Here is a 100,048-nt window from a genome sequence, read left to right as displayed (position 1 = left end):
GGGGCCCCCCCCCCCCCCCCCGCCGGCCCCCCCCCCCCCCCCCCGGGGGGGGGGGGGGCCCCCCCCCCCCCCCCCCCGGGGGGGGGGGGGGCCCCCCCCCCGGCGGGGGTTTCTGGTGGCATGCCGGGGCCAATGGCGACTATTCGGCCGTGTTCGACCTGCAGCCAGCCGTCGACCGGCTCCGGCGTGCAGAGGTGTGTGTTGACGAAGGTGGTCACGGGGCAAGCAGGTGGCGGGCGGCTGCTTCTGCGCAAACTCTTGCGCTGCCGAAGGTTTGGATCCAACCCGTGAAGCCCGAGTAGTCGACGCCAGGAACGCCCATGTCGACGACGATCATGTCCGGGTGTTGGGTCTGCAGTTCGCCGATCAGTTTCTCCTGCCAGTCGAAGCGATGCGCCCCACGCACCAGCAGCACCACCTGACTGTCAGCGCCGTACTCCGACCGGAACTCACCCACCCCCGCCCGCGCCATCCCCGGCCCGTTGTACGTCGACCCCGACAACCCGATGCTCTCGACAACCTTCCCCGCATCGCGCAGCAACGTCTCCACGCCCCACCCGGACGACCCAGCAGCAGGCGAGTGCGTCGGCTCCAGCCGGATGATCAGTACGGCGTCACTCCGCACCCGCGGATCCCCATGCGTCACGACAACCTGCTCAGCCAACCGCGAGCCCAGCCCGTTGTCCCGCTCCGCCACATCCGCCTTCGCCCGCGTTCCGAGCCGGGCCAGCCGCGCGTTCGCCTCCTCCAACCGCTCCAACGGCAACCGCCCGCTCTCAACAGCCTCGACCAACGCGGCCGCCGCCACATCCACGTCGTCCAGGAACGCCCACGACCCAAGGCACAACGCGTCAGCCCCGGCCTCGATCGCCCGTACGGCGGCCTCCGGCAACGGCGCCACGTCCGCGATCCCGTACATCTCGAGCGCGTCGGTGATCACCACCCCGTCGTACCCGAGCTCACCCCGCAGGATGTCGGTCAACAGCACCTTGCTGATCGTCGCCGGTACGTCGTCCACCTGCGGCACCAGGTCGTGCGACACCATGATGCTGTCCACCCCGGCCTCGATCGCCGCCCGGAACGGATCGAGGTAGCTCGCCAGCAACTCCTCCCGCGAAACGTCGACCAGCGGCGTCGCGAGGTGAGCATCGGTCCCGCTCATGCCGTGCCCCGGGTAATGCTTGGCGCACGCACTGACCCCCGCCGCCTGCAGCCCTGACACCCAAGCGGCCGTATGCCGGCTGACAAGCGAGCGATCCGACCCGAAGCAGCGAATCCCGTTCGGGCTCAGCGGGTTGACCGCCGTGTCGACTGCCGGAGCCAGATCCCAGTCGATCCCGGCCTCGACCAACGACAGCCCGATCTGGTACGCCGCCTGCCGCGTCAGCTCCACATCGTTCAACTCACCCAGCGCGCGGTTACCCGGCATCGAAAAACCGCCGAGGTCCGCGATCCGGCTGACATCACCGCCCTCTTCGTCGATCGACAGCAGCACATGGTCGCGCAGACCGTGCAGCTGAGCCGCCAACTGCCGGAATTGCGGTCCGTCGACGGTGTCCCTGCCGAAGATCACGAACCCGCCGAGGCCGGCGTCGATCCTGGACGGGACCCAGTTCGGCACCTTCGGCCGGCCGAGCGCGGGGAACAGCACGCCATGGGCGAGCCGGTTCAGCTCTGAAGTCACAACATCCTCCATGTGCAGGGGGTTTCGGCCTTTGACCGCGCCGGCCGTCATCCCGCCGACCAGCCGGCGCTGGATCAGCAGGAAGACGATCAGCACCGGGAGCGAGAAGATCGCCGACGCCGCGATGGTGGCGCCGTTGTCGATGCCGTCAGAGGTCTGGAACGAGACCAGCCAGACCGGCAGCGTGTAGTTGTTCTGCGACTTCAGGAACACGTAGGCGAACAGGTAGTCGTCCCACGCGCTGATGAAGGCGAAGATCGAGGTGGCCACGATGCCCGGCGCGAGCAGCGGCAGTTGGATATGCCAGAACGCGCCGAACCGGCCGCAGCCGTCGACCATCGCGGCCTCTTCCAGCTCCAGCGGGATCCCGGCCACGAACCCGCGCAACGTCCAGATCGTGAACGGCAGGACGAACGTCATGTACGTGATGATCAGCCCGGGCACGAAGTCGATCGCGCCGACCGACCGCAGCATCAGGTACAGCGGGATGACCATCGCCGACCCCGGCACCATCTGCACCAGCACCAGCCCGACGAGGAACGCCCGCCGCCCGACGAACCGGAACCGGGCGAGCGCGATCGAGGCGCCGAGGGCAACGACCAGCGCGATCAGCACGGTCGACACCGAGACCAGCAACGAGTTGCGGACGTAGTGCAGGAACGGCCCGTGCGTGAGCGCCGTACGGAAGTTGTCGAGGCTCAACGGCCAGGGGATGAACTCCGGCGTCGCCGACAGGATCTTCCCGGGCTGCTTCAGCGCGGTCGCGAACATCCAGTAGACCGGGAAGATCACCACCAGCGAGACCAGTACCGCGATGGTGTTCGGAAGAGCCCGCCGCCTCATGCGATCGCCTCGTCCTGCGCGAACAAACGCCGCACATAGAGCACGGACAGTACGGCGAGCAGCAGCACCGTGATGATCGCGATCGCCGCGCCGCCGCTGTAGTCGTTGCGGGTGAACGCCTCGAGGTACGAGTAGACGCCGAGCGTCGTCGTACCGCCGTCCGGTCCGCCTTGCGTCAGCACCCAGATCGGTGTGAACGAGTTGACCGACCAGATCACTTCGAGCAGCACGAGTACGGCGAGCACCGGTCCGAGGATCGGCATCGTCACATGCCGCGCCACGTTCCACCGTCCAGCACCGTCCAGCGCGGCGGCTTCGTACAGATCACCCGGGATCTGGCCCATCGCGGCGTACAGCGTGAGCGCCACGAACGGCAGACCCTTCCACACGACTAGCGCGATGATCAGGAACAACGCCTGACTCGGCGACGAGAACCAGTCGTGCGCGGAGAAGTCGCCGAACACCTTGAGCTGCGTGATCACCCAGTTCAGTACGCCGTACTGCGGCTCGAACAGCCACCGCCAGATCATCGTCGCCGACACCATCGGCATCGCCCAGACCAGCACCAGGCAGACCGACAGCATCACCCGCGCCCACCCCGACACCTGCATCAGCAGGGACGCCAGCAGAAAGCCGATCACCATCAGCCCGCTCACGCAGGCGACGCTGACGATCAGCGTACGCAGCAGCGTGAACCAGAAGTCGCCGTCGCCGAGCACCCGGGTGAAGTTGTCGAGCCCGACGAACGGCGCCTCGCCGGTGAACAGCGACCGCGGCCCGAAGTCCTGCAGCGACAGCCAGATCAGCCGCACGATCGGATACCCCAGCACGGCCGCGAACGCGACCAGCGCCGGTCCGATCAGGCCGTACGGCGTGAACCGCGCCAGCCGGCTGCCCCGCACCGCACCTCCTGTGCGCGGGGCAACCGACACCTCTTCGGTGAGCGAAGCCATCGTCAGCGCTGGCCCGACTGTGCGTTGAACGCCTCGGTCGCGTGTTTGTCGTAGTCCTTCGCGGCTCCGGCGATATCCGCACCCTTGGCGATCTTCGAGAAGAACTGCTCGTTGTAGCTCTCGGTCTCGAGCGTCGCCTCGCCCGGTGTCGACGGCAGCGCCTGGCTGACGGTGGCTGCTTGCGCGCCGAGCTTCAGCACCTCAGGAACGTTGCCGGTCGGCAGGAACGCGGCGACCACCGGGAGTTGGTGGATCGTCCGGGTCATCGTCTGCTGGAACGCCTTGCCGGTGATGATCTTCAGCCAGTCGACCGCCATGTCCTTGTTCGGACTGTTCTGGGCGATGCCGATCGTCGAGCCGGCCACGATCACCGGCAGCGGTTTGCTCGCCTCGTAGCCCGGCATGATGAAGTAGCCGGCGTCCGAGGCAGCCTTCGCATTCTTCTCCGCGACCGCGCCGGGCTCCCACGCCTTGACGTAGATCATCGCGGCCTTCTGGTCGGCGAAGATCTGGTCCTGGTCGGGGCTGTCGGTGTTGGCGCCGATCGAGGACGGCGTCGAGCAGGCGTTCTGGAACTTCTTCCACTCGGCGAGGCCGGCCTGGTTCTCCGCGCTGCTCATCTGCGCGGTCCACTTGTTGTCCTGGTCGGTGGCGATCGTGCCGCCCTTCCCGAACAGGAACGGCATCCCGGCGAACCAGTATTGGCCGGGCATGTAGAACGCCGAGAAGTTCGGCGTCGCCGTGTGCGCCTTCGCGAGTTTCCCGCAGTCCGCGATCAGGTCGTCGACGGTCGCCGGCGGCTCGGCGATCCCCGCCGCGGCGAACATCTTCTTGCTGTACATGACGACCTTCGTGCCGCCGTACAGGGGAGTGGCGTAGAGCTTGTCCTGGTACGTCGACGGTCCGGCGAGGCCGGCGAGCCACTGGTCGGACGACTCGAACTCGCCCTTCTTGTCGGTCAGCTCGGCCAGCGCACCGGAGGCGGTCAGCATCGGGGTCTGGGTGTTGCCCATCTCGACGATGTCGGGCGGGTTGTCGGAGGCGAGCGCGGTGGTCAGCTTGGTGACGACGTTGTCCCATTGCTGGATCTCGACGGTCACCTTCAAGTCGGGGTGCTTCTCGTTGAACTGCTTGGTGACGTCGCCGATGATCTTGTTGTCACCGGGACCGCCGGTCATCATCCAGACGGTCAGTTTGTTCGTCGGCGCGGCCTTGCTCGGGCCGGATCCGCCGCAGGCTGCCACGCTGAGCGAGATCGATGCAAGGAGAGCCAAGGTCTTCCAGGGCTTCATGCGAGTTCCTCTGTGTCGGATGGGTCGACAGCGCAGCCGTCCAGCTGGGCCACGACACCGGGGGCGGACGTAGTGATCGAGGCGACCTGGTGGCGGGCCACCCCGATCGCGGTGTAGTAACCACTCAGGGCGGCGGCCATCGCACCCAGCAGACCGCCCGAATCCCCGAGCACAGACCGGCGCAGATCGCTGTGTACGCCGACCGTCTCGTACGTCTCGGCGCTCACCGTCTCCAGCACGGAGTCGCTGAACGCACCGGAGAAGCCACCGGTGAAGACCACCGTGCTCGGCTCGTAGGCCAGGGCAACGATCGACACCAGATGCAGCAGCGCCTCGTGGATCTCGTCGACCAGGCCGCCGAAGCGGTCCGGTTCGGCGAAGACCTCGTCGGCCTTCCTGAGGCGGTGACCGGCTTGGTGCGCGAGAGCGAGCAGGCCCGCGCCGGAGAGCAGGTCCCGCAGCCGTTCCTTGCGGCCCGGCAACCGCAGCCGGCCGAACTCGCCGAGCAGACCCTCGGGTCCCGCGAGCACCTGCCGGTTGAACGCGACCGCCGAGCCCAGACCAGTGCCCAGGCTGAGCAGGACGACGGTCTCGTCCCGGGGCAACTCGCCGTAGTGCAGCTCACCCAGCAGCGCCAGGTTCGAGTCGTTGTCGATGATCGTCGGTACGCCGAGCTCCGCGGCGACCGTCTCGACGAACGTGGTGCCGAGGATCTGCGGCAGGTTGAACGCGCCGACCACGCGATCCTTGGTGGAGGCAACGACACCGGGCAGCCCGATCGCCACCGACGTGAGCGGTACGCCGTCGCCGTACCGCTCGACCAGTCCGAGGACGCGTGTCGCGATCCAGGACGCCAGCTCGGCGGCGCCCAGGTCCCGCGGGGTCTCGTCGCGGCAGCGGATGATCGCCGTACCGATGCCGTCGGCGATCACCATCCGGCAGTAGGTGCCGCCGAGGTCGATCCCGCACACCAGCCCGGACTGCGGGTTGAAACCGAGCGCGGCTCCCGGTCGGCCGGGGCCGTCGCGGACGATCTTGTGCTGCTCCAGAGCCAGCCCGTCGGCGAGCAGATCGTCGACGATCCGGGCCACCGTGGCCCAGCTCAGTCCGGTCTGCTGGACCAGTTGCCGCCGGTCGATCCCGGCGCCGGACAGCAGTGCGGCGATGACCGCTCCGCGGTTCGCCGTCCGGGTGCCGACACTGCCTCGTTCGAGCTTCGCCATTTATTCTCACGGTGAATAGAATTGGTTGAGACTGAGACGCTAGTCCGGTCCGGCGGGCCGTGTCCAGGGATTCCGGAAACTTCCTCCGGTGTCGTTGGCGCGGCCAATGACAGCCCGAACTGATCAGTCTGGACTGATGAGTTATGGTGGTCGGTATGGAGATATCGGCGTCCGCGGCGCGCGCGGCCAGCGAGGTGCGGGTGGTCTTCGGCCGGGTCAAACGGCGGTTGAAGGCGCTCGCCGACACCGACGATCTGACCCCGTCGCAGTCCTCGGTGCTGAGCCGGCTCGACAAGGACGGACCGGCGTCGGCGAGTGAACTGGCCACGGCGGAGCGGATCCGGCCGCAGTCGATCGCGGCGATCCTGGCCGCGCTGCGGCAGGCCGATCTGATCCAGCGGCACCCCGATCCACAGGACGGTCGCCGGCAGGTGGTGTCGCTGACGTCGGCCGGTCGTCACCGCCTGCAGGGGGATCGCAAGGTGCGGCAGGAGTGGCTGGCGCAGACATTGCAGGACCACTGCACGGAGGCCGAGCGGCAGAAGATCATCACGGCGCTGGCGCTGCTCGATCGCGCGATCGAGGCGGCCCGGTGACCGGGCTGTGATTGTGGAGCCCTCGAGGTTCGATCGTCGGCTGATCGCGCCGATGCTCGTCGGGTCGGTGCTGAACCCGATCAACTCGTCGATGCTCGCGGTCGCGCTGATCCCGATCGGCGCGGCGTTCGGCGTACCGCCGTCGCAGACCGCGTGGCTTGTCACCGGGTTGTACATCGCGACCGCGGTCGGTCAGCCCGTGATGGGCCGGCTGGTCGACCTGTTCGGTCCGCGACCGCTCTACCTGATCGCGACCTCGCTCGTCGGCGTGGCCGGTCTGCTCGGCGCGCTGGCCCCGAACCTCGGCGTACTCGTCGGGTCCCGGGTCCTCCTCGGCCTCGGTACGTCGGCGGCGTACCCGGCGGCGATGTCGTTGATCCGCAGCGAGGCCGACCGGACCGGGATGGAGACGCCTGCCGTCATCCTGAGCAGCTTGTCGGTCGCGAACCAGGTGATCGCGGTGATCGGCCCGACGCTGGGCGGCCTGTTGATCGGGTTGGGGGGATGGCACCTGATCTTCACGATCAACGTCCCGCTGTCGGTGATCTGCGTGGTGCTCGGCTCGTTGTGGTTGCCGCGGCGGGCACGTTCGCGTGGTGCCGGGGGACTGGACTACGCGGGGATCGCCTTGTTCACAACGACATTGGTCTCGCTGATGTTGTTCCTGATGCAGCCGCGGGTGTCGCGGTGGTACGTACTGGTGCTTGCACTGGTCCTCGGCGTCGCGTTCGTGGTCACGCAGCTGCGCGTCGTCGCGCCGTTCATCGATCTGCGGGTGCTGGGCGGCAACCGCCCGTTGATCCTGACGTACACCCGGCAGGTGCTCGCGTTCGTCGGTGCGTACTCGTTCCTGTACGGCTTCACGCAATGGCTCGAGGAGGCGCGTGGCCTGAGTGCATCCGCTGCTGGTCTGCTCCTTCTACCACTGTCCCTGGCGGCGGTGCTGGTCACGCTGGCCACCGGCCGGCGGGCGGCGATCCGCGGCAAACTCGTTGCCGGAAGCATCTGTCTGGTGGTGGCCGCGACCGCGCAGCTGTTCGTCGGTCCGAGTACGTCGATCTGGATCCTGGCCGTGGTCGGTGTGATCGCCGGTGTGCCCCAGGGCCTCAACAACCTCGCCAACCAGACCGCCCTTTACCAGCAGGCCGATCCGGCCCGGATCGGCTCATCCGCAGGACTGTTGCGGACCTGCGTGTATGTCGGCGCGCTGATCTCCGCGGCGGCCAACGCCCACTTCTTCCAGCACGGTGCAACGACAGCCGGACTGCACGACATGGCGGTCTTCCTGCTCGTCATCGCCGGTCTGCTCGTGCTGGTGACCTTCACGCAACTCCCCGAATAGAGAGGCTCCACCTGTGTCAGTCACCACCCTCGACCCGAAGACCGCGCTGGTAGTCATCGACCTGCAGAACGCGGTCGCCGCCCTCCCCGGCGAGCCCCACAGCACCGCCGACGTCATCGGCAAGACCGTCGAACTCGCCGACGCCTTCCGCAAGCACGAACTCCCGGTAGTCCTCGTCCGGGTCAGCTTCGCGGCCGACGGCGCCGACCGCCTGACCGGCCGGACCGAGCAGCCGGCCCGGTCGGGTGGCGGTACGCCGCCCGCCGGCGCAGACCAGATCGTCGACCAGTTGGCCGGCCACCCCGAGGACATCGTCGTGACCAAACGCAACTGGGGCGCGTTCCACGGCACCGACCTCGACGTACAGCTGCGCCGCCGCGGCATCACCCAGATCGTGCTGACCGGCGTGGCCACCAGCATCGGCGTCGAGTCGACCGCGCGGGCGGCGTACGAGCACGGCTACAACGTCACGCTCGCGACCGACGCAATGACAGACCTCGCCGCCGAGTCGCACGAACACTCGCTGAACCGAATCTTCCCCCGCCTCGGCGAGTCCGGCACGACCGCGGAGATCATCGCCCTGTTCGGCTGAGGATGATCCATCTGCTGGATCGCTGGTTGTCGGTGAGGTTGCGCGGCTAGCATCGCGAGCATTCGAGTCTTTGGAGGGGGACTATGTCGCTGACTGATCGCGAGCGGTCGGAAGTCGAGCAGGCAAACACGTCCGGCAAGCAACCTGTGGTGTTCATCCACGGGTTGTGGCTGTTGTCGACCAGTTGGGACCGGTGGCGTCGGCTGTTCGAGGAGAACGGCTACAGCACGATCGCACCCGGGTGGCCGGATGACCCGGAGACGGTGGCGGAGGCGCGGGAGCACCCCGAGGTGTTTGCGCACAAGATGGTGCAAGCGGTCACCGATCACTACCTCGAGGCGATCCGCGGACTGGACCGGAAGCCGGCCGTCGTCGGGCACTCGTTCGGTGGGTTGATCGCGCAGAAGATCGCGGGGGAGGGGGCGTCGGCCGTGACCGTGGCGATCGATCCGGCGCCGGGTCGGGGCGTGTTGCCGCTGCCGCCGTCGGCGTTGAAGTCGGGCTCGCCGGTGCTGGGCAACCCGGCGAACGCGCGGCGCTCGGTCACGCTGACCTTCGACGAGTTCAAGTACGGCTGGGCGAACAACCTCGACGAGGACGAGGCGCGCCAGTTGTACGACGAGTTCCACGTCGCGGCGTCCGGCGTACCGATCTTCCAGGCGGCGGTGGCGAACCTGAACCCGTTCAGCGAGACCAAGGTCGAGTACAAGGCGGCGGACCGCGGGCCGATCCTGCTCGTGTCGGGCGAGAAGGACCACACGGTTCCGCATGCGATCACGCACGCGGCGTACAAGCAGCACTTGAAGAACTCCGGGGTCACCGAGTTCACCGAGCTCCCGGGCCGGGGTCACTCGTTGGTGATCGACCACGGCTGGGAGGAGGTCGCCCGCACGGCGCTCGACTTCATCCACAAGTACGACCCGCCGTCGGCCGGCTGAGCCGAAGACCGAGAAAGGAAGGCCCGCGGGGCGGCGAGTAGCTCCGCGGGCCTTCCGTCTGTGTGGATCTGGTGTCAGTCCCAGCTGAGTCCGCTGGAGGACTGGTACTCGATCACTCGGGTCTCGAAGAAGTTCTTCTCCTTCTTCAGGTCCATCACCTCTGACATCCAGCCGAAGGGATTCCGCGTTTCACCGAAGATCGGATCGATACCAATCTGTTCTGCACGGCGGTCGGTGATGAAGTGCATGTACTGCTCGCACAGCTCCGACGTGAGGCCGAGCATGCCGTTCGGCATCGTGGACCGACCGTACGCGACCTCGAGCTCGCACGCCTCGGTCAGCATCTGCCGGACCTCGGCCTGGAACTCGGTCGTCCACAGGTGCGGGTTCTCCTGCTTGATCTGGTTGATGCAGTCGATGCCGAAGTTCAGGTGGATCGACTCGTCGCGCAGGATGTACTGGTACTGCTCGGCGATGCCGACCATCTTGTTCCGCCGGCCGAGCGACAGGATCTGCGCGAACCCGGTGTAGAACCACATCCCCTCGAACACCACGTAGAACGCGATCAGATCGCGCAGGAACGCGGTATCGGCCTCGGGCGTCCCGGTCCTGAAGTCCGGGTCCTCCAGGTGCTGCGTGTACTTCAGCGCCCACGCATCCTTGTCGGAGATCGACGGCACCTCGCGGTACATGTTGAACAGCTCGCCCTCGTCGAGCCCGAGCGAGGTGCAGATGTACTGGAAGGTGTGCGTGTGCACCGCCTCCTCCAAGGCCTGGCGCAGCAGGTACTGCCGGCATTCGGGGTTGGTCAGCTGGCGGTACACGGCGAGGACGATGTTGTTCGCGACCAGCGACTCCGCGGTGGCGAAGAAACCCAGGTTGCGCTTGAGCATCAGCCGCTCGTCCTCGGTGAGGCCGTCGCGCGACTTCCAGAGCGAGATGTCCGCCTGCATGGAGACCTCGGTCGGCATCCAATGGTTGTTGCACGCGGCAAGGTATTTCTCCCAGGCCCACGTGTACTTCAGCGGCAGCAGCTGGTTGACGTCTGCCCGCGAGTTGATCATCGCCTTGTCGGCAACTTCGACTCGTGCCGCTCCAACGGAAATGGTGCTCACTGGCAGGCCTCGCAGTCAGGGTCGTCGATGGAGCAGACGGCTCCGGTGGGTTCGGGAATTGCTACCGGCACCGCGTTGAGCCGGCCGTCGGTGCCCTTCAGCGTGGACTTCTCCACGTGGGTCGCTGACTGGGAACGCAAGTAGTAAGTCGTCTTGAGGCCAAACCGCCATGCCGACCGGTACAGCTCGTCCAGCGCACGACCTGACGGCTTCGCCATGTAGAGGTTCAGCGACTGGGCCTGGTCGATCCACTTCTGCCGGCGCGATGCCGCCTTGACCAGCCACTGCGGGTCGATCTCGAACGCGGTCGCGTACAGCTCACGCACCTCCGCCGGGATCCGCTCGATACCGGCCAGCACGCCGTCGTGGTACTTCAGGTCGGACACCATCACCTGGTCCCACAGCCCGCGCGCCTTCAGGTCGGCGACCAGGTACGGGTTGGCGACGGTGAACTCGCCGGACATGTTCGACTTCACGAACAGGTTGCTGTACGTCGGCTCGATTGACTGGCTCACGCCGCAGATGTTGGAGATCGTCGCGGTCGGCGCGATCGCCATCACGTTTGAGTTCCGCATGCCGTCGCGCAGTACCTTCGCACGCAGCGTGTCCCAGTCGAGCCGCCTGCTCTCGTCGACGATCACGTCGCCGTTGCGGGCGGACGTCAGCAGCTCGAGCGAGTCGATCGGCAGGATCCCCTTGCTCCACAGCGATCCGTCGTACGTCGAGTACCGGCCGCGCTCGGCGGCGAGATCACTCGACGCCTCGATCGCGTGGTAGCTGATCTGCTCCATCGAACTGTCCGCGAACTCGACCGCAGCATCGGACGAGTACGGGATCCGCAGCGCGAACAGCGCGTCCGCGAACCCCATCAGCCCGAGGCCGACCGGACGGTGACGCTGGTTCGCGCGCTCCGACTCGGGGGTTGTGTAGAAGTTCACGTCGATGACGTTGTCGAGCATCCGAACCGCGGTCTTCACCGTGTCCCGGAGCAGGTCGGCGTCGAGGCCGTCGGCGGTGAGGTGCGCGACCAGGTTGACCGAGCCCAGGTTGCAGACCGCGGTCTCCTCGACCGTGGTGTTCAGCGTGATCTCGGTGCACAGGTTCGACGAGTGCACGACACCGTCGTGCTGCTGCGGTGAACGCAGGTTGCAGGCGTCCTTGAACGTGATCCACGGGTGCCCGGTCTCGAAGAGCACCGTCAGCATCCGCCGCCACAGGTCGACCGCCTTGACCCGCTTGAACACCCGGATCTCGCCCCGGTCGGCGGCCGCCTCGTACGCGACGTACGCCTCGGCGAACGCCGTGCCGTACAGGTCGTGCAGATCGATCACCTCGTTGGGCGAGAACAACGTCCACTCGCCACCGGCCTCGACCCGCTGCAGGAACAGGTCCGGCACCCAGTTCGCGGTGTTCATGTCATGCGTACGCCGGCGCTCGTCGCCGGTGTTCTTCCGGAGGTCGAGGAACTCCTCGATGTCGATGTGCCAGGTCTCGAGGTATGCGCAGACCGCACCCTTCCGCTTGCCGCCCTGGTTGACCGCGACGGCGGTGTCGTTGGCGATCTTCAGGAACGGCACGACGCCCTGGGACTCGCCGTTGGTGCCGCGGATCCTGGCCCCGATACCGCGGACCGGGGTCCAGTCGTTGCCGAGACCACCGGAGTACTTCGCGAGCAGCGCGTTGTTGCGGATGCCGTGGAAGATGCCGGCCAGGTCGTCCTCGACCGTGGTCAGGAAGCACGACGAGAGCTGCGGACGGGTCGTGCCGGAGTTGAACAGCGTCGGCGTCGACGACATGAAGCGGAACAAGCTGAGCAGCTCGTAGAACTGGATCGCCCGCGCCTCGCGGTCGTCCTCGCGCAGCGCCATCCCCATCGCGACCCGGAGGAAGAACGCCTGCGGCAGCTCGTACCGAACCTTGTCGATGTGCAGGAGATAGCGGTCGTACAGCGTCTGCAGACTGAGGAACGTGAAGTCCAGATCGGCGTCCGGCCTGATCGCCGCCGCAAGCCGCTCGAGGTCGAAGGTGCCGAGCTCGGGGTCGAGCTGGCCGGCCTCGATCCCGGTCCGGATGTACTGCGGGAAGTAGGTCGCGTACGCCTCGGCCATCTCGGCCTGGCTGGCCTGTCGCGGCTCGCCGTGGACGCGACCCAGCGCCTCGCGCCGGATCTGGTCGAGCAGTAACCGGGACGCGGCGAAGCTGTACTGCGGCTCGGTCTCGACGAAACCGCGCGCGGCCATCACCAGCGCGAGCTCGACCTCGTGCTGCGCGATGCCGTCGTAGCAGGCGCCGAGCGTCTCGTTCAGGATCAGTTCGGGGTCGACGGCGTCGAGGCCGGCTGCCGCCTCCGCGACGATCACCCGCAGCCTGTCGACGTCGAGCGGGGACCGGGTGCCGTCGGTCGCGCGGACCGTCAGTGCCGGCTTCTCGGTCACGCCGGCCGCATCGGCAGGTGTGCGGGCCTTGGTCCGCTCCTCGCGGTACAGCACGTAGGCGCGGGCGACCTGGTGTTCGCCGGCGCGCATCAGCGCCAGCTCGACCTGGTCCTGGATGTCCTCGACCTGCACGCTGCGGCGCGCGTCGCCGCGGCTGGTCAGGGCGCCGACGACCCGGCCGGTCAGGTCGGTCACCAGGTCGCGGACCCGGTGGGTGGCACCGGCGTCGGCGCCCTCGACCGCGAGGAACGCCTTCGTCACGGCGACGGAGATCTTGGTCGCGTCGAACGGCGTACTGCTGCCGTCGCGACGGATGACGGTGAGCTCGACCGGCTGCTCCGCCGCCATCCCTGAGGACTGGGACACGGATGCAGCCGTTGAGGAAGCAATAGTCACAGGTGTGCTCTCCACAAGAGTTCGGAGGCCTGGGACCACGCGAGCAGGCGCACGACGGGACCGGCAGCACCGGCCGGGATCACTGCCGTCACGCCCTGCGACCCACCCGCGAGGTCTCGGACCACATGCACCGGCGGTGCACGTACCAGTGGCAGGTATCCGGACTTGCGGACGTCTCTCGACAGCACATCCGCTCACCGTTGCGGGGCAGCTCCGGATTCGCACCGGATTCCCCTGTTGCCTCAAAGTGGCCCACATCTTGTGGTGCCGGCCACTCCGAACCACCAGCAGTAGTGATGCTAGGCGGAGCGATCTAGATCTTGTGGTAGCGCCACGCCGCGTGTCGCACATCTTGTGGTCCGCAATCTCACGCCGCGACCGCATAGAGGTCCTGGAGCGTCATGATCTCCGAGCCGTGGTGGATCAGCTCGCGATTCAGCCGCAGCACGACGTGGCCGAACGGCTCGCCGGCGTCGAGTTCGTTGGCCTGGCTCAGCCCGACCGTCATCACCTCGTCCTCGTCGAGCGCGGCGATCGCATCGCGCCAGGCCTCGACCCAATAGGTCAGCCAGGCCACCGCATCGCGGGCGTTGCCGTGCAGGTTGATATCCGCGCGCCCCTGCTGACTCGCGCCGAACGTCCACTCCCATCGCTCGAAGAAGGTCTCGGTGAGATGGGCGATCAGCCAGGCGATCGTGCGGGGACCGCGATGGTCCGGCTCGTCGGGCCACTGCGCGACCCATTCGCCGGACCCGAGTGATCGGAAGTGGCCGGCGTAGTGCCGCCGGACGACGGTCAGCGCCTCGCTGCTCGGTCGCCAGAAGTACTGCTCGTCGGTCAACTGGGCGAGGCGCCCGGACAGCACCATCCAGCTGAAGCCGAGCTGGCCGCGCACCATGGCCATCGCCGATGGCTTGTGCAGGATGTCCCAGTCGAACGCCTCCGACATCACTTCTCCCCTGTACGATCGAACATATGTTCGAATTCTTGCTCGCCGGGGAGACGAAAGTCAATTCACTGGTGTGTCGGTTCTGGCCTCGCCGGAACGGGTCTGCTAGGCGGCTCGATCCGCGTGTCCGCGGCCGGACTGGCGAAGCGGCGTTCGAGCAGCGTGAAGGCGTCGATGAGCTCGGGCGCCTCGTAGACGCGGTTGCGCCGGCCGTCGGTGACCTCGCGCAGGATGCGCGCCTCGACCAGCCGTGCGAGCCCTTGGTTGGCGGCCTGCTGCGAGCGGTCGATGAGCTGCGCCGCGGCGGCGAGCGTGAGGACCGGCGCGGCGGGCAGCGCGTCGATCAGGAGCTCGGTCGCGGAGCCTGCTCGGACCGGCGCCGCACGTTCCCGCCAGGCCGCCTTGAGATCGACTGCGGCCCGCTCGAAGCGCGCGGCCTCGGCGGTCGCATGCGTGCAGGCCATCGCGAACATCCGCAGCCACGGGTTCGCGGCGGCGCGTGCCTTCGGGGTCGTCGCGCGTCCGACGTACCGAAAGGCGGTCAGGGCGTCGACGTACTCCGATGTATGCGTGGCAAGCGAGAGCGAGACCGGCGGGACGGTGCGCGTGACGAGTCCCTCGGCGCGCAGGATCAGGTGGATCAGCGCTCGCCCGGTCCGGCCGTTGCCGTCGGCAAAGGGATGGATGGTCTCGAACTGCGCGTGCGCGATCGCGGCCTTCGCGAGCACCGGCAGCCGCGACTCGCGGATGAAGCTGACCAGGTCCTCGAGCAGTTCCGGGATCAGCTGCGCCGGCGGCGGGACGTAGTACGCCTCGGCGGGGGAGCGGCCGCCGATCCAGTTCTGCAGGTAGCGGATCTCGCCGGCGTACTCCGAGTGCGGCGACTGCGCCATCAACCGGCGATGCGCCTCGAGCAGGTGATCCACCTCGAGCTTGTCGCCGGCCTGCACGGACTCGGTCACCCAGGTCATCGCGTCGACCGCGCCGAGCACCTCCTCGGCGGTCACGTCCCGCGTGCTCGCTCGCAGTACGTCGGCCTTCAGCAACCGCCGCGCCCCGACGACGAGCCCCTCGATGTGCGACGAGCCGACCGCCTCGGCCCGCAGCAGGAGCCGCGCCAACGCCTCGCTGTTCGTCAGCACCGCCGCGGTCGCGTCGAGCCGCGCCAGATCACCCGCGGCGTCCTCGAGCACCGCGAGTACGTCCTCACTCAGATCGAACTCGCGACCGACCAGCGGATCGGGGAAGTACAGCTCGTACGACCCGCCGAGCCGCTCCGCCCGGGTGAACCCGTCGGGGTGCCCGGGCCACCGATGTAACTCCACCCGTGCCATACCCTTATTCAACCTTATCCACAAACCTTGAACAAGAGCTGTGGATGGGAGCGTACCTGCCTGTGGACCCACCTGTGGGCAAACTGCTCGTTGTGACTCTCGATGCGCAGACACAGGAGATGGTGGCCGCCAACGAAGCCGACTGGGACGCTCGAGCGCCGTTGCATGCGGCGAGCGACTTCTACGACCGGCCGGCGGAGTTCTGGTTCGCCGACTACGAGTGGGAGGATCTCGGTCCGCTCGACGGTCGCGACGTAGTGCACCTGCAGTGTCATCTGGGCACCGAGACGATCGCGTTCGCGCGGCGCGGTGCGCGGACCAGCGGGCTCGATCTGTCCAGTGAGTCGCTGGAGGCCGCGCGGCGGATCGCCGACGCGGCGGGAGTCGAGGTCGACTACCTGTACGCGAATGTGTACGACGCGGTCGAGGCGGTCGGTGGACAGCAGTTCGACATCGTCTACACGGGCAAAGGTGCGCTGTGTTACCTGCCTGACCTGAAGGAGTGGGCCGAGGTCGTCCACAACCTGCTCAAGCCTGGCGGCGTGCTCTACATCGTCGAGTTCCACCCGCTGCTGAACTCGCTCCGCGAGGTCTCCCTACCTGGCGAGTCCGACGACCTGGTCCTTCGCGCCGACTACCTCGAAGGCCGCGGTCCGATCGCCCACGACTCCACCGTCACCTACACCGGCGACGAGGTCCCCGGCCGCCAGACCAGCTACGAATGGCGCCACGGCCTCGGCGAAATCACCACCACTCTCGCCGGCGCCGGCTTCCATCTCACCAGCCTGCGCGAATCCGAAGTCCTCCCATGGCCGCGCTGGTCGACGATGGAACCTACACCCGACGGCTGGTGGCGCCTCCCGGACAGCGCACCCCGCATCCCACTCCTCTTCGCCCTGAAGGTCACCAAGCCATGAGCCGCAGCGAACGCGAGCAGAACCTGATCACCTACTACTCCAACGAGGTCCAGGCGCGCACCGATCGCGCACTGCCCGAGCCGCGCGTCGCTCACCGGACCGCTTTCCTCGCACGGCTGCGCGACGAAGGTCGCCACAGCGTCATCGAGCTCGGCTGCGGCCCCGGCCGCGACGGCGAGGCGATCGCCGCCGCAGGATTCGCCTACACCGGCGTGGACCTCTCACCGGCGAGCGTCGAGGCGTGCCGGGCGCTCGGGCTGGAGGCTCAGGTGGCGTCCGTGCTGGAGTTGCCGTTCGAGGACCGGGCCTTCGACGCGGGCTGGACGATGAGCACGCTGCTGCATGTCGCCGATGAGGATCTCGATCGAGCGTTGACCGAGATCGTCCGGGTGCTCAAGCCGGATGCGCCGCTGGCGATCGGATTGTGGGGGAGCGCTACCGGCGGCGAGCAGGTCTGGGAGGACGGGACGGGCTTCGGGCCCGGGCGGTTCTTCAGCATCCGCACCGACGACGGACTGCGTTCGGCACTCGAGCGGTACGGCGTCGTGGACGAGTGGACGACCTGGGACGACGACCGTGCCATGCACTACCAGTGGGCTGTGGTCAGCGTTTCTTAGGGCCGCGGAAGGCCACGAAGATGAGGGCGACACCGAAGGCGGCCACGATCGGGCCGACCGTTGCCCAGAGGGTGCTGCCGGTCATCGAGCTGCCCTTGACGTAGCCGAGGCCCTGCAGGGTCCAGACGCAGCCGATCGCGATGAGGAGTGCGGCGATGGCGGTGGCGACGATCTTTCCCATGGTGCGAGGTTAGCCGAGGAGCTCGTCGCAAAGGGTCACGAGTTGGCGGCGGAGCGGACGAGCGCGGTCGGCGAAGGCCCGTTGGGCTGCTGTGTACTCCGCTTTGCCTTCAGCCGTCTCGATCCGGACCGGCGGATAGCCGAGCGGCGCCAGGTCGTACGGCGACGCCTGCATGTCGAGCGTGCGGATGTCGCGGGCGAGCTCGAAGCAGTCCAGCAGCAAAGAGCTCGGCGTGAACGGCATCAGCTTGGTCGCCCATTTGTAGAGGTCCATGTTGGCGTGCAGGCACCCGCCTTGCTCCAACGCCGGCTGGGACTCGCGGGTCGGCTGCAACACGTTCAACGGCCGCGCAGACGGCGTGAAGAACCGGAACGCGTCGAAATGCGAGCACGCGACCTTGTGCGACTCGACGACCCGATCGGTGCCCTCGGCCCCTAACCGCAGCGGCCACCTCTCATGCCGTACGTCGGACGTCCGGTAGACCATCGCCCACTCGTGCAGACCGAAACACCCGAACTGCGCCTGCCGCTCCAGCGTCGCCGCGAGCAACCCCCGGATCCACGCAATGTTGTCCGCCCGCCGCGCGATCTCAGCCGGGTCGAGTGACGCAGCCCCGTCCACCACCACATAACCCCGACGATCGCCGTACTCCGACGCCTCGAGCAACCGCACCCCCGGCCCGGGATGCCAGACCCGCAGCTGGTTCGGACGAGTGGAGTAATAGGTGAACAGAAAGTCCTCCACCGGATGAGCCTCACGCCGCTTCCGCCGCTCGACATGCCCGGCCACCAGCCCGTCGACGCGGGCCGCATGGTCCATCGCGTACGACGACCACTCGGCAAAGGCGAGCGTGGTGGTCATAGGTCCAGGGCGAACGCGAACAGGTCTACGCCGGGGATGGGGGCCCAGTCGCGTTCGGGGAGGCGGGTGAAGCCGAGGCGTTCGTAGATGCGGTGGGCTGTGGTCATGTAGCTGGCGCTGCACAGGACTACTCGGTGCAGGCCCTGCTCGCGGGACCGTTCTATACAGCGCTCGGTGAGCGCCGTACCGACGCCGAGGCCGCGTGCCCGGCCGGCTACGCCGAGCATGCGGAATTCGCCCTCGTCGTCTCGTCCGATCTCGCGGTAGACGGAGCCGACGGGGCAGTAGGTGACCGTGCCCAACAGACCGGAGGAGTCCGCCGCGACCCAGAGCTCGGCCTTGGCGGCGCGGTCGGCGGCGGCGCGCAGCGTCATCGCGTACTGGCCGCGGACGAACCCGTCGTGCGAGTACGCCTCCACGGTCAGCTCACCAACGGCGTCGTACTCGGCAGGAACAGCCAGGCGGATCTCTACAGTCACCAGCTAACTGTCTCATCCGAAGGCGACGGTAGGCTCGCCCCGTGCGTATCGCCAGATTCTCTGTGGATGACGAGCCGAAGTACGGCATGGTCGAGACCGATGACCCCGAGGGACTCGTCGGGACGGTCAACGTTCTCGACTCGGACCCGCTCTACCGGCCGGTGAAGTTCACCGGGGAGCGGTTGCAGCTCGCCGACGTCCGGTTGCTCGCGCCGGTCATCCCGCGCAGCAAGGTGGTCTGCGTCGGCCGCAACTACGCTGCGCACGCGCAGGAGCTCGGCAACGACGTACCCGAACAGCCGCTGATCTTCCTGAAGCCGAACACCAGCGTGATCGGCCCGCGCGACGGCATCGTCTATCCGGAGCAGACCCACGACCTGAATTTCGAGGGCGAGCTGGCGATCGTGATCGGCCGGATCTGCCGCGACCTGCCCAAGGAGCGGGCCAACGAGGTGATCTTCGGCTACACGATCGCCAACGACGTCACCGCGCGCGATCTGCAGAAGACCGACGGGCAGTGGGCCCGGGCCAAGGGGTACGACACGTTCTGCCCGCTCGGCCCGTGGATCAGCACCGAGCTCGACGCGTCCGACCTGCGGGTCAGCACCGAGCTGAACGGCGAGCCCAAGCAGGACGGCCGGACGTCGCAGTTCATCTTCGACATCCCCGAGGTGCTTGCCTTCATCACCTCGTTCACCACGCTGCTGCCCGGCGACGTGGTGCTCACCGGCACCCCGGCGGGCGTCGGCCCGATGCTGCCCGGTGACGAGGTCTCGGTCAGCGTCGAAGGCATCGGAACTCTGACGAACAGGGTGATCGTCCGTGACTGACGACGTACTGGGAGATCTCGAGCCCGCGGGGGTGAGGGTTCGGTTCCCACCGTCGCCGACCGGCCTGCTGACCGTCGGCAACATCCGCAGCGCGCTGTTCAACTGGGCCTTCGCCCGGCACTACGGCGGCAAGCTCGTGCTCCGGATCGAGGACACCGACACCGCCCGCAACACCGAAGAGGGCTACCAGTACACCTACGACTCGCTGCGCTGGCTCGGCCTCACCTGGGACGAAGGTCCCGGGGCCGGCGGCGACTACGGGCCGTACCTGCAGTCCGAGCGGATGGACGTGTACGCCGACGTCGTCGCCAAGCTGCTCGCCGCGAACAAGGCGTACCACTGCTACTGCTCGCAGGAGGAGCTCGACCAGCGCCGCGAGGCCGCCCGTACGGCCGGCGAGCACAGCGGGTACGACGGCCACTGCCGCAACCTCAGCCCCGAGCAGATCCAGGCGTACGTCGAGGAAGGCCGCCGCCCCGTGGTCCGCCTGCGGATGCCCGACCGCCCGATCGTGTTCGACGACCTGGTCCGCGGCGAGATCACGTTCCTCCCGGAGAACCTGGGCGACTACGTCCTGGTCCGCGCGAACGGCTACCCGCTCTACCCGCTGGTGAACCCGGTCGACGACGCGCTGATGGAGATCACCCACGTACTGCGCGGCGAGGATCTGCTCTCGTCGACGCCGCGTCAGATCGCGCTGTACGAGGCGCTGGCCGAGATCGGTGTCGGCGGCGGCCGGACGCCGCGGTTCGGGCACCTGCCGTTCGTGATGGGCGAGGGCAACAAGAAGCTGTCCAAGCGCGACCCGGGCTCCGGCCTCGGCGAGTACATGCAGCGCGGGTTCCTGCCCGAGGGTCTGCTGAACTACCTGGCCCTGCTCGGCTGGTCGATCGCCGACGACCGCGACGTGTTCACGATGGACGAGATGGTCAAGGCCTTCGACGTCCGCAAGGTGAACTCGAACGCGGCCCGCTTCGACCCGAAGAAGTGCGAGGCGATCAACGCGGCGCACATGCGGATGCTGCCGCCGGACGACTTCGCGCAGCGGACGATCCCGTTCCTGGCCGGCGCGGGCGTGCTCCCGGCAGAGCCGTCGGCGGACCAGCTCGCGACGCTGCAGGCCGCCGTACCGCTGGTGCAGGAGCGGATGAACACGCTGTCCGAGTCGGTCGACATGCTCGGGTTCCTGTTCGTCGACGAGGACGCGTTCACGATCGACCCGGATGCCGCCGCGAAGGTGCTGACCGGTGACGCCGGCGCCGTACTGGATGCGTCGGCCAAGGCGCTCGGCGATTGCGACTGGACGACCGAGGCGATCGAGGCGGCGCTCCGGGCGTCGCTGATCGACGGCCTCGGGCTGAAGCCGAAGAACGCGTTCGGCCCGGTCCGGGTGGCGATCTCCGGTCGCCGGATCTCGCCGCCGCTGTTCGAGTCGCTCGAGCTGCTCGGCCGGGAGAAGTCCCTGCGCCGCCTCGAGCAGGCGCGCCGTACCGTGTCGTCGCTGTCATGAGCGAGCTGACACCGCGTACGTCGTACCAGCGGCTGCTGCGCAACCCCGATGCCCCGAGCGGGTACGTCGTCCTGGGCGCGCTGACCATCCTGGTCGGCTGGATGGTCGCGAGCGTGATCATCCTCGGCATCCAGCAGGCGATCCGGAAGGATCCCGAGGGCACGCTGTCCTGGTTCGGACTGCTCGCGACGAACCTGACGCTGATCGTGCTGATCCCGCTCAGCATGCTCGTCGCCCGCAAGCTCAACCGGCAGCCACCGGGGTTGTTGTCCTCGGTGGCCGGCGGACTGCGCTGGCGGCCGCTGGCCTGGTTCGCCGTCGCGGCGATCGTGATCGAACTGCTGGCGCTGGCCGTGGTCCAGTTCGGCGACATCCAGCTCGCGACCGGCGAGCGGCACGGCGGTGGCGCGGCGCCGGACGCGATCGCGGTCATCGTCGTCACGCTGCTCACGTCGACGTTCCAGGCCGCGGGGGAGGAGTACTACTTCCGCGGGTACCTGCTGCAGGCGATGGGCGCGTTGGTTCGCAGTACGGCGATTGTCGTTGTCGTGACCGCGTTGCTGTTCACGGCGGCGCACGGGATCTGGCCGTGGCAGAGTCCGGCGCTGTTCGTCGACCGGCTCGCGTTCGGTCTGGTCGCGGCGGTCCTCGTCGTACGCACGGGTGGTCTGGAGGCGTCGATCTCGGCGCACGCGGCGAACAACGTGGTGACGTTCATCTTCGCGGCGCTGACCAACACCGTCGGGGCGAGCCTCGGCGTGAAGGATGCGCCGTGGTCGCTGGTGACGGTTGACGTGGTGAAGTTCGTCGTGTTCGGTGCGGTCGCGCTGGTGATCGCGCGCCGGCTCGGGTTGACCACGGACAACCGGAAGAGTCTGGTGTGACGGGAGTGACAACGCGCCGGAGGGGGCCCGTTTTGGTGTCCGGTCCTCGCCTCGGGTAAGCTCTCCGAGCCGGGTTGGTGAGGGCGGAAACAAACTCCCAGCAACGGTGAAATGCCTTTGGGGTATGGGGTAATTGGCAGCCCGTCTGATTCTGGTTCAGTTAGTCTAGGTTCGAGTCCTAGTACCCCAGCGGATTGGACCGCACCGATGAGAATCGGTAGAGTTCAACCTCGTTGCCCGGACCGCAAGGTCCGGCTGACAACACTCTGGCCCCGTTGTGTAGCGGCCTAGCACGCCGCCCTCTCAAGGCGGTAGCGCGGGTTCGAATCCCGTCGGGGCTACCAGAGAACAAGGCCCCCGTCCTCGCGGACGGGGGCCTTCGTGCGTTCTGCCCCGATCGCTGGACACGGCAAGATCTAACCGCTTAGAGTCTAAGCGCTTAGACCACTTCAGAAAGGGGACCGCCGTGCGCCGGAACCTCTTGCCAGCCGCCGTCATCACGGCGACCCTGCTAGTCGCCGGGTGCGGCTCGTCCGACCAGCCCGCTGCGACCGACTCCGGCCCGGCGACCGGGACGATCTCGTTCACCGGCACCGACAACGCCGAGACCTACCAGCCGGTGATCAAGGCCTTCGAGGCGAAGAACCCGGGGATCAAGGTCGCCTACACGCAGATTCCGTTCGACCAGTTCAACGCGACCATGCAGCAGCGGCTGAGCGCGAAGGACGCGGGCATCGACGTCTACACGGTCGACGAGCCGCGGGTCTCGCAGCTCGCCGCGAAGGGCTTCCTCACCGATCTCAGCGACCTCGACGGCCAGGTGAAGACGAAGGTCAGCGCGGCGGCGTACAAGACCAACCACTTCCGCGACAAGCTGTGGTCGCTGCCGATGTGGAACTCGACGCAGTTCCTCTTCTACAACAAGACCGCGCTCGCGAAGGCGAACGTGACCCCACCGACGGCGGACCCGCAGCAGCGCTGGACCTGGGAGCAGGTCGAGGCAGCCGGCCGCAAGGCGATGCAGTCGGGCGGTACGAAGTACGGCCTGTTCATGGAGCAGCCCGAGGCGTACTACCAGCTGCAGCCGCTGGCCGAGTCGCTCGGCGGCGGCTCCGGCATCGAAGGCGACGACGCGCTCACTCCGGCGGTCGAGACCGACGGCTGGAAGAAGGCCATGCAGTGGTACGGCGCTACCTTCGCGAGCGGACTGTCGCCGCGGGGGATCGGCGGGTTCCAGACCGGTCCGGTGTTCGCGAACGGCAACGTGGCGTTCTTCGTCGGCGGCCCGTGGGACTTGAAGATCTTCGGCAGCTCGAAGATCGACTGGGGCGTCGCGCCGCTGCCGTACTTCCAGGGCGGCAAGCCGGTGACGCCGACCGGGTCGTGGTCGCTCGGCATCAACCCGGCGTCGAAGCAGCAGGGGATGGCGCGCAAGTTCCTCGAGTTCGCGACGCTCGATGCCGCCGGCAATCTGGCCACGACCAGTACGACGACGATCATCCCGGCCAACCTCGAGGCGCAGAAGCAGTACACCCCGAAGATGGACGCGTTCTCCGGTACGAAGACGGCCGGCGCTGCCGCGATCACGGCGTACGAGAGTGAGCACACCGCGGTGTCGCGGCCGGTGAGTGTCGGGTACATCCAGTTCGAGGAAGTCATGGGCAAGGCGTTCGCCGACATCCGCAACGGCACGAACTCCGACACGCGGCTGCAGGAGGCGACCCGCCAGCTCACCGACGCTTGGAAGTCGATTAAATGAGGAAGCGTGGGCAAGGGCTGATCGCCCTTGCCTTCCTCGCGCCGGCGCTGCTGTGTCTGGCCGTACTGCGGATCGTCCCGGCGATCTCGGCCGTGGTCGAGAGCTTCTACACGGAGAGTCTGCTGCGCGGTGGGCGGGTGTTCGCGGGGCTGGGCAACTACACGGATCTGCTGTCGAACAAGGACTTCCGGCAGTCGGTCGGCGTGACGCTGCTCTTCACCGTGCTGGTGAACCCGATCCAGGTAGTCGTCTCGTTCCTCCTGGCAGTTCTGTTCACCCAGCGCGCGGCGGGCTCGAAGCTGTGGCGCACCCTGGTCATCCTGCCGATAGCCACCCCGCCTGCGGTGTCGGCAGTGATCTGGAGCGTCATCTACCGGCCGGACGGTCTCGCGAACGGCGTACTCGAGCGGCTCGGTCTGTCCGCGCAGCAGTTCCTGACGTCGTCCGGCCAGGTGCTGCCGTCGCTGATCGTGCTGCTCTCATGGATCGGCGTCGGGTACTGGATGCTGTTCCTGATCGCCGGCATCCAGGAGGTCCCGGTCGAGGTCCGCGAGGCCGCGCTGCTCGACGGTGCGAGTGCCTGGCGCCGGATGGTGTCGGTCATCCTCCCGCTGGTACGCCGACCGCTCGCGTTCGTCCTTGTCGCCGACACAGTCTCGAATCTGCTCGTGTTCGCGCCGGTGCAGATCCTCACCAAGGGCGGCCCGAACGGGAACAGCAACCTGCTGATGTACGACGTCTACACCCGCGCGTACGCGATCGGCGACATCCACGTGGCGCAGGCCGAGGTCGTCATCCTGGTGGCGCTGACGCTCGCGATCGTGGCCGGGCAGTTCCGGCTGTTGCGAGGTGACCAGTGAAGCGCGCGAGCTTGTCGGTGCTCGGCGGAGTCATCGGCATTCTGTTCTTCCTGCCGCTGCTGTGGGTGTTGACGAACTCACTGCGGCCGGGTTCGGAGACGTTCGCGCATCTGACGTTGTCGTGGCAGACGTTCTTCGAGTTGAAGCCGACGTTGCACAACTACTCGGCCCTGCTGAGCAGCGATGTCGGTCGCGCGACGCTCAACTCGATCCTGGTCAGCGCGGCGACGGTCGTCATCGGTCTCGCGGTCTGTGCGTCGGCGGCGTTCGGGCTGGCGGCGTTCGAGTACCGCGGGCGCGGGCTGGTGTTCGGCATCGTCGTACTGAGCTTCCTCGTGCCGTTCGACGCGATCGCGATCCCGCTGTCGACGATGTTCCGCGACTGGCAGCTGACGAACACGTTCACCGGGCTGGTGTTGCCGGGGATCGGCAACGGGATGGCGATCTTCCTGCTGCGACAGTTCTTCCTCGGCATCCCGGCCGAGCTCGTCGAGGCGGGTCGGCTGGACGGGCTGGGCTGGTTCGGCGTGTTCCGCTGGATCTACCTGCCGCTGTCCCGGCCCGCGCTGATCGGCGCCGGGCTGATGCTGTTCCTGTTCCAGTGGCAGTCGTACGTCTGGCCACTGCTGATCGGCACCGACGCCAAGCACATCCTCGGCCCGGTGGCCCTGTCCAACCTGCAAGGCCAGAACTTCGCGGACTACGGTCTGGTGTTCGCGGGCGCCGTCGTACTCACCGTCATCCCGCTGGTCGTCATCGCCGGCTTCCAGCGGTACTTCGTCCAGTCCGTGTCCAGCACGGGCCTGAAATAGGGAGACCATGCACCAGCTCATTCTCGACACCGATATCGGCTCCGACGTCGACGACGCCATGGCGCTCGCCCAGATCATGGGCAGCCCGGACCTCGAGCTGCTCGAGGTCCACACGGTGTACGGCGACACCCGGCTACGCGCTCAACTCGCCCGCCGGTACGCCGCACTCGCCGGGCGCGAGCTGGTCGTCGTACCGGGTGCTGTGGAGACCTTGTCGGGGCGAGAGGTCTGGTGGGCCGGGCATGAGGGCACGCTGCACGACGACCTGTCCTCCGAGACGGTCAGTGCGGAGAGTGCGCCGGAGCGGCTGGTGGCACGGCTACGTGAGCAGCCTGGTGAGCTCGACGTTGCCGCGATCGGTCCGCTGACGAATGTGGCGAAGGCGTTGCAGCTCGAGCCGCAGGTGGCTGGGTGGATCCGGCATCTGTGGGTGATGGGTGGGTCGTTCGGCGACGACAAGGCGGAGCACAACTTCAAGTCCGACGACCTCGCGGCGCAGATCGTGCTGACCGCCGGTATCCCGACGACGATCACCGGGCTGGAGATCACGCAGCAGGTGGCGATCGAGGCGTCGCGGCTGGAGCGGATCCGGGCCGCTGGTCGACTGGGGGCGGCGCTCGGTGCGGATATCGAGCAGTGGTGGGCGTACTGGAGTGAGACGTGGAACGTGCCGCATGATCCGGTTGCGGTGCTTGTGCTGAGTCGCCCGGAATTGTTCAAGACGTCGGACGTTGGGCGGGTGGCGATCCAGGTGGGTGGCGATGGCGCCGGGCGCAGCGTGTTCACGCCGGACTCCGGTGGATCCGTGCGGATCGTGACCGAGGTCGACGCCGAGGCCGTGGCTGAGGAGATCACGGCGCGGATCGTGGCGGCGGGGCGGGCATACGCTGCACACCATGGGGAGATCGATGGCGACGGCTCGTGATGTCGCGGAGCGGGCCGGTACGTCGACCGCTGTCGTCAGCTACGTCTTCAACAACGGCCCCAGGCCCGTCTCCGCTGAGACGCGTCGGCGCGTCCTCGAGGCCGCGGCGGAGCTGGACTACCGGCCCAACATCCTTGCCCGTGCGCTAAGCGCGGGACGCACGTACTCGCTCGGCCTGCTGATCCCGCAGATCCGCAACCCGTACTTCGCGACGCTTGCCGAACACCTGGAGAACTTCGCGCGGCAGCATGATCACTTGCTGCTGATCGGTGATTCAGCGGGGGATCCGGAGCAGGAGTCCGCGCACATCGGGTCGTTCATCGAGCGCAAGGTGGACGGCGTCGTACTCGTCTCGTTGCTGGTGGAGCCTGCGATCCAGCGGTTCGCCGCGGCCGGCGTACCGGTGGTTGCTCTGCATCCTGTGCCTGAGGGCGTGACGGTGTCGACGCTTTCGATCGACTACGTCGCGGCCGCGGAGGCGTCGACGGATCACCTGCTGTCACACGGCTACCGCACCCTCGGTGTCGTAACCGGTCCGGAAGATTCGCCCGGTACGTCGGAACACCGGCGCGGGATCGAATGGGCGCTGGAGAAGCATCCTCGGGCGTCGGCGCGGTACGTCGCCTGCCCGGTGTCGCGGTTTGCCGCGCGTGACGCCGTACAGCCGTGGTTCAAGCAGAAGCGGCCGCCGCGGGCGATCTACTGCTCGACCGACGAGCAGGCGTTCGGCGTACTGTTCGCGGCGTGGGAGGCCGGGCTGCGGGTGCCGGAAGACGTTGCGGTGATGGGCTTCGATGGCACCAGCGAATGCACGGTGACGATCCCGCCGCTGGCCAGCGTCCGCCAGCCGATCGAGGAGACTGCACGTCGCGCCGTCGAGCTGCTGCTGGATCGCTCGAACACCCAGGCCGCACGGCACGTCCTCGACTACGAGCTGATCCCGAGCACCTCCTGCGGCTGCTAGCCGATCGCTGAATCTCGGGTGAACCCGGCGTGAACCCGGTCGTGATGCCGGGTTGCTGAACCCTGCGCTCTGCGACGCTGCCGCGGTAAGTCCGAGCGACCCGAGGAGCCAGCTGTGGCAGAGGTCCCCGTCCACAAGGTGGCGGCGCGTTTCGTCGATGCGTGGGAGGCGGCCGTCCGCGAGCGGTTGGCGGAGACGCCGCCGGATCGGCGGGATCGGCGCGTGTTGCTCGGGCCGTACTTTTCGCCGGAGAAGCACGCCGATGGTGTGCTCGGTGTCGGGTTCGACGACGCGGACAGGCTGGAGAAGCTTGGTCGCAGTACGGGCTGGCGTCGGTCTCGTGGTTGGCCTGCCGGTGAGGAGATCTCGGAGGTGCAGCAGCTCGGCGTCGGGCTGACGTGTGAGCTCAGCGCGGGGGTCGGGCGTGGGGCCGACCGTGAGCTGCGGGATCGGCAGGACCGGGCGCAGAACCGGTTGAGTGTGGATATGAACCGGCCGGGGTCGCAGTTGGCCGACGCGATCGGTACGGCGGTTGCGCGCTTCCACTACGGGCATGTGGTCTCGCAGCTTGTGGGCCAGGGGACGATCTCGCAGGACGTCGAGCGGGCGCTGCGGAGCGGCAACGGGTGGGCGCAACGGATGCCGAACGAGCGGCTGGTGGAAGCGTTCGCGGACAACCTCGACCCGCTGGAGCGGCGTACTCCGGGCGAAGGGCGGCTGCTGGATCGCGTGCACGCCTCGGACGGGCTGGACAAGGCGAGGGTTGCGGCCGAGATCCTGGTCAACCGCTCGCCGGTGCTTCAGCAGGCGGACGCGGCGGTTCGTACGGCGGCGGCCGACCGGCTCACCTCGGTGATCGGCGACCAGCTCACCACGGCGATGAAGGAACTGGACGACTCGCGGGAGTCGCTGCCGGCTCGCCTGGACCGAGCCGACGTCCTCGGCCGACGCATCGGCGAGGACACCCACCGCGCCATCACCCGCCTCGAACGCGAGGCCGCGCCGGCCGAAACCACCCCCGCCAACGAGGCCACCCGCACAGCCGAGACCGCAGCCGCCACACGCCTGGCAAGCGCAGGCGTGGCCGGCGCGGCAGGTGTCACCGGCCCGACCGCGCCCGGCGGCGCCGGAGCGGGCTCAGCAGTCGCCGCCGACTCGTCACGGCAGGCGGCCGATCGCATCACCGGCGCCGACCGCGGCAACACACTCGGCTAAACCCAGCGTGCGGTGGCGCCCGGGGCGCCGGCACACCGACCTGCCCAGGGCCGGTGCCGATCGCGTGCCCGGTGGGACCGGGGCAGCGCGATCGGCTTCGTCGTGCTAACTCGTGTTTGTTATGCGGGTGAGGGGCTGGAGTGGGCGGGGCCGCTGTGGAGTTCTCGGCGTACGGAGAAGCCGACGCCGATGAGGACCACGCCCCAGACCAGCGCTGTGACGCCCAGGACGACGGCGACGCTTACTGCGCCGGCGCCCGGGTTGGCGGCGAACAGTACGCCGATGAGGATCGACAGCAGTCCGCTCAGCACGAGGAGCCAGCGTGGCACCACCTGTTGACTGCTGAAGGCGCCGGCGAGCTCGAAGATGCCCCGGACGATCAGCCAGATCCCGAGGATCCAGGTCAGCGTCGTCGCTGCCATCCCAGGGCTGGTGATCGCGAAGAAGGCCGCGATCAAGGCGATCACCCCGAGCGTGACCAGCCACAACCGGCTGCCCTTCGACTCGGGCTGGAACGCCTGGGCGATCGAGCCGATCCCGTCGACCAGGGCCCAGATGCCCCAGAGCAATGCCAACGCGATCGCGGTGTGGATCGGCCACACGATCGCGAGAATCCCGAAAATGATGCCGATTGCACCGCGGACGAGCAACATCTTCCAGCCGAGGGTCAGCCAGTCCCGCTCCATGTCGGACCTCCTTGAGGGGTTCCCACCCTCATGGTGATCCTGGTGGCGCTACGTGACAACTACCAACGCAACTTACTCAGATGCGCGGCGCAGCGCCTCGGACAGTCGCTCGGCCGCGGCCATCACGGCCGGAGCGTGCATCCGACCCGGCTGGCGGGACAGACGTTCGATCGGGCCGGAGACCGAGACGGCGGCGATCACCTTGCCGCTGGGGGAGCGGACCGGGGCCGAGACGGACGCGACACCCTGCTCCCGTTCGCCGACCGAGTGCGCCCAGCCACGACGCCGTACGCCGGCCAGCGCGGCCGCGTTGAACGACGCGTTGTGGAGGCCGCGGTGCATCCGCTCCGGGTCCTCCCAGGCAAGCAGTATCTGGGCAGCCGAACCGGCGGCCATGGTCAGCTGACTGCCGACCGGGACGGTGTCGCGCAGACCGGACGGACGCTCCGCAGCGGCGACGCACACCCGGTACTCACCCTGGCGGCGGAACAACTGCGCCGACTCACCGGTGATGTCCCGCAGTCGCGCCAGCACCGGGCCGGCGGTCGCGAGCAGCCGGTCCTCACCGGCGGCGGAGGCCAACTCGCTGAGTCGCGGTCCGAGCACGAACCGTCCCTGCATGTCGCGGCCGACCAGACGGTGGTGCTCCAGCGCCACAGCCAGCCGGTGTGCGGTCGGGCGGGCCAGCCCGGTGGCCGCCACGAGACCGGCCAGGGTCGCCGGCCCGGACTCGAGCGCGGACAGAACGAGGGCTGCTTTGTCGAGAACGCCGACTCCGCTAGAGTTGTCCATGAGACGATACTGCCGTCTCGAATCGTGGAACGCAAGTCGCTTCTGCACTGACTTCAAGCGCAGTGTGAGCGATAGCACCTCACCACAAATCTCAAAGGAGAGTCTGATGGGTAGGACGTTGTCGGAAAAGGTCTGGGATGCGCACGTCGTGCGCCATGCCGACGGAGAACCCGACCTTCTCTACATCGACCTCCATCTGGTTCACGAGGTGACCAGCCCACAGGCCTTCGACGGTCTGCGGCTGGCCGGCCGCGGCGTACGGCGTCCGGACCTCACCATCGCGACCGAGGACCACAACGTCCCGACGTTCGATGTGGACAAGCCGATCGCCGACCCGGTGTCGCGCACCCAGGTGGACACGCTGCGGAAGAACGCCGAGGAGTTCGGCATCCGGATCCACACCCTCGGCGACCCGGACCAGGGCGTCGTGCACGTGATCGGCCCGCAGCTCGGACTGACCCAGCCCGGCATGACCGTGGTCTGCGGTGACAGCCACACCTCGACGCACGGCGCGTTCGGAGCGATTGCCTTCGGCATCGGTACGAGCGAGGTCGAGCACGTGCTGGCCACTCAGACGTTGATGCAGGCCCGGCCGAAGACGATGGCCGTCACGGTCGACGGCGTACTGCCGGACGGTGTCTCGGCCAAGGACCTGGTGCTGGCGCTGATCGCGAAGGTCGGCACCGGCGGCGGCCAGGGCTACATCGTCGAGTACCGCGGCGAGGCGATCCGGAGCCTGAGCATGGAAGCCCGGATGACGATCTGCAACATGTCGATCGAGTGGGGCGCCAAGGCGGGCATGATCGCGCCGGACGAGACCACGTTCGCGTACCTGCAGGACAAGCCGCACGCGCCGCAGGGCGTCGACTGGGAAGCAGCGGTCGAGTACTGGAAGAGCCTGGCGACCGACCAGGACGCGACGTTCGACCGCGAGGTCGTCCTGCGGGCCGAGGACATCGCGCCGTTCGTCACCTGGGGCACCAACCCCGGCCAGGGCATCCCGCTGTCGGAGAGCGTGCCGTCGCCGGACGACTTCGACAACGAGAACGACAAGGTCGCCGCCGAGCGCGCGCTGGAGTACATGGGCCTCACCGCCGGTACGCCGATGCGCGAGATCCACGTGGACACGGTGTTCCTGGGCTCCTGCACCAACGGCCGGATCGAGGACCTGCGCGCCGCGGCCGGCGTACTCGCCGGGCGGAAGGTTGCCGAGGGCACCCGGATGCTCGTGGTCCCGGGGTCGGGCCGGGTCCGGCTGCAGGCCGAGGCCGAGGGCCTGGACACGATCTTCAAGGACGCCGGCGCCGAGTGGCGTGGCGCCGGATGCTCGATGTGCCTGGGCATGAACCCGGACCAGCTGGCCCCGGGTGAGCGCAGCGCCTCCACCTCGAACCGGAACTTCGAAGGCCGCCAGGGCAAGGGCGGTCGCACCCACCTGGTGTCGCCGCTGGTCGCCGCCGCGACCGCCGTCACCGGGACCCTGGCCGCACCGGCCGACCTGCCGCCCGTCGCCGTACCTGCGAACGCCTGAGGAGCAACGGAATCATGGAAGCCTTCACCCAGCACATCGGTACGGCGGCCCCGCTGCGCCGCAGCAACGTCGACACCGACCAGATCATCCCGGCCGTCTACTTGAAGCGGGTCACCCGCACCGGCTTCGAGGACGGGCTGTTCGCTGCCTGGCGCAACGATCCGTCGTTCGTCCTGAACCAGCCGGAGTACGACGGGGTCTCGGTGCTCGTCGCGGGACCGGACTTCGGCACCGGATCGTCGCGTGAGCACGCGGTCTGGGCGCTGCTCGACTACGGGTTCCGCGTGGTCGTGTCGTCGCGGTTCGGCGACATCTTCCGCGGCAACTCCGGTAAGGCCGGGCTGCTCGCGGCCCTGGTGGAGCAGGACGTCGTCGAGCAGCTGTGGACGACGATCGAGAGCGACCCGGGCACCAAGGTGACGGTCGACCTTGAGAACAAGACGATCTCAGCCGGTGACGTGTCGGCACCCTTCGAGATCGACGACTACACCCGCTACCGGTTGCTGAACGGCCTGGACGACGTCGGCATCACGTTGTCGCACGCCGACGACATCGCTGCGTACGAAGCAACCCGGCCTTCGTTCAAGCCGGCAACCCTTCCGGCGAAGGCCTGATCATCCACCAGAGTTATCGCTGCCGTAACGCTGGGCGGGTCGGTGGCGATAACTCTGGTGTTACCCTTGCGTGGTTGTCAGAACAAGGCTTGCGAGACCAAGGAGGTGGGGCGCTGATGAGCGAACCCTCCAGACATACGGGTCTCGCTCGACCTTCGGGGGGCCTCTCCGTCAGGGAATGGCAGCTCCTCTAGCAGTTGTGGGGTCGGGCAGACGTGTGTTCATCACTCACCTGATCCACCGCACCTGGAGGACTCATGTCCGACCTGCGCCTTCGCACCATCCGTGCGTTCAGCCGCACCCCGTCACTGCGTGCCGCCGCGCGCAAGCACGCTGCTGCCGTTTCCGCCGCCACCGTTGAGCCGGCCGAGAAGCAGCCCCGCGATCCGCAGATGCCCAAGGGGCACAGCGTCGTGGACAGCGCGATCTACTGCGACGGCCGCCGGGTCGCTTCTCCGGATTCGCTCGCCGAGACGTACGGCGAGCTGCACCAGGCCCCGCACAGCCTGGCCTGGATCGGTCTGTACCGGCCGGACCGCCGCGAGCTCGCCTCGCTGGCGCAGGAGTTCGACCTGCACGAGCTGGCGATCGAGGACGCCAACGAGGCGCATCAGCGGCCGAAACTGGAGCGGTACGGCGACACGTTGTTCGTCGTACTGAAGGCCGCGCGGTACCGGGACGCGACCGAGGAGGTCGAGTTCGGTGAGGTGCACGTGTTCGTCGGACCGGACTTCGTGGTGACGGTCCGGCACGCCGAAGCCCCCAACCTGGCAGCGGTACGGCGTCGTGTCGAGCGCGATCCCGAGCTGCTCAGCCGAGGTGCCGAAGCGGTCCTCTACGCGATCATGGACAAGGTCGTCGACGGCTACGCTCCGGTGGTCGCCGGTCTCGAGAACGACATCGACGAGATCGAGACCGAGGTGTTCCGCGGTGACCCGAAGGTGTCGCGGCGCATCTACGAACTGTCCCGTGAGGTGATCGAGTTCCAGCGCGCGACCCGGCCGCTGGTCGGCATGCTCGAGCAGCTGCGCGGCGGATTCCAGAAGTACGGCGTGGACGAGGAACTGCAACGTTCACTGCGCGATGTCGCCGACCACGTCACCGAGGTGGTGGAGAAGGTCGACGGGTTCCGCGAACTGCTGCGCGACATCCTGACGGTGAACGCGACCCTGGTCGCCCAGCAGCAGAACGAGGAGATGAAGAGCCTCGCGATCGCCAGCAGCGAGCAGAACGAAGAGGTGAAGCGGATCTCTGCCTGGGCGGCGATCCTGTTCGCCCCGACCCTGATCGGCACCGTCTACGGGATGAACTTCGACAAGATGCCGGAGCTGCACTGGCAGTACGGATACCCCTTCGCGATCGGCCTGATGGCCTTGGTGTGTGGAGGTCTGCACCAGATCTTCAAACGCCGCGGCTGGCTGTGAGTTAGCTGCCAAAAGAGCCCTCAGGGCCCGGATCGGGCCAAATTGTGGCACGAATCGCCCAAAACAAGGGCGAATTGCCGCGTTGGTGTTTGTGAACGGCGTGTTGAGTCCATAACGTTCCTGTGAGATCGAGCGCTGTGCTCGACGCCTAGTGTTCACGGAGGGAAGCAGTGAACAAGAGCCAGTTGGTCGAAGCGCTCGCAGTGCACTTCGACGGAAACCGCCGCCAGGCCCAGCACGCGTTGGAATCGGTGATCGACACCGTCCAGCGTGAGCTGACCAAGAAGGGCGGCAAGGTCGCCATCACCGGTTTCGGTGCCTTCGAGGCCATCGAGCGTGGTGCGCGCATCGTGCGCAACCCGCGGACCGGTGAGACCAAGCGTGCCAAGAAGACCACGGTGCCGAAGTTCCGCGCGGGTGCGGAGCTGAAGGCCGTTGTCTCCGGCGCCAAGAAGCTGCCGAAGCTGGTAGCCCCGAAGCCGGCCGCGACCGCCACCAAGGCGGCTGCCCCGGCGAAGAAGGCTGCACCGGCGAAGGCCGCTGCAACCAAGACCGCCGCTGCGAAGAAGACGGTCGCCAAGAAGGCCCCGGCCAAGACGGTTGCCAAGAAGGCTCCGGCGAAGACCGTTGCCAAGAAGGCCCCGGCGAAGAAGGCCCCGGCCAAGACCGTTGCGAAGAAGGCGCCGGCCAAGAAGGCCCCCGCCAAGAAGACCGCGGCGAAGCGTACCGCTCGCTGATCTTCACGCACTGCGGCACCTGCACCACCTGCACCACCTGCAGTACAGCGAAGGCCGGTCACCCCACTCCAGGGGTTGACCGGCCTTCGCCGTTGTCGGTGGCAACTAGAGACGCGTTCCGAACTCCACCTTGGTGATGCTCAGCTCGGCGCCCGACCCGGTCGTCTCGATCCGCACCCGTTGGCCTACCCGCAGATGGCGGACCGGGGTATCGGCGACGGCGTGCACGGTGAACGGGAGCTCGACGCCGGTGTCAGTCAGCACTGCCCCGGAGAACGTCTCGCCGTCGTAGCGGCTCACGGTCGCTTGCATATCAGCAGGCTAGCCCTTCGGTCCCGGTCGCGGCACCGAGAACCAGCGACATCACGTCGGCGGTCGCCGGCCCCACCCCGAGCTGTACGGCGTGCGCCAGATCGGCAGCCGTGTCGACATCACGACGTACCGACTCGATCCCGGGCAGCTCGATCGGGATCGCCCCGGACGCCTGGTGTGCCAGGGCGGAACCCACCCCGAAGCGGGGATCCAGCGGTACGCCGGGAGCCGCCGCGAGCAACGTCGTACCGGTGCCGGGCTGGTCGACCACGAACGAGCGCGGCGCCGTACAGGCCGCGAGTACGGCGGTGAGCTCGGCCGGGCGCAGCGCGGGAAGATCCGCCGACAACGCGGCGACGCCATTGTCGGGGAACTCCGCAGCCGCAACAGTGGCTCCATGCAGCAAGGCCTCGTTCAGCCCGGCGGCCGGGAGATCCGGTACGACGTACGCACCGGCCGCGGTCACGTCCGCCGCGACCAGCGGGTCGTCCGTGACGACCAGGACGGCCCGCACCAGGGGAGAGGCGAGGGCGGCCGCAGTAGTGTCGACAGCGAACGCACGGGCCAGCTCGGGACGGTGCTGCGGGTAGGCCGGAGCGAGCCGGCTCTTTGCGATCGCCGTACGCTTCACCGGGATCGCCAGGGTCCAGGGAGCGACCTGTAGGTCTGCCATCAGGCAGGATTCTCCCATGACGGATGGCAGTAACGAGCAGCAGGAGGCCCCGGTGGACAATCGGCTGGACAACCGGCAGGGTGATCCGCGACCGCCGCGGGGCTTCTGGTTCGGCATCATCGTCGCGATCGTCAAGCCGTTCATGATCGTGTTCACCAAATGCCGGTTCACCGGGCGGGAGAACATGCCGCGCACCGGCGGTGTGATCTACGTGCCGAATCACATCTCGCATTTCGACCCGGTGCTGCTCGGGTACTTCATCTGGGAGTGCCGGCGGATCCCGCGGTTCCTGGGTAAGGCGTCGCTGTTCAAGATCCCGGTGCTCGGCAAGATCATCACCAGCGCGGGACAGATCCCGGTGTACCGCGATTCGACCCAGGCCGCGGATGCATTCCGGGACGCGGTCGCCGCAGTCGAACGCGGTGAGTGTGTGGGCGTTTACCCGGAGGGCACCATTACCCGTGACCCGGACATGTGGCCGATGACCGGCAAGACCGGTGCGGCCCGGATCGCGTTGATGACCGGCTGCCCGGTCATCCCGGTCGCCAACTGGGGCGCGCAGGAGATCGTGAAGTCGTACACCGGCAAGATCCGGATCCGCCTGCTGCCGCGCAAGACGCTGCAGGCCCGGGCCGGTGCACCGGTCGACCTGAGCGCGTTCGAGGGCAAGCCGCTGACCAACCAGCTGTTGCACGAGGCAACCGAGGTGATCATGGCCCGCGTCGCCGAGACCCTGGGCGAACTGCGCGGGGAGACCCCGCCCAAGGAGCTGTACGACCTGCGCAAAGCTCGCAAGGCTGAAGGTGAGGAGACGGCATGACGAAGGTAGCGGTGTTCGGTGCGGGATCCTGGGGGACGGCGTTCGCGGTAGTGCTTGCGAACGCCGGGAACCAGGTGTCCGTCTGGGGTCGGCGTGAGTCGCTCTGTGAGTCGATCAATGCCGGCCACGAGAACGCCGAGTACCTTCCCGGTCTGCGGTTGCCGGACGCGATCACCGCGACCCACGACCCGGCCGCGGCCGCAGATGGAGCCGAGGCGATCGTGCTCGCGGTTCCGTCGCAGTCGCTGCGGGACAACCTGACGGACTGGGCCGGCGTGCTGCCGAACGCCGTACCGCTGGTCAGCCTGATGAAGGGCGTCGAGCTCGGTACGACGAAGCGGATGAGCGAGGTGATCGCCGAGCTGACCGGTGCCGGGCCGGAACGCATCGCGGTCGTCTCGGGACCGAACCTGGCGCGCGAGATCGCCGAAGGCCAACCGGCCGCGTCGGTCGTCGCCTGTGCGGACGAAGGTACGGCGGCGCGGTTGCAGAAGCTGTGTCATTCGCCGACGTTCCGCCCGTACACGAACAACGACGTCGTCGGCTGTGAGCTCGGCGGCGCCTGCAAGAACGTGATCGCGCTGGCCGTCGGGATGGCGGTCGGACTCGGCTTCGGCGACAACGCCCGCGCCTCGGTGATCACCCGCGGCCTCGCCGAGATCGCCCGCCTGGGCACGGCGCTCGGCGCGGACGAGCACACGTTCTCGGGCCTGGCCGGGCTGGGTGATCTGGTGGCGACCTGCTCGTCGCCGCTGTCGCGGAACCGGACCTTCGGCGAGAAACTCGGCCAGGGCATGAGCGTCGCGGAGATCGCCGGCGGGACGCGGCAGGTCGCCGAGGGCGTGAAGTCCTGTGCGTCGATCTCCGAGCTGGCGCACCACCACGACGTCGAGATGCCGATCGCCGAACACGTCACCAAGGTCATCGCCGGTGAGATGACGCCGAAGGACATGCTGTTCAGCCTGGTCTCCCGCTCGGCCAAGCCGGAGCGCTGGGGATGATCCCCGCAGCGTTCGCCAAGGCCACCATCGATCGTGAAGGCGCCGTCGGCGAGGCCTGGCTGGCCGAGCTGCCCGGGATCATCGACGAGGTTCTGACGGGCTGGGGATGTACGCCGACCGGCGAGGCGATGCACGGCCAGGTGGGCGTCGTCATCCCGGTCGAGGACGATCGGGTCATCAAGATCTCGTTCCCGCATCCGGGGAACGACTACGAGGCTGACGCTTTCATGGCGTGGGGCGGCCGTGGCGCGGTCCAGCTCCACGAACGCGACGACGACCGGTACGCGATGCTGCTCGAACGCGCGCACCCGACGACGCTCTTCGATCACGACGACGACGTCGTTGCCATCGCCGCAGAGCTGCATGGCCGGTTGACGATCCCAGCTCCGGAGGGTCTACCGCGCATGTCGGAGCGGGCCGACGACTGGGAGGAAGAACTCCGCAAGGATGCCGCCGAGCTCGACCATCAGTTGCCGCCGTACGTGCTGGATGCCGCTCTTGCCGTCGTCGACGAGCTCGGTCGCGATCAGCCGGAGATCCTGATCCATGGCGACTTCCACCCGCGCAACATCCTCCGCGCCGAGCGCGAGCCTTGGCTGGCGGTCGATCCGAAGGGGTACGTCGGCGACCCGGCGTACGACGCGACCACGTTCCTGCGCACCCGTGCCGCTCATCAGCTCGGCGTCGACGACCTGATCAGCGTGCTGGACCGCGAGCTCGAACTGTTCGCCGAGGTCGCCGAGCTCGATCCCGCACGGATCCGGCGGTGGGCTCAGCTGAACATGGTTCAGACGGCGTTCTGGGGCCGACGGTACGGGTTCGGCCGCGCCCGCAGCGGCGGCCAGCGCGACGAGATGGTTGCCTTCGTCGACGAACTCGCCGTGCAGTGGACGGATCCGGTCAGAGGCTGAGGGCGTGGTGCAGGACCAGGATGGCGGCGCCGCGTAGCGCGCCGTCCTGTCCGGTCCGGGAGGTGTGGACCTGCAGGTCAGTGGTAGCCAAGGGCAACGACCTGGCGTAGACGGTCTCCCGGATGCCGGCCAGCAGGCTGTCACCGGCCTGCGACAGCGACCCGCCGACGACGATCACCGAGGGGTTGAGCAGGCTGACCGCGGCGGCGAGGATCGTGCCGATCTCGCGGCCTGCCTGACGGACGGCCGTGGTCGCGATGGTGTTGCCCGCGCGGACGAGTTCGATGATGTCCCTGCTGGTCTCGACGCCGAGCGTATTGGCGAGTGCCGCTGCGGAGGCGATTGCTTCCAGGCAGCCGATATTGCCGCAGCGGCAGAGTTCGGTGTGGCCCGGCGCTTGGATGTGGCCGATGTCGCCGGCCGCACCTTGAGCTCCGCGGTGCAGGCGGCCGCCGCTGATCACGCCCGCACCGATGCCGGTGGCAACCTTCACGAACAACAGGTGCTCGACATCCGCGTACGCCGTCGCGTGCTCGCCGAGCGCCATGATGTTCACATCGTTGTCGACCAGCACCGGGCCGGGGAGTTCGCGGCTCAGCCGGCCGACCACGTCGTACGAATCCCAGCCAGGCATGATCGGCGGATGGTTCGGTCGGCCGGTGCTGTGCTCGACCGGTCCGGGCAGTCCGACGCCGGTGCCGGCCAGATCGTCCGGCGACCTGTTCGCCTCTCGCAGCAACGCATGCCCGGCTCGGGCGACGGCCTCGAGGACGACCTCGGGTCCTTCGGCGATCTTGAGCGGTGTCGTCGACCGGTGCAGGATCTCGCCGGCCAGGTCGGTCAGGGCGACGGACAGGTGCGTCGCGCCGACGTCCGCGGCGAGAACGAGTCGCGCGGTCGGGTTGAACCGGAACCGGGCCGGCGGCCGTCCACCCGTCGACGCTGCCTCGCCCGACGGTACGACGAGACCGGCCGCGAGCAGCGCCTCGATCCGGCCGGTGACCGTCGAACGGGCCAGGCCGGTGTCGTCGATCAGCTCGGCGCGGGTCCGGGCCTGCCCGTCGAGGAGCAGCCGCAGGACCGCGTCCGCAGTACCGAGATCGCTCATCACCGGACTTTCGTCGTACTGGCCGTGGACTTTTGCTTGACAGGGTTCAAAAGGGTCCCATAGCGTCCTTCGACGTGTCCACCAATGCGCGCAAGCTCCGGGTCGGGATTGTCGGCGGCGGGTTCATGGGCCAGGTCCACGGCCGGGCTGCGCTGGTTTCCGGCGCGACGGTGGTGGGTGCGGTCGGCTCCTCGCCCTCAAGGGCTGACGCTGCCGCAGAGGCGACCGGTGCCGAGCGCGGGTTCGCGACCCTCGACGAGCTGCTCGCCTCGGACATCGACGTTGTCCACGTCTGCACGCCGAACAACACGCACCGCGACGTCACGCTGAAGGCGCTCGAGGCCGGCAAGCACGTGGTCTGCGAGAAGCCGCTGGCCACCTCGGTCGGCGATGCCACCGGGCTGCAGGCAGCGGCCTTCGAGGCGGGCCTGGTCGGCGCCGTACCGTTCGTGTACCGCTACCACCCGATGGTCCGCGAGCTGCGGACCCGGATCGCGGCCGGCGACGCGGGAACGATCACCAGCCTGCATGGGTCGTACCTGCAGGACTGGCTCGCCGGTGCGGACGACCAGAACTGGCGCGTGGACGACACGACCGGCGGTCCGTCGCGGACGTTCGCCGACATCGGGTCGCACTGGTGTGACCTGACCGAGTTCGTCACCGGCGACCGGATCGCTGTAATCAGCGCGCAACTGCGGACGGTCCGGGCCCAGCGTGGCGGAGTCGAAGTACGGACCGAGGACCTGGCCACCGCACAGTTCCGGACCGAGGCCGGAGTGGTCGGGACGATCGTGGTCAGCCAGGTTGCCGCCGGCCGGAAGAACCGCCTGTACCTCGAGGTGTCCGGCACCGAGTCGAGCTTCGGCTTCGACCAGGAGGACCCGGACCGGCTGTGGGTCGGTCGCCGTCAGGCCAGCCAGCTGCTGACGCGCGATCCGGAGACGCTCAGCCCGCCCGCCGCGCGGGTGAACCGGCTGCCGGCCGGGCACGCGCAGGGGTACCAGGACGCGTTCGACTCGTTCGTCGCCGACAGCTATGCCGCCGTACTGGGTGACCACCCGGACGGCCTGCCCGATTTCGCCGCCGGAGCGCGGTCCGCTCGCGTGGTCGACGCAGTACTGCGTTCGGCGGCCGCGGACTCTGCCTGGATCACCGTCGACAACAACGCTTAGGAGCTAGTCAGATGCCACGCCCGATCACGCTGTTCACCGGTCAGTGGGCCGACCTGCCGTTCGAGGAGGTCTGCCAGTTCGCGTCCGAGGCCGGGTACGACGGCGTCGAGATCGCCTGCTCCGGTGACCACTTCGACGTCCAGCAGGCCGTCGACGACGACACCTACGTCCAGGGCCGCAAGGACATCCTGGAGAAGTACAACCTGCAGGTCTTCGCGATCTCCAACCACCTGGTGGGTCAGGCGGTCTGCGACAACCCGATCGACTTCCGGCACCAGGCCATCGTGCCGTCCCGGATCTGGGGCGACGGCGACGGCGAGGGCGTCCGGCAGCGCGCCGCCGAGGACCTCAAGAACACCGCCCGCGCGGCCAAGAAGCTCGGCGTGAACACCGTCATCGGCTTCACCGGCTCGTCGATCTGGCAGTACGTCGCGATGTTCCCGCCGGTGCCCGCCGAGAAGATCGAGGCCGGGTACCGCGACTTCGCCGACCGCTGGAACCCGATCCTCGACGTGTTCGACGAGGAGGGTGTCCGGTTCGCGCACGAGGTGCACCCGTCGGAGATCGCGTACGACTACTGGACCACCACGTTCGCGCTGGAGGCGATCGGTCACCGGGAGGCGTTCGGGCTGAACTGGGACCCGTCGCACATGGTCTGGCAGGACATCGACCCGGTCGCGTTCCTCTGGGACTTCAAGGACCGGATCTACCACGTGGACTGCAAGGACACCAAGATGCGGGTCGGCGGCGGCCGTAACGGCCGGCTCGGTTCGCACCTGCCGTGGGCCGACCCGCGGCGCGGCTGGGACTTCTACTCGACCGGTCACGGCGACGTGAACTGGGAGGACTGCTTCCGGGTGCTGAACTCGATCGGCTACGACGGCCCGATCTCGGTCGAGTGGGAGGACGCCGGCATGGAGCGCAAGGTCGGCGCCGCGGAGGCGGTCAACGTCATCCGCGCGCTCGCCTTCGACAAGCCGACCGCCGCCTTCGACGCGGCCTTCGCCACCGACAAGTAAGTCCTAGCGCCGGTCGCGACCGGCGACGAATCCCAGCGTGACCTGCATGGCTGCGAGTACGGCGAACACGACGAGCGTCGTACTCCAGCCGCCGGTCACCTGGGTTAAGTAGCCGGCAACGACCGGACCGGCCGCGGCCAGCGTGTAGCCGACCGCCTGCGCCATCCCGGATAGCTGCGTGGTCTCGTGGTGCCCGCGGCCGCGAAGACTGATCAGCGACAGCGCGGCGACCAGCCCGGCGCCCTGTCCGAGACCGCCGACGATCGCCCAGACGATCGCCAGGTGCGGCGCCAGCAGTAGACCTAGCAGCGCGACGAGGATCGGCGTACTCGCCGTCATCAGACCGGCCCGCTGATTGGTCGGGTGCTTCAGCAGGAACGGGATGCTGAGCCCGCCGATCAGACCGAAGACCTGGAACAGGAACAGGTGTACGCCGCTCGCGCGCTCGGACACGCCGCCGGTCGAGATCTCGATCGTGGGCAGCCAGTTCACGAACAGGTAGAACGCCGTGGACTGCAGCCCCATGAAGCCGGTGACCAGCCACGCCGTCGGCTGCCGCCACACGCTCACCGGGGGAGCGCCGTCCTCAGTCCTCGCCGCCGGCGTCGGCTCTGGCGAGAGGGTCCGCGGCAGCCAGATCACGGCGACGAGCACGGCCAAACCGCCCCAGACCGCGAGTGACAACCGCCAGTCGACGGCGTCCGCGATCGGTACGGCCAGGATCGAGGCGATCGCGGCACCGCCGGTGATGAACGCCGTGTAGATCCCGGTCGCCCGCGAGACATTGCCCGCGTAGTCCCGCTTGATGATGACCGGGACCAGCACGTTGCCGACGGCGATCGCGGCGCCGACCACCGCCGTACCGATCCACAGACCCGCCTGGCCCGTGTACGGGCGCAGCGCGCTGCTGAAGGCGAGTACCAGGAGGGAGACGAAGACCGCACGCTCCATGCCGAAGCGGCGGGAGGCGAGGTGGACGACCGGGGAGGCGACCGCGAACGCGAGCAGCGGCAGCGTGCCCAACAGACCCTGCGCCGCCTCGCCCAGGTGCAGGTCGAGCCCGATCCGCGGCAGCACCGGACCGACCGCGGTGAGCGCCGGCCGGAGGCTCAGCGCGACCACGAAGGCGGTCGCGGTGATCAGCGCCGACCGCTCCCGAGTCACTGGTTCGGTCAACACCGCCACGACACACCTCTCTCTAGGCTTCCCTGTAGATGTCCTACATTTACACTGTACGCTACTCGCGAAGGGAGGCCGGTCTCGGTGTCACTCGAAGGACCTGTGCGGCAGGTGCCGCTCGTGCTGCAGGTGTCGGAGCGCTTCCGGGCGCAGATCGAGTCCGGGGCCTGGCCGCGCGGCTCGCGGATCCCCGGCGAGAACCAGCTCGCGACCGAGCTGGGGGTCAGTCGCGGAACAGTACGGGAGGCGCTGCGGTCGCTGAGCCTGACCGGCCTGCTCGAGCCACGCGTCGGCGACGGCACGTACGTCCGCGCGACGAACGAGATCAGCGGCGTACTGGTCCGGGACGAACTCTCCGCGTCACTGACGCACGTGCTCGACGCCCGCGCCGGCATCGAGGCCGCCGCCGCCCGCCTGGCCGCGCAGCGCCCTTCCTCGGACAGCCTGGCTGCCTTGTCAGCTGCGCTGGAGTCCCGAGCACGTGCAGATGACCTGGACGCTTTCGTTGCCGCGGACGCCGAGTTCCACCGCGGAGTCGTGGTCGCCAGCGGGAACCCGTTGCTGCTGCGGTTGTACGACGCGATCGCCGAAGTTCTGACCGAGTCGATCCACCAGACCGCGACGATGCCCGAGGACCACCGGATCCTCGACGCGCATGTCGACGTCCTCGAGGCGATCCGGGCGGGCGATCCCGAGGCCGCGAGTCAGGCGTCGTACGCGTTGATCGAGACCATCAAGCAAGAAGCGAAGGATCCGGCCAGTAGTACCTGAAGCAGGCTGGTGTGCCGTTGAGCCGCCGCGCCTCACCACCGGGCGGCGGGACGTCCTTGCGATCGCCGCGGATGCCGCCGCGCGCCTCGTAGAACCCCTGCGCGGCGGTGTTCTGCTCCAGCACCCACAGGTAGAGCCCGGACCCGGGCGATGCCTGTTGCAGGGCTTGCGCCGTCAACGCAAGCAGCTGCGTCCCGATGCCCTGCCGCTTGAGCGGGGCGCGGACGTGCAGGTTGTCGACGAGCGCCCCGAACTTCGGATCGGCACCGATCATCAGATGCGAGAGCCCGACGAGCTTCCCGTCGTACTCCGCAACCGTCGTGTGCGTGCCTTCCCGTGCGGCGAGCCGCTTGGCCCACATCGCGCCGAGGTACTCTGCCGACTCGTCGTCTAGGAACGCATCGGCGTACGCACCGCGATAGTGCCGCCGCCAACTGTCCCCGTGCAGCTCGGCCACCGCCGCCGCGTCATCTGCCCCAGCCGTCCGAAATCGCAGCCCCGTCACCCTCGAAAGCGCATTCACCCTCGAATTCGTATCACTCGCGCTCGTCGCCATCAGGGCTTGTCCGAAACGTGAACCCGGCGTCCGCGAGCCGGCTGCGGATCAACGAGTCGAGCCGTTGCCAGCCGGGCGAGGAGGCGTTGAGGGTGCTTTGCAGGAGGTCGGGGATGGCGGGATCCACGGAGGCGCCGGGTGGTTCGGTGCCGTAGCGCTCGATGCTGGCGGCAACGATCCGGTCGGCGAGTTCGGTCAGGGACGGGTCGTCCGGGTCTAGGTCATGGGCGTGGTCGGCGGCGAGGTAAAGGCTCCTCAGCTCAGGATCCGTGAGCGACTGCGCCTGGTCCTCGAACAATGTGCCGGCGAGGTCCGGGTGGGTTGCGTAGACGATGATCCACAGGTCCCGCTCCATCGCGATCCACCGCTGGGTGAAGCCGAGCGCGGCCAGCCCGGCGAGATGCGCTTCCACGTTCGCGGGCAGGATTCGGATGTCACCGGCGGCCAGCATCCGGAGCCTGCGTTGGGTCTCGCGAAGCCGTTTGATGCGGGCGGTCAGGTCGGCGTCGATCTGCTCGAGCGCGGGGCCCAGCACGTCGGTTGAGCTGAGCTCGCGGATCCGGGCGAGAGGTACGCCGGCGTCGGCGAGCATCCGGATCCGGACCAGCTCGACGACCGCTTGCGCGGAGTACCGGCGATATCCGGACGAGTCCCGCTCGGGCTCGGGCAGCAGGCCCTTCGCGTGGTAGACGCGGACGGTCTTCGTCGACACCCCGACGTACCGAGCCAGCTGTCCGATGGTGAGCACGACACCATTCTTGACCTTGCCCCAAGGGCAATGTCGCACGATGGCTGTATGACCGACTGGGACACCCTGCGCGCACTCGCCGACGACGGCAACGAGAAGGCCCTCGAACGCCTCGCGGACCTCGCCGACGAGCGCGACGACGTCGAGACCCTGAACGAGCTACTCGACGAGGGCTCCGATCGCGCCGGCGAACACCTCACCCGCCGGGCCGCCGCCGCGAAGGATCTGCTGGAGCTTCAGCGCATCAGCGACGCCGGGTACGACGAGGCCGGCGACGTACTCAACCGCCTATTGGACTGAGCGGACAACCGGTCCCGATGCGCTCGGCCAGGTCGGCGCGCAGCGTGGCCAGCTCAGCCATCCGCTGATCGATGATCTCGGCCTTCTCGGCCAGCAGTGCGGACAGGGCGGCGGCCGAATCGGGGGTGTCGCGGACCTGGTCGCCGAGCTTGCCGATCTCCGCGAGCGAGAAGCCGAGCGCCTGCGCCGTACGGACGTAGTGCAGCCACGGCACCATCTCTGCGGGGAAGTCCCGGTAGCCGTTGGGCCGCCGCTCGCCTTCGACGAGGCCGATCCGCTCGTAGAAGCGGATGGTGTCCTTGGACAGGTTCGTCTGCTGGGCGAGCTCACCGATGCGCATGAGTTCCTCCGTCGGGCTTGACCTTGGACAGCACTCCACTGTTTACCTTCGAACGCGTGTCTCCCCAAACCAGCGGCTATCTCCGCATCGTCCGCGCCAGCGCCTGGTACGACCTGATCGTCACCGCCGGCTTCGCGACGCCCTGGACGTACGTCCTCGTCCACCGCGCCCTGTCATCGCTCGGGACCTTCCCGCCGGTCGACACCATCCAGACTCTCTACGCGAACCTGATGGGCTCGGTCGTGGTCGTCTGGGCGCTCCTCCGCCTGTTCCGCACGCTGCCGCTGCACGGCTTGTACGACGGGGTCGCGCGCGTCCTGTTCGCGACCTGGCAGACGTACGCACTGGCGCACGGGGCGACCAAACTGCTCGCACTGTTCCTCGTGTTCGAGGTCAGCTTTGGACTGGTCCAGCTCCTGCCGTGGTTGACGGACGCGGTGCGAGCACGCGCGCGAACACAGCCAGCCCGGACGTCAGCGCGGTGACCACGATGAACGACATGGTCAGGTTGCTGGCCTGCGCGATGCCGCCGATGATCGACGGCGCCACCAGGCCGGACGCGTAGGTGATGGTCGCGACGCCCGCGATGGCCTGGCTCGGGTTCGGGCCGGTGTGACCGGCGGCGGCGAAGGCCAGCGGTACGACGACCGCGATCCCGACGCCGATCAGGCCGAACCCGGCCATCGCAACGGCCGCCGTCGGCGAAACAACTACAAGCAAACCGCCGAGCGTCGCGATCACACCACTCCAACGCACCGTCCGTACGGCGCCGAACCGGTCGACCACTGCATCGCCCGTCAACCGAGCGATCGCCATCGTCAACGCGAACCCGGTCGTCGCACCGGCCGCGACACCCGCCGAGCTGTCGAGGATGTCTCGCAGATAGACGGCCGACCAGTCCAGGCTCGCGCCCTCCGCGAACACCGCGCAGAACCCGACGGCCCCGATCAGCAACGCCGACTTCGGCGGCAACGCGAACCGCGCCGGCGGCTCCTCGTCCTCCTCGGGATGGATGTTCAGCACGAACTGACACACCACCGCCCCGACGATGGTCAGCACGATGGCTGCCACCACGTGATGGACCTGTGCGCTGATATTCGCGTGCGCCGCGACCGTCCCGACGGCCGAGCCGAGCAGCGCGCCCACACTCCACAGACCGTGCAACCCGGACATGATCGACTTCTTCAGCCGGTGCTCGATCTCGACGCCGAGCGCGTTCATCGCGACGTCGGCCATACCCGCCGTGCCGCCGTAGATGAAGAGGGCGACGCACAACGTCAGGAGACCGGGTGCGAACGACGGCGGGATCAGCGCGAGGGTCCAGAGCGCGAGCAGACCGCGGAGCGCGTTCCGGCTGCCGAACCGGTGGGTGACCCGGGCGGCGAGCGGCATCATCACCGCCGCGCCGAGCGCCGGGAACGCGAGCGCCAGCCCGAGCTGGCCGGCGGACACGCCTGCATGTTCCTGGATCCACGGCACCCGGGTCGCGAACGACCCGGTCACTGATCCGTGCACGCAGAAGACGGCGGCCACGGCGTACCGGGAGCGCTTGACGAGGGCGGTGTCATCAGTCACAAGCAAACACACTATCTGTTTGAACGATCAGGAGGATGGTAGTTTTTTGCACGTGAGAAGTGCAGAACGGCATCAAGTGATCGTAGAACGACTACGAGTCGTCGACCGAGTGTCGGTCCAGGAGCTGGTCGAGGCGACCGAGGCATCGGACATGACGGTCCGTCGCGACCTTGACTTCCTGGCGGCGCAGGGCGTGCTGAAGCGCGTCCACGGCGGCGCTGTGTCCTCGCTGCCGTCCGGCCTCGAGCCGCCGCACTCACTGCGCGCCCAGGCTGCTGTCGCTGCCAAGCAGGCGATCGCGCGGGCCGCGGTCGCGCACCTCCACGACGGCGAGACGATCGTGCTCGACAGCGGTACGACGGCGCTGGAGACCGCGCGGCTGCTGCACGACCGCGCTATGACCGTGATGCCGCTGTCGCTGCACGTTGCGCATGAGCTGGCGGATGCGCCGCGGATCCGGCTGCTGATGCCGGGCGGCGAGGCGCGCAAGGGCGAGCTGTCGCTGGTCGGTCCGCTGACAGTCGCCTCGCTGCGGGCGCTGCGCTTCGACGCCGCCGTACTGAGCCCGTGCGCCTTCAGTCTCGACGCCGGGCTGACTGCGTTCGACCTGGGCGATGCGGAGGTCAAGCAGGAGGCGATGAACGTCGCCACGCGCACTGTCGTACTCGCGGACGGCGCCAAGTGGGACCGCTCTGCCCTCGCCTATGTCTGCCCCGCCGACCGCCCGGACCTGATCATCACGGACGAGTCGGCTCCCGAAGACCAACGCATACTCCTGACCCAACGCGGCGTAATCGTAGAGGTGGCCTCTTGACCGCGACCGACACGCGACTGCAGACCGCGCCGCCGCGCGCCGCTCGGGTCGCCACCTGGATGTACTTCGGTCTGAACGGGTTCGCGGTCGGGATGTGGGTCGTCCACATCCCGAGCATCGAACAGAAGACCGGCATCACCCACAGCACGCTCGGCCTGCTCTTACTGGTGCTCGGCGGCGCTGCGTTCACCGGTATGCAGGTCGCGGGTCCACTCGTCGACAAGCTCGGTCAGCGCCGGCTCGTCCCGGCCGCCGGCATTCTGCTCGGCATCGCGCTTGCCGGGCCGGGGCTCGCGACGAACTGGTGGACGCTCGGTCTGACGCTGATTCTGATCGGCTTCGGCAACGGTTCGATCGACGTCGGCATGAACGCGCAGGCGGTCGTCGTCGAACGCGGATACCCGCGCCCGATCATGGCCGCCTTCCATGCCATGTGGTCGATCGGCGGCGCGATCGCCGCGGTCGTCGGTGCGGCGACGCTGCGGGCCGACGTACCGCCGGAGGTCACGCTCGCCTCGGCCGGTGTGCTGTGCATCGTGCTGTCGCTCGTGGCCAGCAGGTTCTTGCTGGAGGCAACTGTCCCGCCGGAGGATCACGTCGAGGTGGAGCGAGCGAGGCCTCCCGCCAAGCTGGTCTGGGCCTTGGGCGGGCTTGCGTTCGGGCTCATGCTCTCCGAAGGCGTCGCGAACGACTGGGCGGCGCTGCACTTCCGCGACATCCTCGGGACATCCGTCAGTACGGCGGCCTACGCGTACGGCGCGTTCGCGGTCGCGATGACCGTCGGCCGATTCCTCACCGACCGGGTCGCGGCCGTTGTGGGACCGGCGGCGATCGTGCGGTGGGGTGCGGCGATGGCAGCGGTCGGTCTGACGCTGGTGATCGTCGTACCGTGGGTGCCGGTCGCGCTTGTCGGCTGGGCCATTTTCGGCTTGGGCCTCGCGGGCGGCGTGCCGCAGTTGTTCACCGCCGCTGGCAACCTCGACCCGCGGTCGTCCGGTGCGCTGATGGCGCGGGTCGTCGGCCTCGGGTACGTCGGACTGCTCGCCGGGCCCGCGCTGATCGGCGGACTCGCGCACTGGATGCCGCTGAACATCGCGTTCATCCTGCCGGTGGTTCTGTGCGTACTGACGTTCTTCGGCGGACCGGTGCTGAAGAAGGACGTTAACTAAGGGCTTGCTGGAGGTCGGCCCAGAGATCGTCCGGGTGCTCGATGCCGACGGACAGGCGGATCAGGTCCTCGGGGATCGTCGGGACCTCCATCGGCCAGCGGCGGCGGCGTTCGAGCATCGACTCGACGCCGCCGAGGCTGGTTGCGTGCACCCAGAGTTCGGTGCGCTCGCAGACCCGCTGGGCGAGGGCCGCGTCGCCGCCGAGCTCGACGGCGAGGATCGCGCCGAAGCCGGACATTTGGGCGGCGGCACGGTCATGGCCCGGATCGCTCGGCAGACCGGGGTAGCGGACGCGGCTGACCCGCGGGTGTTCGAGGAGGCGTTCGGCCAGGAACGCGGCGTTCGACTGGGCGCGCTCGAGGCGGAGGGCGAGCGTGCGCAGACCGCGCAGCGCGAGCCAGGCCTCCATCGGGCCGGGGATCGCGCCGAGGCTGCGGCGACGGAGTTCGATCGCGGACCACAGGTCGTCGTCCGCGGTGATGACCGCGCCGAGGATGACGTCCGAGTGGCCGGAGATGAACTTGGTCGCCGAGTGCATCACGACATCCGCGCCGAGCCGGAGCGGCTGCTGGAGCAGGGGAGTCGCGAACGTGTTGTCCACGACGACAGTCGCACCTTTTGCATGCCCGGCTTCGGCGAGTGCCGGGATGTCGGCGACTTCCATCGCAGGGTTGGTCGGCGACTCGATCCACAGTATGTCGGCTCCGTCGAGGGCCTGCTTGACGGCCTCGGTGTCCGCGACGTCGACGTGTATGACGGTGAGCCGGCCGGTCTCGGTCTGCTGATCGAGCAGGGCGACCACGCCGGAGTACGCGTGCTGCGGCGCGACGACCCGCCCGCCGACCGGGACCAGGTCGATCACCGCCGCGGCCGCCGCCATCCCCGACGCGAACGTCAGCCCGCGACCGCCCTCGAGCTCGCCGAGCGTCTCCTCCAGCGCCGACCACGCGTCATTGCCGAACCGCCCGTACCCGCGGTCACCGCCCGCGACGTACGTCGAGCTGAACACCGGCGACTCGCCGACCGGCGCATTCGGCACCCGCTCCGGCCTTCCGGCATGAACGACGACCGTGGACGGATCAAGACTCATGTGCTGAATTGTCGCTGACGCGATAGGTAGCTGCGGGCAGGGGGATGCCGCCGCTGCGCAGCAGGCTCATCGCCTGACGGGCGAGCGACGTCGCGTCAGTGGTGTCGGGCGTGTCGACCCAGACGCGGACGACCGTCTCGATGATGTTCATCGCGATCCCGGCCGCCAACGCGCCGGTGAACTCAGCTCGGTGGTCGGCCGGCAGCCGCAGTACCAGCTCGTCGGCGAGGTCGGTGCGGAAGCGCCAGATCAGCTCGTTGAGATGGGCGCTCACCGACGCGGTCTGCGCGGCCAGGTCGAACACGGCCCGCACCCGGTCCGGATTGGTCTCCAGTTGCTCGAGGACACGCTCGATCACCGCCTGCAGACCGGCCGTCAGCTCGAGCTCGGGCTGCTCGCGGAACCAGTCGACCGCGTCGCCGAGGCAGTCCTCGACGAACTCGAGCACGAGCGTCTCCTTGGTCGGGAAGTACCGGTACAGCGTGCTCGGCCCGACCTCGGCCGCCGCCGCGATCTGCTCGACCGTGGTCCGGCCGAAGCCGTTGTCGTTGAACAGCTCGAACGCTTTGTCCGCGATCAGCCGGCGGGTCCGCTCCCGCTTCACCTCGCGCAGTCCCATCAGCACCTCCGCGGGCAGGGTACCGGTTCGCCAACTCGCCGGATGTTGCTCCTCTTTGGATGACTCAGCCATATGGTAGTCACTACCAGAATCGATTGGGAGGGTTCATGACCGAGAGCTTCCCCGTTGGCCGTCCGACCGGGTGCCCGTTCGACCCGGCTCAGGAGTACGCCGGCTTCCGCCGTACGCCCGAGCTGGCCAAGGTCTCCACCCCGGCCGGAGTCGACGCCTACGTGGTCAGCCGGTACGACGACGTACGCACGCTGCTGCGGGACAGCCGGCTCAGCTCGCGGTCGGCGCCGTCGGACCACGTCGTACCGGGCGCCGATCTGGACCGCGAGGCCGAGTCGGGCTCGATCCTGCATGTGGACGGTGCGGCGCACAGGCGGCTGCGGCGGATCCTGGCGACCGAGTTCGCGGTCAAGCGGATGGAGGCGATGCGGCCGCAGATCGCCGAGATGATCGAGACGCAGCTCGACACGATGCTCGCCGCCGGCGGGCCGGTCGACCTGGTGCAGGCGTTCGCGCTGCCGATCCCTTCGCTGGTGATCTGCGAGCTGCTGGGCGTCCCGTACGCAGACCGCGCCGAGTTCCAGGAGCGGAGCGCGATGCTGGTCCGGGTCGACGGGGATCGCGACGAGATGATGCGGGTCAGCGACGAGCTCAACCAGTACATGGTCGGGCTGGTGCTGGCGAAGCAGGCCGAGCGCTCGGACGACCTACTGTCCCGGGTGATCACTCGTGGCGAGGAGCTAGGCGAGCCGTTGAGCCTGCCGGAGCTGGTGTCGATCGGGATCACTCTGCTGATCGCCGGGCACGAGACGACGGCGAACATGATTGCCCTGAGCACGCTCGCACTGCTCCGGAACCCTGCGGAGCTCGACGCGCTGCGGGCTGACCCGGGGTTGGCGCCGGCGGCGGTCGAGGAACTGCTGCGGTATCTGTCGGTCGTCCAGTTCGGGCTGTTCCGGCACGTCACGGACGACCTGCCGGTCGGGGCAGCGACTTTGCAGGCGGGCGACTTCCTCATCGCTGCGTTGTCCTCGGCGAACCGGGACTCGCAGGCGTTTCCGGATCCTGATCGGCTGGAGTTGCGGCGGGAGGCTCCGGCGCATGTCGCGTTCGGGTTCGGGCCGCATCAGTGCCTCGGTCAGCAGCTGGCACGGGTCGAGCTGCACGAGGTCTTCACCCGGTTGTACGCGCGGATCCCGACCCTGCGACTCGCCGTACCGTTCGAGGAAATCGAGTACCGGAACAACACGCTCGTGTACGGAGTGACAGCGTTGCCAGTCACCTGGGGCTGACCCGTTTGCTGATCACTACGGAGCGCGATCTGAAGGGGTCTTAACCGAACCCTGGTCGGAACCTGATCCCTGGGCCGCTACAGTCGAGCCGGTGAGTGAGTACTCGAACGAAGCACAGCGCAAGCCCCGCGTCGCCGTCGTTTTCGGTGGCCGGTCGAGCGAGCACGCCATCTCCTGCGTCACCGCGGCCAACGTCCTGCAGGTGATCGACCGGGACAAGTACGACGTGGTCCCGATCGGGATCAGCACCAGCGGCCACTGGGTGCTGGAGAGCGGCGACCCGGAGCGGCTGTCGATCACCGACGGCAAGCTCCCCGAGGTCGACGTGACCGCGATGCCGGTGCTGTTCGGCGCGAACCGCGAGCTCGTGATCAGCGAGCCCGAGCAGGTCCCGAGCACTCTCGGCCAGGTCGACGTGGTCTTCCCGCTGCTGCACGGCCCGTGGGGCGAGGACGGCACCATCCAGGGCCTGCTCGAGATGTCGGACATCCGGTACGTCGGCTCCGGCGTACTCGCGAGCGCGGTCGGCATGGACAAGCACTACATGAAGGTCGTCTTCCAGGCCGCCGGCCTCGAGGTCACGCCGTACGTCGTGATCCGCGACCGCGACTGGACGCGGGACCAGGACGCCTGCCGCGAGGCGGTCGACGCGCTCGGCTACCCGGTCTTCGTGAAGCCCTGCCGTGGCGGTTCGAGCCTCGGGATCAGCAAGGTGAACAGCCTGGACGAACTCGACGAAGCGGTCGCCGTGGCCCGCGCCCACGACCCGAAGGTGATCGTCGAGGCCTCCGCGAAGGACCCGCGCGAGATCGAGGTCGGCGTACTCGGCGGCCTGAACGGCGCCAAGCCCGAGGTCAGCGTCTGCGGTGAGATCGCGATCTCCGGCGGCGGCCACGACTTCTACGACTTCGAGACCAAGTACCTGCCCGAGGGCGAGGAGTACACCGCGCTCTCGGTCCCGGCCGACCTCCCCGAGGAGATCGCCGCCGAGGTCCGCGCCAAGGCCCTGACCGCCTTCGACGCCATCGACGCCGAGGGCCTAGCCCGCGTCGACTTCTTCCTCGACGCCGACAACCGGGTCATCATCAACGAGATCAACACCATGCCCGGCTTCACCCCCACCAGCATGTTCCCCCGCCTGTGGGCCGCCTCCGGCAAGGACTACGCAACCCTCGTCGAGCACCTCCTCTCCCTGGCGATGACCCGCCCCACCGGCCTGCGCTGACCCCGTGCCGGTCCGCGCCCGTTGGGTGGCGCGGACGGCTGGTGGCGGGCTTGGTTGAATGAGGCAACTACTTCAACTGGTTGCCGGATGCATCGACAGGTCGTTGACACTGCGTCAGCATTGACATAACGTCAGCTTTCAGTAACGAATAGTGATCGGCCCGAAACAGTCCCGTGCTGTAGCTGCCGATCCAACGGGGTGCGACCACGCCATCAACGCGCCAGGTTCGGGAAACTCCTGTCCTGCCGCTCGTGGCGGTCTCCCGATGTCCTGTTACCGGGCCCTGGACCTGTCCCGGATCGCTCGATGTCGTTCTTGCGACCGCGGATCCTCCTTCTCCATGAACCGCTCGGGTAACGAGCCGCGCCGATCCACCGGATCCGGGCGCGGTTCAACGATGGACTGAGGGTGAACCCAACTATGAAGTCTTCCACCTATGCGACACCCGGCAGCCGGTTGCGGCTGAGCGCACTCGCCGTAGCGGCCGCGCTCGTCGCCTCCGCCGGCGGGCTCCTCGCCACCAGCGGCAACGCTCAGGCCGCAGCCGTGGCCGTACCGCTCGGCACCGCCGGGAGTTTTGTGATCCTCGGCGGTGCCGGAATCACCAACACCGGACCGACCGTGCTGACCGGAGACATCGGCAGCTTCCCGAATCCGGCGATCAGCGGCACCGGAACGATGACGATCACCGGTACCAACCACGCCGGCGACGCCGTGACCCAGGAGGCAAAGAAGGACCTGGTCACGGCGTACAACGTCGCCGCGGGGGAGTCGCCGCGTACGCCGATCACCGACGACCTGGGCGGAAAGACGCTGACCCAGGGCGTCTACAACTCGGCCTCCTCGATCGGGCTGACCGGCGCGCTGACCTTGGACGCGGAGGGCGACGCGGGGGCGGTCTTCGTGTTCCAGGCGGGCTCGACCCTCACCACCGCGAGCAGCAGCAGCGTGGTGCTGACGAACGGAGCCCAGGCCTGCAACGTGTTCTGGCAGGTCGGCAGCTCGGCCACCATCGGCACCGCAACCCAGTTCCGCGGAACCGTCCTGGCACTCGCCTCGATCACCATGAACACCGGCGCCACCGCCGTCGGCCGAATGCTGGCCCGCAACGGCTCGGTAACCCTCGACACCAACACCCTCACCAAACCAACCTGCACCACCCCACCAACAACGCCGCCCACCACCCCGCCCACCCCCCCGCCCACCACCCCGCCCACGACCCCGCCTACAACGCCGCCTACAACGCCGCCGACAACGCCGCCGACAACCCCGCCGACAACCCCGCCGACAACCCCGCCGACAACCCCGCCGACAACCCCGCCGACAACCCCGCCGACAACCCCGCCCACGACCCCGCCCACGACCCCGCCCACGACCCCGCCCACGACCCCGCCCACAACGCCGCCGACGACCCCGCCCACAACACCCCCGACGACGCCGCCGACGTCCCCACCGACGACGTCGACTCCACCCACTACGCCGCCGACCAGAACGCCCACGGCCCCACCGACGACCACGCCGACGCCGCCGACCCCCACCGCGCCATCGACTCGGCCGACCCCACGGCCCACCGCCTCCCCGCCAACGGTCTCGCCAAGGCCGCCTCAGGTAACCAAGACCCCGCAAGGCTCGGTCGGAACAGGTGACGCGTCCGGGCTGTCGATCGTCCTCATCAGGCCGCCGAGCGCATCCGGACTCAACTGGTTCACCTGGAGCGCCCCAGGACTGATCTGGTCCAGCTGGCGCGTCGCCGGACTCAACTGGTTCAGCGGGAGCGGGATCAGCACCCCATGAGGACCGGCGCGGCGGTCCTGCTCCTCGCGACCGTCTTGACGGCGACCGGCTGCACAGCTGAGTCAGGCACGGGGCCGACTCAGCCCGATGCGATGCCGGCCGAGATCGCGCGCGGCGGTACCGCCGCGCCAACCCCGACCGCGCCAACCACCACCGTCATCACCCCCACACCGAGCGCACCTGCCGCAGGCACGCCGCAACGCACCACCGCAGGCCCCCACACCCCAGCGCTCCGCTCGGGGCCATCCACTGCACCGTCCCAACGGCCACCCCCGGGCCGCGGGCGCGAGCAGACCGCTCCGATGCGGAAGTCCACCCCGATCCGGGTCAGGATCCCCGCGATCGGGGTGGACACGGACCTGATCCGCCTCGGCCTCAAACGCGACGGCACTCTCCAGGTCCCGCCGAACGGATTCCCAGCCGGCTGGTTCACCGGCGCCCCCACACCGGGCGAGCGCGGCCCGGCCGTCATCGCCGGCCACGTCCACTGGTCCGGCCGCGCAGGCGTATTCGCCCGACTCGCACAACTCAAGCCCGGCGACACGATCGTCGTCACCCGACAGGACCATTCAAGGGCCGTCTTCCGGGTGACCCGGGTCCAGCAGTACCCGAAGACCAGCTTCCCGAGCGCCGTGGTCTACGGCGACATCAATCACCCCGGCCTCCGCCTGATCACCTGCGGCGGCCTCGACTACGAGTCGGCGAAGTACGAGGCCAATCTCGTCGTGTTCGCCGATCTCATCAGCTGACCGCTCGGCCCCGCTGCCCTGACCGCGCTCAGGCGGTTACGACGCCCGACCTCCCTCCGACGCCCCGCGGCCAAATGCTCCCGTCCCGCAGTCACAGCCGGCTCGCCCGGGCCCGGAGGTAACGCTGCTGGGGAAGACTCGTCGTCCGACCCGCGGCCTCCTCGTACGCCGTCCGGGCTCCCGCCACATCGCCCGACATCTCGAGCAAGTGCGCCCGGACGGCCGCCAACCGGTGGTCCTTGGCGAGGTGGTCGTCGTCCTCGATCGAACTCAGCAGCGCGAGCCCCTCGCCCGGGCCGCGCGCCATCGCGACGGCGACCACGTGGTTGAGGGCAACCATCGGGTTATCGGTCAGCTGGAGCAGCACCTCGTACAACGCAACGATCTGCGGCCAATCGGTCTCCTCCGCACTGGGTGACTCGTCATGAACGGCAGCAATCGCCGCCTGCAACTGATACGGCCCGACCGGCCCCCGCGGCAGCGTCGCCGTGATCAGCTCGACGCCCTCCCGGATCGACTCCTGGATCCACAGCGACCGATCCTGTTCCGCCATCGGCACCAGCTCCCCGAGCGGCCCGGTCCGCGCCGGCCGACGCGCATCCGTCAACAGCATCAACGCCAACAGCCCCGCCACCTCTGTGTCGTCAGGCAGCAACCGATGCAGCATCCGCGCCAACCGGATCCCTTCGGCCGCCAACTCCACCCGCTGCAGGCTCGAACCCGTCGTACTCGCATAACCCTCGTTGAAGATCAGATACACGACCTTCAACACCGCGCCCAGCCGCTCCTCGCGATCGACCGGCATCGCGAACCGCGCACCGCTCTCCTTCACGCTCGCCTTCGCCCGCGTGATCCGCCGCGTCATGGTTGCCTCCGGCACCAGGAACGCCCGCGCGATCTCCGCCGTCGTCAAACCACCCACGGCCCGCAACGTCAACGCGATCTGCGACGCCGGCGACAACGACGGATGACAACACAGGAACAGCAGCACCAACGTGTCGTCCGCACCCCCGACCGGCTCACCCTGCGGCGCCCACTGCGCGACCCGATCCTCCCGCCGCTGACGAGCCTGCTCCCGCCGCAGCAGGTCCGTCAGCCGACGAGAAGCCACCGTGATCAACCACCCGCGAGGACTGTCCGGCACGCCATCGACCGGCCACTGCTCGGCCGCCGCCAGCAGCGCCTCCTGTACCGCGTCCTCGGCCGTGTCGAAGTGCCCGTACCGCCGCACCAACGCGCCCAACACCTGCGGCGCCAGCTCCCGCAGCAGCTCCCCAAGCGCGACGGTCATCCCGCTCACCCCACCCGATCCCCGACCGCGACGGCCATGTCGATCACCTCACCGCATCCCCGAGCCTCACTCCACCAGCTCGTCCTGGCCCTCGACGATCGGCCGGATATCGGCGTACGCCGTCGCGCGCAGGAACTCCGGCGCCGGCGTATCCGCGAGCCGGGACGCGATCTCGGTCGCCCGGTCGAACGACTCGCACTCGACGATCCAGTACCCCGCGAGCACCTCCTGGGTCTCCGCATACGGACCGTCCGTCACCACCGACTGCCCGTCCTTCGACCCGAGCCGTCGCGTCAGCACCGGCGCCGCCAGCGCCCGCGTCTCGACCAGCTCACCGGACTCGACCAACTCGTTGTTGAACTTCTCCATGAACGCCCCCATCGCCGCAAAGTCCTCCGGCGTCCAGGCCGGCTTCCCGGTGTCCTTCCCTGCCATCCCGTCATAGTCCTGCTGCGACGCATACGTCAGGATCATGTACTTCACAGCTGCCTCCCATCGTCAGGACGCCCACCGCAGGCGCCTCCACTCGAGACGTCGCCCCCGCGGCCCCCAACCGGACACCACCAGCAGACGATTTTCGATCTCGCCAGGGAGTATGCACTCGTCAGGTACAGGGCGTGACGAGTTTGTTGTGGTTGTGGATAGCGTCGGAGACGTCGGTGAGGGCGTTGGCTTCGGGGGAGTACTTCGACGGGACGGCCATCTCGAGGTAGAGCTCGCGGCCGATGGTGGTGAAGATGTAGCCGTTCTGGACCTGCTTGGCGAACCAGCCGACCCCGTTCACCTGGAAGCACTGGGACTGCGCCTCGGCCATGCCGGCCGGGGGCGCCACGCCGCAGGTCACCTCGATCGACGGGTTGCCGTACGCCGTGGTCAGCGGGCTCTCGGGCGAGGTCTTCCGCTTCTTCTGGTCGAGAACCTTCGCCGGCATCGCCTGGATGAGCTGCGTGCAGGCGGCGGCGACCGCAGGCGCGGGGGAGGGGACCGGGACGGGCGTGGGACCCGGGCTGCACCCGGCGAGCACGATCACGCCGAGTGCAGCGAGCAGGAATTTGGGCATACCGAAAACAGGCGGGTCCTCGTGTGGACGGCTCAGATGTGGACGACGGGACAGGTCAGCGTACGCGTGATGCCGGGAACGTTCTGGACCCTGGCAACCACCAGCTTGCCCAGTTCGTCGACGTTGCGGGCTTCCGCGCGGACGATCACGTCGTACGGACCGGTGACGTCCTCGGCCAGGGTGACGCCCTGGACCTCGGCGATCTGCGCGGCGACGTCGGCCGCGCGGCCGACCTCGGTCTGGATCAGGATGTAGGCCTGGACCACCACGTCGTTCTCCACTCAGTCGTCCTCAGCTGGCTCCAACTGCCGGTGCGCACCGCTGTACGGCGGTACTGCGAGACAGCCGGGCGTACTCATAGTTGCCCGGTCACGGTACCGCCTAGACTCCGGTCAGCGATATGGGAGGTCTGCTGACGTGACAGAGACGTTGGGGAGCACAGGTGAGTTCGGCCTGATCGCGGCCGTCACCAAAGGGCTGTCCACAGGTGAGGACGTCCTGGTCGGTCCAGGTGACGACGCGGCCGTGATGGCGGTGCCGGACGGCCGGATGGTCATCACCACCGACCTGCTGGTGGAGGGACGCCACTTCCGCCAGGACTGGTCGTCCGCGTACGACGTGGGCCGCAAGGCCGCCGCACAGAACCTGGCCGACGTGGTGGCCATGGGCGCGCGGCCGACCGCGCTCGTGGTCGGCTTCGGCGGCCCTGCCGACCTGCCGACCGCCTGGGCGCTGGAGCTCAACCAGGGCATCGTCGACGAATGCGAGCTGGTCGAGGCGAGCATCGTCGGCGGCGACACGGTCCAGTCGGACAAGGTGGTCGTGTCGGTCACCGCATTCGGTTCACTGGACGGCCGCGAACCGGTACTGCGCTCAGGTGCCCGCCCAGGCGACGAGGTCGCGTACGTCGGCCGACTGGGCTGGGCCGAGGCGGGCTGGGCCGTTCTCGCCCGCGGGTTCCGCTCACCCCGGGCTGTGGTCGAAGCGCACCGTCGCCCGCAACCGCCGTACGCCGAAGGTCCCCGCGCCGCGCTGGCCGGCGCCTCCTCGCTGTGTGATGTGAGCGACGGACTGCTCGCCGACCTCGGCCACATCGCCGAGGCGAGCCAGGTGATCATCGACGTGCACACGAAGGCGCTGACCGTGCCGGAGCCGCTCCAGGCGGTTGCCGCCGCGACCGGGGTGGACGCGCTCAAGTTCGTGCTGACCGGCGGCGAGGACCACGCGCTGGTCGGCACGTTCGAGCCGGCCGACGTGCCCGAGGGCTGGACCGTCATCGGGTCGGTTGCTGAGGGCAACGAGGAACGCCCGGCCGGGACCGTGACCGTGGACGGCTCGCCGTATGCTGACGAGACAGGCCACGCCCACTTCAGGAGTTGAGATGCCGGTCGGGAGTGCACCGCCCCGAGTGCTGACCATCGCCGGGTCCGACTCCGGTGGCGGGGCCGGGATCCAGGCGGACCTCAAGGCGATGCTCGCCAACGGCGTGCACGGCATGAGCGTGCTGACCGCGATCACCGCGCAGAACAGCCTCGGCGTCCAGGGCGCCTGGGAGCTGCCGGAGGAGCAGGTGCGCGCCCAGTTCCACAGCGTGGTCGACGACATCGGCGTAGACGCGGTCAAGACCGGCATGCTCGCCTCCGAACCGATGGTCCGGGTCGTCGCCTCGCTGCTGCGCACGCTGCCGGACGACGTGCCGATCGTGGTCGACCCGGTATCGGTGTCCAAGCACGGAGACGCGCTACTCGCCGCTGACGCGATGGCCGCCGTACGCACCGAGATCGTCCCGCTGGCTACTGTGCTCACTCCGAACCTCACTGAGCTCGGACCGGTCGCCGGTATCGAGCTGGAGACCATCGAGGACCGAGAGCTCGCGGCAAAGCTGCTCCTGGACGCCGGTGCGCAGTGGGTACTGGTGAAGGGCGGCCACGACGTCGGTACGGCGGCAGTGGACGTGCTGCATGGTCCAGGCGTACGGCGCTCGTACAGTGCGGTCCGCGCCGACAACAGGCACACGCACGGCACCGGATGCACGCTGGCGAGCACCATAGCGTCGTACCTGGCAGGTGGGTACGACGTACCGGGTGCGGTCGGCGCCGCGAAGGAGTACGTGACCGGAGCGATCGCAGCCGGGTTCGCGCTCGGTGATGGCATCGGACCGGTCGATCATGCGTGGAGATTTCGAGGGAGAAGCAGTTGACCAAGCAGCAGCCCCCGGTCGACGGGTACTGCGAGCAGTGCGGCTTCAACTACGACACCGGTGACCTGCAGGGCACTGTGACCCTGCTGATCCGGCAGTCGGCGGACTGCAGCATGGCGCTGACCAAGGCCGCGGCCGGCCCGGACGCGAACGTGGTGCGCCTGCGCCCGGAGCCGGACGTGTGGTCGGCGATCGAGTACGCGTGCCACGTGCGCGACGTACTCGAGGTGCAGCGGCTGCGGATCGCGCAGTGCCTGGCGGAGGACCGGCCGGTGTACGCGCCGATGGACCGGACCGGTCGGGTGAAGCAGGAGAAGTACGAGAAACAGGACCCGATGGAGGTAGCGGCCGCGCTGGTGCGGAACGCCAAGGACTTCGGTGCGGCGGCGCGAGTACTGCGGCCGCAGGAGCTGGGGAAGCTGGGGCTGTACAACTACCCGGTGCGGGCGCCGCGCACGCTGGGCTGGATCATCCGCCACACCGCGCACGAGATCCAGCACCACCGGCACGACATCGTCGAGATCCTGGCGAAGGTGGAGCCGCCGATCGTCCCCAAGCCGAAGGTCGAAGAGGTTGAAGCGACCGATGAGGTTGTAGAAGCGATCGACTAACGCTGCGCCACCCACGCGGCGATCGCGGGCTCAGTCGTGAGCTGGTCGAGGGCCAGCGCAGCCGCGCCTCGGAGTGGACCGTCGGACAGCATCGCAGGCAGCACCGGCGGTGGAGTCCCGCGGTGGAACGTCATCAACCCACCCTCGTACGCCTCTTTGAAGCTGCGCTCCGCAGCCGCCCGCAGCGGGATCGCGAGCCCGCCGATGGTGATCACATCCGGGTCATGCGCGTTGACCAGACCGGCGATGCCGCTGCCCAGCGCTGCCACCACTTTGGTCACCGCAGCGCGCGCATTCCGGTCCGTACGCCGCAGCACCTCCTCGGTGTAGGCGTACGGATCGTCCGGCCGCCCCTGCTTCAGGTGTCGCGCCAGCGCACGCCCGTCGATCTCCAGGTCCCAGCACCCACGAGCGCCACACGGACAGGACCGGGAGCGGTCGCCGAACGGCATGTGCCCGTACTCGCCACCTGCCCCCGACGCCCCCTGCGCCGGCACGCCGTCGATCAGCAGCGTCCCACCGATGCCCACCTCGATGATGAGGTGCAGCGCCGTACCCGCCCCCGCCGCAGCGCCCGTACGCGCCTCAGCCACCCCACTCAGCGTGGCGTCGTTGCCGGCCAGCAGCGGCAGCCCAGTGCCTTCGGTGATGGTCTCCAGATCCAGCTCGGCCCACTCGAGCGTCGGCGCCTGCATCAGGTGGTTGTCCCGGATGGTTCCTGGTACGGCGAGGCTCACCATCCGCAGCCTGTCGCCGTACTGCTGCCGTGCCTGCTCCACCTGGCGCCGCAGGTTGTTCAGCACGACCTGCGGCCGCCTGCTCCGGTGGCGCCGGTACTGCGGGTCCTGCAGCGAGCCGTCGAGCGTCACGACCGCACTCCGCCAACTGCTCTGCCGCAGGTCGAGCGCCAGCACCACAGGCCCTTCCGGATGCGCCCGCAGCAAGGTGGTCGGCCGACCACGCCCCTGACTGGGCGCTGGTACTTCGGTCACGAGGCGTACGTCGCGTAGCCGAGCCGTCACCTCGGTCGCCGAACCCGTACTCAATCGCAGCGTCCGCGCCACCGCGGCGCGGGTGATCCCCGGCTGGCGAGTCAGTTGGGTCAAGACGTCCGAAGCCGTCTGCCACTGTCCCCGGCGCACAGGATTCATAGCTGCCTTTCGTTCTGTCCCCGGAGCAGTTTATGCTCGTGGGACGAGTTTAATGGGAGGTGTCATGGAGATCCGGGACATTCGCGCAGTCCTGTTCGACATGGACGGCACCCTGGTCGATTCCGACGCGGTCGTCGACCGGAGCTGGAGCCGCTGGGCGACGGAGTACGGCGTACCTGCCGCCGACGTGCTCGCGATCGCGCACGGGAACCCGGCCGAGGCGACCATCACGCGGATGCGGCCCGACCTCTCGCCCGCCGAACGCGCGGCTGCGGTCGCGCGGGTGCTGGACATCGAGTGCGACGACGTGTCCGATGTCGTGGCCACGCCGGGCGCCCTCGAGCTGACTGCGCTGCTGGATGAGATGAGTCTGCCGTGGGCGGTCTACACGAGCGCCTCGACCCGGCTGGCGAAGGTCCGGCTGGACGCGGTCGGGATCTCGCCGTCGATCCTTGTGACGCTCGACGACGTCAAACGCGGCAAGCCGGATCCCGAGGGGTACCTGCGGGCGGCGGAGCTGCTCGGCGTACCGGCTGTGCAGTGCTTGGTCGTCGAGGACACCGTGGTCGGCCTGACTGCGGGCCGGGCTTCTGGTGCGTTGACCGCTGGGCTGAAGGGCATTGCCGCCGACATCGAGTTGGCTGACCTCCACCAGCTCGGCGGGCTGTTCAAAGGCTCGCAATGACCGCGGCCGCGGAGGCGCGGGTTGACTCCGGGGCTCGCGGCGACGAGATCCGGATCGGCATCGCCCTGTCGGCGATGGGCTTCGTCCTGGCCGGCCTCGGCGCGTGCGTCGCCATCCTCGCCCGCGACCTCGACGAACCACCGGGCCGGCTCGCGCTGTTGTCGTCGGGCTTTGCGGTCGGTCTGCTCGTTGTCGCGGTGATCGGCCCGCGGTTGCTGCGCTCGTGGTCGATCCCGACGGCCATGGGGTTCGGCTCTGTTGTCTGCGCGTTCGGCGCGGGGCTGCTCGCCCTCGCACCGGCGTACACCGTCGTTATCGCAGGTGCGCTGTGCGTCGGACTGGGTGGGGCGATGCTCACACTGGTCGCACCGCTCATGCTCAACGGACCAACAGCCGCAGTGCGACTGAGCCGCGTCAACGCGGTCGCCAGCGGGGCAGGCATCCTCGCACCACTCACGATCGGCGCCATCGACGGACTGGGCCCTAGTGGCCGCCTAGCGATGCTCGCCGCTGCGCCACCTTTGCTGCTCCTCGCCGTTCTCACTCGCCGCACGAACCCGATCGCCCCGGTCACACCGACCGACGACCGACGACCGACGTTCCGACAGGTGGGTGGGCGCGTCGATGAGCCCGTGGCAGTGTTGATTGATTCGGCTCCGGCGGTGGGGTTGGGGCGGAAGTGGCGCGGACGGGTGGGGCGTCAGGTAGTTGTCGATGTCGGCATCGGGTGGTTGCGCGTCGTGCTCTCGGTTTCGGTCGAGTTCTGCTTCGTGGTCTGGGCGGTGGCGCGGTTGGTGGCCACCGGTTTGCCGACGGCAACGGCTGCCTCGCTCGGGAGTGCGTTCCCGATCGGGATGGCGGTCGGCCGGGCGATCGGCCCGCTCCGCTGGCGCAACTGGTCGCCCGTACTGCCCTCCGGTGCGCTCGCGGCCTGCGGCACCTTGATGGTCAGCCTGTTCGATACCCCGGTCATCGTCGCCGTCGGCCTGGTGGTGGCCGGTCTCGGCGTCGCGCCGCTCTATCCGGTCACGCTCGCATCCCTGGTCGCGACGCCCGGCCTCAGCTCAGCCCGCCTGTCCGCGGTCGGCGCGCTGGCGTCCGGTACGGCGATCCTGCTCGCGCCGGCGGTACTCGCCGTACTGGCACGAGCCGTCGATCTGCGTACGGCGTACTTGGTAACGCTGCCGCTGATCGCCGTACTTTTTCTGCTCAGCCGTCGATCCGGCCGGACCTCGTTCGTGTAGGGGGTGAAACGACCCGATCGAATGAGGTGACGTGATGTCCGAACCGACGATTTTCCTGGACAACCTGGCGATGCCCGAGTCGGGCCGCTGGCACGACGGGCGGCTCTGGTTCTGCAACTGGATCGAGCAGCAGGTGGTCGCCGTCGATGCCGACGGCAAGACGGAGTACTTCCCGGTGCCGGTCGAGCAGCTCATGGGCTGGTCGATCGACTGGCTGGCCGACGGCCGGATGCTGACCACCGGCGAGAAGCTCCGGCGGTACGAGCCCGACGGATCGGTCACGGTCCTCGCCGAGCAGAAGGCCAACGAGCTGGTCCTGGATGCGCACGACAACATCTATCTCAACGGCGCAGACTTCAACTTCGCCGGCGGCGAGGCGCCGAAACCCGGCTACATCAAGCTGGTGACGCCGGACGGGCAGGTCCGCCAGGTCGCGGACGAGATCCAGTTCCCGAACGGGATGGTGCTCACGCACGACGGCCGAACGCTGGTCATCTCGGAGTCGTTCGCCGGCCGTCTGTCCGCGTTCGGTGTCGAGCCGGACGGCGGGTTGTCCAACCGCCGCGTGTTCGCGGAGAACCTCGGCCCCGACGGCATCTGTCTCGACGCCGAGGGCGCGATCTGGGTACAGACCGGCGGCAACGCCGTCGTACGAGTCACCGACGGCGGCGAGATCCTGCAGCACATCGACCTCCCCGAGAACCGCGCGCCGTTCGCGCTGACCCTGGCCGACTTCAATGGCCCGACCCTCTGCATCCTGACTTCGGAGTGGCACACGGACGACAGCATCACCGACAACCTCGACCGCCTGAAGAACGGACCGCGCACCGGCCAGATCTTCACCGTCCCGGTCAGCGTCGGTCGGTAAGATCCTCTGCATGGAGTGCTTCGCCGCCGGGCGCATCCGGCGCTGACACCGGCCCGCCGCTGCCGCACGCGCGGCGGGCCGGTGACGCCTGCCCGGATTCCACCTTCGCTGTGAGAGGCACACTCCATGCAGATTCGTTCGTACGTCGACGCTGACCTGGCCCGGCTCATCGACCTGACCATCGACACCTTCGGGCCGTTCTTCGAAGACTCGTTCCGCCCGCTGGTCGGCGAGACCATCTTCACCCACCAGCACGGTGACTGGCGGGGTGATTACCACCGCGAGGTCGCCGGGCTGCATGACCCGGCGCAGCACAAGTACGTCGCGATCGCCGAATCGGATGGCGTCTTGCTCGGGTACGTCGCCTGGAACGTCGACCCGGCTCGTTCGAAAGGCACGGTCGAGTTGCTGGCGGTCTCGGCGGCGTACCGGCGGTCGAATGCCGGGACCGCGCTGTGCCAGCACGCGTTCGAGGCGATGCGCGCCGAACAAGCGGAGTACGTCGAGATCGGCACGGGTGGCGACGATTTCCACGCGCCCGCCCGTGCGTTCTACGAGAGTCTCGGCTGCGTGAAACTTCCGGTCGCGGTGTACTTCCGGGAGCTCTAACCCCGCTTGTCGATAAAGCGTTTGAGCATGCTCCGGCCCGTGGACGAACCCCATGGGCCGGAGCATGATGAGCAGATCAAGGCTGGGGGCTTCGGTACGTCTTGAGGGGGAGCTGTGACCATGGATGACGTGCGGTCCGACGGACCGTATGAGGACGACCCGGACGAGATGTCCCAGGAAGAGCAGGCCCGACTGCTCACCGAGCCGAGCTTCGATCACCGGCTCGACAACGAATCCGAACTGCTGGAAGAGGAGTTCGGCCCACCCGAACGCGGCGGGTACGGACGCCCGCCCGCTGGCGAGCCGGAGTACAGCGGGAGCACCGGCTCATGAGCGGCATCGAGGACATGGTCCATCAGGCCGAACTCGACCTCGGCCTCACCGAGCCGAACAAGATCCAGGAGTGGTACCGCGACCAGAACGGCTCGGCCTTCAGCGGCAACTTCCCGTGGTGCGATGCCTCGATCACGTACTGGGCCTGGCATTCGGGCAACCAGAACGCGGTGACGTACGGCGGGTACTACGCCCTGACGACCGCACACGCCCACGCGTTCAAGAACCACAGCCAATGGCACAAGGACGTCGCCGGCATCCAGCGCGGTGACATCGTCTTCTTCGACTGGGGTGGCACCGACGTCAAGTCGAAGATCGACCACGTCGGCATCGTCACCGGTGTCAGCGGCGCGAACATCTACACGATCGAAGGCAACTTCGACGACAAATGCGACCGCCACACCCGCAAGTCGGACGTGATCGCCGGGTACGGCCGCCCGTCGTACGTGCACTCCACCGAACCACGCACCGGCTTCGTCACGTTCCCGGGCAAGTCCTTCTTCGTGATGGGCCGCAAGAGCCCCATCATCGCCGCGATGCACGCACGCCTGGTCGCGGTCGGCTGCAACAAGTACGAAACCCAAACAAACAAGGACACCTGGGGCACCGGCGACCTCAAGTCCTACTCAGCCTGGCAACAAAAACTAGGCTTCCACGGCTCAGTCTCCCAACCCGGCAGCGACGCCGACGGAATCCCTGGCCAACAAACCTGGGACAAACTCAAAGTCCCCCGCACCTGACAACCGGTCCCCGTCGGGCTCCTCGGTCATCTCGCTGAGGAGCGTGGCCGCCCGATCGGCCGCGGACGTCTACTGCGCCGACGTGCGCCCGTCGACAAGCCCGCCGACGGACTCACCCACGCGTGGCCGCAGACGGACTGGCCTCGTGCGGTCCCAGACGGACTGGCCTCGTGCGGTCCCAGACGGACTGGCCTCGTGCGGTCGCAGACGGAATGCCCTCGCGCCTGGTTGCCGACAGACGGTGCCGGCGATCAGGTCGTGCAGCGCCCGCTGTTCCAAGGGCGTAGTTGCCGACTGCCTCTTCCAAGGCGTGATGGCTGGCGGGTCTCCGCACGCATGCTTGCTGGCGGACTCCCGACCATGTGCCCGCACCCGCAGCACCGACCACAGCAGGCGCAGAGGTCCGTCGAACGAGAGCTTGCGGTCCCCACGGCGGCGAGCCACGGATGCATTTGCTGTAGGCAACCATCTACGATGCACGCCGGAAGCCGCTAGACACCGATTCGCCTGACGGCGAGCCGATCGGCACTGGATCGCCTGACGGCTGCGCGGACTGCTCGGTGCGCGGCTCGAGCGGCGCCTCAGCCCGCGGAGTCGCGATCGGGACCTGTCCGGTGGCGGTCTCGCGATCCGACTGCGGCGTGCTCACCTCACCCCAGATCACCTGGTACGCCGCCTCCCGAAACGAGCTCCCCGACGCCTCCTCCACATCGCTCTCGCGCACGTTGCTCGCGCCCGCACCGCTCGCGCCCGCACTGCCGTCGTCAGAACTGCCCTCGCGTGCCCGCACTCGGCGAAGCAACTGACGCCCCAGCGCAGAGCGCCGAACCACCGAAGCAACCGCAGCCCTCGCCACAGACTGCTCGGTCGAGCCACGGTCACCCTCCTCGCAGCCGTCAACGTCGCGGTCGTTCGCCGCGTGATCTGGTTCGCAGTCCCTCGGCTGACGGTCGTTCGACGGCCGGTGGGTTGATGCTTGGTGCGGTGCACGGCGCGTTGGTGTGACGTCGCACGAAGACTGCCCCGTGGGTGTGGGCGCGGTTGTCACCTGCCGTCCGCGCGGGTGATCCCGCGGGACGTGCATGGTCGGGCCGCCGCCGTCGGTGGACGCGACATGGGTCGGGCGTTGATCAGCTCCGTCGTGGTGAGGTGGGGCGTTGGTCGACGGATTGTGATTGGGCGTGGATGAGTGGCGCGCGGCCTGCGACGGCGTCTGGGCATGCGGAGGCTTGGGGATCGTTGTGGGGTGAGGTGGAGGGTCGGCCCAGGTGGGCCGGGCGACGTGGACTTTGCTGTCGAGGATGGTGATGGTCCAGTCGCCTGCGTGGAGGTCGATGTGGTGGCGGCGGCAGAGCAGTACGAGGTTGGAGATCTTGGTCTCGCCGCCGTCGATCCAGGAGATGAGGTGGTGGGCGTCGCACTGGATGGGCGGGGCGCCGCATACTACGCAGCCGCGGTCGCGGGTGTTGAGGGCGCGACGCATTGCGCGGGTTACGAGGCGTTCGGAGCGGCCGACGTCCAGTGGTTCGGAGTTCGTTCCGAGGACGAGGGGGATGACCTTCGCGTCACAGGCGAGACGCCGGATCGCGGCCGCTGACAAGCCGTCGCCGTACACGGTGTCGCCGATCGCATCCGCTGCCGCCGACTTAAGGTCCTGCAGGTCGATGGTGATGGTGATGTTCGCCTTCGCTCCGAAACCCGGTACGTCAGCGGCTCCATCCGGCCCCCGACTGACGCCAGCACCAGTCGCCCCTTCCGGGCTGGCCACGCGCCCGTCGGCACCTTCGCCCGACGCGCCGCTCGCGAGGCTGGTGCGGTGCGCAGAACTCGCGTCGCGAGCATTGCTGGTGCTGGTGCTGGTGCTGGTGCTTGCGCTGCCGCTGCCGCTGGTTCTGGTGCTGCCGCTGGTTCTGGTGCTGCCGCTGCCGCTGGTGCCGCTGCCGCCGCCGCCGCTGCCGCCGCCGCCGCCGCTGCCGCCGCTGCCGCTGGTGGTGCCGATCGTGGCGATCGCTTCACGGTCACCGATTGCGCGGCTCGCTTCGGGTCCGCGGGCCGAGTTCTCCGCGTCGCCCGCGTCGGTTGCGCTGTTTGTGCTGCTCGCTGAGCTCGCGATGCTCCCACCGCCCGGTCCCGTGGGGCGAGGGGTGCGTGGGGTGGGGGTGCCCGCGTCCAGGGCTGTGGCGGCGATGGTGAGGGTCGTGGTTAGGGCGTCGGCCTGGCGCTTTTCGCGGGAGCGGGGGTCTGGGTCGCCGTCGAGGGTCTTGTGGGGGCGGGCGCCGGCGTGGATGAGGGAGCGGAAGAGTTCTGCGTTCTCGTTGGCCAGGTAGCCGCGGAACTTCACGCCTCGGTCGGCATTGGTCAGGGTGAGCGTTTCGCGGGCGTAGGCCTTGTGTTCTTCGGGTTCGGGACCATCGGTGTCGAGTACGTCTCGGATGCGCTGGCCGGCTCTGCGCAGTTCGAAGGGGGACAAGTGGTGGGCCAGGCCGATGAGTTCGCGCTCAGCGACGGCGACGTCTTCGGCGGGAACCTTTGACGGCACCTGGTCGAGCGCTGAGACGATTGCCTCCGCCTGCGCGGGACGCAGTACGACCTCGGTTGCTTCGTCGGCATCAGCGTCCGTGGGGTCCGAGTGGGGATCGGGGAGGGCGGCCGACATGGCGTCGTACTTGGCTAGGGAGCGGGCGAGGCGTACGTCGCGGAGGGCGCGGGAGCGGTCCAGGCGGTAGCGGAACTCGAGCAGTTGGGCGGTGTTGTGGGCGCCGAGCTCCTGCGCGTGTTCGAGAACGTCGATCCTGGCGATGAGTTGCAGACGGTACGTTTCGATGCGGGCGAGGGCAGAGTCCACCTGGTCGAGAGTCGACAACACGTCTGCGCCGCTCATCGACCAGGCCGGTCGCTCACCCAACAGTTCCATGCCGATGACTTTAGACACGGCCACCGACAGTTCTCAAACTCGGAAGCCCTTTATTTCAAGGGATTCCGGTTATCCACAGATTTCAATCTGTGGATAACATCGCTCTCGTTGCTGTGGGCAATGATGTGTTGACGGCTAGGGCTTGGCGTACTTGCCGACCATGCGGACCAGGGTGTCGGGCGGGATGACTTTGACGTGTGGGGCGAGGTTGCTGACGACGGACAGTACGTTGTCGACGGATTTGCTCCAGGCGTGCCAGACGACGATCGAGTAGCCGGCGGTGGAGTGCGGGTTGCGGGTGGCGGCGTTGAGTTCGGCGGTGACGGATGCCTCGTCGGCGCCGTCGAGCCCGTCCCACAGCATGGTGCGGGCTGAGATCACCGGCTTGCCTTCCGACCAGACGACCTTGCCCTTGAGGCCGTCGTACCGGGAGTACTCGAGGTAGATCAGGCCGTCGATCTCGCGGCGCTTGAGGTATGACGACCAGAGGCGGGTGTTCTCGAAGGCGTTGAAGTCGATGATCTGGGCAACGGAGAGGTCAGCTCGGCCCATCGCGTTGGCAAGTGACGCGGTGTGCTTCTCGAGGGCGGCGGTGGGGTAGCGGCTTGGGTACATGTAGCCGGCGCCGGACGGGCCGACGACCCAGCGGTCTGTCTCGGATTGCTCGTAGAACCAGCGCATTACGGACGGGGCCAGGTCGATCAGGGAGGGGGAGATGCCCCAGCCGAGGTCGACCTCACCGCGGCGCGGGCTGCCGAACCAGCGTGGGTCGGTCGGGAAGTCGCCGAGCGCCCATTGGATGTTGTCGCCGTCGGTGATGAGGAAGCTGACGTAGTGGGCGTTGGGGTCCGGTGCTGGTTCGAGGGCCCTCCCCCCACCCCCTCCGCTCTGTGGTCCGTTCGTCGGTTGAGCGGTGGACGGCGCTGGGCGTAGGGCGGGGTCGAACGCGCGGCCTCGTTGGGTCAGGTGGTCTTCTCGGATTCCTGACAGCACTGACAGGTTGCGTGCGTGGTCGGCGGGCAGGGCTTTTACGCCCGTGCTCGAGTTGACCCCGATGAATGCGTCTTCGCCGTTCGAGGCGTCGCCCCAGCCGATGACTGTGCCGTCGTCGGTCAGGGCGCTGACTACCTGGGCGCGGAAGTCCGAGTTGCCGTCGAAGAAGGCGAGCGTCCCAGCCATCGTGACGTAGTCCCGGAGCCGCTCCGGGAAGTCGGCGCGCTGCTCGACCACGACGTCGTGTCGTAGGCGGGGCCAGTACGTCTCGAACACCCAGCGGTCGTCCTTGTCCCGCACGTCCAGGACTTTGCGCAATCCGTGCTGGATCGCGAGTGCCTCCAAGCTTTCCTCGATGGCTACAGCACCCGTCACGCCGGCGAGCGTGGTCGCGACGTTGACCGACGGAGTGCCCGTACGGAAGAGAACATATCCGCGTATGCCGGAGCGGCCGACGGTTTTCCACAGGTCTTCGGTTCGGACGCGGATGCCGTACTGCGAGATGAGGCCGTCGAGCCAGTGCTGGTAGCCCAAGGTCGGCAGGTTCAGGTAGAGGGACTCGCCGCCGCGGCGGGTCATCAGGCCCTGGAGGGTTGTCGCGAGTGTGCGCTCGGCGGGGGAGAGGGAGTCCTCGGTCAACACGTTCAGGACCCGAGGTCGCTGCCCCTTGGGATACGCGGAGGACGGCGAAGACCCGAAGGCGAGGGACGGCGAGACAGCGGCACCAAGACCCACCCCCGCGGTCAGGCCGAGCAGTCGTCGACGGGAGAGCGCGAAGCGATCGGACATAGGAGGCCTCCAGGGAGCGGCTGGTGGATGTCCTTCGTTGTCAACTGGACGGCGACGATGCCACAGCCGTCACTCCATCACAAGACCTCAGGCCGGAACGGGCAGTTCATAACGGCGAAGCAGCTCCGCCAACGCCGGCACCCCGGCCGACAGGTCGTACAGCTCCGCCCGCAACCCAACCCCCAAAGCAGCCTCCACATTGGCGACGTTGTCGTCCACAAACAGGACCGACGAAGCAGGCAGGTCCAGCGCCCCGAGAATCGCCCGGAAGTACGCCGGATCCGGCTTCGCCAGCCCCAGGTCGCACGAGTAGAACGTCTGGTCGAACCAAGCGCCGTACCCCCGCTCGTCCTGCATGAGAGCCCGTCGGTACGCCTGCTGGTTGGTCGCCAGATGGCACCCCACCCCAGCAGCCCGCAGAGAAGAGATCAACGACACAACCCCAGGCTCAGCCGCGAACCAGCTCCACGGCTCCAGCGCCTCGTCCACGGACGCGGTCGAGTTCCACCGCCGCAGTACGTCGGCCAGCGCGTCCCGGAAGTCGACCTTGCCGACCAGGCACGGCTTCTCCGCCGCCATCAGATCCGCCACGAACGCCTCCCCATCCGCAGGAACGAGCGACGACAGCCGCCCCCACCAATCGGAGGTCGGGCGCTGGACGACGCCATCGGCATCGAAGAGGACGGCGGTGACGGCACGCATCATCATGAGCCCAATCTTGTCACCGGCACCTTGACCGGTTCAGTCGGTATGCGCTTACCTAATGGCTACGTAAACATATCTGGACACCTTCCGGCGAAATCCAACAGAAAGCGCCAGGTGAGGCTATGACGTTGAGCAGAAGGCACTTCCTCGCGGTCGGCGGCTCCGCAGCCGCAGCCGCCGCGGGACTCACCGGCTGCGGCTCCCGCAGCTCACTGGGCGGATCGAACGAGCTCAGCATGTGGACATGGGTCGGCTCCGTCAACGACGGTCTGATCGGTCAGGCGGAGAAGGCGGTCCCGGGGTACGACGGCATCAAGCTGGCGATGACCCGGATCGGCAGCAACTACAAGACCAAGGTGCTGACCGCCCTGGCCGGCAAGTCCCTCGTCCCGGACATCGTCGCGATCAACGACGACGTCGCGACGTACTTCCCGAACGCCGACCAGTTCCACGATCTCAACGAGCTCGGCGCCAAGGACCTCGAGAAGGACTTCCTGCCCTGGAAGTGGAAGCTCGGGATCACGCCGGACGACAAGATGATGGCCTACCCGATGGACACCGGGCCGACCGCGTTGTTCTACCGGACCGACATCTTCCAGAAGGCCGGGATCGACATCGATCCCGCCGCGGTCGCGCAGCTCGCGCCCGACTGGGACACCTACATCCAGCTCGGCAAGAAGCTCAAGCAGTCCGTCCCCGGCTCGGCGATCACCGACAACATCACCGGCATCTACGGCTACCGGATGGCGCAGCAGTCGAAGCGCTACATGTCGGAGGACGGCCAGTACATCGGCGACCAGGACCACGTCCGGGAGGCCTTCGACCTCTCCGTCCGGGTGGTGAAGGAAGGGCTGTCGGCCAACGCACAGAACTCGACCGACAAGAACGCCGTCGTCACCAACGGCAAGCTCGTCGCGTACAACGCTGCGGTCTGGTGGGCGCAGCTAGGACCGAAGAACGCGGCCCCGAAGACCAAGGGACTCTGGCGGGTGACGGCGGCTCCTGGTGGCGCCGGCAACAAGGGCGGGTCCTTCCTGGCGATCACGAAGTACTGCAAGAACCCCCAGGCGGCTTTCGCGTTCATCAGCTGGCTCGAGTCGTCGAAGAACCAGGCCCAGGCGTTCCTCGACCCGGTGCTGTTCCCGTCCACGCCCGCGACGTACACGGACAAGACGCTGACCGCGCCCGACCCGTTCTTCGGCGGGCAGCAGATCGTCGACGTGTTCGCGGACTCCGCGAAGAAGTACCCGGGCGCGTACTTCTCGCCGTACGACACGATCATCGACACGCCCATCAGCTCCGAGCTCGTCAACATCGAGGCGGCCGGCAAGGACCCCGACCAGGCCTGGGCCGACGCCCAGCGCCAGGTACAGCGCGAACTGACCCGAGCGGGGGCGATCTGACATGGCAGTCACCAGCAAAGCCGCCCCGGCCGCAGTGACCACGGCCGCCGCGACAGCCGACAAACCGCCGAACAAGTACAAGCAGGCGATGCCGCAGTACGCCGCGGTCGCGCCGTTCTTCATCCTGTTCGCGATCTTCGGCGCGTTCCCGGTGCTGTTCTCGATCTGGATCTCGTTCCACTCCTGGGACGGCATCGGGCAGATGAAGTGGGTCGGCCTGGAGCAGTACCACTACCTGCTCACCGACGCCACGTTCTGGAAGACGATCGGCAACACGCTGATCATCTGGGTGCTGTCCACCGTGCCGATGCTGCTGCTCGCGCTGGTCATCGCCAACGCGCTGCACAACGCGACCCGGCTCCGCACCTTCTACCGGATCGCCTACTTCATCCCGAACGTCACCTCGGTGGTCGCGATCACCCTCGTGTTCGGCTCGATCTTCAGCAACAACTTCGGCCTGCTGAACGCGTTCCTGCAATCCATCGGCGTCGGCCAGGTCGAATGGCTCACCTCGCCGTGGGGCATCAAGATCGCGATCGCAACCATCGTCACCTGGCGCTGGGTCGGCTACAACGCGATCATCTACCTCGCCGGACTGCAGGCGATCTCGGCAGACGTCTACGAAGCCGCCAAGGTCGACGGCGCGAGTCCACGGCAGACGTTCTGGCGGATCACCGTGCCGATGATGCGGCCGGTCATCCTGTTCACCGCGGTCACCTCGACCATCGGCGGACTGCAGATCTTCACCGAGTCCCGCGTGCTGTTCGGCGACACCAACAACATCGGCGGACCGGGCGACGCCGGCCTGACGATCGTCTCGTACCTGTACCAGTCCGCGTTCATCAACAACCAGTTCGGGTACGGCGCCGCCGTCGGCTGGGCGCTGTTCATCCTGATCGTGCTGTTCAGCATCATCAACTGGCGGCTGATCGGCGGCAACGACGACGAACGCCTGACCCGACGCGCCGCTCGGCGGGTGGAACGCAAGATCGCAGCCCAGAATGCCAAGAGGGAGGCCGCAGATGTCCATTGAGCGCCTACGCACCGCCGTCGGCCACGTCGTGCTCATGCTCGGCGTCCTGGTCTCGCTCTTTCCCTTCTACTGGATGGTGGTGATGGCGTCCAACACGACGCCGGACATCTTCACCTACCCGCCCCGGCTGTGGATCGGATCCCACCTGTTCGAGAACATGGGCAAGGTGCTCGACAACATCGACTTCTTCGGGTCGATGCTGCTCACCCTGATCGCCTCGCTCGGAGTGACCGTGCTGGTGCTGTTCTTCGACTCGCTCGCCGCGTTCGCGTTCGCGAAGTACGACTTCCCCGGCCGAAACGTCCTGTTCGCGATCCTGCTCGCGACCTTCATGATCCCGACCCAGCTGTCGCTGGTCCCGCAGTTCGTCACACTCGCCGAGTTCGGCTGGATCGGCTCGCTGAAAGCACTCATCATCCCCGGCGCCGCGAACGCGTTCGGGATCTTCTGGATGCGCCAGTACGCCCGCGGCGCGATCCCCGACGAACTCATCTCGGCCGCCAAGGTCGACGGCGCCGGCTTCTTCCGGCAGTACCTCACCGTCGGTCTGCCGGTACTGCGGCCCGGGCTCGCCTTCCTCGGCATCTTCACGTTCATCAACGTCTGGAACGACTACCTCTGGCCGCTGATCGTGATGACCGACCCGAACCGCCTCACCCTGCAGGTCGCCCTCGACCAGCTCAACGGCATCTACGGCACCGACTACTCGATGGTGATGGCCGGTGCCCTGATGAGCGTCATCCCCCTGATCGGCGTCTTCCTGATCGGCGCGCGTTCGTTCATCGCCGATCTGGCGGCAGGCGCCATGAAGTTCTGACCTGAAACCAACAATCACAACGGGACTCCTTTTGACTGACCAAACGCTCCGCTGGGGCATCCTCGGCACCGGCAACATCGCTTCCCGGTTCGCCAGCCAGGTGCCGACGTCGAAGACCAACGAGGTCGTCGCCGTCGGCAGCCGGTCCCTCGACTCGGCCAACGCCTTCGCCGACAAGTGGGACATCGCGCACCGGCACGGCTCGTACGACGACCTGCTCGCCGACGACACCGTCGACGCCGTCTACATCGCCACCCCGCACCCGATGCACGTCGAGTGGGCGATCAAGACCGCCGAAGCCGGCAAGCACGTGCTGTGCGAGAAACCGCTCGCGATCAACCGGGCCTGGTCCGAGGCGATGATCGAGGCCGCGGTACGCAACAACGTCTTCCTGATGGAAGCGTTCATGTACCGGTGCCTGCCGCAGACCAAACTGGTCGCCCAGCTCGTCCGCGACGGCGAGATCGGCAAGGTCCACCAGATCCAGGCCACCTTCGCGTTCGCGGCGGGCTTCCGGCCGGAGTCCCGGATCTTCGCCGACGAACTGGCGGGCGGCGGCATCCTCGACGTCGGCGGCTACCCGGTCTCGTACTCGCGGCTGATCGCGGGCATCGCGGCTGGGCAGCCGTTCGCCGACCCGGCCGCCGTCAGCGCGGTCGGACACGTCGGCGAGACCGGCGTCGACGAATGGACGGTCGCCACGCTGTTCTTCGACGGCGGCATCACCGCGCAGGTCAGCACCGGCGTACGGCTCAGCGACCAGAACCAGGTCCGGATCTACGGCAGCGAGGGGTACCTCGTCGTCGAGGACCCGTGGTTCGGCGGCGACGGCAAGCCGAACCACGTCACCCTGCACAAGGTGGGGGAGGAGCCGCGGGACATCTCCGCGGAGCCCGCCCTCATCTACGCGGCCGAGGCCGAAGCGGTGCAGGCGGCGATCCAGGCCGGCGCGCAGGAGGCGCCGGAGATGAGCTGGGCCGACACGCTCGGCAACCTCACCGTCCAGGACCAGTGGCGGGCCGCGATCGGGCAGCAGTACGCGAGCGAGCGGGACGACGCGACGATCCCGACCGCGACCGGACGTCCGCTGGCCCGGCGCGACGACGCCCCCATGACGTACGGGAAGGTGGCCGGCCTGGACAAGGACGTGTCCCGGCTCGTCATGGGCGTCGACAACCAGCAGACGCTCCCGCACGCCGCGGTCATCTTCGACGACTTCGTCGAACGCGGCGGTACGACGTTCGACACGGCCTACATCTACGGCGGCGGACGCGGTGAACGTCTGCTCGGGCAGTGGATGAAGTCCCGCGGCAACCGCGACGAGGTCGTTGTCATCGGCAAGGGCGCGCACACGCCGTACTGCGACCCCGAGTCGATCACGCGGCAGCTGAACGAGAGCCTCGAACGGCTGCAGACCGACCACGTCGACCTCTACCTGATGCACCGCGACAACGAAGAGATCCCGGTCTCGGAGTTCGTCGACGTCCTCAACGAGCACTTCAAGGCCGGCCGGATCAAGGCGTTCGGCGGCTCCAACTGGTCGCTGGAACGCTTCGACGCGGCCAACGCGTACGCCGAGGCGAACAGCAAGCAGCCGTTCACGCTGCTCAGCAACCACCTCAGCCTCGCCCGCGCGTACGACGTACCGTGGGCCGGCTGCCGGCACGTGTCCGACGACGAGTCGCAGGCCTGGCTGCGCGAGCGGCAGGTCGCGCTGTTCCCGTGGTCGAGCCAGGCCCGCGGGTTCTTCACCGGACGCGCCAAGCCGGAAGACACCTCGGACTCCGAGCTCGTGCGTTGCTTCTACTCCGACGAGAACTTCCGCCGGCTGGACCGCGCGCGGGAGCTCGCGAAGGCCAAGGGCGTCGAGCCGACCGCCATCGCTTTGGCATGGCTGCTGCACCAGCCGTATCCTGTATTTCCGCTGATCGGGCCGCGTCACATCAGCGAAACCCGCACCTCGACACCGGGACTTTCGGTGTCGCTGACCGAGGACGAAGTGGCCTACCTCACGTCCTGAAGCCGAGTCTGAGCCGAATTGGTGGCTCGCTGACACCCATGTAACATGGTCTGTCGGTGTCACGACCCTGAACACGGAGAATCATGTCTAAGAAGTGCGATGTCTGCGGCAAGCAGCCGACGTTCGGCAACAGCGTTGCCCGTCTGGGTAAGGGCGCGATGATCCGGCGGGTCAAGGCTCGTACGCCCCGCCGTTTCAACCCCAACATCCAGCCGGTCCGGGCGATCATCAAGGGAACCCCGACCAAGCTGAAGGTCTGCACGTCCTGCATCAAGGCCGGCAAGGTCCAGCGCGTCGTCGGCTGATCCCCAGCTTTAACTCCGTGTAGGGCCTTTCGACTAGGCGCCCGGGAAACCTCCCGGGCGCCTAGTCGTGTTTGCGCGCCACCACCGTGATCTCGTTCCGGTTGTGATGCAGTTGCCGCGCATGCAGTACGTCGTACCGCTCGCGCAGGACGTCGATCCCGCGCCGCGCGCCGTCGAGCGGGTTCTTGCCGCCGCCCTTCAACGTCACGATCGCCAGACCGCCGCGACGTAACTGAGCCGCCGCGTCCAGCATCATCCGGGCACTCATCAGCTGGTCCATCCGCATGTCGTTGACCACCACGTCGAAGCGGACCCGGTTCGCCGCGAAGAAGCGGCCCGCGGTCGTCGCCTCATGATGGATCCGCCGATCACCGCGCAGCCGCGGATCCAGCGAACCCGGATCAACCGACCACACCTCCTGCCCGTGCTGCCGCAGGATCCGCGTCCAGCCACCCGGCGAAGCACCCAGATCGACCGCCTTCCCACCGGCCGGCAGCTCCAGCCCGAAGGTCGCGATCGCCTCCTCCAGCTTGAACTCCGACCGCGACACCCGCTCGTCCCCACGAGCCAGCCGCATCCGCCCACCCGGCCAGTCCGACAAGCTGTCCGCCAGCCGGTTCACGCCGATCAGCAACTGCTTCCCGGCCACGACTCCGGACACGACGACGTCCTGCCCGGACCGCGTGCTCGTCACCCCGCGGCTCGCTAACGCGTCCACGATCAGGTGGTGGTACGAGCCGCCGGTGCCGTCGACCCACGTCTGCACCGCGACCGACTTCGCCGAGATCTCCTCGAGGAGCGTCGTCGCGAGCTCGGACTCGGTCGGCAGGTCGTCCAGCGGATAGCCCGCGACCTCCCGGGTCAGGTGCCGGACGAACATGATGCGGCCTTCGTCACACGCCGCCGCGAACTCCTCGACCGGTACTGCGGTATCCGCCAGCCGCGCCACCTCGGCCCCGAGCCGCTCGAACCGGTGCTCGCCCGGGAACGCCTCGCGGATCTCCCGGACCGCGTACCGGTAACTGTCGGACGCGAACGAGAACAGAACGGAGCGAGGCACAGCACATGGTAAACGGACCCGTACTAACCTTCCGGGCGTGGAGGAATTGACCGTCGAGGTGTTGCGAGCCTGGGCCCGGACCGCGCTGGCGGAGCTGGCCCGCGCCCGGACCGAGATCGACGAACTGAACGTGTACCCGGTGCCGGACGGCGACACCGGCACCAACCTCTACCTGACCTGGGAAGCCGCCTGCGACGCGCTGCCCAAGGGCGAGCTGACCTTCACCGAGGCCATCCAGGCCTTCGGCCGCGGCGCCCTGCTCGGCGCCCGCGGCAACTCCGGCGTCATCACCTCCCAGCTGATCCGCGCCTGCGGCCTCCGCCTCGACGAGAACCTGCCCCGCAACCGCGAGAACGGCGTACTCGCCGACCCCCGGATGAGCGAGCCGGCCGCCTTCGCGGACGCGCTCAAGTACGCCGCCGACGCCGCGTACGGCGCGGTCGCCCAGCCCGTCGAAGGCACCATGCTGACCGTCGCCCGCGCGGCCGCGACCGGCGCGATGACCGCCGCGAACGACGGCAAGACCCTCGCCGACGTCTGCCTGGCCGCCGTCGCGTCCGCCCGGCAGGCCCTCACCAAGACCACTGAGCAGCTCGACGTACTGCGCCGTGCCGGCGTGGTCGACGCCGGGGGAGCCGGCCTCGTCGTGATCCTGGGCGCGATGGAGTCGGTACTGACCGGCCGTCACGTGCGGGTCGACGTACCGGCCAGGGTCGAACCGCAGGGCGAGAGCGCCGAGAGCGAGGACGGACCGGCGTACGAGGTGATGTACCTGCTCGACGCGCCCGACGACAAGGTGGGCGACTTCCGGCAGAGCCTGGCCGCGCTCGGCGACTCGGTCGTCGTGGTCGGCGGCGACGGCCTCTGGAACGTCCACGTCCACACCGACGACGTCGGCGCCGCGATCGAACACGGCATCGACATCGGTCGCCCACACCGCATCCGCGTCACCCACTTCGCCGACCAGACCCACCACCACGAACCGGCACCAGGCCGCGCGGTGATCGCCGTCGTCGCCGGTGACGGGCTGGCCGACCTGTACGCCGAGGCCGGCGCCCGGGTCATCCGCGGCGGACCCGGCCGGCGATGCTCGACCGGCGAACTGCTGCAAGCGATCGAACAATCCCAGGCGCCCGAGATCGTCATCCTGCCCAACGACCAGGACTCGATCGCAGTCGCCGAGGCCGCCGCCACCGCCGCTCGCCAGGACGGCATCCGGGTCGCGGTGATCCCGACCCGCGCGCAGGTCCAGGGCCTGGCCGCGATCGCCGTCCACGACCCGGAGCGCAGCTTCGACGACGACGTCGTACACCTGTCCGCGGCCGCCGGGCAGACCCGGCACGGCGCGGTGACGATCGCGATCAAGGACGCCTGGACGATGGCCGGCCGCTGCCGGATCGGCGACGCGCTCGGCGTGGTCGACGGAGACTTCGCGCTGATCACGGACGACCTGGAGACGGCCGCGGTCGGGGTCGTCGACCGGCTGCTCGGCGGCGGAGGCGAGCTGCTGACGATCGTCACCGGCCGGGACGCGGACCCGGCGCTGGCCGAGGCGGTCGAGCGGCACGTCCGCCGGCAACGCAAAGATGTCGACGTCGTGGTGTACGACGGAGGGCAGGACAGGTACCCGCTGCTGATCGGGGTGGAATGAAGACCGACATCGACCGCAAGCTTCGCGACTTCCTCGGCGCGAAGACGGCCAAGACCTTCGCCGACGTGCTCGAGATCGAGACCGTCGGCGAGCTGCTGCGGCACTACCCGCGGCGGTACCTGAAGAAGGGCGAGCTGACGCCGTTCGACGAGCTCGAGGTCGGCGACCAGGCCACCGTCAACGGCCGGGTCAAGAAGGTCACCGTGCGGTCCCTCGACACCAAGGCCGAGATCCCGCTCGCCGACGTCCAGCGGTGGACCCGTCGGAAGACGCTGACCAAGGTCGTCGTCACCGACGGTCGGCGCGACCTGGAGTTGGCGTTCTTCAACCAGCCCTGGCTGGCCACCAAGCTGACGCCCGGCACCGCCGCCCTGTTCTGGGGCGAGGTGACGATGTTCCGCGAGACCATGCAGCTGAAGAGCCCCGGCACCGAGATCCTCGACGAGGAAGACCTGACCGAGGCCGAGATCGAACGCCGGGCCAGGCCGTTCCGACCGCTCTACCCGGCCACCGCGAAGTTGCCCACCGCAACGATCGAGCGGTCGATCAAGATCGTGCTGGACAGCCTGGACGAGCGGCTCGACGACCCGATCCCCGAGCTGATCCTCCGCAACGAGAGGCTGCTCGGTCTGCGGGAAGCCTTGCAGAAGGTGCATCTGCCGGACACCGAGAAGGACATCAGCGACGCGCAGCAGCGGTTCCGGTTCGAGGAAGCGTTGGTCATGCAAACGATTCTTGCCCAGCGGCGGGCGGTGACGGACGCGCTGAACGCCGTAGCGCGGCCGCGCGTCGAGGGTGGTCTGCTCGACGAATTCGACCAGCGACTGCCGTTCGAGCTGACCGAGGGACAGGCCGAGGTGGGGGAGGAGATCTTCGCCGACCTGGCTCGACCGCACCCGATGCACCGGCTGCTGCAGGGCGAGGTCGGCTCAGGCAAGACCGTGGTCGCGATGCGGGCGATGCTGTCCGTCGTCGACAACGGCGGCCAGGCGGCGCTGCTCGCCCCGACCGAGGTGCTGGCCGTCCAGCACCACAAGACGCTGACGAAGATGCTCGGCGATCTGGCCGAGCAGGGGATGCTCGGCGGCGCGGAGCACGCGACCAAGATCGGTCTGCTGACCGGTTCGCTGAACGCGGCAGGACGCCGTACGGCGATGCTCGATGCGGCCAGCGGTGCCGCCGGGATCGTGGTCGGGACGCATGCGCTGCTCGAGGACAAGGTGCAGTTCGCGGATCTCGGGCTGGTCGTGGTTGACGAGCAGCACCGGTTCGGCGTCGAGCAGCGGGCCGCGCTGAGCGCGAAGTCCGGCGACAACACCCCGCACGTGCTGGTGATGACCGCGACGCCGATCCCGCGGACCGTGGCGATGACGGTGTTCGGCGACGTCGCGGTCTCCACGCTGACCCAGCTCCCGGCGGGGCGGTCGCCGATCCAGTCGTCGGTCGTCCCTGCCAAAGAGAAGCCCGAGTGGCTGCAGCGAGCCTGGACCCGGGTCCGCGAGGAGGTCGGCAAGGGGCATCAGGTGTACGTCGTGTGCCCGCGGATCGGGGACGAGGTCAAGAACGCCGGCGACGAGGAAGGCGAGCTCCTCGAGACCGATGAAGGCGGGAAGAAGCAGGCGCGGCCGCCGATCTCGGTCATGCAGGTCGCCGAGGCGCTGGGCGAGATCCTGTACGACCTGCGCGTCGAGATCCTGCACGGGCGGCTGCCGGCCGAGGAGAAGGACGCGGTGATGTCGCGGTTCGCGGCCGGCGATATCGACGTACTGATCGCGACCACCGTGATCGAGGTCGGTGTCGACGTACCGAACGCCTCGACGATGGTGATCATGGACGCCGACCGGTTCGGCATCTCCCAGCTGCACCAGCTCCGCGGGCGGGTCGGGCGAGGCAAGGTGCCCGGCTTGTGCCTGCTGGTTACGGATCTGTGGCCGGGGTCCAAGTCGTACGGGCGACTGGACGCCGTCGCGTCCACGACCGACGGCTTCGAGCTGTCCCGGATCGACCTGGAGACCCGGCGCGAGGGCGACGTCCTCGGCGTGGCCCAGTCCGGCCGCCGGACCAGCCTGAAGCTGCTCAGCGTGCTCCGCGACGAGGACATCATCCTCGCCGCACGGCATGTGGCGAACTCGATCGTCTCGGTGGACGCGGAGCTGGCCGAGTACCCAGTGCTTCGGTCGGTCGTACGCAGCGCCCTCGAGTCGGAGACCACCGAGTACCTGGAGAAGACGTGACGCGGATCGTCGGGGGAGCGGCCGGCGGGCGGCGGATCGCCGTACCGGCGGGGAGTGGGACGAGGCCGACCGCGGATCGGGTGCGGGAGGCGCTGTTCTCGTCGCTGGAGTCGGAGTTCGGCAGCTTCGTCGGACTGGCCGTGCTCGACCTGTACGCAGGATCGGGCGCGATCGGGCTCGAAGCGCTGTCCCGTGGTGCGACGAACGTGATGCTGGTCGAGTCGGACCGGCGGGCCGCCGACGTGATCGCGGCCAACATCAAGGTCGTCGGGCTGCCCGGTGCGAAGCTCGTGACACGCCCGGTCGAGAAGATCACTGCGGGTGAGGTTCCGGCCGAGTTCGACCTGGTGTTCGCGGACCCGCCGTACAAGCTGGAGACCACCGAGCTGCAGGACGTGCTGACCGACCTGGCCGCGCGCGGATGGTTGGCCGACGACGCGGTGGTGGTCGTCGAGCGGGGGAAGCGGGAGCCATGGGAGTGGCCGGAGGGGTTCGCCGCGCTGCGAGATCGCAAGTACGGCGAGGCGCGGCTTTGGTACGGTCACCGGCATGGCTAAGGCGGTCTTTCCCGGGACCTTCGACCCGCCCACGGTCGGGCACCTCGACATCGTCACCCGGGCGGCCGCCGCCTTCGACGAGCTGATCGTCGCGACCGGGGTGAACCAGTCGAAGAACCGGCTGTTCGAGCCGCAGGAGCGGATCGAGATGCTCACCGAGCTGATCGCGCCGTTCCCGAACGTGCGGATCGGCACCTTCGACGGGCTGCTGGTCGACTACTGCCGGGCCGAGGGCGCCGGCGTGATCGTGAAGGGGCTGCGCTCGGCCGCCGACTACGATTACGAGCTGCAGATGGCGCAGCTGAACCGGCGGATGACCGGGGTCGACACCCTCTTCTTCCCGACCGCTCCGGAGAACAGTTTCATCTCCTCCAGCTGGGTCAAGGAGATCGCCCGGCTCGGCGGCGACGTGAGCACGTTCGTGACACCGGCCGTTCACTCCCGGTTACTGGACAAGCTCTAGCTGACCCCGAATTGGGCGCAGCGCCGCGGAGTTGGTAATGTAGAGCACCGGTCTCGACGAGACCGAGTTCTTGCCTGCCCACGCCTGAAAGGTTCGCTCTGAGCGTCTTGGACCCGCGGTCCCCACTCGTGATCGATACGCACGAGCTGACACGCCGCGCCGGGTCCCAACGCGAAGTCACTTTCACGGCGCCGGCGCCGGCAGATCTCGGAATCGACGTGATCGGCGTCCCCGAAGGCGATCCGATCCAGTTCGATCTACGGCTGGAATCGGTGGTCGAAGGGGTGCTCGTCACCGGTACGGCCCGTGGCCGTCTGGTCGGGGAGTGCGCGCGGTGCCTGGTCGATATCGAGGACGAGTTCCTCGCTGACGTCCAGGAGCTGTACGTCTACCCGGAGAGCGAAGCCGAGCCGGACGAGGCCAGCCGGATGGAGGGCGATCTGATCGACCTCGAGCCGGTGCTGAGGGACCAGGTGGTGCTCGCACTACCGTTCCAGCCGCTGTGTACGGACGACTGTCCGGGTCTGTGCCCCGACTGCGGGGCACGCCTGGCGGACGAGCCCGGCCATCAGCACGAGGACGGTGTCGACCCGCGCTGGGCCGCCCTCGGCGGTCTGCTCCAGACCGACGAACCACCGCAGCACAACTGAACACCAACGTCAGCTAGCCGGCCGGGTCCACCAGCCCCCGGCCGAACCGAGGAGTCATAACCGTGGCCGTTCCGAAGCGGAAGATGTCGCGCAGCAACACCCGTAGCCGCCGGGCCCAGTGGAAGACCACTGCCCCGTCGCTGGTGACCTGCGTGAACCCCGCCTGCCGCGCGAAGCACCTGCAGCACACCGTTTGCCCCAACTGCGGCCAGTACGGCGCCAAGGGCGAGCGTCGCCAGGTCGTCGAGAGCTAAACGGCACCAACCCAGTGAACTCTGCCAACGAAACGGGGCTCTACGCCGAGCTGAACCAGCGGCTCGGCGTATCGCTGGCTGACGAATTGCTGGAGCACGCCTTCACCCACCGCTCGTACGCGTACGAGAACGGCGGGTTGCCGACGAACGAGCGGCTGGAGTTCCTCGGGGACTCCGTGCTCGGCGTCATCGTCACGGAGTCGCTGTTCCGGAACCACCCGGACCTGTCCGAGGGCCGGCTGGCCAAGCTACGGGCCGCGGTGGTCAACATGCGTGCGCTCGCGGGTGTCGCCCGCGAGCTCAAGCTCGGCAAGTACCTGCGGCTCGGCCGCGGGGAGGAAGCGACCGGCGGCCGGGACAAGTCGTCGATCCTGGCCGACTGCGTCGAGGCGCTGATCGGCGCCGTCTACCTGGACCGCGGGTTCGAGACCGCGGGCCTGGTGGTGCACCGGCTGTTCGACGACCTGATGGAGTCGTCGGCGCGGCTCGGCGCCGGCCTGGACTGGAAGACGTCGCTGCAGGAGCTGGTCGCCCAGCTCAGCGTCGGCGTCCCGGAGTACGTAATCGCGGAGTCCGGGCCGGACCATGCCAAGACGTTCGAGGCTCGGGTCCGGATCGGCACCGACACGTACGGTCACGGCATCGGCCGGAGCAAGAAGGAAGCCGAGCAGCAGGCCGCCGAGACCGCCTGGAAGGCCCTGCGCGCGGCGCATCCCGACAGCACGGACCCCTCGCAGCAGCCCTAGGTGCCCGAGCTTCCTGAGGTAGAGGTCGTCCGCCGGGGGCTGGCGGAGTTCACCACCGGCCGCACCATCGACGCGGTCGAGGTGCTGCATCCCCGCCCGGTACGGCGTCATGCCGCCGGGCCGGACGATTTCGTCGCCCGGCTCAAGGGCCAGGTCTTCGCCGAGCCGGCCCGCCGCGGGAAGTACCTGTGGCTCCCGCTGGAGTCCGGGGACGCCGTACTCACCCACCTCGGGATGAGCGGCCAGTTCCGGGTCCAGCCGGTCGGCGCTCCCGACGAGCCGCATCTCCGGGTCCGGTTCCGCTTTGCGGACGACCTCGGAGAGGTCCGTTTTGTGGACCAGCGGATGTTCGGTGGTCTGTCGTACTCCGAGGGCGGTGCCGAGCTGCCCGCCGAGATCGCCCACATCGGCCGGGATCCGTTCGATCCTCTGTTCGATCCGGAGACGGTGACGGCGAAGATCCGGCGCCGCAGGACCGGGTTGAAGCGGGCGTTGCTGGACCAGACCGTGGTCAGCGGGATCGGCAACATCTACGCCGACGAATCGTTGTGGCGGGCCAAATTACACTACGCCCGTGCGACGGAAGCCCTGAAACCCGTGCAAATAAAGGGGATCCTGCACGCCGCCCACGAGGTGATGGCCGAGGCGCTGACCGTTGGTGGCACCAGCTTTGACGCCCTGTACGTCAACGTGAACGGGGAATCCGGGTACTTCGAGCGCGGCCTGAACGTCTACGGACAGGAGGGATCGCCGTGCCCGCGGGACGGCCGGCCGATCCGTCGCGAGCCGTTCATGAACCGTTCGTCGTACCGGTGCCCGAAATGTCAGCCGGTTCCGCGCCACGTTCGCTGGTGAGCGAGGTATCGTTAATAAACGTGGCCCAGGTTGACCCGTCGCCCCCGCCGGTGTCACCCTGAAAGACGGCACACATTTTCAGCGCTCCTTCATGACCAGGACCTGGAGCGCACCCGGCCAGAACCCTTCCGGAGGACAGCACAATGGCCAAGGCTCTTCTAGGGCATCTTGGAGGCACTGACCCGCGCATGCTCGAGCAGGTTCGTCTGCTCAACCGGCGTGTCGCCGACCTGGAGGCGCACGTGATGCGTCTGCAGGCAGAGAACGACCACCTCGTCGCACAGATTCACGAGGGTCGCCTGCTGACCGTCGACGAGGCTCTGCGCGCCCCCGCTTCGGTCTGAGGACCCTAGCCGCGACAAGAGAGAATTGCATCTCGACCGTCCGCACAACCACGGCGGTGGCCCCCGTCCGGGCCTCCGCCGACTGCGTTTTTCGACAAGTACTGCATGTTCATCTTCTGTTGCCCTGACAGCCGGCCCCTTCTTCACCGGTCGGCCTCCACAAGTTCACGCGCATCTGTTTGTAGACTGCGCAGCGGAACTACTTCCCCCGGGTAGCGGCACGAGCAGTTACGACGGTTCCTTAGGTATCGTCTGTCCTTTCACGGGTTGGAGAGCTTCGCCTTGTACCTGAAGAGCATGACGCTCCGGGGATTCAAGTCGTTCGCGTCCGCGACGACGATGAACTTCGAACCAGGCATCACCTGCATCGTCGGACCCAACGGCTCCGGCAAGTCGAACGTCGTCGACGCACTGGCCTGGGTGATGGGTGAGCAGGGCGCGAAGTCGCTGCGCGGCGGCAAGATGGAGGACGTCATCTTCGCCGGCACCTCCGGCCGCGCCCCGCTGGGCCGCGCCGAGGTGGTGCTCACCATCGACAACACCGACGGCGCGCTGCCGATCGAGTACGCCGAGGTGACGATCAGCCGGACGATGTTCCGCAACGGCGGGTCCGACTACCAGATCAACGGCCAGAACTGCCGGCTGCTCGACGTCCAGGAATTGCTCAGCGACTCCGGTATCGGCCGCGAGATGCACGTCATCGTCGGCCAGGGCCAGCTCGACTCGATCCTGCGCGCCACGCCCGAGGGCCGGCGCGGGTTCGTCGAGGAGGCCGCCGGGGTCCTGAAGCACCGCAAGCGCAAGGAAAAGGCGATCCGGAAGCTGGAGGCCACCGAGGGCAACCTGCACCGGCTCGGGGACCTGATCGCCGAGATCCGCCGCCAGTTGAAGCCGCTCGGGCGCCAGGCGGAGGTGGCGCGCCGGGCGGTGACGATCCAGGCGGAGGTCAGGGACGGCCGCGCGCGGCTGCTCGCCGACGACATCGTCCAGGCCCAGTCCGCGCTCGAGGCCGAGCTGCGGGACGAGGCCGCGCTGACCGAGCGCCGGTCCGAGACCGAAGCGAAGCTGCGGGAGGCGCGCGAGCTGGAGGCCGAGCTCGAGGACGCGCTCCGCGAGGACGCGCCCGCGCTGCAGGCCGCCCAGGACACCTGGTACCAGCTGTCCGGCTTCGGCGAGAAGATCAAAGGTACGGCGCGGATCGCCGCGGACCGGATCCGCTCGCTCAACGACGAGGCCGACGACGGCCCGCGCTCGGGGCGGGACCCCGAGGAGCTCGAGCTGGAGGCGGCCCGGGTCCGCGAGACCGAGGCGCAGATCGAGGCCGAGGTCGAGGCGCACTCCGAGCTGCTCGCCGAGTCCGTCGAGCGTCGCCAGCAGCTGGAGTCCCAGGAGGCCGAGGAGGAGCGCCGCATCTCCGCGCTGATCCGGGCCGCCGCCGACCGCCGCGAGGGCCTGGCCCGGCTGACCGGTCAGGTGAACGCGATGCAGAGCCGGGCGGCCGCCGCCGAGTCCGAGATCGGCCGGCTCGCGAGCAACATGCACGAGGCCGAGGTCCGCGCCGCCAAGGCGCAGCACGACTTCACCGCGCTGGAGACCCAGGTCGCCGGGCTGGACGCCGGTGAGAAGGGGCTCGACGACCAGTTCGAGGCCGCCCAGGCGGTGCTCGACGAGATGGATGAGCGGCTGGCGAAGCTGCGGGCCGAGGAGCGTGACGCCGAACGCGAGCGCACCGGTCTGGCCGCGCGCAAGGAAGCGCTCGAGCTCGGTCTGAACCGCAAGGACGGCGCCGGTGCCCTGCTGGCCGCCTCCGAGCAGGTCAACGGCCTGATGGGCTCCGTCGCCGCGCTGCTGAGCGTCCGCGCCGGGTACGAGACCGCCATCGCGGCCGCCCTCGGCGAGGCCGCCGACGCCGTCGCAGTCACCCACGCCGACGCCGCTCTTCAGGCGGTCGGCCACCTGAAGCAGCACGACCTCGGCCGCGCCGGGATGCTGCTCGGCGACGCGCCCGCCGACGACTACTCGATGTGGCCGGTGCTCCCGTACGGGGCGTCGTACGCCGTCGATGTCGTGGAAAGCCCGGAGACGCTGCGGCCCGCGCTGCGGCGGCTGCTGCGCAAGGTCGCCGTGGTGGACGACGTACCGGCGGCGCAGTCCCTGGTGCGGAATCTGCCCGATGTCACGTGTACGACGCGTGCGGGCGACGTACTGGGTGCGCATTTCGCGTACGGCGGGTCGGACGCGGCGCCGAGCCTGATCGAGGTGCAGTCCGCGGTCGACGAGGCCTCGGAGAAGCTGCTCGAGGCGACGGCGCGGAGCGAGCGGTTGCGGTTCGAGCTGCAGGGGCTGGAGGACGAGCGGGCCCGGCAGAAGGAGTCCGTCGAGATCACGCTGGCCCGGCTGCACGAGTCCGACGCGGCGATGGCCGCCGTGGCGGAGCAGTTGGCGCACTTCGGGTCGCTGGCGAAGGCGTCCCGCGGTGAGGCGCAGCGGATGGGCGAGGCGATCGCTGCGGCCGAGGAGGAGCGCGACAAGAACCTGTCCGGCCTGGCCGAGCTCGAAGAGCGGCTGCTGGACGCCGAGGCGTTCGACGACGACGGTGACGAGCCGGACACGTCGGAGCGCGACCGGCTGGCCGACGCCGCCAAGGCAGGGCGTGCGACCGAGATGGAGGCCCGGCTGGCGCTGCGGACCACCGAGGAGCGGGCCCGGGCGCTGTCCGGCCGGGCCGACTCGCTGGAGCGTGCTGCTCGCCAGGAGCGCGAGGCGCGGGCGCGAGCGATCGCCCGGGCGGCGCGGCGTGCACGGCAGGCAGACGCGGCGCAGGCTGTACACCTGGCTGCTGGTCACGTGCTGGCCCGGCTGGAGTCGTCGCTGCAGCAGGCGGCGGCTGAGCGGTCGGCGATCCAGGCGCAGCGGGCCGACCGGGAGCAGGCGCTCTCGCAGGCCCGGTCCGCGACCCGGAACCTGAGCTCCGAGCTGGAGCAGCTGACGAACACCGTCCACCGGGACGCGCTGGCGCGGGCCGAGCAGAAGATGCGGCTCGAGCAGCTGTACGAGAAGGCGCTGGGCGAGCTCGGGATCGAGGTCGAGGCGCTCGTCACGGAGTACGGACCGGACCAGCTGGTGCCGCCGCTGCCCAAGGACGGTGACGACGGCACGCTGGAGCTCGAGGGCGAACCGTTCAACCGGACCAAGGTGGAGAAGCGGCTGAAGCAGGCCGAGCGGGCGCTCAACCAGCTCGGCAAGATCAACCCGCTCGCGCTCGAGGAGTTCGACGCGATGGAGGAGCGGCATCGCTTCCTGTCCGAGCAGCTCGACGACCTGAAGAAGTCCCGCCGCGACCTGATGGACATCGTCAAGGAGGTCGACGAGCGGGTCGAGCAGGTCTTCACCGAGGCGTACCGCGACGTCGAGGTCGCGTTCGAGCACGTGTTCAGCCGGCTGTTCCCGGGCGGTGAGGGCCGCCTGGTCCTGACCGACCCCGACGACATGCTCGGCACCGGTATCGACGTCGAGGCCCGCCCGCCGGGCAAGAAGGTCAAGCGGCTGTCGCTGCTGTCCGGTGGTGAGCGCTCACTGGTCGCGGTCGCGTTCCTGGTCGCGCTGTTCAAGGCCCGTCCGTCGCCGTTCTACATCCTCGACGAGGTCGAGGCCGCCCTCGACGACACGAACCTCGGCCGCCTCCTGGAGATCTACGAGGAGCTCCGCGAGAACAGCCAGCTCCTGGTCATCACCCACCAGAAGCGCACGATGGAGGTCGCCGACGCGTTGTACGGCGTCACCATGCGCGGCGACGGCGTGTCCTCGGTCATCTCCCAGCGGATCCGGGAGCCCGAACCCGTCTAGGCCGTGATCGTCATCGACGCGAGCTGGTCGTCGGCGATGGCGAAGGTGAAGTGGGACGGGCCGTTGAAGCCCTTCCCGCCTACCTGCGTGAGGATCGTCAGCGGGCTGCCGGCGACGGTGACCTGCGTGTCGGTGAAGGTGGCCTGTTTGCCGATCAGTTCGTTCTGGCTCCAGGAGCGGATCTGGTCGGGGCCCCGGAACTCCCGGCCCCAGTCGTTGACGTAGCCGTCCGGGGCGAAGGCTGCCACGAACGCGTCGTTGTCCTGTTCGTCGATCGCGGTGAGCGCGCGCTGGACCGCTGCAGGGATCTCCATGGTGGCGACGATAACCCCTCCGGATTGAACCGGTCCGTGCATCCGTACGTGTGGCGGGGTGACGGACGGTCAACCAAGGAGGGTCTGATGAAGCGACTGGGCAGTGTGGTCGGCATAGTCGGTGTCGCGGTGCTCGGCCTGGCTGGGCTGACCGCCTGTGGCAGTAACGATTCGAGCTCAGGTTCCAGCAGCTCGGCGCCCGCCGGCCAGCCGGCCGCAACCGGCGCGAAGCTGGCGACAGCCGATGTCGGCGGGCTGGGCAAGGTCGTTGTCGACGGCAACGGACGGACCGTGTACGTGTTCGACAAGGACACTTCGGGCAAGTCCAACTGCGAGGGCGACTGCCTGGCCAAGTGGCCGGTGGTGGCTGCGGGCGACGGTACGCCGCAGCTCACCGGGATCGACGCCTCGCTTATCAGCACGGTCACCCGCTCGGACGGCACCAAGCAGCTGGCGATCAACGGGCTGCCGCTCTACCTGTTCGCCAGTGACAGCGCTGCCGGTGAAGCCAAGGGCCAGGCGGTCGGCGGTGTCTGGTGGGTTGTCGGCGCGGACGGTAAGAAGATCACCACCCAGCCGGCCGGCTCCGGCAATGGCGGTTACTGAGTCGACGTGTGCTGCCCTGGTGTGGGCGCCTGCTGATGCCGGTATCGTGCGGTCGGTGGGTGACACCCCAGGGCCGCACGACGCCGAGACACTGATCCGCACGCTGTACGCCGAACACGGGCGCAGTCTGCTCGCCTACGCGACCCGTCTCACCGGAGACCGGGCCGCGGCCGAGGACGTCGTACAGGAGACATTGGTCCGGGCCTGGAAGCACGCCGGGGACCTGACCACCGGCAGAGGGTCGGTGCGGGGCTGGCTGCTGACGGTGGCACGCAACATCGTCACCGACCGCGCCCGGGCCCGGGCGGTGCGTCCGGCCGAGGTGGCGGACGTGGTGGACAAGCCGCCGGTGCAGAGCGACCACTCCGAATCCGTGGTGAACACCATGGTCGTGATGGATGCCCTGGACAAGGTGTCGCCCGAACACCGTGAAGTACTCGTGCAGCTCTACTACCGCGGGCGGTCCGTGGCAGAGGCTGCCAAGGAGCTGGGTGTCCCACCCGGTACCGTGAAATCGCGTTCCTACTACGCCCTCCGAGCTCTGCGCGCGGTGATGGCCGGATCTGAAGCGGAGGTGTCCCGATGAATGAGCATGACCGTACGCAACTCGGCGCCTACGCGTTAGGTGCCCTGGAACCCGGTGAAGTCGCAGAGGTTGACGAGCACCTGGCCACGTGCGCGGAGTGCCGCGCCGAGCTGGCCGAGCTCGAGGAGATGAAGGACTTCCTCGGTGAGGTCCCGCCGGAGGCCTTCCTGGAAGGCCCGCCGGAGGGTGGCGACCTGCTGCTGCAGCGCACGCTCCGCGAGGTTCGTGAGACGTCGCCGGAGCCTGTTGTCGTCGAGGCTCCGGCCAAGCGGCGCAGCTCCCGCTGGCTCATGGTGGCCGCCGCATTCGTTCTGGTCGCCGGTGCGCTCGGCGGTGGAGTTGCACTCGGCCGGTCCACGGCACCACCGCAGGCAGCGGAGCCCGCTGCCGGCTACAAGGAAGTCACCGCGACCGATACGGCCACTGGCGCCACCATGGCGACGACGGTCGAGCCACGGACCGGTTGGAGCTGGGTGCAGGTGCAGGTCAAGGGCCTGACGGCCGGAGACCAGTGTCAGCTCCTCGTCACCGACAAGACCGGTAAGACCTGGACGGCGGGCAGCTGGGTGGTGTCGGAGAAGGCGGCCAAGAACGGCAGCACGTTCGGCGGTGGTGTGCTGGTGCCGCTGGATCAGGTGCAGTCCGTGGAGATCAGGACACTGCAGGGGAAGCACGTCGTCACGACAACGATCTGAAAGTAGTTGCGGGACACGAGAGGATGGGGCCGTGGCTACTACTACCTCTACTGCGTCCGAGGACCTGCGGGAGCGCCGGAAGAACGCGGCGGACAACTGCGAGCGCTGGCTCGGCAACCGGCGAGTGCCGGCGCCGGACCGGCTACAACGGCTCTCGGAGGTCGCCACGGACGACCTCGTCGACATGTACGGCAACGGCGGCGAGGTCGCGGCGCTGGAGCAGGAGGTAGCGGACCTGCTGGGCAAGCCGGCTGCAGTGTTCCTGCCGACCGGCATCATGGCGCAGCAGAGTGTGCTCCGCGTGTACGCCGACCGCGCCGGGACGAGCCGGGTCGCAGTACACGGGCTGTCTCACCTCCTGGTGCACGAGCTGAACGCGCTGGAAGAGGTGCACCACCTGAGGATCGAGCGGCTGACGTCAGAGCCACGCCAGCCCCGGCCGGACGAGCTGGCCGCGATCCCGGGCAAGTTGGCCGCGGTCACGCTGGAGCTGCCGCTGCGCGACGCCGGGTACGTGCTGCCGACCTGGGACGAGCTGGTCGTCTTCTCCGAGTACTGCGCCGAGCGCGGCGTACCGCTACACCTCGACGGCGCCCGCCTCTGGGAGAGCACGCCGTACCTCGAGCACAGCCTGGCTGAGATCGCTGCGCTGGTCTCGACTGTCTACGTGTCCTTCTACAAGGTGCTCGGCGGTATCAGCGGTGCTGCGCTGGCCGGGCCTGAGGATGTCATCGCCGAAGTACGCCGCTGGCAGCGCCGGCTCGGCGGCAACCTCTTCTCGCTCTTCCCGTACGCCGTCTCCGCGCGCGATGGTCTGCGGACCGTGCTCCCGCTGATGGACGACCTGCACCAGCGCGCGGTAGAGCTCGCAATGGCCTTGCAGAGCGAGGGTTTCCGCGTCTTCCCGGAGCCGCCGCACACGAACTCGTTCCGCCTCTACGCACCCCGTGCCGCGGACGCGATCGAGCGTACGACGGTCGAGCGGATGGAGCGGACCCGCGAGGCGTTGTGCCCGCCGTGGCAGCCGGCCGACGTGCCGGGGTGGTCGTGGATCGAGGTCGTGGTGACGCCGCACTCGCTGACCTGGCAGGTCGACGAAATCGCCAAGGCGTTCGGGGAACTTCTGACGCGGTGAACGCGTCAGGCACTGTGTTAGGTGTGGGGATTCGGGGAGTGAAGTGCTGACATTCGTTGTGACGATGGTTGTTCTGCTGGTTCTGTCGGGCCTGGTGCTGCTGGCTGTGGCAAGGGGAGAAGGTAAGTACTTCGGGTAGTGTCGCGGGGCATGAGGCGGCTGATCTTCCAGGAGTACGTGACGCTCGACGGGTACGCCGCCGGGCCTGATGGGGGACTGGAGTTCTTCGACTCCATCGCGGACGGTGGCGACGCCGACGACGACAATCTTCAACTGCTCGAGAGCATCGACACGATGCTGCTCGGCGCCGAGACGTACAAGTTGTTCGCGAGCTACTGGCCGACCGACGCGGCGGCGGACCAGCCGGTCGCGCCGAAGCTCAACTCGCTGCGGTTGGTTGTCGTGTCGACCAGACTCGAGAGCGCGCCGTGGGGGTCGTACGAACCGGGGCTGGTGGTCCGTGACCTCGACGCGGTGCGTGCGCTCAAGGCCGAGGACACCGGCAAGGACATCATCTTGTGGGGCAGCATCATGCTGTTCCAGTCGTTGCTGCAGGCCGGACTGGTCGACGAGGTCCAGCTACGCATCTGCCCGATCCTGCTGGGTGCGGGTAAGAGCGCGTTCCCCGATAGCGATTCGCCGGTGCAGTTGGAGCTGATCGAGGCGCGTCCGTGGGCGGACGGCGGCGTACTGGTGCGGTACCGGCCGACTAGCTGACCGCGTCCACGATCGCCTTCACGATCGGGGCGGCGATGGTGATCGTCGGCAGGACCAGGAGCGTGACTGCCCCGGCGTACGTCAAGGTGGCGAGCACGCGTTCGTCAGGAGCAGGGCCGGCCAGCCGCTCGACCCGGAGGACCGTGGCGGACTTGGCGGCCGCCAGTGCCGCTTCAGGTGCCGGTGAGCCGGCCAGCGCGACCAGTGCGCGAGCCAGTGGGCGTGGACCGTTCCGGCGACGGGCGTCGTCGTCAGCCAGCAACTCCACGAGGGTGCGGGCCTGCTCCAGTGCCACGTCGCTGCGCACCCAGCGCGGGAACGCATGATGCAGCGCAGTGAACTCCTCCAGCACCAGATCATGACGTGCGCGGAGATGCGCCTGCTCATGCGCCAGTACTGCCTTCAGTTCGCTGTCGTCCAGCCGGTCCAGCGCACCGACCGACACAACGACCCGTGCGCCTCGCAGTGCGGGCAGGCAGTAGGCCAGCGGAGTCTCCTCGGCCAGCACGCGCAGCCCGGGGATCAGGCCGTCCGGTGTGGCCAGTACGTCGACGAGATCGCGGTGCCGTTTGCGACGTGCCCTGGTGCCGATCGCCACCCGTCCGACCGCCCACAGCAGTCGCACCACGACCAGTGCGGTCATCGCGAGGATCAGGGCGGCCACCAGGTCCCGTGGTGACGACGGATCGAACTTCGGCTGACCAGGCTCGCCCGCGATCGAGTACGAGAGCGCGATGCCGGCACCCAGCGCAGCCAGTGCGGCGGCCAGCGCGATTGCCTGCCAGAGGATGACCGCCGCGCGGGGGACCCGGTAGGGCCAGTTGGAGCGAGCCAGCAGGGCCGGTGCCGGGCCGGTCAGCACCAGCGCCAGGACGGCCAGCAGGACCGGGGTGATCACCCCGTCTGCTCCTGGCTGTCCAGCCGGGACAGGGCTTCGCGCAGTAGAGCTGCTTCCTCGTCGGAGACCTGGCCGACGAACCGGACCAGGGCCTCGCGGCGGTCGCCGGCGCGGTCGAGGGCGTCGCGCATCAGGTCGGCGGCCAGCTCCTCGCGTGGGGCGGCGGCACGATAGCGCCAGGCCTTGCCGTCGCGTTCGCGCTCGGTGAGCTTCTTCTTCGCCAGCCGGTCCAGGACGGTCATCACCGTGGTGTAGGCGAGCTCCCGGGTGCCGGTCAGCTGCTCATGCACTTCGCGCACGGTCAACGCCGTCGGGGCAGCCCACAGCTGCTCCATCACCAGGCGTTCCAACTCACCCAACCGGCGTGGTGCCTTGTCCTCACTCGCCACGTGACCAGTATAACTACACGTCGTAGTAGATCCGCGCTAGCATCTACTACGAAACGTCGTAGATGGCTGGGGAGGCCCTCCGATGGACACGCTGGATCTGGCCCGATGGCAGTTCGCGATCACCACCGTGTACCACTTTTTCTTCGTGCCGGTGACGATCTCGCTGGTCGCGATCACGGCCGGCCTGCAGACCGCGTGGTACCGCACCGGCAAGGAGAAGTACCTGCGGCTGACCAAGTTCTACGGGAAGCTGTTCCTGATCAACATCGCGATGGGAGTCGTCACCGGGCTGGTGCAGGAGTTCCAGTTCGGGATGAACTGGAGCGACTACTCGCGCTTCGTCGGGGACGTGTTCGGCGCCCCGCTCGCGCTCGAGGGTCTGCTCGCGTTCTTCCTCGAGTCGACGTTCATCGGCCTGTGGATCTTCGGCTGGGAGCGGCTGCCGAAGCTGGTGCACCTGGGCTGCATCTGGATGGTGGTGCTCGGCACGCAGTTGTCGGCGTACTTCATCCTCGCGGCCAACTCGTGGATGCAGAACCCGGTCGGCTTCCGCTACAACCCTGAGCGTGGTCGCGCCGAGTTGACGGATCTGTGGGCTGTGCTGACGAACAAAGTTGTGCTGGTGACCTTCCCGCACACGATCTTCGCCGCGTTCATGGTCGGCGGCGCGTTCGTCGCGGGCGTCGCGTTGTGGCACCTGATCCGGCGGCCGCTGGTGGACAAGGACGTGTTCCGCTCGGCGCTGAAGATCGGGGCGTCGGTCGTGCTCGTGGCCAGCGTCGGCGTCGCGATCAGCGGCGACCTGCAGGGCAAGGTGATGACCGAAGTACAGCCGATGAAGATGGCCGCGGCGGAGGCGCTGTACGAGACCGAGAAGCCGGCGTCGTTCTCGGTCTTCACCGTCGGCACGCTGGACGGGTCCAAGGAGATCTTCTCGATCAAGCTGCCGTACCTGCTGTCCTTCCTGGCCACCGGCCACTTCAAGGGTGAGGTCAAGGGCATCAACTCGCTGCAGGACGCGTACGAACAGCTGTACGGCCCGGGCTCGTACAAGCCGAACATCCCGCTGACGTACTGGACGTTCCGGCTGATGATCGGCGTCGGGATGCTGTCCGCGGCGGTCGCGCTGTGGCTGCTGTGGACAACGCGCCGCGGCCGGGCGCCGGCCCACTGGCTCATCTGGCTGGCAGCGCCGTTGCCGCTGCTGCCGCTGATCGCCAACACGTTCGGCTGGATCTTCACCGAGACCGGACGACAACCCTGGCTGGTCTTCGGGTTGTTGCCCACGGCATCGGGTGTGTCACCCAGTACGACGAGCGGCGAGGTGATCACGTCACTGGTCGGGTTCACCCTGCTGTACGGCGCGCTGGCGGTCGTCGAGACCAAGCTGATGCTGCGGACGATCCGCGGCGGACTGGCCGGGACCGACGAACCGGCCGAGGATTCGCCGGATCAACCCGACAAACCACTGTCGTTCGCGTACTGAGGGGGCCGAGATGGAACTGACGACTGTGTGGTTCATCGCGATCGCGACGCTGTGGACCGGGTACTTCGTGCTCGAGGGCTTCGACTTCGGAGTCGGGATGCTGTTCCGCGTACTCGGCCGCAACGAGCCGGAACGGAAAGCGGCGATCACCACGATCGGGCCGGTTTGGGACGGTAACGAGGTCTGGCTGATCATGGCCGGCGCCGCGACCTTCGCTGCGTTCCCGGAGTGGTACGCGACGCTGTTCAGCGGGTTCTACCTGCCGCTGTTCCTGATCCTGGTCGGGCTGATCGTGCGCGGTGTCGCGCTGGAGTACCGCGGCAAGCGTGACGATCCGGTCTGGCGTGGGCGGATGGATCTGATGATCGCGGTCGGCTCGTTGCTGCCCGCGCTGCTCTGGGGCGTTGCCTTCGGCAACATCGTGCGCGGCGTACCGCTGGACGCCGATCACGAGTACGTCGGCACCTTCGGGACGCTGCTCAACCCGTTCGCGCTGCTCGGTGGGCTGACCTTCGTGGCGGTGTTCGTCACGCACGGCGCGATCTTCCTCGCGCTGCGCACGACCGACGACCTGCGCGTCCGCGCCAACCGGCTGGCCACGCGCACCGGGCTCGTCGCCGCGGTGCTCACGATCGCCTTCCTGGCCTGGGCACAGGCGTTACGCGGCGACACCGTTTCGATCATCATCACGATCGCGGCGGTGGTCGCGTTCGCCGGCGGGTTGGTGGCGAACCTGTTGCGTCGCGAGGGTTGGGCGTTCATCGGTACGACGGTGGCGATCGGGCTGGCCGTGGTGTCGTTGTTCGTCGCGCTGTTCCCGGATGTGATGCCGTCGACGCTCGAGCCGGGGTCGACGCTGACCGCGGTCGAGGCGGCGTCCTCGGCGTACACGTTGAAGGCGATGACGATCATCACGGCGATCTTCTTCCCGCTGGTGCTGCTGTACCAGGGCTGGACGTACTGGGTGTTCCGCAAGCGCGTGATGGTGGCGGCGTCGTGAAGCCGCTCGACCCGCGGTTGCTGCGGAGGGCCCGGGGTGCTCGGGTCTTCCTGGCGGCGTCGGTGCTGATCGGTGTCGCGAGTGGCGTGCTGATCGTCGTACAGGCCGTGCTGTTGGCGCATGGCATCACAGGCGTCGTACTGCGGGGCACTGGCGTGGCTGGTGTCGCGCTGGGGTTGGCGCTGGTTGTTGCAGGGCGGGCGTTGCTGGTGTGGGCGCAGGAGGTGGTCGCGCAGCGCGCTGCGGCGGCTGTGAAGTCGACGCTGCGACGGCAGGTGCTGGAGCACTCGCTGAGGCTCGGACCGGTGTGGCTGAGCGGTGAACGCAGCAGTGCGCTGACAACCCTGCTCACCAAGGGACTTGACGATCTGGACTCGTACTTCGCCCGCTACCTGCCGCAACTCGTCCTGGCGTCGACCGTGCCGGCGGGAGTGATCGGCTGGATGGCGACGGGCGATCTGATCGCTGCGGGGACCGTGCTGGTCACGCTGCCGTTGATCCCGATCTTCATGGCACTGATCGGTTGGGCAACGCAGGCGCGCAGCCGGCGGCGTCAGCATGCGTTGGCGGTGCTCGCGCACCACTTCGCTGATGTGGTTGGCGGGCTGACCACGCTGAAGCTGTTCGGACGCGCGAAGGCGCAGGAGTCCGCCGTACGCCGGGTGACCGATCAGCACCGTGCTGCGTCGATGGGGAGCCTGCGGTTGGCGTTCCTGTCGTCGTTCGCGTTGGAGTTGCTGGCGAGCATCTCGGTGGCGTTGGTTGCCGTAGGCGTCGGTCTGCGGCTGGTCGACGGGAAGCTGGGGCTGGAGACGGCGCTGATGGTGCTGATCCTGGCTCCGGAGGCGTATCTACCGCTGCGGCAGGTCGGCCTGCAGTTCCATGCGAGCGCGGACGGGGTGGCCGCGAGCGAAGAGGTGTTCCGCGTACTGGAGACGCCGTTGTCGGTGCGGGGCGATCGGACCGATGTGCCTGATCTGCGGGTGAGTCCACTGCAGATGTACGACGTGACCGTGCGGTACCCGGGGCGGGATGAGCCGGCGCTGGACCGGTTCGACCTGGAGCTGCGGCCGGGGGAGGTGGTGGCGCTGACCGGTCCGAGTGGTGCTGGGAAGTCCACCGCGCTGGCAGTGCTGCTTGGTTTTGTCGAGCCGGAGAGCGGCGTGGTCGTGGCCGGTGGCAGTGCGGCCGACGAGTTCGACCCGGGGGAGTGGCGGCGGCAGTTCGCCTGGGTGCCTCAGCGCCCTGGGCTACGCCTCGGAACCGTCGCCGACAATGTCCGCCTCGGTCGCCCGACCGCGTCCGACGACGAGGTGCGCCTGGCCCTCATCACTGCAGGCGCCGGCGAGCTCGCGCTGGACAAGGCGGTCGGCGAGCAAGGCCAGCTCCTGTCCGGCGGTCAGCAACGCCGAGTCGCCCTGGCCCGAGCACTCCTCACAGACGCGCCCGTACTCCTCCTGGACGAACCCACCGCGGGCCTGGACCCGGACGCCGAAGCAGCCGTCATCACCGGCCTCCGCTCCACCGGCCGCACTGTCCTGATGGTCGCCCACCGCCCCGCGTTGATCGCCGCCGCCGACCGAACAGTCTCCGTAGGAGCACGAGAGCTGGTGAACGCATGACGAGTACGCCGGGCCTGGACGTGCGACCCGCCCCCCAACACTCGCCTCGGCCGCAGGCCGGCGCGTGGTGGCACCTCGTCCGACCGGAGGCGGGGGTGCGTTGGCGGCTTCTGCTCGCGCTCTTGTTGGGGGTTGCTGCAGCGGGATCGGCTGTCGCCCTGCTGGCTACCTCTGCCTGGCTGATTACGGCCGCTTCGGCTCAGCCGCCTGTGCTTCTGCTGCTGGTGCCGATCGTGGCGGTGCGGGCGTTCGGCGTCGGCCGTGGTGTCTTCCGGTACGTCGAGCGCCTGGTCGGGCACGATGCCGCTTATCGGGTCCTGGGCGAGACTCGGGCTCGCGTCACCAGACGACTCGAGAGCGTTGCACCAACATCCCGGCGGCAGGGTGACCTGCTCGCGAGGCTCGTACTGGACGTGGACGCAGTCCTCGACCTCTGGCTCCGCGTACTCCTCCCGGTCGCCGTCGCAGCAATAACAGCCGCCGCGACAGTGGCCCTCCTTGCGCTCCTACTCCCAGCAGCCGGCGCAGCGGTCGCACTAGCCGTCCTTGTCGCCTGCACCGTCGTACCGTGGCTGACCGCCCAGACCGCTCAGCGAGCCGAGCGCAACATCGCCGCAGCCCGTGGCGACG

At 68.3% G+C, this 100,048-nt stretch carries 101 protein-coding genes, 2 tRNA genes and 1 riboswitch (1 of these 104 cut by a window edge); of the genes, 68 read left to right on the top strand and 35 right to left on the bottom strand.

From position 1 onward, the window contains the following. Positions 1-214: 214 nt before the first annotated feature. Genes FDA38_RS42520 through FDA38_RS39535 form a run of 4 tightly spaced genes read right to left on the bottom strand, consistent with a single transcriptional unit; the run spans position 215 to position 5,995 of the window. Positions 215-2,527 carry a glycoside hydrolase family 3 N-terminal domain-containing protein gene (locus tag FDA38_RS42520; protein ID WP_170990020.1) on the bottom strand — a complete coding sequence of 771 codons (2,313 nt, stop codon included), beginning with the start codon at positions 2,525-2,527 and terminating at the stop codon, positions 215-217. Further along, complete coding sequence (locus FDA38_RS39545) at positions 2,524-3,429, bottom strand: carbohydrate ABC transporter permease (RefSeq protein WP_202878045.1); 906 nt, start codon at positions 3,427-3,429, stop codon at positions 2,524-2,526. The genes FDA38_RS42520 and FDA38_RS39545 overlap by 4 nt, the downstream gene beginning before the upstream one ends. Before the next feature lie 53 nt (positions 3,430-3,482). After that, positions 3,483-4,772: an extracellular solute-binding protein gene (locus tag FDA38_RS39540; protein WP_137259321.1), complete on the bottom strand. Its 1,290-nt coding sequence runs from the start codon at positions 4,770-4,772 to the stop codon at positions 3,483-3,485. After that, positions 4,769-5,995, bottom strand: coding sequence for an ROK family protein (locus FDA38_RS39535; protein ID WP_137259320.1), 1,227 nt, complete (start codon positions 5,993-5,995; stop codon positions 4,769-4,771). The genes FDA38_RS39540 and FDA38_RS39535 overlap by 4 nt, the downstream gene beginning before the upstream one ends. A 155-nt stretch (positions 5,996-6,150) precedes the next feature. Between FDA38_RS39535 and FDA38_RS39530 the strand changes: the two genes are divergently transcribed. From FDA38_RS39530 to FDA38_RS39515, 4 genes are all read left to right on the top strand, one after another. Then, the gene (locus tag FDA38_RS39530) at positions 6,151-6,591 is read left to right on the top strand and encodes a MarR family winged helix-turn-helix transcriptional regulator (protein ID WP_137259319.1); all 441 of its coding nucleotides are present in this window, start codon (positions 6,151-6,153) and stop codon (positions 6,589-6,591) included. A 13-nt stretch (positions 6,592-6,604) separates the two neighbouring features. Next, positions 6,605-7,933, top strand: a complete 1,329-nt coding sequence (locus tag FDA38_RS39525; protein ID WP_202878044.1) for an MFS transporter — start codon at positions 6,605-6,607, stop codon at positions 7,931-7,933. A 13-nt stretch (positions 7,934-7,946) separates the two neighbouring features. Beyond that, positions 7,947-8,525 carry an isochorismatase family protein gene (locus tag FDA38_RS39520; protein ID WP_137259318.1) on the top strand — a complete coding sequence of 193 codons (579 nt, stop codon included), beginning with the start codon at positions 7,947-7,949 and terminating at the stop codon, positions 8,523-8,525. A gap of 83 nt (positions 8,526-8,608) precedes the next feature. Further along, positions 8,609-9,463, top strand: coding sequence for an alpha/beta hydrolase (locus FDA38_RS39515; protein WP_137259317.1), 855 nt, complete (start codon positions 8,609-8,611; stop codon positions 9,461-9,463). A 74-nt stretch (positions 9,464-9,537) separates the two neighbouring features. On the opposite strand, the gene FDA38_RS39510 is transcribed toward FDA38_RS39515, so the two are convergent. From FDA38_RS39510 to FDA38_RS39495, 4 genes are all read right to left on the bottom strand, one after another. Continuing rightward, positions 9,538-10,578 (bottom strand): ribonucleotide-diphosphate reductase subunit beta, encoded by a 1,041-nt coding sequence (locus tag FDA38_RS39510; RefSeq protein WP_233715196.1) that lies wholly within the window; start codon positions 10,576-10,578, stop codon positions 9,538-9,540. After that, the gene (locus FDA38_RS39505) at positions 10,575-13,361 is read right to left on the bottom strand and encodes a ribonucleoside-diphosphate reductase subunit alpha (protein WP_137259628.1); all 2,787 of its coding nucleotides are present in this window, start codon (positions 13,359-13,361) and stop codon (positions 10,575-10,577) included. Before FDA38_RS39505 ends, FDA38_RS39510 begins: the two co-directional genes overlap by 4 nt. 181 nt (positions 13,362-13,542) lie before the next feature. Continuing rightward, positions 13,543-13,710, bottom strand: a riboswitch (cobalamin riboswitch). Between the two features lie 66 nt (positions 13,711-13,776). Beyond that, the gene (locus FDA38_RS39500; protein ID WP_130449042.1) at positions 13,777-14,358 is read right to left on the bottom strand and encodes a DinB family protein; all 582 of its coding nucleotides are present in this window, start codon (positions 14,356-14,358) and stop codon (positions 13,777-13,779) included. A gap of 65 nt (positions 14,359-14,423) precedes the next feature. Next, complete coding sequence (locus FDA38_RS39495) at positions 14,424-15,692, bottom strand: Fic family protein (protein WP_137259315.1); 1,269 nt, start codon at positions 15,690-15,692, stop codon at positions 14,424-14,426. A gap of 92 nt (positions 15,693-15,784) precedes the next feature. On the opposite strand from FDA38_RS39495, the gene FDA38_RS39490 reads away from it, so the two are divergent. Together FDA38_RS39490 and FDA38_RS39485 are read left to right on the top strand one after the other, a co-directional pair. Beyond that, entirely contained in the window at positions 15,785-16,609 is an 825-nt protein-coding gene (locus FDA38_RS39490; RefSeq protein ID WP_202878043.1) for a class I SAM-dependent methyltransferase, read from the top strand. After that, positions 16,606-17,226 carry a class I SAM-dependent methyltransferase gene (locus FDA38_RS39485; protein ID WP_170990019.1) on the top strand — a complete coding sequence of 207 codons (621 nt, stop codon included), beginning with the start codon at positions 16,606-16,608 and terminating at the stop codon, positions 17,224-17,226. The genes FDA38_RS39490 and FDA38_RS39485 overlap by 4 nt, the downstream gene beginning before the upstream one ends. Here FDA38_RS39485 and FDA38_RS39480 read toward each other — a convergent pair. Genes FDA38_RS39480 through FDA38_RS39470 form a run of 3 tightly spaced genes read right to left on the bottom strand, consistent with a single transcriptional unit; the run spans position 17,213 to position 18,747 of the window. Continuing rightward, positions 17,213-17,407, bottom strand: coding sequence for a hypothetical protein (locus FDA38_RS39480; RefSeq protein WP_137259312.1), 195 nt, complete (start codon positions 17,405-17,407; stop codon positions 17,213-17,215). The genes FDA38_RS39485 and FDA38_RS39480 overlap by 14 nt on opposite strands. Before the next feature lie 9 nt (positions 17,408-17,416). After that, entirely contained in the window at positions 17,417-18,268 is an 852-nt protein-coding gene (locus tag FDA38_RS39475; RefSeq protein WP_137259311.1) for a 3-methyladenine DNA glycosylase, read from the bottom strand. Continuing rightward, positions 18,265-18,747, bottom strand: coding sequence for a GNAT family N-acetyltransferase (locus FDA38_RS39470; RefSeq protein WP_233715195.1), 483 nt, complete (start codon positions 18,745-18,747; stop codon positions 18,265-18,267). Before FDA38_RS39470 ends, FDA38_RS39475 begins: the two co-directional genes overlap by 4 nt. Positions 18,748-18,788: 41 nt before the next feature. Here FDA38_RS39470 and FDA38_RS39465 point away from each other — a divergent pair, with 41 nt between their 5' ends. The 11 genes from FDA38_RS39465 to FDA38_RS39415 all read left to right on the top strand — a co-directional run bounded on the left by FDA38_RS39465 (position 18,789) and on the right by FDA38_RS39415 (position 28,506). Then, a complete protein-coding gene (locus FDA38_RS39465) occupies positions 18,789-19,577 on the top strand; it encodes a fumarylacetoacetate hydrolase family protein (protein WP_137259309.1) in 789 nt (262 codons plus the stop codon). Beyond that, positions 19,570-21,087, top strand: coding sequence for a glutamate--tRNA ligase (gltX, locus tag FDA38_RS39460; RefSeq protein ID WP_137259308.1), 1,518 nt, complete (start codon positions 19,570-19,572; stop codon positions 21,085-21,087). Before FDA38_RS39465 ends, gltX begins: the two co-directional genes overlap by 8 nt. Continuing rightward, positions 21,084-21,971: a CPBP family intramembrane glutamic endopeptidase gene (locus tag FDA38_RS39455; RefSeq protein WP_137259307.1), complete on the top strand. Its 888-nt coding sequence runs from the start codon at positions 21,084-21,086 to the stop codon at positions 21,969-21,971. Before gltX ends, FDA38_RS39455 begins: the two co-directional genes overlap by 4 nt. Before the next feature lie 118 nt (positions 21,972-22,089). Continuing rightward, a tRNA-Gln gene (locus tag FDA38_RS39450) sits at positions 22,090-22,161 on the top strand. A gap of 78 nt (positions 22,162-22,239) precedes the next feature. Next, positions 22,240-22,315: transfer RNA gene (locus FDA38_RS39445), tRNA-Glu, on the top strand. Between the two features lie 122 nt (positions 22,316-22,437). Beyond that, positions 22,438-23,730 (top strand): ABC transporter substrate-binding protein, encoded by a 1,293-nt coding sequence (locus tag FDA38_RS39440; RefSeq protein WP_170990018.1) that lies wholly within the window; start codon positions 22,438-22,440, stop codon positions 23,728-23,730. Then, positions 23,727-24,590, top strand: coding sequence for a carbohydrate ABC transporter permease (locus FDA38_RS39435; protein ID WP_137259305.1), 864 nt, complete (start codon positions 23,727-23,729; stop codon positions 24,588-24,590). Before FDA38_RS39440 ends, FDA38_RS39435 begins: the two co-directional genes overlap by 4 nt. Further along, entirely contained in the window at positions 24,587-25,402 is an 816-nt protein-coding gene (locus FDA38_RS39430) for a carbohydrate ABC transporter permease (protein ID WP_137259304.1), read from the top strand. The genes FDA38_RS39435 and FDA38_RS39430 overlap by 4 nt, the downstream gene beginning before the upstream one ends. A 7-nt stretch (positions 25,403-25,409) precedes the next feature. Next, positions 25,410-26,327, top strand: coding sequence for a nucleoside hydrolase (locus tag FDA38_RS39425; RefSeq protein WP_137259303.1), 918 nt, complete (start codon positions 25,410-25,412; stop codon positions 26,325-26,327). Then, complete coding sequence (locus FDA38_RS39420; RefSeq protein WP_137259302.1) at positions 26,299-27,291, top strand: LacI family DNA-binding transcriptional regulator; 993 nt, start codon at positions 26,299-26,301, stop codon at positions 27,289-27,291. Before FDA38_RS39425 ends, FDA38_RS39420 begins: the two co-directional genes overlap by 29 nt. 114 nt (positions 27,292-27,405) lie before the next feature. Continuing rightward, positions 27,406-28,506: a hypothetical protein gene (locus FDA38_RS39415; protein ID WP_137259301.1), complete on the top strand. Its 1,101-nt coding sequence runs from the start codon at positions 27,406-27,408 to the stop codon at positions 28,504-28,506. A 119-nt stretch (positions 28,507-28,625) separates the two neighbouring features. Here the strand turns inward: FDA38_RS39415 and FDA38_RS39410 are convergent, their stop codons facing one another. After that, a complete protein-coding gene (locus tag FDA38_RS39410; RefSeq protein ID WP_137259300.1) occupies positions 28,626-29,192 on the bottom strand; it encodes an HdeD family acid-resistance protein in 567 nt (188 codons plus the stop codon). 72 nt (positions 29,193-29,264) lie between these two features. Continuing rightward, the gene (locus tag FDA38_RS39405; RefSeq protein ID WP_130387568.1) at positions 29,265-29,984 is read right to left on the bottom strand and encodes an IclR family transcriptional regulator; all 720 of its coding nucleotides are present in this window, start codon (positions 29,982-29,984) and stop codon (positions 29,265-29,267) included. A gap of 106 nt (positions 29,985-30,090) precedes the next feature. On the opposite strand from FDA38_RS39405, the gene leuC reads away from it, so the two are divergent. From leuC to FDA38_RS39385, 4 genes are all read left to right on the top strand, one after another. Further along, positions 30,091-31,515 carry a 3-isopropylmalate dehydratase large subunit gene (gene leuC, locus FDA38_RS39400; protein WP_137259299.1) on the top strand — a complete coding sequence of 475 codons (1,425 nt, stop codon included), beginning with the start codon at positions 30,091-30,093 and terminating at the stop codon, positions 31,513-31,515. Positions 31,516-31,529: 14 nt separating this feature from the next. After that, entirely contained in the window at positions 31,530-32,129 is a 600-nt protein-coding gene (gene leuD, locus FDA38_RS39395; protein ID WP_134111512.1) for a 3-isopropylmalate dehydratase small subunit, read from the top strand. 257 nt (positions 32,130-32,386) lie between these two features. Further along, positions 32,387-33,553, top strand: a complete 1,167-nt coding sequence (gene corA / locus FDA38_RS39390; RefSeq protein WP_137259298.1) for a magnesium/cobalt transporter CorA — start codon at positions 32,387-32,389, stop codon at positions 33,551-33,553. A gap of 170 nt (positions 33,554-33,723) precedes the next feature. Further along, positions 33,724-34,290, top strand: a complete 567-nt coding sequence (locus FDA38_RS39385) for an HU family DNA-binding protein (RefSeq protein ID WP_137259297.1) — start codon at positions 33,724-33,726, stop codon at positions 34,288-34,290. A 105-nt stretch (positions 34,291-34,395) separates the two neighbouring features. On the opposite strand, the gene FDA38_RS39380 is transcribed toward FDA38_RS39385, so the two are convergent. Next, positions 34,396-34,602, bottom strand: coding sequence for a hypothetical protein (locus tag FDA38_RS39380; protein WP_137259296.1), 207 nt, complete (start codon positions 34,600-34,602; stop codon positions 34,396-34,398). Position 34,603: 1 nt separating this feature from the next. Further along, a complete protein-coding gene (gene cofC, locus FDA38_RS39375; RefSeq protein WP_137259295.1) occupies positions 34,604-35,275 on the bottom strand; it encodes a 2-phospho-L-lactate guanylyltransferase in 672 nt (223 codons plus the stop codon). 16 nt (positions 35,276-35,291) lie between these two features. Here cofC and FDA38_RS39370 point away from each other — a divergent pair, with 16 nt between their 5' ends. From FDA38_RS39370 to FDA38_RS39360, 3 genes are read left to right on the top strand one after another with little or no spacing between them, the layout of a single operon-like run. Beyond that, positions 35,292-36,095 (top strand): lysophospholipid acyltransferase family protein, encoded by an 804-nt coding sequence (locus FDA38_RS39370; RefSeq protein ID WP_137259294.1) that lies wholly within the window; start codon positions 35,292-35,294, stop codon positions 36,093-36,095. Further along, positions 36,092-37,096, top strand: coding sequence for an NAD(P)H-dependent glycerol-3-phosphate dehydrogenase (locus FDA38_RS39365; RefSeq protein WP_137259293.1), 1,005 nt, complete (start codon positions 36,092-36,094; stop codon positions 37,094-37,096). The genes FDA38_RS39370 and FDA38_RS39365 overlap by 4 nt, the downstream gene beginning before the upstream one ends. Beyond that, positions 37,093-38,007 carry an aminoglycoside phosphotransferase family protein gene (locus FDA38_RS39360; protein ID WP_202878042.1) on the top strand — a complete coding sequence of 305 codons (915 nt, stop codon included), beginning with the start codon at positions 37,093-37,095 and terminating at the stop codon, positions 38,005-38,007. The genes FDA38_RS39365 and FDA38_RS39360 overlap by 4 nt, the downstream gene beginning before the upstream one ends. On the opposite strand, the gene FDA38_RS39355 is transcribed toward FDA38_RS39360, so the two are convergent. Beyond that, positions 37,997-39,115 (bottom strand): ROK family transcriptional regulator, encoded by a 1,119-nt coding sequence (locus FDA38_RS39355; protein ID WP_137259291.1) that lies wholly within the window; start codon positions 39,113-39,115, stop codon positions 37,997-37,999. The genes FDA38_RS39360 and FDA38_RS39355 overlap by 11 nt on opposite strands. A 74-nt stretch (positions 39,116-39,189) precedes the next feature. Between FDA38_RS39355 and FDA38_RS39350 the strand changes: the two genes are divergently transcribed. Together FDA38_RS39350 and FDA38_RS39345 are read left to right on the top strand one after the other, a co-directional pair. Beyond that, a complete protein-coding gene (locus tag FDA38_RS39350; RefSeq protein WP_137259290.1) occupies positions 39,190-40,287 on the top strand; it encodes a Gfo/Idh/MocA family protein in 1,098 nt (365 codons plus the stop codon). Between the two features lie 11 nt (positions 40,288-40,298). After that, positions 40,299-41,306 carry a sugar phosphate isomerase/epimerase family protein gene (locus FDA38_RS39345; protein WP_137259289.1) on the top strand — a complete coding sequence of 336 codons (1,008 nt, stop codon included), beginning with the start codon at positions 40,299-40,301 and terminating at the stop codon, positions 41,304-41,306. 3 nt (positions 41,307-41,309) lie between these two features. On the opposite strand, the gene FDA38_RS39340 is transcribed toward FDA38_RS39345, so the two are convergent. Next, positions 41,310-42,485 (bottom strand): CynX/NimT family MFS transporter, encoded by a 1,176-nt coding sequence (locus FDA38_RS39340; RefSeq protein WP_202878041.1) that lies wholly within the window; start codon positions 42,483-42,485, stop codon positions 41,310-41,312. An 84-nt stretch (positions 42,486-42,569) separates the two neighbouring features. Here FDA38_RS39340 and FDA38_RS39335 point away from each other — a divergent pair, with 84 nt between their 5' ends. After that, complete coding sequence (locus FDA38_RS39335) at positions 42,570-43,256, top strand: FadR/GntR family transcriptional regulator (RefSeq protein WP_202878040.1); 687 nt, start codon at positions 42,570-42,572, stop codon at positions 43,254-43,256. Here FDA38_RS39335 and FDA38_RS39330 read toward each other — a convergent pair. Then, positions 43,219-43,812, bottom strand: coding sequence for a GNAT family N-acetyltransferase (locus tag FDA38_RS39330; RefSeq protein ID WP_137259288.1), 594 nt, complete (start codon positions 43,810-43,812; stop codon positions 43,219-43,221). The genes FDA38_RS39335 and FDA38_RS39330 overlap by 38 nt on opposite strands. Then, positions 43,793-44,560 (bottom strand): MerR family transcriptional regulator, encoded by a 768-nt coding sequence (locus tag FDA38_RS43315; protein WP_137259287.1) that lies wholly within the window; start codon positions 44,558-44,560, stop codon positions 43,793-43,795. Before FDA38_RS43315 ends, FDA38_RS39330 begins: the two co-directional genes overlap by 20 nt. A 48-nt stretch (positions 44,561-44,608) precedes the next feature. On the opposite strand from FDA38_RS43315, the gene FDA38_RS39320 reads away from it, so the two are divergent. Then, entirely contained in the window at positions 44,609-44,860 is a 252-nt protein-coding gene (locus FDA38_RS39320; RefSeq protein ID WP_137259286.1) for a hypothetical protein, read from the top strand. Here the strand turns inward: FDA38_RS39320 and FDA38_RS39315 are convergent. Next, positions 44,841-45,200, bottom strand: coding sequence for a MerR family transcriptional regulator (locus FDA38_RS39315; RefSeq protein WP_137259285.1), 360 nt, complete (start codon positions 45,198-45,200; stop codon positions 44,841-44,843). The two genes, FDA38_RS39320 and FDA38_RS39315, sit on opposite strands and share 20 nt — an antisense overlap. A gap of 56 nt (positions 45,201-45,256) precedes the next feature. Between FDA38_RS39315 and FDA38_RS39310 the strand changes: the two genes are divergently transcribed. After that, entirely contained in the window at positions 45,257-45,685 is a 429-nt protein-coding gene (locus FDA38_RS39310; RefSeq protein ID WP_137259284.1) for a hypothetical protein, read from the top strand. On the opposite strand, the gene FDA38_RS39305 is transcribed toward FDA38_RS39310, so the two are convergent. Further along, a complete protein-coding gene (locus FDA38_RS39305; protein WP_202878039.1) occupies positions 45,594-46,775 on the bottom strand; it encodes an MFS transporter in 1,182 nt (393 codons plus the stop codon). The two genes, FDA38_RS39310 and FDA38_RS39305, sit on opposite strands and share 92 nt — an antisense overlap. A gap of 76 nt (positions 46,776-46,851) precedes the next feature. Here FDA38_RS39305 and FDA38_RS39300 point away from each other — a divergent pair, with 76 nt between their 5' ends. Beyond that, positions 46,852-47,589: a DeoR/GlpR family DNA-binding transcription regulator gene (locus tag FDA38_RS39300; RefSeq protein WP_137259282.1), complete on the top strand. Its 738-nt coding sequence runs from the start codon at positions 46,852-46,854 to the stop codon at positions 47,587-47,589. Next, positions 47,586-48,758, top strand: coding sequence for an MFS transporter (locus FDA38_RS39295; RefSeq protein ID WP_233715193.1), 1,173 nt, complete (start codon positions 47,586-47,588; stop codon positions 48,756-48,758). Before FDA38_RS39300 ends, FDA38_RS39295 begins: the two co-directional genes overlap by 4 nt. On the opposite strand, the gene FDA38_RS39290 is transcribed toward FDA38_RS39295, so the two are convergent. Both FDA38_RS39290 and FDA38_RS39285 read right to left on the bottom strand, forming a co-directional pair. Continuing rightward, on the bottom strand, positions 48,751-49,848 hold the full coding sequence (locus FDA38_RS39290) for a trans-sulfuration enzyme family protein (protein WP_137259281.1): 1,098 nt from the start codon (positions 49,846-49,848) through the stop codon (positions 48,751-48,753). The genes FDA38_RS39295 and FDA38_RS39290 overlap by 8 nt on opposite strands. Further along, positions 49,838-50,467 (bottom strand): TetR/AcrR family transcriptional regulator, encoded by a 630-nt coding sequence (locus FDA38_RS39285; RefSeq protein ID WP_137259280.1) that lies wholly within the window; start codon positions 50,465-50,467, stop codon positions 49,838-49,840. The genes FDA38_RS39290 and FDA38_RS39285 overlap by 11 nt, the downstream gene beginning before the upstream one ends. 107 nt (positions 50,468-50,574) lie before the next feature. On the opposite strand from FDA38_RS39285, the gene FDA38_RS39280 reads away from it, so the two are divergent. The 4 genes from FDA38_RS39280 (at position 50,575) to FDA38_RS39265 (ending at position 55,539) form a co-directional block, all read left to right on the top strand. Continuing rightward, entirely contained in the window at positions 50,575-51,771 is a 1,197-nt protein-coding gene (locus FDA38_RS39280; RefSeq protein WP_137259279.1) for a cytochrome P450, read from the top strand. A 91-nt stretch (positions 51,772-51,862) separates the two neighbouring features. Then, complete coding sequence (locus FDA38_RS39275; protein ID WP_137259278.1) at positions 51,863-52,996, top strand: D-alanine--D-alanine ligase family protein; 1,134 nt, start codon at positions 51,863-51,865, stop codon at positions 52,994-52,996. A 420-nt stretch (positions 52,997-53,416) separates the two neighbouring features. Then, complete coding sequence (locus FDA38_RS39270; protein WP_137259277.1) at positions 53,417-54,790, top strand: ice-binding family protein; 1,374 nt, start codon at positions 53,417-53,419, stop codon at positions 54,788-54,790. A gap of 302 nt (positions 54,791-55,092) precedes the next feature. After that, the gene (locus FDA38_RS39265) at positions 55,093-55,539 is read left to right on the top strand and encodes a class F sortase (RefSeq protein WP_137259276.1); all 447 of its coding nucleotides are present in this window, start codon (positions 55,093-55,095) and stop codon (positions 55,537-55,539) included. Positions 55,540-55,630: 91 nt separating this feature from the next. On the opposite strand, the gene FDA38_RS39260 is transcribed toward FDA38_RS39265, so the two are convergent. From FDA38_RS39260 to FDA38_RS39245, 4 genes are all read right to left on the bottom strand, one after another. Continuing rightward, positions 55,631-56,830: an RNA polymerase sigma factor gene (locus FDA38_RS39260; protein WP_137259275.1), complete on the bottom strand. Its 1,200-nt coding sequence runs from the start codon at positions 56,828-56,830 to the stop codon at positions 55,631-55,633. Between the two features lie 66 nt (positions 56,831-56,896). Then, on the bottom strand, positions 56,897-57,304 hold the full coding sequence (locus FDA38_RS39255; protein ID WP_202878065.1) for a YciI family protein: 408 nt from the start codon (positions 57,302-57,304) through the stop codon (positions 56,897-56,899). A 130-nt stretch (positions 57,305-57,434) separates the two neighbouring features. Further along, positions 57,435-57,890 (bottom strand): DUF3515 domain-containing protein, encoded by a 456-nt coding sequence (locus FDA38_RS39250; RefSeq protein WP_137259273.1) that lies wholly within the window; start codon positions 57,888-57,890, stop codon positions 57,435-57,437. Between the two features lie 32 nt (positions 57,891-57,922). Continuing rightward, positions 57,923-58,159, bottom strand: coding sequence for an Lrp/AsnC family transcriptional regulator (locus FDA38_RS39245; RefSeq protein WP_170990044.1), 237 nt, complete (start codon positions 58,157-58,159; stop codon positions 57,923-57,925). Positions 58,160-58,307: 148 nt separating this feature from the next. Between FDA38_RS39245 and FDA38_RS39240 the strand changes: the two genes are divergently transcribed. From FDA38_RS39240 to FDA38_RS39230, 3 genes are read left to right on the top strand one after another with little or no spacing between them, the layout of a single operon-like run. Beyond that, positions 58,308-59,270 carry a thiamine-phosphate kinase gene (locus FDA38_RS39240; RefSeq protein ID WP_137259272.1) on the top strand — a complete coding sequence of 321 codons (963 nt, stop codon included), beginning with the start codon at positions 58,308-58,310 and terminating at the stop codon, positions 59,268-59,270. Position 59,271: 1 nt separating this feature from the next. Further along, complete coding sequence (gene thiD, locus FDA38_RS39235) at positions 59,272-60,090, top strand: bifunctional hydroxymethylpyrimidine kinase/phosphomethylpyrimidine kinase (protein WP_137259271.1); 819 nt, start codon at positions 59,272-59,274, stop codon at positions 60,088-60,090. Further along, entirely contained in the window at positions 60,087-60,701 is a 615-nt protein-coding gene (locus FDA38_RS39230) for a DinB family protein (protein ID WP_137259270.1), read from the top strand. The genes thiD and FDA38_RS39230 overlap by 4 nt, the downstream gene beginning before the upstream one ends. On the opposite strand, the gene FDA38_RS39225 is transcribed toward FDA38_RS39230, so the two are convergent. Next, positions 60,698-61,807, bottom strand: coding sequence for an ROK family transcriptional regulator (locus FDA38_RS39225; RefSeq protein ID WP_233715192.1), 1,110 nt, complete (start codon positions 61,805-61,807; stop codon positions 60,698-60,700). The genes FDA38_RS39230 and FDA38_RS39225 overlap by 4 nt on opposite strands. Positions 61,808-61,916: 109 nt before the next feature. Between FDA38_RS39225 and FDA38_RS39220 the strand changes: the two genes are divergently transcribed. The 6 genes from FDA38_RS39220 (at position 61,917) to FDA38_RS39195 (ending at position 66,331) form a co-directional block, all read left to right on the top strand. After that, positions 61,917-62,537 carry an HAD-IA family hydrolase gene (locus FDA38_RS39220; RefSeq protein ID WP_137259268.1) on the top strand — a complete coding sequence of 207 codons (621 nt, stop codon included), beginning with the start codon at positions 61,917-61,919 and terminating at the stop codon, positions 62,535-62,537. Beyond that, positions 62,534-63,781, top strand: coding sequence for an MFS transporter (locus FDA38_RS39215; RefSeq protein ID WP_137259267.1), 1,248 nt, complete (start codon positions 62,534-62,536; stop codon positions 63,779-63,781). The genes FDA38_RS39220 and FDA38_RS39215 overlap by 4 nt, the downstream gene beginning before the upstream one ends. A gap of 34 nt (positions 63,782-63,815) precedes the next feature. Then, positions 63,816-64,649, top strand: a complete 834-nt coding sequence (locus FDA38_RS39210) for an SMP-30/gluconolactonase/LRE family protein (RefSeq protein ID WP_137259266.1) — start codon at positions 63,816-63,818, stop codon at positions 64,647-64,649. 126 nt (positions 64,650-64,775) lie between these two features. Next, positions 64,776-65,258, top strand: coding sequence for a GNAT family N-acetyltransferase (locus FDA38_RS39205; protein ID WP_137259265.1), 483 nt, complete (start codon positions 64,776-64,778; stop codon positions 65,256-65,258). Between the two features lie 120 nt (positions 65,259-65,378). Next, on the top strand, positions 65,379-65,591 hold the full coding sequence (locus FDA38_RS39200; protein ID WP_137259264.1) for a hypothetical protein: 213 nt from the start codon (positions 65,379-65,381) through the stop codon (positions 65,589-65,591). After that, positions 65,588-66,331, top strand: coding sequence for a peptidoglycan-binding protein (locus FDA38_RS39195; protein ID WP_137259263.1), 744 nt, complete (start codon positions 65,588-65,590; stop codon positions 66,329-66,331). The genes FDA38_RS39200 and FDA38_RS39195 overlap by 4 nt, the downstream gene beginning before the upstream one ends. Before the next feature lie 469 nt (positions 66,332-66,800). On the opposite strand, the gene FDA38_RS39190 is transcribed toward FDA38_RS39195, so the two are convergent. The 3 genes from FDA38_RS39190 to FDA38_RS39180 form a co-directional block, all read right to left on the bottom strand. After that, positions 66,801-69,245 (bottom strand): HNH endonuclease signature motif containing protein, encoded by a 2,445-nt coding sequence (locus tag FDA38_RS39190; protein WP_137259262.1) that lies wholly within the window; start codon positions 69,243-69,245, stop codon positions 66,801-66,803. Between the two features lie 135 nt (positions 69,246-69,380). Next, a complete protein-coding gene (locus tag FDA38_RS39185; protein ID WP_137259261.1) occupies positions 69,381-71,027 on the bottom strand; it encodes a GxGYxYP domain-containing protein in 1,647 nt (548 codons plus the stop codon). A gap of 87 nt (positions 71,028-71,114) precedes the next feature. After that, the gene (locus tag FDA38_RS39180) at positions 71,115-71,735 is read right to left on the bottom strand and encodes an HAD family hydrolase (RefSeq protein ID WP_137259260.1); all 621 of its coding nucleotides are present in this window, start codon (positions 71,733-71,735) and stop codon (positions 71,115-71,117) included. A gap of 119 nt (positions 71,736-71,854) precedes the next feature. Between FDA38_RS39180 and FDA38_RS39175 the strand changes: the two genes are divergently transcribed. The 5 genes from FDA38_RS39175 to rpmB all read left to right on the top strand — a co-directional run bounded on the left by FDA38_RS39175 (position 71,855) and on the right by rpmB (position 77,310). Continuing rightward, positions 71,855-73,135 carry an ABC transporter substrate-binding protein gene (locus FDA38_RS39175; protein ID WP_137259259.1) on the top strand — a complete coding sequence of 427 codons (1,281 nt, stop codon included), beginning with the start codon at positions 71,855-71,857 and terminating at the stop codon, positions 73,133-73,135. A 1-nt stretch (position 73,136) separates the two neighbouring features. Further along, positions 73,137-74,168, top strand: coding sequence for a carbohydrate ABC transporter permease (locus FDA38_RS39170; protein WP_137259258.1), 1,032 nt, complete (start codon positions 73,137-73,139; stop codon positions 74,166-74,168). Then, positions 74,158-74,985: a carbohydrate ABC transporter permease gene (locus FDA38_RS39165; protein WP_137259257.1), complete on the top strand. Its 828-nt coding sequence runs from the start codon at positions 74,158-74,160 to the stop codon at positions 74,983-74,985. Before FDA38_RS39170 ends, FDA38_RS39165 begins: the two co-directional genes overlap by 11 nt. Before the next feature lie 31 nt (positions 74,986-75,016). Next, the gene (locus tag FDA38_RS39160) at positions 75,017-77,005 is read left to right on the top strand and encodes an aldo/keto reductase (RefSeq protein ID WP_137259256.1); all 1,989 of its coding nucleotides are present in this window, start codon (positions 75,017-75,019) and stop codon (positions 77,003-77,005) included. Positions 77,006-77,088: 83 nt separating this feature from the next. Continuing rightward, entirely contained in the window at positions 77,089-77,310 is a 222-nt protein-coding gene (gene rpmB, locus FDA38_RS39155; protein WP_134124328.1) for a 50S ribosomal protein L28, read from the top strand. A 61-nt stretch (positions 77,311-77,371) separates the two neighbouring features. Here rpmB and FDA38_RS39150 read toward each other — a convergent pair whose 3' ends face one another. Then, complete coding sequence (locus tag FDA38_RS39150; protein ID WP_137259255.1) at positions 77,372-78,370, bottom strand: SAM-dependent methyltransferase; 999 nt, start codon at positions 78,368-78,370, stop codon at positions 77,372-77,374. A 37-nt stretch (positions 78,371-78,407) separates the two neighbouring features. On the opposite strand from FDA38_RS39150, the gene FDA38_RS39145 reads away from it, so the two are divergent. The 10 genes from FDA38_RS39145 (at position 78,408) to smc (ending at position 89,970) form a co-directional block, all read left to right on the top strand. After that, the gene (locus tag FDA38_RS39145) at positions 78,408-80,021 is read left to right on the top strand and encodes a DAK2 domain-containing protein (RefSeq protein ID WP_137259254.1); all 1,614 of its coding nucleotides are present in this window, start codon (positions 78,408-78,410) and stop codon (positions 80,019-80,021) included. Beyond that, positions 80,018-82,255, top strand: a complete 2,238-nt coding sequence (gene recG, locus FDA38_RS39140; protein WP_137259253.1) for an ATP-dependent DNA helicase RecG — start codon at positions 80,018-80,020, stop codon at positions 82,253-82,255. The genes FDA38_RS39145 and recG overlap by 4 nt, the downstream gene beginning before the upstream one ends. Further along, positions 82,252-82,812, top strand: coding sequence for a 16S rRNA (guanine(966)-N(2))-methyltransferase RsmD (gene rsmD, locus FDA38_RS39135; protein ID WP_137259252.1), 561 nt, complete (start codon positions 82,252-82,254; stop codon positions 82,810-82,812). The genes recG and rsmD overlap by 4 nt, the downstream gene beginning before the upstream one ends. Next, the gene (gene coaD, locus FDA38_RS39130; RefSeq protein ID WP_137259251.1) at positions 82,805-83,275 is read left to right on the top strand and encodes a pantetheine-phosphate adenylyltransferase; all 471 of its coding nucleotides are present in this window, start codon (positions 82,805-82,807) and stop codon (positions 83,273-83,275) included. Before rsmD ends, coaD begins: the two co-directional genes overlap by 8 nt. Positions 83,276-83,403: 128 nt before the next feature. Then, a complete protein-coding gene (locus tag FDA38_RS39125) occupies positions 83,404-83,925 on the top strand; it encodes a YceD family protein (protein ID WP_233715191.1) in 522 nt (173 codons plus the stop codon). Positions 83,926-83,987: 62 nt separating this feature from the next. Continuing rightward, positions 83,988-84,179, top strand: a complete 192-nt coding sequence (gene rpmF, locus FDA38_RS39120; protein ID WP_130387616.1) for a 50S ribosomal protein L32 — start codon at positions 83,988-83,990, stop codon at positions 84,177-84,179. Positions 84,180-84,193: 14 nt separating this feature from the next. Beyond that, on the top strand, positions 84,194-84,925 hold the full coding sequence (gene rnc / locus FDA38_RS39115; protein WP_137259249.1) for a ribonuclease III: 732 nt from the start codon (positions 84,194-84,196) through the stop codon (positions 84,923-84,925). Further along, complete coding sequence (gene mutM, locus FDA38_RS39110; RefSeq protein ID WP_137259248.1) at positions 84,926-85,780, top strand: bifunctional DNA-formamidopyrimidine glycosylase/DNA-(apurinic or apyrimidinic site) lyase; 855 nt, start codon at positions 84,926-84,928, stop codon at positions 85,778-85,780. It begins immediately after the preceding gene. A gap of 188 nt (positions 85,781-85,968) precedes the next feature. Beyond that, positions 85,969-86,124: a hypothetical protein gene (locus FDA38_RS39105; RefSeq protein WP_233715190.1), complete on the top strand. Its 156-nt coding sequence runs from the start codon at positions 85,969-85,971 to the stop codon at positions 86,122-86,124. A gap of 297 nt (positions 86,125-86,421) precedes the next feature. Then, positions 86,422-89,970 (top strand): chromosome segregation protein SMC, encoded by a 3,549-nt coding sequence (gene smc, locus FDA38_RS39100; RefSeq protein WP_137259247.1) that lies wholly within the window; start codon positions 86,422-86,424, stop codon positions 89,968-89,970. Here the strand turns inward: smc and FDA38_RS39095 are convergent. Further along, on the bottom strand, positions 89,967-90,284 hold the full coding sequence (locus FDA38_RS39095) for a nuclear transport factor 2 family protein (protein ID WP_137259246.1): 318 nt from the start codon (positions 90,282-90,284) through the stop codon (positions 89,967-89,969). The two genes, smc and FDA38_RS39095, sit on opposite strands and share 4 nt — an antisense overlap. Positions 90,285-90,371: 87 nt before the next feature. Here FDA38_RS39095 and FDA38_RS39090 point away from each other — a divergent pair, with 87 nt between their 5' ends. The 5 genes from FDA38_RS39090 to FDA38_RS39070 all read left to right on the top strand — a co-directional run bounded on the left by FDA38_RS39090 (position 90,372) and on the right by FDA38_RS39070 (position 94,023). After that, positions 90,372-90,890 (top strand): COG4315 family predicted lipoprotein, encoded by a 519-nt coding sequence (locus FDA38_RS39090; protein ID WP_137259245.1) that lies wholly within the window; start codon positions 90,372-90,374, stop codon positions 90,888-90,890. 55 nt (positions 90,891-90,945) lie between these two features. Next, positions 90,946-91,476 (top strand): sigma-70 family RNA polymerase sigma factor, encoded by a 531-nt coding sequence (locus FDA38_RS39085; protein WP_233715189.1) that lies wholly within the window; start codon positions 90,946-90,948, stop codon positions 91,474-91,476. Then, a complete protein-coding gene (locus FDA38_RS39080) occupies positions 91,473-92,171 on the top strand; it encodes an anti-sigma factor family protein (protein ID WP_137259243.1) in 699 nt (232 codons plus the stop codon). The genes FDA38_RS39085 and FDA38_RS39080 overlap by 4 nt, the downstream gene beginning before the upstream one ends. Positions 92,172-92,202: 31 nt before the next feature. Further along, positions 92,203-93,306: a threonine aldolase family protein gene (locus tag FDA38_RS39075; RefSeq protein ID WP_137259242.1), complete on the top strand. Its 1,104-nt coding sequence runs from the start codon at positions 92,203-92,205 to the stop codon at positions 93,304-93,306. Between the two features lie 150 nt (positions 93,307-93,456). Continuing rightward, positions 93,457-94,023 carry a dihydrofolate reductase family protein gene (locus FDA38_RS39070; protein ID WP_137259241.1) on the top strand — a complete coding sequence of 189 codons (567 nt, stop codon included), beginning with the start codon at positions 93,457-93,459 and terminating at the stop codon, positions 94,021-94,023. Here the strand turns inward: FDA38_RS39070 and FDA38_RS39065 are convergent. Both FDA38_RS39065 and FDA38_RS39060 read right to left on the bottom strand, forming a co-directional pair. Next, positions 94,016-94,921 (bottom strand): M56 family metallopeptidase, encoded by a 906-nt coding sequence (locus tag FDA38_RS39065; protein WP_137259240.1) that lies wholly within the window; start codon positions 94,919-94,921, stop codon positions 94,016-94,018. The genes FDA38_RS39070 and FDA38_RS39065 overlap by 8 nt on opposite strands. Continuing rightward, positions 94,918-95,310 (bottom strand): BlaI/MecI/CopY family transcriptional regulator, encoded by a 393-nt coding sequence (locus FDA38_RS39060; protein WP_137259239.1) that lies wholly within the window; start codon positions 95,308-95,310, stop codon positions 94,918-94,920. Before FDA38_RS39060 ends, FDA38_RS39065 begins: the two co-directional genes overlap by 4 nt. Positions 95,311-95,392: 82 nt before the next feature. Between FDA38_RS39060 and FDA38_RS39055 the strand changes: the two genes are divergently transcribed. From FDA38_RS39055 to cydC, 4 genes are all read left to right on the top strand, one after another. Further along, positions 95,393-96,796 (top strand): cytochrome ubiquinol oxidase subunit I, encoded by a 1,404-nt coding sequence (locus tag FDA38_RS39055; protein ID WP_137259238.1) that lies wholly within the window; start codon positions 95,393-95,395, stop codon positions 96,794-96,796. Between the two features lie 10 nt (positions 96,797-96,806). After that, complete coding sequence (gene cydB, locus FDA38_RS39050; protein WP_137259237.1) at positions 96,807-97,796, top strand: cytochrome d ubiquinol oxidase subunit II; 990 nt, start codon at positions 96,807-96,809, stop codon at positions 97,794-97,796. Then, complete coding sequence (cydD, locus tag FDA38_RS39045; RefSeq protein ID WP_137259236.1) at positions 97,793-99,418, top strand: thiol reductant ABC exporter subunit CydD; 1,626 nt, start codon at positions 97,793-97,795, stop codon at positions 99,416-99,418. The genes cydB and cydD overlap by 4 nt, the downstream gene beginning before the upstream one ends. Before the next feature lie 95 nt (positions 99,419-99,513). After that, positions 99,514-100,048, top strand: partial view of a thiol reductant ABC exporter subunit CydC gene (gene cydC / locus FDA38_RS39040; RefSeq protein WP_233715188.1) — the beginning only. The gene runs 1,040 nt beyond the window's last position; the window shows 535 of its 1,575 coding nt (coding positions 1-535); it begins with the start codon at positions 99,514-99,516; its stop codon lies off the right edge, out of view.

Origin of the sequence: Kribbella jiaozuonensis, from assembly GCF_005233875.1 — a bacterium.
Taxonomy (GTDB): Bacteria; Actinomycetota; Actinomycetes; order Propionibacteriales; family Kribbellaceae; genus Kribbella; species Kribbella jiaozuonensis.
This window is presented reverse-complemented; position numbering and strand designations above follow the sequence as displayed.

Bases quoted from the DNA above. Each gene is read 5' to 3' on its own strand.
- FDA38_RS42520 (WP_170990020.1), bottom strand. From the start codon at position 2,527: ATGAGGCGGCGGGCTCTTCCGAACACCATCGCGGTACTGGTCTCGCTG.
- FDA38_RS39540 (WP_137259321.1), bottom strand. From the start codon at position 4,772: ATGAAGCCCTGGAAGACCTTGGCTCTCCTTGCATCGATCTCGCTCAGC.
- FDA38_RS39535 (WP_137259320.1), bottom strand. From the start codon at position 5,995: ATGGCGAAGCTCGAACGAGGCAGTGTCGGCACCCGGACGGCGAACCGC.
- FDA38_RS39530 (WP_137259319.1), top strand. From the start codon at position 6,151: ATGGAGATATCGGCGTCCGCGGCGCGCGCGGCCAGCGAGGTGCGGGTG.
- FDA38_RS39515 (WP_137259317.1), top strand. From the start codon at position 8,609: ATGTCGCTGACTGATCGCGAGCGGTCGGAAGTCGAGCAGGCAAACACG.
- FDA38_RS39505 (WP_137259628.1), bottom strand. From the start codon at position 13,361: ATGGCGGCGGAGCAGCCGGTCGAGCTCACCGTCATCCGTCGCGACGGC.
- FDA38_RS39500 (WP_130449042.1), bottom strand. From the start codon at position 14,358: ATGTCGGAGGCGTTCGACTGGGACATCCTGCACAAGCCATCGGCGATG.
- FDA38_RS39495 (WP_137259315.1), bottom strand. From the start codon at position 15,692: ATGGCACGGGTGGAGTTACATCGGTGGCCCGGGCACCCCGACGGGTTC.
- FDA38_RS39485 (WP_170990019.1), top strand. From the start codon at position 16,606: ATGAGCCGCAGCGAACGCGAGCAGAACCTGATCACCTACTACTCCAAC.
- FDA38_RS39480 (WP_137259312.1), bottom strand. From the start codon at position 17,407: ATGGGAAAGATCGTCGCCACCGCCATCGCCGCACTCCTCATCGCGATC.
- FDA38_RS39475 (WP_137259311.1), bottom strand. From the start codon at position 18,268: ATGACCACCACGCTCGCCTTTGCCGAGTGGTCGTCGTACGCGATGGAC.
- FDA38_RS39455 (WP_137259307.1), top strand. From the start codon at position 21,084: ATGAGCGAGCTGACACCGCGTACGTCGTACCAGCGGCTGCTGCGCAAC.
- FDA38_RS39435 (WP_137259305.1), top strand. From the start codon at position 23,727: ATGAGGAAGCGTGGGCAAGGGCTGATCGCCCTTGCCTTCCTCGCGCCG.
- FDA38_RS39425 (WP_137259303.1), top strand. From the start codon at position 25,410: ATGCACCAGCTCATTCTCGACACCGATATCGGCTCCGACGTCGACGAC.
- FDA38_RS39420 (WP_137259302.1), top strand. From the start codon at position 26,299: ATGGGGAGATCGATGGCGACGGCTCGTGATGTCGCGGAGCGGGCCGGT.
- FDA38_RS39410 (WP_137259300.1), bottom strand. From the start codon at position 29,192: ATGGAGCGGGACTGGCTGACCCTCGGCTGGAAGATGTTGCTCGTCCGC.
- FDA38_RS39405 (WP_130387568.1), bottom strand. From the start codon at position 29,984: ATGGACAACTCTAGCGGAGTCGGCGTTCTCGACAAAGCAGCCCTCGTT.
- leuC (WP_137259299.1), top strand. From the start codon at position 30,091: ATGGGTAGGACGTTGTCGGAAAAGGTCTGGGATGCGCACGTCGTGCGC.
- leuD (WP_134111512.1), top strand. From the start codon at position 31,530: ATGGAAGCCTTCACCCAGCACATCGGTACGGCGGCCCCGCTGCGCCGC.
- corA (WP_137259298.1), top strand. From the start codon at position 32,387: ATGTCCGACCTGCGCCTTCGCACCATCCGTGCGTTCAGCCGCACCCCG.
- FDA38_RS39380 (WP_137259296.1), bottom strand. From the start codon at position 34,602: ATGCAAGCGACCGTGAGCCGCTACGACGGCGAGACGTTCTCCGGGGCA.
- cofC (WP_137259295.1), bottom strand. From the start codon at position 35,275: ATGGCAGACCTACAGGTCGCTCCCTGGACCCTGGCGATCCCGGTGAAG.
- FDA38_RS39370 (WP_137259294.1), top strand. From the start codon at position 35,292: ATGACGGATGGCAGTAACGAGCAGCAGGAGGCCCCGGTGGACAATCGG.
- FDA38_RS39365 (WP_137259293.1), top strand. From the start codon at position 36,092: ATGACGAAGGTAGCGGTGTTCGGTGCGGGATCCTGGGGGACGGCGTTC.
- FDA38_RS39360 (WP_202878042.1), top strand. From the start codon at position 37,093: ATGATCCCCGCAGCGTTCGCCAAGGCCACCATCGATCGTGAAGGCGCC.
- FDA38_RS39355 (WP_137259291.1), bottom strand. From the start codon at position 39,115: ATGAGCGATCTCGGTACTGCGGACGCGGTCCTGCGGCTGCTCCTCGAC.
- FDA38_RS39345 (WP_137259289.1), top strand. From the start codon at position 40,299: ATGCCACGCCCGATCACGCTGTTCACCGGTCAGTGGGCCGACCTGCCG.
- FDA38_RS39330 (WP_137259288.1), bottom strand. From the start codon at position 43,812: ATGGCGACGAGCGCGAGTGATACGAATTCGAGGGTGAATGCGCTTTCG.
- FDA38_RS39320 (WP_137259286.1), top strand. From the start codon at position 44,609: ATGACCGACTGGGACACCCTGCGCGCACTCGCCGACGACGGCAACGAG.
- FDA38_RS39315 (WP_137259285.1), bottom strand. From the start codon at position 45,200: ATGCGCATCGGTGAGCTCGCCCAGCAGACGAACCTGTCCAAGGACACC.
- FDA38_RS39290 (WP_137259281.1), bottom strand. From the start codon at position 49,848: ATGAGTCTTGATCCGTCCACGGTCGTCGTTCATGCCGGAAGGCCGGAG.
- FDA38_RS39285 (WP_137259280.1), bottom strand. From the start codon at position 50,467: ATGGGACTGCGCGAGGTGAAGCGGGAGCGGACCCGCCGGCTGATCGCG.
- FDA38_RS39280 (WP_137259279.1), top strand. From the start codon at position 50,575: ATGACCGAGAGCTTCCCCGTTGGCCGTCCGACCGGGTGCCCGTTCGAC.
- FDA38_RS39270 (WP_137259277.1), top strand. From the start codon at position 53,417: ATGAAGTCTTCCACCTATGCGACACCCGGCAGCCGGTTGCGGCTGAGC.
- FDA38_RS39265 (WP_137259276.1), top strand. From the start codon at position 55,093: ATGCGGAAGTCCACCCCGATCCGGGTCAGGATCCCCGCGATCGGGGTG.
- FDA38_RS39260 (WP_137259275.1), bottom strand. From the start codon at position 56,830: ATGACCGTCGCGCTTGGGGAGCTGCTGCGGGAGCTGGCGCCGCAGGTG.
- FDA38_RS39255 (WP_202878065.1), bottom strand. From the start codon at position 57,304: ATGATCCTGACGTATGCGTCGCAGCAGGACTATGACGGGATGGCAGGG.
- FDA38_RS39250 (WP_137259273.1), bottom strand. From the start codon at position 57,890: ATGCCCAAATTCCTGCTCGCTGCACTCGGCGTGATCGTGCTCGCCGGG.
- thiD (WP_137259271.1), top strand. From the start codon at position 59,272: ATGCCGGTCGGGAGTGCACCGCCCCGAGTGCTGACCATCGCCGGGTCC.
- FDA38_RS39220 (WP_137259268.1), top strand. From the start codon at position 61,917: ATGGAGATCCGGGACATTCGCGCAGTCCTGTTCGACATGGACGGCACC.
- FDA38_RS39215 (WP_137259267.1), top strand. From the start codon at position 62,534: ATGACCGCGGCCGCGGAGGCGCGGGTTGACTCCGGGGCTCGCGGCGAC.
- FDA38_RS39210 (WP_137259266.1), top strand. From the start codon at position 63,816: ATGTCCGAACCGACGATTTTCCTGGACAACCTGGCGATGCCCGAGTCG.
- FDA38_RS39205 (WP_137259265.1), top strand. From the start codon at position 64,776: ATGCAGATTCGTTCGTACGTCGACGCTGACCTGGCCCGGCTCATCGAC.
- FDA38_RS39200 (WP_137259264.1), top strand. From the start codon at position 65,379: ATGGATGACGTGCGGTCCGACGGACCGTATGAGGACGACCCGGACGAG.
- FDA38_RS39195 (WP_137259263.1), top strand. From the start codon at position 65,588: ATGAGCGGCATCGAGGACATGGTCCATCAGGCCGAACTCGACCTCGGC.
- FDA38_RS39190 (WP_137259262.1), bottom strand. From the start codon at position 69,245: ATGGAACTGTTGGGTGAGCGACCGGCCTGGTCGATGAGCGGCGCAGAC.
- FDA38_RS39185 (WP_137259261.1), bottom strand. From the start codon at position 71,027: ATGTCCGATCGCTTCGCGCTCTCCCGTCGACGACTGCTCGGCCTGACC.
- FDA38_RS39180 (WP_137259260.1), bottom strand. From the start codon at position 71,735: ATGATGATGCGTGCCGTCACCGCCGTCCTCTTCGATGCCGATGGCGTC.
- FDA38_RS39175 (WP_137259259.1), top strand. From the start codon at position 71,855: ATGACGTTGAGCAGAAGGCACTTCCTCGCGGTCGGCGGCTCCGCAGCC.
- FDA38_RS39170 (WP_137259258.1), top strand. From the start codon at position 73,137: ATGGCAGTCACCAGCAAAGCCGCCCCGGCCGCAGTGACCACGGCCGCC.
- FDA38_RS39165 (WP_137259257.1), top strand. From the start codon at position 74,158: ATGTCCATTGAGCGCCTACGCACCGCCGTCGGCCACGTCGTGCTCATG.
- rpmB (WP_134124328.1), top strand. From the start codon at position 77,089: ATGTCTAAGAAGTGCGATGTCTGCGGCAAGCAGCCGACGTTCGGCAAC.
- recG (WP_137259253.1), top strand. From the start codon at position 80,018: ATGAAGACCGACATCGACCGCAAGCTTCGCGACTTCCTCGGCGCGAAG.
- coaD (WP_137259251.1), top strand. From the start codon at position 82,805: ATGGCTAAGGCGGTCTTTCCCGGGACCTTCGACCCGCCCACGGTCGGG.
- FDA38_RS39105 (WP_233715190.1), top strand. From the start codon at position 85,969: ATGCTCGAGCAGGTTCGTCTGCTCAACCGGCGTGTCGCCGACCTGGAG.
- smc (WP_137259247.1), top strand. From the start codon at position 86,422: ATGACGCTCCGGGGATTCAAGTCGTTCGCGTCCGCGACGACGATGAAC.
- FDA38_RS39095 (WP_137259246.1), bottom strand. From the start codon at position 90,284: ATGGAGATCCCTGCAGCGGTCCAGCGCGCGCTCACCGCGATCGACGAA.
- FDA38_RS39090 (WP_137259245.1), top strand. From the start codon at position 90,372: ATGAAGCGACTGGGCAGTGTGGTCGGCATAGTCGGTGTCGCGGTGCTC.
- FDA38_RS39080 (WP_137259243.1), top strand. From the start codon at position 91,473: ATGAATGAGCATGACCGTACGCAACTCGGCGCCTACGCGTTAGGTGCC.
- FDA38_RS39070 (WP_137259241.1), top strand. From the start codon at position 93,457: ATGAGGCGGCTGATCTTCCAGGAGTACGTGACGCTCGACGGGTACGCC.
- FDA38_RS39055 (WP_137259238.1), top strand. From the start codon at position 95,393: ATGGACACGCTGGATCTGGCCCGATGGCAGTTCGCGATCACCACCGTG.
- cydB (WP_137259237.1), top strand. From the start codon at position 96,807: ATGGAACTGACGACTGTGTGGTTCATCGCGATCGCGACGCTGTGGACC.